This is a genomic window from Hydrosulfovibrio ferrireducens (assembly GCF_046883345.1).
Lineage (GTDB): Bacteria > Desulfobacterota > Desulfobulbia > Desulfobulbales > Desulfurivibrionaceae > Thiovibrio > Thiovibrio ferrireducens.
In genome coordinates this window covers 1-111,599 of sequence record NZ_JALKCW010000014.1, presented here as the reverse complement: position 1 = coordinate 111,599, position 111,599 = coordinate 1, and the positions used below count along the sequence as shown (strand labels likewise).

The following is a 111,599-nucleotide window of genomic DNA, read 5'->3' as shown; positions in this document are numbered from 1 at the left end:
ATAGCTGAACAACATCTGTTGGTGGGTGTCGGTTCCGCGCATGTTTTCCTCAATGTTTATGAGTTATCCTAACTGGTTACAGAATACATTGAGCGGATTAAAAAGTCTCGATATTTGATGAGTTTTTCAACAGCCTGCTAGTCGGGATGTCGAGCATTGGGCTATCCCTTGAGTTGTTTGATCGTCGACGCGGAGGTGAGTACCTGCATCTGGCGAATGGCAATTTCATTGAGGCGTTTGAGTCGCTCCCCTTGTGACAGTCCCATGTGAATGAGTTCGGCGTTCATGCCCTCGATGTTGGCCAGCACCAGTAATTGTTCGACGGTGGCGTACTCGCGCATGTTGCCTTCCAGGGTGGAGTTGGCGTCGCGCCATTGTTTGGCTGTTTGGCCGAAGAGGGCGACATTGAGCAGGTCCGCCTCGGTGGCGTAGGTGATTGCGGCCTGCGAGGGCGTAATCGCAGCCGGAATCAGGTGTGCTCTGATGGCGTCGGTGTGGATGCGGTAGTTGAGCTTGGAAAGGGTGCGGTTTAGGTTCCAGGCCAGTGACAGGCGGCGGTTTTCGTCCTCCTTGAGGCGCTGGAATTCCTTGATCAGGTAGACCTTGAATTCGGGGCTGATCCACATGCCGAATTCAAAGGCGATGTCCCTGTGTGCATAGGTGCCGCCGTATCTTCCCGCTGAGGCCCGTAGGCCGACGGCATTGGTTTTGGCGACCCACTCCTTGACGCTGATCTTGTAGCTGTTTAGACCGGCTTGGCTTCTAATTGTGGCGAATTCGCCATAATTGAAGCCGGGGTTATGGACGCGCTCCCATATTCCGAGAAATTCTACAGTGTTGCGATTCCGCAACCAGTCCGAAATGAAAAAATCGCCGTCTTTCGCCTTCAGCATATCGGTTAGGGAAATGTAGTCTTCGTCCCTCTGGGAAAGGACGGTGATGGTCGTTCCCAGAACGTCGATGGTCAATTTCTTCGCTTTACTCATATTTTCCCAGGCGTCGAACTAGTTTAAGGAGGAGTAGTCCCTTCACGCCAAGCTGATCATCAGCGGAATAACATGCAGCTTCTTGGAAACGGTCTGGGTGGTGCCGAGTTTCCAGGCGGTGCAGGTGGCCTTGTCGCCTAGAAGTGAGTCGATCTCCGCCGTCAGTCCCTTGATGTTGATGACTGGGTGGCGGCTGAATACCTCGGGCAGGCCGTAGGTCAGATTGCAGGCCAGGCATCTGCCGGGGCGCTCGTGGAGTTCCAGGCCGAAGGTCAGGGTGTTTGCCGCCTGGCCTTTGAAAACGAGGCGGATGTCGTAGGCTCCTTCTTCGGCGTCGCCGAACAGGGCGTCGAAAAAGGCGTTGGCCCGTTCGGGCGGAAAGAGGGTGTGCAGGGTTTCCTGGGTGAAAATATCCTGTGCGCTGTTCATTTCTATTTCCTTGGATTTGTGTAAAAAGTTGTCTTGCTGGTGTTTGGCTTTTATGACAAGCTACTCTACCAGCCAGGCATGAAAATTAAAACTTTTTTGTCGATTGCCTCCGGGCTGTTGTGTTAGAGTTGCCGCCATGCAACCCACCCTATTTCCCATGGAACCAAAGTCCAAGTCCCAGTCGCCCGCCCGTTCCGCCAGCCAGATCAGCCGCAAGGCCTTGAACGAGGCGCAATACGAGGCGGTGACCACCGTATCAGGTCCGGTGCTGGTCATTGCCGGGGCAGGCAGCGGCAAAACCCGCACCCTGGTCTATCGTCTGGCCCATCTGGTCGAGCAGGGCGTGCCCCCGGAGCAGATTCTGCTCCTCACCTTTACCCGCAAGGCGGCCCAGGAGATGCTGCACCGGGCCAGTCTGCTGCTCGATGATTCCTGTCGGCGGGTGATGGGCGGCACCTTCCATGCCACGGCCAATCTGTTGCTGCGCCGTTACTGCCGCCATCTCGGCTATGAATCAAACTTTACCATCATCGACCAGTCCGATGCCGAGGGCATCGTCAACCTGCTCAAATCCTCCCTGAACCTGGGCGGCGAGAACAAGCGTTTTCCCTCCAAGCGGGTGGTGATTTCTATCCTGAGCAAGTCGGTGAACAAGGGGATGTCCATCGACGAGCTGATCGAGGCCGAGTACGGCCATTTTCATGATTTCGCCGACGATCTCCAGACCATTGCCCTCCATTACCAGCGGTTCAAGCTGGAACACAGCCTCATGGATTACGACGACCTGCTGGTGAACTGGCGGCGGATTCTGGAGGAGTTTCCCGAGGTGCACGCGGAGCTGGCCACCCGGTTCAGTCACATCATGGTGGATGAGTACCAGGACACCAACCCCATCCAGGCGGCCATCGTCCGGCTGATGGCGGCCAAGCACAACAATGTGATGGTGGTGGGCGATGATTCGCAGTCCATCTATAGCTTCCGGGGCGCGGATTTCCGCAACATCATGGAGTTCCCCTCGCTCTTTCCGGACACCCGTCTGATCCGGCTGGAGGAGAACTACCGCTCCACCCAGAAGATCCTCGATCTGACCAACGCCATCATCGAGAAGGCCCAGGAAAAATACACCAAAACCCTGTTCACCAACATCACAGGCGGGGAAAAGCCCGTGGTGTATGGGGCCAGGGATGAGGCCACCCAGGCCCGCTATGTGGCGGAAAAGATCGTGGCTCTGCGGGAAGCGGGCGAACCGCTGGATGAGATAGCGGTGCTGTTCCGCTCCGGTTTTCATTCCTACAAGCTGGAGCTGGAGCTGACCCATAGGCAGATCGAGTTTGACAAGCGCGGCGGCCTCAAGCTCAACGAGCTGGCCCACAACAAGGACGTTATCTCCTACCTGCGGGTGGTGGCCAACCCGCACGACCATCTCTCCTGGAACCGGCTCCTGCTCCAGCTCGACAAGGTGGGGCCCAAGACGGCCCAGAACATCCTGAGCAGGGTCAAGAGCGCGGAAGATCCTTTGGCGGCGCTTAGGGAATATCCTGCCGGCAAAACCTGGAAAGAGGGTTTGACTGATTTGCTGGAGATGCTTGAGGCGCTTCGGCAGCCGGGCATGTCCATGGGCCAGATGTTCGAGCGGATCATGGACTATTACGAGCCGATCTTCGAGCGGCTCTACCACGACGATTATCCCCGCCGCCGCAGGGATCTGGACGAGTTGGGGAGGGTGATGGGCGGGTATACCGACTTGCAGGCGTTTTTGGACGATGCCTCCCTTGATCCGCCCCAGGCCGGGGCCCTGGAAGAGGACGGCGGCAAGCGGCTGGTGCTTTCCACCATCCATTCGGCCAAGGGACTGGAATGGGACACGGTTTTTATCATCAACCTGGCCGAGGGCCGCTTTCCCTCGGCTCAGGCGGTACTGCCCGCGCACCGGGAAGAGGAGCGTCGGTTGCTCTATGTGGCCGCGACCCGGGCCCGCAAGCAGTTGTATCTGGTCTACCCGCAGGAGGTCATGTCCTACGACTCCTCTGCGGCTGCGGGCGGGCCTTCCCCGTTTTTGCAGGAATTGCCCCATGCCCTGACCCAGGCCCCTGCTGCTCCGGCCTGGCATCCCCAGTCCCCCGCCTATGATGCGGAGCAGGAGGAGCGGCCCGATTACAGCATTCCACCGCTCCGCTCTGCATATCCGCCTGGGCTTTCCAGCTCGGCTGCGGCTGCCCCGGCCCAGAGCATCAAGCTTGGCAACCGGGTGCGCCATCCTTTTTTCGGGGAGGGCGTGGTGGAAAAGGTGGTCAGCCCCAAAACGCTCGAGGTCCTTTTTGCCCGGCATGGGAGAAAGACCCTGCATCTTGACTATGCCAAGCTGGAGCTGGTGAAATAATGAATTATCAAGAGGCGTGGGTTTTTCTCGATAACCTGCAGTTTTTCAAGATCAAGTTGGGCCTTGAAAGCATGAGCCAGTTCCTCGATTCGGTGGGCAATCCGCACCGGGGGTTGCGTTTCGTGCATGTGGCCGGCACCAACGGCAAGGGCTCCGTCTCCACCACCCTGCGGACCATCCTGACCAGGGCGGGCTACAAGGTGGGGCTCTACACCTCGCCGCACCTGAGCTGCGTGCGGGAGCGGTTCCGGATCGATGAGCGGTTCATCTCCGAAGAGGCCTTCGCCCGCCAGGCCAGTGCGATCCGCGCGGCCCTGGGCGACCGGCAGATCACCTATTTCGAGTTTGCCACGGCCCTGGCCCTGCTCTGGTTTGCCGAGGAGCAGGTGGATGTGGCCATTCTGGAGGTCGGCATGGGCGGCAGGCTGGATGCCACCAACGTGATTACCCCCCTGGTCTCCGTGATCACCAACGTAAGCATGGACCATGAGCAGTACCTGGGCAACACCCTGGCTGCGGTGGCTTTTGAAAAGGCCGGGGTTGTCAAGCCCGGTATCCCCGTGGTTGCCGGGCTGGCACCGGACGATAGCCTGGCGGTAGTGGCGCAGGTGTGCGAGGAACGCAAGGCTCCCTTGTTTTTGCTGGGGCGCGAGTTTGATGCGGTGCGCGGCGCGGAGGGAAATTGGGAGTATCGGGGCATTGACCATGGCCACTCCCTTGGAAACCTCCATTGCCGGTTGAAAGGCGGGTACCAGATCGGCAACGCTGCCCTGGCCTTGGCTGCGCTGGAAACCATCGCCGCCACCTTGCCGGTGGACGGCGAGGCAATCCGGCAGGGGCTGCTTTCCGTAACCTGGCCGGGACGCCTGGAATATTTCTGCCTGGCGGATGGGAACCGGGTGGAGTGTCCTGCCGACCAAGATCCTTCTTTGCGCCGCTATCTGCTGGACGGAGCCCACAACCCCGCCGGGGTCGAGAGCCTGCGGGATGCCCTGGTCAGCGAGTTTCGCTACGACCACCTCATCCTGGTCTGGGGTTGCATGGGGGACAAGGATGTGGCCGCAACCCTCATTGCCATCGCCCCCCTGGCGGAGCGGATCATCTTCACCCGCCCGGAAAGCGAGCGCTCGGCCACGCCCGAGCAGTTGGCCGCCATCCTGCCCGAGGAGGAGCGCACCAAGACACTGTCTGCCCCAACGGTGAAAGAGGCCCTGACCCTGGCCGCTGATCTGGCGCAGAGCGGAGATCTGATCTGCGTGGCCGGTTCTCTATATCTGGTGGGCGCGGCGCGCAAAATCCTGCTGGGGGAGGTGGCGCCATGAACGCGGATCAAGAGCTGTACGGCGAGGGCGTGGCCGAGGAGGATATCCGCCGCGAACGCGCCAAGGCGCGGGAGATACGGAAAAGCCGATGGTGGCAGACCAAGCTCTCGCTGGGCATCTGCTATTATTGCGGCAAAAAGACCCCGGCCAAGGAACTGACCATGGATCACATCGTGCCCCTGGCCAGGGGAGGGACAAGCTCCAAGGGGAATCTCGCCACCTGCTGCAAGGAATGCAACAATCTGAAGAAAACCATGCTGCCCATGGAATGGGATGAGTATATGAAAAGGTGAAGGGTTGAAGGCTAAAGGCTGAAGGTTAAAGGTTAAAGGATAAAGGAGAAAATTCTTCTTACCTTTAACCTTGTACCTTTTACCTTGCGCCTATCTTTCAATCCCCAAGGCAAATCCCGATCTCCCGGGCGGTGAGCACCTTGTCGCTATCCAGGGGCACCTTTTTTCTGGTCTTGACCGCGTCCGCCAGGGGCACGGCGATAATATCCGTGGCCGAGAGCGCCACCATGTGGTCGAAGATCTCCTGTTCGGCCAAGCGTACCGCCGCGCCGCCAAAGCGCAGGGCCAGCATCCGGTCGAAGGTGGTGGGGGAACCGCCGCGCTGCAAGTGCCCCAGCACCAGGGAGCGGGTATCCTTGCCGGTTTTTTCCCGGATCTGCTGCGCCACCCATTCGCCCACCCCGCCCAGCAGCACCTCCTGACGCCCGACTTCATGGGCATCCGTGGCCTTGTGGATCACCTCGGCGTTCTTGGCCCTGGCCCCCTCGGCCACCACGACTATGGCGTAGTGTTTGTGGTGCAGGTCGTTGTCGTTGATCTTTTCGCAAACCAGGTCCATGTTGAAGGGGATCTCCGGGATGAGGATGACATCGGCGCAGCCTGAGATGCCCGAGTTGATGGCGATCCAGCCGGAATCGCGGCCCATGACTTCGACCACCATGACCCGGTCGTGGGACTTGGCCGTGGAATGCAGCTTGTCAAGCGCATCGGTCGCGGTGGCCACGGCGGTGTCGCAGCCGAAGGTTCTGTGGGTGGCCTGCAGATCGTTGTCAATGGTTTTGGGCACCCCGATCACCGGCATCCCCTTCTCCGTGGCGAAACGGTGGGCGATTTCCAGGCTGCCGTCGCCTCCCACGGCGATATGGCAGAAAAATCCCATGCGGGTGAAATTCTGCATCACCCGGTCGGAAACATCGCGGAGCTGGACCTCGCCGGCCAGGTTTTCCACGGGCATGGCAAAGGGGTTGCCTTTGTTGGTGGAGCCGAGGATGGTGCCGCCGGTGGGGGTTATGTCTTCGACGATTTCCGGGGTGAGGCGGACGAGTTCGTCCGGGTCGAGCAGCCCCTTGTAGCCGCCGTGGCTGCCGTACACCTCCCAGCCCCGGTAGTGGGCGGATTTGGTTACGGCGTAAATGACGGCGTTGAGTCCGGGGGCATCGCCGCCGCCGGTGGATATGACGATTTTTTTCATCTGCTCGGCCTCGCACAGTGAAGGAAAAAGGGCCTCTGGCCCTTGGGGATTCTTCTTTCTGTTATAGCGTGAATCAGGCGGAGAGCAAAACAAAAAACCAGCCTTGACTTATGCGGGGATATTTCTTAATTTACTCGATAAGAAAAAGATGAAATTCCATTTTTCTTACCGGCCCCTCGCGCCGGGATATTTTTTTATGAACCTTTTGATGAGGAGATCATAGGATGCTTGAAGTAACAGAGCAGGCGGTTGTTAAACTGAAAGCGTACCTGGCCGATAATAATATCGATTCTGCCGTACGTGTTGCCTTAATGCAGGGTGGCTGAGCAGGCCCCTCTTTGGGATTGGCTCTGGATGAGCCAAAAGAAAATGACGCGACCTTTGAACATGGCGGGATTAAATTTTTGCTGGATAATAATCTCAGCAATCAGTGCGGAGTCATCAAGGTAGACTTCATCGAGGCCGGGCCCCGTTCCGGTTTCGGCATCTCCTCGGCCAAGCCTCTGGGCGGCGGCGGGGGAAGCTGCGGCAGCTCCTGCGGCAGCGGAGGCGGCGGTTCCTGCGGCTGCTGATTCGTTCGTTGTGAATGTGTTGTAAAAAAACCTGGCCTTGGCCGGGTTTTTTTATTGGGGCTTGGCGCTGGTGTCCGTGATGAGGATGGGCAGATAGGCGATGAGGTCGGTCATCTCCTTGCCGTTTTCCGGGATGGCCTCGCCGCGCAAGGCCACCTCGATGCAGAAATTGATCACCCCGGCTAGGGAGGCAACGGGGTTGCCCATGATCAGATAGTGCTTTCTGCTCAGGGTTTCCGGGCTGAGATCCCGGCCATGTTCATGGCAGGTGAGGCAGCTCTTGCCGGAGGTGCCGCCTCCGAGGGTCGGGCTGGCAAAGAGCAGTTTTCCGTTGCGGGCATCCGCGCCCAGGCCGTTGCCGGTGATGGCGAGAACGAGACCGGCTGCAGCCAAAAAGATGGTGGTTGTTTTCATCCTGTGCGGTTTCCCCCTTGTGTTTCCCAGAACATTGAAACATGGAAAAGTGGTATGCTTTTTCCGGTTTCCTTGGATACTGTATCATGAAAGATGTACGGGAAAAAAGGAAGAATAAAGGAGCTGCGTATGGCACAGCAGGAAGGCGCAAAGAATTCGGGATTGACGGAAGAACAGGGACAGGCGCTGCTCTGGCTGGCGCGCGAGACCATCGGCCGGCAGCTCGGCATGGAGGCGCAAGAGCCGGCAGGAGAGATTGCGGCCCGTTTGCTGGATGCCGAACTCCAGCGCAAGCGAGGGACCTTTGTTACCCTGAAAAAGCATGGTGAGCTGCGCGGCTGCATCGGCAGCCTTGCCGCCATGGAATCCATTGTCGAGGGCGTGAAACGCAATGCCCTGCATGCCGCTTTTGACGATTCCCGCTTCCGGCCGGTGGAAAAAAACGAACTCGCGGCAATCGAGATGGAGATCAGCATCCTCACCGAGCCGGTCCCTTTGGCTTATGCCAACGCGGAGGAGTTGCTCAGTATTTTGCAGGTTGGGCGCGATGGGGTCATCCTCCGAAAGGGGGGGCGGGGCGCCACCTTCCTGCCCCAGGTTTGGGAGCAGTTGCCCGATCCTGAGGATTTTTTGCGCCACCTGTGCAGCAAGGCCGGGTTGCCCGCCGATGCTTGGCGTTCAGGCGATTTGGAGGTGTCCACCTACCGGGTGCAGTATTTTGCGGAGCACGGCGCAACGGTCTCGTAAAAAAGGCACGGGTGGCCCATGGGTGCGGCGGATGGCTGTTGATTTTTACAGGGTGATATGGTACACCGCCGTTTGATCTGAACACCTGCCTGGGTGGCGGAACTGGTAGACGCAAGGGACTTAAAATCCCTCGGGGCTTGCCCCGTACGAGTTCGATTCTCGTCCTGGGCACCATAGGTATGACAAGGGTTTCCGGGCCAAGGCCTGGAAACCCTTTTTTGGCGAGCCTGGTTGCACTCCGAGACACAATCGAACGTGGAAACGAACATGATGGCGGGCGGATGGCCATCGTGCAGGCCTCTGGAATTAACAGCGCCGACAGGCCTTGGCCATCGGGGAGGAATAGTGATGAGCGAAAAACAGGCAACCATTGACATAATCGCCGAGATTTTCTGTCAGGCCGTCAAGAAGACCTTGGATAAAAGCACCAAAAAATCCGTCAAGTATTCAAAGACCGTTCAGGTTATTCCCAAGGTCAGCCTGCGGCCGGAAGTCGGCTGCTTCGTGCAGTTCAGCGGGGATTATAACGGTTTGGTGGTGGTGAATTTTTCCGCGGGCGCAGCCATGGAACTCTACCGGAGTTACATGCTTGCCATGGGGATGTCCGAGAACGATCTGGCCCAGGATTCCACCTCCGCCGAGGTGGTTGACACCATGGGGGAGATGACCAACCAGTTCATGGGCAAGGCCATGCAGATGGTGGAAAGCAAGTTCGATCTCACCTCCTACATCGGCCAGCCCAAGGCGTTGTCTCTCAATACCGCCATCACCCTTACCCCGGATCTTGATTTTCAGGACAACCGGCGGCTGGTCTTCAGCCTGGAGACCCATCGGTTTTATATGGAAATGGCGCTGGAACGGACGGAGTTTATCGCCCTGTAACTGTCCAGCAGCACCACATCTGCTTCGCAGTCTCGCTGTGCTCGCTTAGCTGTCATCGACCTGCTCATGTGCAATAGCACACTTCGCAGGCCTCTTCCGCGCATCTGCGGCACTGCTGAACAGTTACATTTTGGGTTTTCGTTCTATTCCGGCATCAATCTGGATGGTTTGTCTCTTTGTGACCTTTTACCCCAATTGATCCGCGTAAATGGCTGCCTTCCGGCAGCCATTTTTTTTGAACAGAGCCGGAGAAAATCCCTGGCTATCCTATGGAGAGAGCAACCGGGCTTTTGCCTTTTAAACCATCCTGTTTTACTGTATAAGATAAAGCTTCCCCTGAATTCGTTCCTTTTTTGATTTTTCATATATTTTTTGGAGGTAGAGGTCATGTCAACGTGCAGCAGTGGGACCTGTGGCAGTAAGAAAGCGAGTGGCTGCGGCTCCGCCGATGCGGCGGTGGCCCAGCAGAATACGGCGATCGCCGCCTCTCTGGACCGGATCAAGAACAAGATCCTGGTGATGAGCGGCAAGGGCGGGGTGGGCAAGTCCACCGTTTCGGTGAATCTGGCCTTGGGTCTGGCGCAAAAGGGCTACAAGGTCGGCCTCATGGACGTTGATCTCCACGGCCCGGATATCGTCCGCATGCTCGGCATGCCTGGCCGCATGGACGGCGAGCTCACCAAGGACGGCAAGATGCCGCCTCTGCAATACAACGACCACCTCAAGGTTATTTCGCTCGAGAGCATGATGGAGAACCGGGATGATCCCATTATCTGGCGCGGGCCCCTCAAGAATCAAGCGATCCGTCAGTTTATCGCCGATGTGAACTGGGGCGATCTGGATTATCTGGTCATCGACGCGCCTCCTGGCACCGGGGACGAGCCCATGACCGTGGCCCACACCATCAAGGACGCCAAGGCCCTGGTCGTGACCACCCCCCAGAATATCGCCCTGGCCGATGTGCGCAAGTCCATCAATTTCTGCAAGCATGTTTCCATGAAGATCCTCGGGATTGTCGAGAATATGAGCGGCTTTATCTGCCCGCATTGCGATAAGACCGTGGATATCTTCAAGACCGGCGGCGGCGAGCAGTTGGCCACGGAATTTTCCGTGCCTTTCCTTGGGCGGATTCCCGTTGACCCCAGGGTGGTTGTCGCCGGGGATGACGGCAAGCCCTATCTCTCCTCCGGGGCCACGAGCCCGGCCGCCCAGGCGTTTGAAGCGTTTCTGGCCAAGGTCGAGAAGGAGCTGCCCGTGCATGCCGCGGCTGCGTCCATCCCCATGGCCAAGGCTGCGTCGAGCTGCGGCTGCGGCGGCGGACCCTGCAATCCCAATACCTGCGACTGCTGAGAGTGCCGGAGATGATCGTCAAACAACTGACCGTGGGCTCCATGGCCGTATGCTGCTATGTGGTGGGCTGCGAGGAGACCAAGAAGTGTTGCATCATTGATCCCGGCGGCAATGAGGAGAAGATTCTCGCTTTCTGCCGTGGGGAAGGGCTCAGTGTGGAGGCGATTGTCTGCACCCACGGCCATCCGGATCATGTCTGCGGCAACGCGGTGATCCAGCAGGCCACCGGCGCGCCCATTCTCATGCATGCGGCTGATGCCGAGTTCTTTTCCCGGCCTGAGGTTATTCAGTATTTCTCCATGCTCGGCCTTCCCCCTTCGCCGCCGGTGGACAGGTGTGTCAGCGATGGCGAGGCGATCGTCATCGGCAAATTGACCCTCACGGTCCTTCACACCCCAGGGCATACCCCGGGCGGGATCTGTCTTTATGCCGCGCCCCATCTTTTTACCGGCGATACCCTGTTTGTCGATGGGCTGGGCCGCACCGATTTTCCCGGCGGCGACACCAAGCAGATGCTTACCGCCATCAAAGAGAAGATCCTGACCCTGCCCGCCGAGACCGTGGTCTGGCCGGGGCATGGCTATGGCGGGGCTCGCTCCACCGTGGGCGACGAGGCCCGGAACAACCCGTATCTCAAAGGGAACTGGTAGCAGATGCGGGAGATCGTCCTCGGCACGGCCGGTCATGTGGACCACGGCAAGACCAGTCTGGTCCGGGCCCTCACCGGCATTGACACCGACCGGCTGAAAGAAGAAAAGAAGCGGGGCATCACCATCGAGCTCGGCTTTGCTTTTCTCGATCTGCCCTGCGGCCACCGCCTCGGCATCATCGACGTGCCCGGCCACGAACGCTTTGTGAAAAACATGGTGGCCGGCGCCACCGGCATCGATCTTTTGGCCTTTGTCATCGCGGCGGACGAGGGGATCATGCCCCAGACCAGGGAGCATTTCGAGATCTGCCGTCTGCTCGGGGTGAAGCGGGGGCTGGTGATCCTCACCAAGAAGGACATGGTGGATGCGGAGTGGCTGGCGCTGGTGCAGGAGGATGTCCGTCAGTTTTTGGCCGGCAGCTTTCTCGAAGACGCGCCCATGGTTGCGGTTTCCTCCACCACCGGCGAGGGGCTGGACGAGGTCCGGCAGGTGCTGGACACCCTGGTGCGGGCCAGCGAGTTTTCCGAGGCCCATGGCCCTTTCCGGCTGCCGGTGGACCGGGTTTTCAGCATGAAGGGGTTCGGGGTGGTGGTCACCGGCACCTCGATCTCGGGTAGGATAACGGTGGGCGAGGACATCACCGTCTATCCCCAGGGTCATACCGCCAAGATCCGCGGCATCCAGGTGCATGGCCAGGATGTGGAGCTGGTCGAGGCGGGCAAGCGCACCGCCATCAACATTCAGGGGCTGGACACCGAGATGATCGCCCGGGGCAACATGCTCGCCACCCCTGGCACCCTTGCGCCCTCCTACCTGCTGGACGCGGATTTTTTCTATCTCTCCTCCTGCGCCAAACCCCTCAAGAATCGAAGCCGGGTGCGGGTGCACATCGGCACCGCCGAGATCATGGGCCGCATCGTGTTGCTGGAGGATGAGGAGCTTGCTCCCGGTAGCCGGGCCAATGTGCAGATCCTGCTTGAGGAGCCCTTTGGCGCCTGGCCCGGCGACCGTTATGTGGTGCGGAGCTATTCGCCCGTGGCCACCATCGGCGGCGGCGGGATTTGGAACGGTTCCCCGCCCAAGCGGCGGCGTTTCAAGGAGGCGAACAGCGAGATCTTTGGACTGTACCAGACAGGGTCCGCCGAGGATATCTCGCTCCTGCACCTTCGGGAGGCCGGGGTTGCCGGGCTCACCTTTGAATCGCTCTGCGTGAAGATGGGCCAATTCGGCAAGCGTTTTAGAAAGCTGCTGGACACCCCCATCTCCAGCCGGAAGATCATCATGGTGGATTCCGAGCGGCAGCGCATGGTCGCGGCGGAAACCTTCGAGGGTATGGGCGCATCGCTTACCAAGATCCTGGCTGCGTTTCACCGGGACAATTCGATGAAGCCGGGGCTTTCCAAGGAAGAGCTGCGTTCCCGCCTGCACACCGACATGGACCAGCGCTTTTTTCAGTTGCTGCTCAATACCCTGGTCAAGCAGGGGACGATTGTTGTCGATGAAGCAACGGTGCGGCTGACAGGGCATCAGGTATCGCTCAAGGCGGATGCCATGAACATCCGCGCGGAAATGGAGGCCTTTTACACCGAGGCCGGGCTGACCCCGCCCACCGTGCGGGAGGTGCAGGAGCGGTTTGCCAAGTATCCCGTTCCCCTGGTCCGCGAGGTGCTTGAGCTGCTGGTCCGCGAGCAGGTTCTGGTCAAGATCAGCGAGGATCTCTACTTTCAGAGCCGGGCCATGGCAACCTTGCAGGAACAGCTCGTGGCCTTTATCAGAAAGGAAGGGGAGATCGACGCGCCCCGCTTTAAAAATCTCACCGGGTTGACCAGGAAATTTTCTATCCCCTTGCTGGAGTATTTTGATAAAATCAAGGTGACCATCCGGGTTGGTGACCGCCGATTGCTGCGGGAGCGGCAGCCATCCGCATGATAACCGGCAATACCAGCGGCCTGAAAACCGCCCAGTTGAAGGCGCTTGAGCGCATTGCCGGCCGGCGGGTTTCCCCGGACCTCATCGTCAGTCCGGAGTTGGCCAAGGAGTTGTGCGCGGTTGCCTTTGAGCTTGCGCGGCAGGTTGGCGTCTTGCTCAGCCGCAGCGGGCAGGTCGAGGCGGTCATGGTCGGGGATCATAAATCCATCATGATTCCGGCCTTGAGGCAGTTTAAGGCCTCGGGCGGGCGGCTCAAGGGGTTGCGCTGCGTGCACACCCATCTTGCGGGCGAGGACCTCAGCGAAGACGATCTCATGGATCTGCTCTTCCTGCGGCTCGATATGATGACCGTGGTGAAGATGGATCAGGGCGGGGCAACGTGGCTCTCTTCCGCCCATCTGGTGCCGCAACCGGTGCAGGAGAAGAATTGGGTCGTGTTACCCCCGGAGATTCCCGGCAGGCAGGGACATTTCCGGGAATTTATTGCCGGGCTTGAAGATGAGTTTGCCAAGGCCAGGCCGGTGCGCGAGGTTGATGCGGGTCGGGACCGGGCGATCCTGATCAGCGTGACCCCGCTCTCCAAGGTCAAGGCCCAGGAGTCCATGGACGAGCTGGCTGAGCTGGCGCGTTCCGCCGAGGTAATCGTTCTCGATACCGTGGTGCAGCGCAGGGACAAGATCAACCCTCGGTTGATCCTGGGCAAGGGCAAGCTCGGCGAGATCATGCTGACCGCACTGAGGCTCAATGCCAATCTGCTGATCTTCGACCAGGAGCTGAACCCGTCCCAGGTGCGGTCCATAACCGACCACACCGAGCTGCGAGTCATCGACCGCACCCAGTTGATTCTTGATATCTTTGCCCGGCGGGCCTTGAGCCGGGAAGGCAAGCTGCAGATCGAGATGGCCCAGCTCAAATACATGCTGCCCAGGTTGACCACCCGAGACGACGCCCTTTCCCGGCTCACCGGCGGCATCGGCGGCCGCGGCCCCGGCGAGACCCGCCTTGAGGTGGACCGCCGCCGCATCAACGACCGGCTGAGCAAGCTGGCTAAGAAACTGAAGGAGGTCAGCCGGGAGCGGGAACAGCGGCGGAGCCGACGGCGCAAAAAGGACTTGCCGGTTCTCTCGCTGGTCGGCTATACCAATGCCGGCAAGTCAACCCTGCTCAATACCCTGACCAACAGCGCCATCGTCGCGGAAGACAAGCTGTTCGCCACCCTGGACCCGACCAGTCGGCGGCTCCGTTTTCCCGAGGATGTGGAGGTCATCATCACGGACACGGTGGGCTTTATCCGCCATCTGCCCGAGGAGCTGCTCAAGGCCTTCAAGGCGACCCTGGAGGAGCTGCATGAGGCGGACGTGCTGGTGCATGTGATCGATGCCAGCAATCCGCGTTACGGGGACCATGTCCAGGTGGTGGAGGATCTGTTGCGGGAGCTTGAGCTGGATACTCTTCCCTGTCTCAAGGTTTTTAACAAGATCGATCTGGTTGAGCCGGAGGTTGTTGCCGAGCAGTTGCGGCTCTATGACGCTGTAGCTTTAAGCGCCCGCGATGCCGCAACCTTTGGTCCGTTTCTGGACAAGGCCAGGAGTCTGGTTCTGAAAAAATGGCAGAGGAGGGGGGGACATGCTCAGTCCGAGATCCAGGAACACCCCCCCTGCACCCCGGTTTCTTCTACGACGTAAGTGATTATGCGCATATTCAGCCGTACACGACAATTTCGCGTTTTTTCATCCTTGCTGCTCGCCCTGGCTCTTTTCTGGGGCGGGGGGCAGCCCGCGCTTGCCCAGAACGCGACCATCGAGGAGTTGATCGTTACCAATTCCAGTACGGATCTGCTGCTGTTTCTCACGGTCAACAATGCCTTTACCAAGCAGATGGAGGAGGGGATAAAAAACGGCATCCCGGTGACCTTCAATTTTTACGTGAAGCTGGAACGGAAACGGAACACCTGGCTGAACCAGCAGCTCGTTTCCCTGCAGTTTGACCATACCCTGAGCTATGACACCCTGAAGGAGGAGTACTCCATTGTCCGTTCGGAAATCTCCGGTCAGACCTTCCGCACCAAGTCGCTGGCCGAGGCGAAAAAAGCCATGGCCCAGCTCAACGGACCGCCGATTGTGCCCTTGAAATCCCTGCTACCGGAGGCGGGATACCTGCTCAGGGTGAAGGCCAAGCTTGCGGAAAAAACCCTGCCGCTTTATTTCCACTACGTGATTCCCTTCTTGAGCCTCTGGGATTTTGAAACCGAGTGGTACACCGTGGAGTTCAGATATTAGGAGCCGTTGCAGAATGAAAGTTGATGGCCAGATTATTTCGTTACGGCTCCTTACGCCGTTAACACTGCTGCCGTTTTTGCAAACCAGAAGGCAAGATTATCTTGCGACGACGGCTTAGCATGGAGGCAGCCGACGAGGAGGTTCTCAGGAAAGACAGGCTGCGCCGCAAAAAGCGCATCCGTCTGATCATCCTTGCCTGTCTCGTTCTGATCCCCCTGCTGACCTATTTGGAAACCAGGGTTGTGCAACTGGGAACCGTTCCTTTTCCGGTCAGCGGCAATGTCCTGATCTTCGTCCTCATCAACTTCAATGTTCTCCTCTTGCTGTTGATGGTTTTTCTGGTGCTCCGCAATCTGGCGCAGCTTGTTTTTGAGCGGCGGCGACGGTTCCTTGGCACAAAGCTCCGCTCCAAGCTGGTCATCGCCTTTGTCTCCATGTCCTTTTTTCCCACCGGGCTGCTTTTTTTCATTGCCCTGCAGTTTGTCTCCACCAGCATGGATTACTGGTTCAATAGCAATGTGGCCCAGTCCCTTGAGGAGTCGATTGCCATCGCCAAGAACAGTTACCAGGAAACCCAGGATCAGGTTGACCGGCAGGCGCGTCTCATCGGGGATCGGTTGGATGCAAAGCGGTACGGGGATATTTCCTGGAAAGATGCCGAGCCGGTGTTGAAAGACATCATGAAAACCCATGGGTTGGCTGGAATCGAGGTGATCTCCGGCCAACGAGAGGTGCTGGCCCGGGCGTACCGGCCTGAAATCATTAAGGAGGGTGTGCCGGAAATTCCGCTGGACACGATCCGCAACGCCCTTGCCGACAATACGGAGCAGATAACCATCCAGCCGGTGGCTGCCGGGGAGCTGATCCGGGGGGTGAGTTCAATCCGGATCGACGGCGCGGATGCTGGTCAGGGGGCGCTGATCGTCTCCCTGCTTATTCCCCAGGAACGGGTCAGGCAGATGCAGACCATCTCCGCCGGGTACGAAGGCTACAAGCAGTTGATGATTCTCAAGGCCCCGATTAAAACCAGTCTGCTGGTCATGCTGCTGATCGTCACCCTGCTCATTGTTTTTTGCGCAATCTGGTTCGCCTTTTATGTGGCAGGCGGACTGACCGGCCCCATCGGCAGGCTGGCCGAGGCGACGCGGCGGGTTGCCGAAGGGGAACTGGATTTTGTTCTGGAAAAGACCTCGGGCGACGAGATGGGAACCCTGGTCGATTCCTTCAACCGGATGACCAGCGATCTCCTCGCCAGTAAACGGCAGCTCGAAGAAGCAAACAGCGCCCTGCGCCAGGGCAATCTCGATGCCGAGACCAGACGCCGCTACATGGAGATTGTTCTGCAAAGCGTGGCGGCCGGGGTCATCTCCCTGGATGAGCACGGAAGGATTACCACGATCAACCGGTTTGCCGAGGAACTGCTTCGCATTGACCGCGGGGATTTTGAGGGCAAGGAGTATCAGGCGGTTCTCCGGCCGGAGCACCGGGCTGTCTTGGATGGTTTCCTCGGCGAGCTGTCGCGCAGCGGCAAATCTTCGCTGGAAAGGCCCCTGCGCCTTACGGTGGGCGATGAAACCTTTTCGCTGCGGGTGAATGTGACCCGGCTTGAGGATGAGAACAACCAATCCCTTGGCGTGGTTCTGGTGTTTGACAACCTCACCGAGCTGGAAAAGGCGCAGCGGATGGCGGCCTGGCGTGAGGTGGCGCGGAGGATCGCCCATGAGGTGAAAAATCCCCTGACTCCCATCCAGCTTTCCGCCCAGCGGCTCCGCAAGCGGTACCTCGACCGGCTGGAGGGGGACCAGGAGGTTTTCGATGTCTGCACCAAAACCATCATCAACCAGGTTGACGAGCTGAAAAAACTGGTGAGCGAATTTTCCAGTTTCGCCCGGATGCCCGCGGTGCATAAAGCCATGGGGAATATCGCCGAAATGGCCAACGAGGCCTTTGTCCTCTATCAGGAGGCCCACAAGGACAGGCTGTTTCGTTTGCGGGTGGAGGGGCCTATCCCGTTGTTTTCCTTTGACGTCAAGCAGATGAAGCGGGTTCTCGTCAACCTGCTCAATAATGCCGTGGCCGCCACTTCCTCGGCTGGAGAGATCGAGATCGTTCTTGCCTGCGAGGAAGAGCGCAATGTGGTCATCCTTGAGGTGCGCGACAATGGCGCCGGGGTCAGCGATCAGGACAAGCTGCGGCTCTTTGAGCCCTATTTTTCGAGAAAAAAGACCGGAACCGGTCTGGGGCTGGCCATAGCCAGCACGGTGGTTGCGGATCATCACGGCTATATCAGGGTTAAGGACAATGAGCCCCAGGGGGCACGTTTCATTATTGAACTTCCCTTAAGTAATGGCTAGAAAAGCGTGTTATCTGCCCGGCAGGGCATGGTATATTGGAAACAGGCGGACAAATTTTCGCGAAACGGCAGCAGCAAAGCGGCGGCAGTGAAACGGCGATGGCAAAGACAATCCTTATCATAGACGATGAAGCGAGTATCCGCGAGTCTCTGTCCGGCATTCTGGCGGATGAAGGGTTTCTTGCGCTTTCCGCCGAGGATGGGCAGCAGGGGCTTTCCCTGCTGGAGGATGAGCAGGTCGACCTGGTGCTGCTCGATATCTGGATGCCTGGGCTGGACGGCCTTGAGGTGCTCAAGCGCATCAAGGAAATCCAGGCCGAATTGCCGGTGATCATGATCTCCGGGCACGGCACCATTGAAACCGCGGTGCAGGCCACCAAGATGGGGGCCTATGATTTTATCGAAAAGCCGCCCTCCTACGACAAGATCATCCTCTCCATCAACAACGCCCTGGATCTGGCCCGGCTCAAAAAAGAGAACCTGATCCTGCGCCAGCAAACCCAGCGCGCCACCCAACTCACCGGCAACTCGCCGGCCATGGTGGCGCTGAGGCAGTTGGTGGAGCGGGTGGCGCCCACCGAGGCGTGGGTTTTGATCCGGGGAGAGCATGGCACCGGCAAGGAGCTGGTGGCCCAGAGCATCCACCGGTTGTCAAAAAACGCGGCCAAGCCGATGATCGAGCTGAACTGCGCCGCTATTCCGGAGGAGCTGATCGAATCCGAGCTGTTTGGCCACGAGAAGGGCTCGTTCACCGGGGCCACGGCCAGCCGGCGGGGCAAGTTCGATCTGGCCGACGGCACCACGCTCTTTCTGGATGAAATCGGCGACATGAGCCTCAAGACCCAGGCCAAGGTGCTGCGCATCCTGCAGGAGCAGAAATTTGAGCGGGTGGGCGGCTCGAAAACCATCCAGGTCGAAGTTCGGGTGCTGGCCGCCACCAACAAGGATCTTGAGCAGGAGATCGAAAACGGCACTTTCCGGGCGGATCTTTTTTATCGGCTCAACGTGGTGCCCATTCAGGTGCCGCCGCTTCGGGAGCGGAGGGAGGATATCCCCCTGTTGGTTGCCGATTTCGTGGCGGACAACGCGAGAAAGGGACTGGGCGAAAAAGAATTCAGTACAGGCGCTCTGCAGGCCATGATGCGCCACGTCTGGCCGGGCAATGTCCGCGAACTGCGCAATTTTGTGGAGCGGATCATGATCATGTGTGCGGCGGATACGGTTGACGAGGCGGAAGTCGTGCGGCTGCTCGGCATTGCGCCGGGGGAAGACGCGCCTTCGGCCGCCGGTTTGGACGCGCTCTACCACACCTTGAGCTACAAAGAGGCCAAGAAGATTTTCGAACGGGATTTCTTAAAGGCCCGCCTCGCGGGCAATGAGGGGAATATTTCCCAGACCGCGGAACAAATAGGTCTGGAACGCAGTCATCTGCACAGGAAGATGAAGTCCCTGTCCCTGGGTGAAGAATAAGGGAGGAGGCCATGAACGAATACAACACCACCCTTCCCGACCAGAAAGAGTTGGAAAAAGAGATCGGGGAGTATCTCAGCAAAAAGTACGGGCAGAAGGTGAAGATCATCTCCAGCGGCCTGTTGCCCATGCCCCAGAGCGAAGAGGCCGAAACCGGCAAGCCGGCCGCCGGCGGCGCGGCGGATTTTCATTTCGACACCAACCCGGAAGAGCTTATTGCCTATCTCGACGAGTATGTGGTGAGGCAGGATGAGGCCAAGGCCATTCTTGCCACCAAAATCTGCACCCACTTCAACCGGATCAGCTACGCCCAGGCCAATCCCCGCACGGCAAGGCGCAGCATGGGGCAGATCAAAAGCAACGTCTTGCTCATGGGCCCGACCGGGGTGGGCAAAACCTTCCTCATCAAGCTCATCGCCCGGCATCTCGGGGTGCCCTTCATCAAGGGCGACGCCACCAAGTTCAGCGAAACAGGCTACGTGGGCGGGGATGTTGATGATCTGGTCCGCGATTTGGTCCGGGAGGCGGACGGGGATATCGAACGGGCCCAGTACGGCATTATCTATTTGGACGAGATCGACAAGATCGCTGCCAGCCCTTCCCGGATCGGGGCGGATGTTTCCCGCACCGGGGTGCAGCGCGCCCTGCTCAAGCCCATGGAGGAAACCGAGGTCGAGCTCAAGGTCGCCCACGATCCGGTCTCGCAGATCGAGGCCATCGAACAGTATCGGGCAACGGGCAAGCGGGAGCGGCGGGTGGTCAACACCAGGAATATTCTTTTCATTATGAGCGGCGCTTTTGCCGGGCTTGAGGATATCATCAAGAAACGGGTGCAGCAGCAATCCATGGGCTTTGAAAGTTCCGTCTCCTCGGTGAAAACAAGCGGGCGGTTTCTCAAGCAGGTCAAGGCCGAGGATCTCGTTGAGTTCGGCTTTGAAAGCGAGTTTGTCGGGCGTCTGCCGGTCATCGCCGTGCTCGATGAACTGAGCGAGGATGATTTTTACGAGATCCTGGCCAATCCCAACAGCTCCATCGTGGTTGCCAAGAAACAGGATTTTCGGGTGTACGGGGTCAATCTCCAGTTTGAAGACGCGGCCCTGCGCGAAATCGCCATGCTGGCCAAGCGGGAACGGACCGGAGCCCGCGGGCTGGTAAGTGTCATGGAGAAAATCCTGCTCCACTACGAAAAGAAGCTGCCCTCCACCAGCATCCGGTATCTTGTGGTGGATGTGGAGATGGTGCGTTCGCCCGGGGTGGTGCTCGAAAGGCTCTTGGCGGACCCTGGGGTGCAGGCGGATCATCGGGCCCGTTTCGAGGCGTTGCAGGCGGTTGAGTTTGAGCGGCTGACATCCTTTATTCTCAAGCGGATGGGGAATTACCTGGAAGACCATGAGGTGCTCACCACCCCGAAGCGGTTGCAGCTCATGGCCAAGGAGAGTCAGGATCAGGATGTGGATCCCCGCGAAGTGTGCGATGGTTTTATCCGGCTGATTCAGGCCATTCACGGCAGCGAGACGGAGATCAGTGAAAAATGCGGGGTGCGGGTCAGCTTTGACGATGAGGCCGTTGACCAGCTCTTGACGCGGGAGCCGCGGACCCTTGAGAACATCCAGACCGCGTGCGCTCATATTTTTCAGGCCATGGAGTACGGCTTGCGGCTCATGGGGCAGAAAAAAGGGGTTTCCCAGGTGGTTGTTCCCAAGGAGGGGGTCGATATGCCGGAGCGGTATATCAATACCCTGGTGGGGGAAGCCTTTAAGATTGAATAGGCGCTGGGGGAAGATTTCCGCCAGCAGAAAAAAGGAGAGCAGTGATCATGATTTTTCCTGAATACCGGGCCCGCAGGCTCAGGCAGAACGAAAATTTCCGGGCGCTTATCCGGGAGACCAGCATTGCTCCGGCTCACCTTGTCTACCCGCTTTTTGTCATGCCCGGCAAGGGAGTGCGGGAAGAGGTGTCGTCCATGCCCGGGGTGTTCCGGATATCCGTGGACCAGTTGGCCAAGGAGGCCAAGGAGTGCATGGGGCTGGGAGTGAACTCCGTCATCCTTTTCGGGTTGCCCGACAAGAAGGATTCGAAGGGCTCGGGGGCGCATGCCAAGGACGGCATCATCCAGCGCGCCATCAAGGAGTTGAAGAATACGGCCCCTGCGCTCACGGTGTGCACCGATGTCTGCCTGTGCGAATACACCAGCCATGGCCATTGCGGCATTCTCCTCGACGAGGTGGTGGACAACGACTCAACCCTGGAGGTGCTGGCCAGGATCGCGCTTTCCCATGCCCAGGCCGGGGCCGACATGGTCGCGCCTTCGGATATGATGGATGGCCGGGTTGCCGAGATCCGGGGGATACTGGATGAGAATAACTTCCACATGCTACCGATCATGTCCTATGCCGTAAAATACGCCTCCGCGTTTTACGGGCCTTTCCGGGACGCGGCGGAATGCGCGCCCCAGCACGGCGATCGCAAGGCCTACCAGATGGACCCGGCAAACGTGCGGGAGGCGCTGCGGGAGGCGACCCTGGATGTGGAAGAGGGCGCGGACATCCTGATGGTCAAGCCGGCCATGGCCTATTTGGACGTGATCAGCCGGTTGCGCGATGAGTTTGATCTGCCCATCGCCGCCTACCAAGTGAGCGGGGAGTACGCCATGATCAAGGCCGCCGCGGCCAATGGCTGGATCGACGGGGAAAAGGTCATGCATGAGAGCCTGCTTTCCATCCGGCGGGCTGGCGCGGATATCATCATCACCTATTTTGCCAAGGAAATGGCCAAGCTGCTCAATAAATAGGCGGAGGTCCACGACGGCCATTGCGTCACATAAAAAGGGGAGAAGGGAGCCATTCCTTCTCCCCTTTTATGTGGGGGGTGCATGGCATTTTGTTGGCTGTTACTTTGTAACCGTGATGCTGCTGCCCAGTTTTTCCACGATCTTGGGACCGATTCCTTTTACCTTGCTCAGATCTTGTGTTGATTTGAACTGGCCGTTTTTTTGCCGGTACTCGACAATGGCCTGCGCCTTGGCAGGGCCGATGCCTTGCAAGCCGTTGAGTTCCTTTGCCGTGGCTTTGTTGATATCCACGGCGGCAAAAGCGACGGCAGTCCAGCATAAACATCCGCACAGCGTTGAAAGAATAATTTTCAGCATGGAGTTCCTCCGAGAAAATGAATGAAGAGCACGCCATGCACCCCCGCATGGTTGCTCAAGTGAAACAGGCAGCGCCAGCGCCTAACCTTTTTGTGCTGCCGAAAAGGTATTTGATAGTTAGGCGCATGTCAAGATGGAAAATGGAAAAAATAGCGCTGTGAATGGGGAGGCTGGAATGTGTTTCGTGAAGCCTGTCTGAAATATGGAGATGGGTGCGGGCGCTTATCCGATGGAAGAGGAAGTGGGGAGCGCAGGTGGCAGGGGGGCGAGCAGGTAGTCGGTTCTCACATTGCCGAGGCTTGCGAAAATGGTGGCCTTGAGGGCTGGGTCGTTTTCGTACATGGGGGTGAGCCAAGAGCGGATCTTTTCCCTGCGGGAGTCCGCGGCAAGCGGGCAGGGGTTGGCCACTGGGGTAATGCCCAGGCTTTTGCCAAGCGCCACGATCCGTTTTTTTTCCACCATGGCCAAGGGGCGTATAAGGGTCAGCTTGCCGCCGAACAATTCCTGTCTTGGCGCCATGGCGCTGAGGTTTCCCCCGTAGAACAGATTGAGGAAAAACGTCTCGATGATGTCCTCCTGATGGTGGCCGAAGGCGAGTTTGTTGCAGTGATGTTCTTCGGCCAGGGAGAAAAGCCGGTTGCGGCGTTGCCTGGCGCAGTGATAGCAGCCGTTTTTGCCGTTTTCGGCGGCGAGCGCCTTGTGGCCGAAAACGGTCCGCTCCATCAGCATGGGCAGATCTATGCGGCGGAGCTGTTCCCGGACCAGGTCGTATTCCGCGCCGCCGAAACCCATGTCAAGATGCACCGCCAGAAGCTCATAGCGGATTGGCGCCTTGCGGAGCCATTCCTTCAGCAGCCAGGAGAGGACCAGGCTGTCGACGCCGCCGGACACCGCAATCATCACCCGGTCGCCGTCGGCCAGCATCCGGTAGAGATGCATGGCCCGGCCGACAAGGTGATTGAGTTGCTTGGGGATGGCGCACACGGGCAGGGCTATTTTTTCAGATAGGGGCAATCGGCAATTTTTTGCTTGATCCCGTCGCGGGCAAGTTCCTCGGCGCTGAGCCATTTCATGCCGCGCTTCGCCTTGGTGAAGAACTGGAACATGTTGGCAAGCAGGGGTTGCTGGGTTTCGTTGAACATCCCGGAGCAGATGGTCTGTCCGGTATCCGCATGGATGAGTTTGTATTCAAAGGCGACAGAGGCCGGGCTGGCGATGGAATATTCGGTGCCCTCCCGTTCAGTGAAGCGGTGCAGGGTGCAGAGAAGCACGGCATCAGCTTTTTGGGTCCGGCAGATGGTGACGGCCGCGGTTGTCCTGCACCGGATCATGTCTTTTTCCAGGGCATCGCGTTGTCCTGCGGTGAGAAGGGCGATATCCTCCCTGCCGGAAAAATACTCCGCCAGCAGTGTGTCCACGAGCTTTTGCCCCTTTTCAAGCTGCTGGGTTTCCTTGGGCGATCGGCTCCCCTGGCTCTCCAGGTCGATTTCCACCGGGAGCACAACGATTGTTTTTACCGGGAGCAATTCTTCGGGCTGGACCTGGGCGGTAGTGCGAGCGCAGCCGGAAAGCAGGATGAGTGCGGTCAGGCTGGCAAGAAAAATGGTGTACGGTTTAAAGGGTGTCACGATGATTTCTCCAGTGTGAAATTATAAGGATCCTTTGGAGGATACGGGGCCCTGAGCGCGGGGGTCAATGGTGGTTGCCTCGTCAAGGGCCCGGCCCAAGGCCTTGAAGATTGCTTCAAGAATATGGTGGGTGTTCTCGCCATGGGCCATTTCAACATGAATGGTCAACCCGCCGTGCTGGGCCAGGGCGCGGAGGAATTCCTTGGCCAGTTGGGTGTCGAATTCGCCGACCTTTTGTTCGAGAAAGGCAACGCCATAATGCAGATACGGCCTATTGGAGCAATCCAGGGTTACCCGGACCAGGGTCTCATCCATGGGCAAGGCGCAGAAGCCGTAGCGCCGGATGCCGCCAAAATCCCGCAATGCGTTTTTCAGGGCTTGGCCCAGGCAGATGCCAAGGTCTTCAACCGTGTGGTGCGCATCAACCTCAGTATCCCCGGAGGCGCGGATGGCGAGATCAAAAAAGCCGTGCACGGCAAAGAGGGTGAGCATGTGATCCATAAAGGGCACACCGGATGCACACTGTACCTGGCCCGTGCCGTCAAGGGCGAAAGAGAGGGCGATGTCGGTTTCCTTGGTTTTTCGTTTCACTTCGCTTTGCCGGGCTCTCTGTGCTGCCATGGGTTGCTCCTGAATTATCTGGCTGCTTGCTCATAAGCCAGTCTCATCATTAAAGAAAACAGGTAGAAAAATAAGGTTGCTTGTTTATACCAAGTTCCGGCGGCTTCCGGCAATAGGAATCCCCGGGGTACTCATGGAAAAGATTGTAATAACAAAATATTATAGATAGTTATGTCGGCCTGGCTGGCGAGGCGGCCAGGAGGGCAAAATTATCCCATGCGCACAGGTTTTTTGTTGACAACCCCTTCCCACATTGTTATACATCTGGCGTTTTTCACATACTGAAAATGAGCGGGAATAACTCAGTGGTAGAGTGCAACCTTGCCAAGGTTGAAGTCGCGAGTTCGAATCTCGTTTCCCGCTCCATTTTTGTTTGAGGCTCGAGTCCGTGGGCCTATTTGCATTGACCGACAGCCCGTCCTGCATTTTTTCATGGCAGAACGGGCCATTTTGACTTATATAGATATATTCTATTTCGTTTTGCGAGGGCTTTGAAATGAAGACTTATTTGACCCCGGTCAAAGATATTGAACGCAAGTGGCTGATCGTTGACGCCCAGGACAAGGTACTTGGCCGTTTGGCTTCCGAGATTGCCACGCGTCTGCGCGGCAAGCACAAGGCCAATTACTGCACCTTCCAAGATGTCGGCGATTTTGTCATCGTGGTCAATGCGGACAAGGTTCGTCTGACCGGCAGGAAGTGGGACGACAAGGTGTATCGTCATCATACCGGTTTTATGGGCGGCTTGAAGGAAAAGACCGCCAAGGTTCTCATGGCGGAAAAGCCGGAAGAGATGTTGCGCAAGGCTGTACGCGGCATGTTGCCCAAGAACACCCTGGGCCGTGCTCAACTGAAGAAATTAAAGGTATATGCCGGAACGGAGCATCCCCATACCGCCCAGCAGCCTGAGTCTCTGGAATTATAAAATAATCCCGCTCTCTTAAATCGGGATATTGGAGCTTGAACATGGCAGACAATAGTTTTTACGCGACCGGAAAAAGAAAGACCGCAGTTGCCAGGGTGTGGTTGAAACCTGGTTCCGGCAACATTCAGGTCAACAAGATGAGCGTGCCGGATTATTTCGGCGGCGGTTTTGACTACCTGCAGAAGGTTGCCAAGCCTTTGGCTCTGACCGACACCGGGGCAAAATTTGATGTAATGGCCACCCTGACCGGCGGCGGCAAGATTGCCCAGACCGAGGCTCTGCGCCACGGGATTGCCCGGGCTCTGCTGATCGTTGACCCCGAGCACCGGCCGGCCTTGAAAAAAGCGGGTTTTCTGACCCGCGACCAGCGCATGAAAGAGCGGAAGAAATATGGCCAGAAATCGGCCAGAGCGAGGTTCCAGTTCTCCAAGCGTTAATCGTTGCCTGGTATTGCCTGGTCAATATCACCAACACTATTGTGTATCTCATCAGGGGAAGGCGCGTATCGCTCTTCCCCTGATTTTTTTTGGCCTGTGTCTGGCCCCTGTGGTTCCTAGCTGAGTGGAGATGAAGATGGTACGAGTCGGCATTGTCGGTGCATCCGGATACACTGGGGCGGAGCTTGCCCGGATACTGTGCAACCATCCCGAGGTTGAGATTGCGGTGGCCACCTCCCGGCAATATGCCGGGAAACCCCTTTCGCAGGTTTTTCCCAGCCTGCAGGGGCGGGCGGATATTATCTGCGAAGATCTCCCGGTTGAAGCGCTTGTCCAGCGGGCTGATTTCTTCTTTACCGCGGTGCCCCACCAGACCGCCATGGACATCGTGCCGCAGTTGGTGGCCGCAGGGAAGAAGGTGGTCGATCTCTCCGCCGATTTCCGGATTCATGACGCGCAGGTGTACGAGCAGTGGTACCAACCCCATAGCGCCAAGGATCTGCTGGCCACCGCGGTGTACGGGTTGCCCGAGCTGCATCGGGCCTCGATCCGCAACACGCAATTGGTTGCCAATCCCGGCTGCTACCCGACCAGCGTCATCCTGGGGCTGGCGCCCCTGCTCAAGGCCGGTCTTGTTGATCCCCAAACCATTATCATCGATTCAAAATCAGGGGTCTCCGGAGCGGGGCGGGCGGCGCAGGTAGGCTCGCTCTACTGCGAGGTGGCCGACGGTTTCAAGGCGTACAAGGTGGGCGAGCACCGGCATACCCCGGAGATCGAGCAGGAGCTGGGCGGGTTGTGCGGCCAGCCGGTGACGGTATCCTTTACCCCGCATCTGGTGCCGATGTCGCGGGGCATTCTCAGCACGATTTACGCAAAAGCAGTCAAGCCGCTCTCCGGGTTGACCGAACTCTATCAGGATTATTATAAAGAGGAGGAGTTTGTCCGGGTTTGCGCGGCCGGGCAGTATCCTGCCACCCAGTACATCCGGGGCAGCAATTACTGCGATATCGGCGTCAAGTTCGACCCGCGCACCGGCCGGGTCATCATCCTCTCCGCCATCGACAACGTGGTCAAGGGCGCCTCCGGGCAAGCGGTGCAGAACATGAATCTCATGTGCGGCTTTCCGGAGAACACCGGGCTGAGAATCGTCCCCCTTTTCCCGTAGCGCGCAGTGCGAAACATCAAGCTTGTTTTGGCCTACGACGGAACTGGGTATGCCGGTTGGCAGAGGCAGTTGGGCCAACCCGCCATCCAGCAGGTTGTGGAAGAGGCCATTGCCCGTCTGACCCAGGCTCCGGTCATTCTGCACGGGGCTGGACGAACCGATGCCGGGGTGCATGCCCAGGGGATGACGGCCAATTTTCAGACCGATTCGTCCATCCCTCTTTCCGGCTTGGTGAAGGGGCTCAACAGCATGCTGCCCGAGGCTATCCGGGTGCTTGATGCCGAAAAGGTTGCGCATGATTTTCATGCGCGTTATAACGCCACGGGCAAGGTGTATGAGTACGCCTTCATGGCCACGGAGATCATGCCGCCCTGCCAGCGGCTGTACGCCGCTCAGGTCCGCGCCCCTTTTATGTGCGACGCGGTGCGGCTCTGTTTGCCGATGGTGGTCGGCACCCATGATTTCAGCAGTTTTGAGGCTTCCGGCTCCCGCGATCTTACAATCACCGGCGGGAGGGGCGCCGTGCGGACCATCTTTGCCGCTCGCCTTGACGAGGATGGCAAAGATTCGCGGATGTTTCGGTTGACCATCGCCGGAGACGGCTTCTTGAGGCATATGGTGCGCAACATTGTCGGCACCTTGTTTGGTGTGGGGCGGGGGCGATTGACCCCCCTTGATTTTCAGGAGATCGTGGCTGCCCGGGATCGAACCTTGGCCGGATCTACCGCGCCTGCCAAGGGCTTGACCTTGAAAACCGTGTTGTACTGAGTTGTGTCGGCTTCGTGGGGTGACTGCCGGAGCTTTTTTGCAAACGCCATTACTAAGGAAACAAAATGGAAGCGGAAATTATTACTCTTGCGGCACGAGTCAAGCAGATCAAACCTTCGCCCACCCTTGCCGTGAACGCCAAGGCCAAGGCCCTGAAGGCCGCTGGGGCGGACATCCTCAATTTCAGCGTGGGCGAGCCGGATTTCGATACCCCTCCCCATGTGCGCGAAGCCGGGAAAAAGGCCATTGACGAAGGGTTTACCCGCTACACCGCGGTGCCAGGCATTCCGGAGCTGCGGGAGGCAATCGCCAGCCGTCTGGCCCAGGACAAGGGCTGGAGCTATGAGCCCGATCAGATCCAGGTCTGCTGCGGCGGCAAGCACGGGCTTTACAACATGGCCCAGGCCCTGTTCGGCCCCGGCGACGAGGTGCTGATCCCGACCCCGTACTGGGTTTCCTATCCGCCCATCGTCCTGTTGGCCGGCGCCACCCCGGTGGAGGTGCCCCTTTCCGAGGCCAACGATTTTGACCTTACCGAGGAATTGCTCACCCGCTACGCCACCCCGAAAACCAAGGCCATTATCCTTAACAGCCCGTCCAATCCGACCGGCGCCGTATTTTCCGCCAAGGCCCTCGAGGCAGTGGCCAAGCTGGCCCTGGCCAACAAGTGGCTGATGATCTCCGACGATATCTACGACACCATTGTGTATGGCGACGGCAAGCTGCCGCATATCTTGGATGTGGACAAGCGGCTCGCAGCCCAGACCCTGGTGCTCAACGGCGTGTCCAAGTCCTTTGCCATGACCGGTTGGCGCATTGGCTATACGGCCGGGCCAAAGCAGATCATTGCGGCCATGAACAAGATCCAGAGCCAGAGCACCTCCAACCCGACCTCCATCTCCCAGAAGGCGGCGCTGGCCGCGGTGAGCGGGCCCCAGGATTTCCCCACCATGATGCGGGACGCCTTTGTGCCCCGGCTTGACTTCATCATGGGCGCGCTGGGCAATATCCCCGGCGTGACCTGCGTGCGGCCCAAGGGCGCTTTTTATGTGTTTCCCAATGTTTCCGCCTATTACGGCAGAAACTTCAATGGGAAGGTGATGGCGAATTCGGTTGATCTGGCGGATTATCTGCTGGATGAGGCCTTGCTGGCCACGGTGCCGGGTGCGGCTTTTGGGGCGGACAACTTTATCCGCTTCTCCTTTGCCACGGCCATGGTGACCATTGAAGAGGGGATGAAGCGGCTGGCGGAAGCGTTGGGCAAACTTTCGTAGGGGGCCTGTCCTCAGCCCGGGCCGAAATCCTCGTATGCGGATTCGCTCAAGGCCCAGGTCCAACTGTCCAGGGGGCGCTCCTTTGAGAGCGCCTTCTGGCCGTTTTTTGTGTAGCACTGGAACACCCATTCCCCGCCTTTGAGGAAAACCCTGATAAGTCCTTGCGAGGGGTGCGTAAACCAGCCTTCAGTAAATGTGCCGTCCATGTGCCTGTCTTTCTCCTGAGTAGTGCGTCTGTATACTCCCGCCTGCCATAGTTCTATTTTTGTTGTAATCGCAAAAAAAACGCAATTACAACGGTTATCGCTTGATAACTCTTTAACGTATGGCTACGGACCTGTTACTTTTTTCCATTTCTGCTAGCCCATCATTTTTCCAGACAGTGGGCAATACATTCCTTGCATTTCTTGTCGGTTTTTCCGGTCTGGCAGTATTTGCTGAATCCGGCGATCAAATCGCTGCCGCCCCGCGGACATTGTTCGATGAAACTGACAAACTGAGTCAGCCGGTCGATGATTTCCTTGGGCGCGGCATGTTCAATCTTGCAGGCGCCTTCCTCGGCAACCTTTTCCCCCACCGCCAGAACCTTGATGAAAAAATCCTTGAGCACCCGATGGCGGAGAATAACATCCTTGGCCATTTCCTGGCCTGCCGGGGTGAGGGTGATCACCTCATAGGGGGCATAATTGATCAACCCCTTCTGGGCCAGGGAGCGAAAGGCCTCGGTCACCGAGGAACGGCTGACCTTGAGCGTGCTGGCAATCTCCTTGGCTCTGGCCACCTGTTTTTCCGCGATGATGTGGAAGATGGTTTCCAGATAGTCTTCCAGGCTGGCGCTGAGTCGTTTGGGAGTCGTCATGGCTTGAGTAGCTGTCCTCTGTGTGCGGATAGGGAAAGCAAGGGGGTACATTGTCAGGCAAGCTGCCGAATCGCCTCTTTTCGTCTTTGTACGAATAATCTTAGGATGAACTAACAGTATTAAGGGCTGAGCCGGATGTCAAGTTTTATTGGCCGGAATCGCTGGAAGTTTGGGAAAGTTTCTGAAAGATTCTGCCGTGATATCCGGCACGTGCATGGTCAAGCATGCTGGACGAGTAGATCATGGCCAGCTCCGCATGGGGCTGGGCAAAGGTATTGTCCGCGGCAATAGCCTTTTCAAAGGCGGTAATCGCCGCATCCATCCGGCCCAGCTCTCGTTCCACCCGGCCGAGGTTGTAGAGGTAGATGGATTTTTTCTGGGGCTCCAGCCGGATCGCTTCGTTAAATTCCAGGATTGCCTTTGGATACTCCTTGAGCTGCCAATAGGTCTTGCCCAACTGGCCGTGCGCCGCCCCGGCTATGGGTACCACCTGCACCGCCTTGGCAAAGTATTCCTGGGCTTTCTGGTAATCGTGCAGGCCGGAATAGGCGGTTCCGGTATTGAGCAGGGTGATGTAGTGGTATGGGGCTTTTTCCAGCATGGTCAATAGATGGGGCAAGGCCTCGCGGTAGTTGTCCTGGGCCAGATAGGCCGGGCCGATATAGGCGTGCGGGGTCACATCGTTGGGCTGGTAGTGCAAGGACTTGCTGCCGGAGGCAATAACCTCCGGCCAGTTCTCCTGCACCGTGGCCACGCAGGTTTTGAGATGGAAATGATCCGCGGCAATACCCTTGAGGTTGTCCACCACCATGATCGGCGCAAACACCAGGAGTACGACAGCGGCATAGGCGGGAAACCGTTTGGGAACATGGATCGGTGTGCCGGGTTTTTCTTCCCGCGCCAGGGAGGCGAGAAGCCCCAGCAGGACCATGATGGTGAAAACCGGGATCATCCGTTCCAGCGGGAAACAGAACAGGGCATTGATCCCAATTCCGGTCAGGGATAAGCCCATGGCTTGAAGTTCGAGGGTCTTGGTGAGATTGTTGGTGCATTCCCTGTGGGTTCTGACAAGAAAAATCCCCAGCGATCCGATGAGGCAGGCGAAAAGCGTCAGGCCCACCAGCCCCAATTCTGCCGAGATTTGCAGATAATCGTTGTGAGCGTCTTTGAGGAGTTGTGTGTGAAGAAAGAGTGATTCCTTCTGTACCGAAGGGAAATGGATCTTCAGATTGCCTAGTCCGACCCCGAGCAGCGGGTGCTGTCGAATCAGATCGATGGTGTCTGACCAGATGGCAAAACGGACATGATTTCCCTGGATGGAGGCAATGGAGGCGGCCCGGAGGCCGACGGCTTCGTAGCCTGGGGTGAAACCGGCAGGGCCGATGTTCATCATGGTCAGGACAACAAGCAGGGAGGTGAGCATGGCCCATTTTTTCTGGCGAGACCAGAGCCGGGACAGATTGAGCCCGGTTGTCTTGCGCAAAACAACGAACAGCAGGCACTGGCAGGTAACGGCCAGCCAGCCGGCCCGGGTTTGGGTGTAAATGAGATAGACCACGATTTGGCTGAGCATGAGGGACGTGGCCCAGGCAGTGGTGTCTTTTTTTACGGTTAGAAAAAGAAAGGCCCCCACCGGAAAAAGCAGGACAATGAAGTGCACCGCCATGTTTTTATTGGCAAAATTCGCGGCAGGAGGTGCAAGTTGCGGGATAATGGAGAGGCCGAAGAGATGCTGGCTGATGCCCAGGATGGCCACCAGGAAGGCGGCGGCGAACAGGGCGATCAGAACCTGACGCCGTCGGGCCGAGGAGGTCATCAATTGCGAGGCTAAAAGAAAAAAGAGGAGAGCCACCAGCCATTGGCGAGCAATTTTGAAAGTTTCATAGGGGTTAAGCGCAAAGGCTCCAGTGAGCATGGCCCAGCAGAGAAAACCAAGGAGCGGCCAGGTGAAAAACGGCAATCTGTGTAATGGCAGACCGTTATCGGTTGCCTGGGCGGTTAACCAGGAAAAGCAAAGAAGTACCCCGAGGGTTTCTAGAAAGACGCGTTGCGGAAGATTGCTGAAATCACTGAGGCCGGGAAACCAGACGAGCGGGGCTAAAAGAGCGGATAAAAGAAAGAGGATGACAGGTGCTTTTCTGGAAATGGGCATTCTGGCCGGGGTGTTTTTTAATAAAAATGGCGGCATAAAGCCGCCATTTTTAGATGGTGTTCAGGATGATTTTCGATCAGGGATTGTCGGCAACGGTCACGCCCGCGGGGTTTGCCCCTGTTTCACCGGGAGTGATAGTATAAGTATAAAATATGCCATTGATGTCAGCAGTGAATTGATTACCTGCTGCTGCTGCAAGCGGATAATCGGACTGAACCAGCTCGAGAAGATTTGTAACGCCAGTGGCATCCGCAGTAATTTGGACTGGCGTTCCTCCGGATGGGTCAAGAAGGTGACGTGCAAAGACCATGGTTGCTGCCCCTCTGGCTGCGGCGAGTATTCCTTGGGAAGCAGCATCTCTCGCATCGTCGGCCAAGTCCTGATACCTGGGAACCGCAACGGCTGCCAGAATGCCCAAGAGAACAATGACAACGATGAGTTCTATCAGGGTAAAGCCTTTTTCATTTCCCGCTATATTCTTCTTCATACCGTTCTCCTTGTGGATGGTTGTATTTAATAGCTTACTCTGTTTGTTGCGCATCAGTCAAATCATTTTCGCAGAGTTTTCATGTTATTTTAGAGGGTTGCGCTGTGCGATGCCACTGTGGCACCGGGTCAGCTCCCTCCCCGGACAACCTTGAGCATATCCCACATGGGCGTGAAGATGGCCAAGGCGATGAGTCCCACCATGACCCCCAGCACCAGCAGGAGGATCGGCTCGATCAGGGTGGAGAGATTTCTGATGGTGTAATCGCTTTCCAGATCGTAGTAATCAGCCACCTTCTCCATCATTTCATCCAGCCGGCCGGACTGCTCGCCCACCGCGATCATCTGCGGAACCATGGGTGGGATGGTGTGATGCTTGGCCATGGCCTCGTGCAGGCTGACGCCATCCTCCACCTCGCCGGTGATCTCCTCCACCATCTGGAAGAGGACCAGGTTTTCCAAGGCGTTTGTCGAAAGCCGCAGGGTTTTGATGATATCGATGCCGCTGGTGGTGAGGATGGAAAAGACCCGGCAGAAGCGGGCCATGTAAATCTTGGTGCTCAGGGGGCCGAAGATCGGCACCCGAAGCAGCAGCCGGTCGCGGAAGAGCACGAACTGGCGTGAGCCCAGGGCCAATCTGTAGGCGATGAACAGAGCCAGCGCCGCTCCGACAATGCCCAGGGTGTTGTCGGCGAAAAAGGTGCTGACCCCCATGAGAATTTTGGTGGCCAAGGGCAATTCGACTTTGGCCGCGGCAAAGAGATTGGCGAATTTCGGCACCACGAAGCTCATCAGGAAGAAGACCGCGCCGGTGATGGCGAAGATGACGAATTTGGGGTACCGGGTGGCGGATTTGATCCGTTCCTTGATGGCTTTTTCGTTTTCGTACAGCGCGGCCAGATAGGCAAAGGCCTTGTCCAGGGAGCCGGTTTCCTCGCCCACCTTGACGATGTTGAAAAAAAGCACGTTGAAGGCCTTGGGCTGGCGGCTTACCGCATCGCTCAGGCTGGCGCCGCTTTCCACCTCGGCGGTCATGGCGAGGATGATCGCCCGGAGCATGGGATTGCTCACCTGGAGAGCCAGGATGCCGAAGGATTCGATGATGTTGACCCCGGCGGCCAGCAGGGTGGCCAGTTGCCGGCAGAAAAGAATCTTGTCCTCCAGGGTGATCCCGAAGAGCCGCTCGCTGAGCGTCGGCGCGGCAACGGCCAGGCTTGCTTCCTTTGCCCTGGCGGACTGCTGCTCGGAGAGAATCTGGATGTTCACCGGGCTCAAGCCGCCCTTTTGCAGCCAGGTTTCCACCTCCTGCATGATTTCGGCGGGATGGGTGCCGGAAACGATGCGGCCGGCCGAATTGATGGCCTCGTAACGGAAGATCGGCACCGGTTACTCCTTCAGTTCCATGGTGACGCGGAAAGCCTCATCCACCGAGGTTTGGCCGCTGACCACCTTGGCGATGCCCGATTGGCGCAGGGAGGTGAGGTCTTCTTTCTGTGCCTGCCGGAAGATATCCTGGCTGGAGGATTTCTTGAGGATAAGCTCCTCGATGGCCGTGGAAATGGGCATGGTTTCGTAGATGGCGATCCGCCCTTTGAAGCCCGAACCCTCGCATTTGTCGCAGCCCACCGGTTTGTAAAAACGTCGGCTCGGGTCATGGGCAAGGCCAAGGGCATCCTGAAGTTCTTCCGGCGGGGTGAAGGGGGCCTTGCAGTGGGGGCAGAGCAACCGCAGGAGCCGCTGGGCCACCACCAGTCCCACGGCCGAGGCGATAAGAAAGGGAGGGATGCCCATATCGATGAGCCGGGTGATCGCGCCGGCCGCATCGTTGGTGTGCAGGGTGGAAAGCACCAGATGGCCGGTGAGGGCCGATTGGATGGCGATTTCCGCGGTTTCCGCATCGCGGATTTCGCCGATCATGATGATGTCGGGGTCTTGCCGGAGGATGGAGCGCAGGGAGTTGGCAAAGGTGAGGTCGGCCCGGATATTGACCTGAACCTGGTTGATGCCGGCCAGTTCATACTCCACCGGGTCTTCCACGGTGACAATGTTTTTTTCCACCGAGTTGAGATAATTCAGCGCCCCGTAGAGGGTGGTGGTTTTGCCGCTGCCGGTGGGGCCGGTGACCAGGATGATTTCGTGGGGCCGGGAGAGATGCTCCATGAACAGGGCGCGCTGGTAGGGCTCAAACCCCATCTCCTGCAGGTTGAAGCGCATGGTGCCCTTGTCCAGCAAACGCATCACCACCTTTTCGCCTGCGCTCAGGGGCAGGATGGAAACCCGCACGTCAAACTCCTTGCCGGAGATGGGCAGTTCAAAACGGCCGTCCTGGGGCTTGCGCCGTTCGCCGATATCGAGATGGGCCATGATCTTGATGCGGGAGATGAGGTTGGGGTGCATCTCCAAAGGGAAAGAATTGCCCTCGCGGAGGATGCCGTCCACCCTGGTGCGGACCCTTACCCGTTCATGGTCCGGCTCGATGTGGATGTCGCTGGCCCGCTGGCGCACGGCCTTGAGCAGGATGTCGTTGATGGCGCTGACCGTGGCGGATTCTTCCCCGGTGTCTTCAAACCGCTGTTCGCTTTTGACCGCCGAGGTGTATAACCGGTCCATGGCGGCCATGATCTCCGATTCGATTCCCACGCAGACCACGGTTTTGTCTTGAATGTAGCGGCCAACCTCGTCAATGGCGAAGATGTTGAGCGGGTCGGCAAAAGCGACCAGCACCTCGCCGGGACGCTTGCCAAGGGCGATGACCTTGTACTTTCTGGAAACCCCCTCCGGAATGATCTGGGCCACCTCCGGATCCACCACGATTTTGCGGAAATCGATAAAGGGAATTTTCAACTGCCTGGCAATGGTGTTGGCAACGGCGATGTCATTGACAAAGCCGAGTTCGCGCAGGGCCTCGCCCAGTTTGATGTCGCGGTCGGTGCCGTAGGAGAGCGCCTGCTGGAGCTGGGTTGCCGTGATCAACCCGCCTTCCACAAGGATGTCGCCAAATTTTCTTCGTTTCGGTGGTGTCGTCATCGCGAGTGCCACGGGTGATGGGTTGGTAGGGAATTATCGCGCACGGTTCAGGGGCGTGGTGGCATGCGGGCTTTTCATTGTGGCCCCCTCATAAAAGGCGAGGGATACTCGGGCCTCTCGCTCTCCGCCACCGGTTCTCCCGCAGGGGCGGGATCATCTTTCTTCTCCTGGGGAAGAGGGGATGGAGGAGAGGGCGGAGCCGGCAACGGCAGGGTCTGCGGTGACTGTGATGGTTGGCTGGATTCATTGATCAGGTCGTTGAGCCAGGCAAGCCCCTGTCCGTGCCAGGAAGCCAATGCCCGCCCGCCATCCTCGGCCAGGCTGGTGGTCCAGGCCGCCCCTTGGTCAACCCATCCGGAGATGGCCTGCCTGTCGACGGAGATGGTGTTCGCGAGCCGGAGCGGAGAAAAGGCAACTCCCCAGAACAGGAGCAGAAGGAGAAGAAATCCTGTTGCCCACCGGAAGGCAAGGGTGGAAAACCGGCCCTTCTGTTTCGGGGTATTGAGGGAGGCAATTGCTTCCCGGACGATCTTGCGGGAGATGCGGGTTTCTTTTTCGGCGTAGGCCACCAGGAGCGTTCTGCTCATGATCTTGTTGATCAGGCGGGGATAGCCCTTGGTGAAACGCCAGAGCAGGTCGGTGGTGGCAAAGGAGCGCGGCATTTCATAGATCCCGCTTTTCTTGAAACGATGGAGGATGTAGCTGACCATCTCCTGTTTTGACAGGGGGGTAAGGGTTTCCATGATGCTGACCCGCTGGGCAAGCTGACGCATGTTGTTCTGGGCCAGCTTGTCGCGCAGTTCCGGCTGACCGAAGAGCACGATCTGCAGGAGCTTCTGGGTGTCGGTTTCGAAATTGGAAAGCAACCGGAGCTGTTCCAGGCTTTCGTCGGGAAGATTCTGCGCTTCGTCGATGACGATGAGCAGCTTCTTGCCTTGTTGCGCCAAGGCGAACAGGTGGTCGTTGAGGATGCGCAGGAGCGAGTCGAGGCTGGCTGTATTGTCCGTCGGGATGGGAAGACCGATATCCTGAAAAATGGCCAGGAGCAGTTCCAAGCGGGAGAGGTGGGGCGAGAGGATCAGGGCGGTCTCAAATCTGTCCGGCAGATCATCCATCATCAGGCGGAGCATGAGAGTTTTGCCGGTGCCGATTTCGCCGGTGACGATGATGAACCCCTCGTCGCCCTCAAGGCCATAGCGGATAACCTCGCGCAGACCGGCATGTCCCTTGGTGGGAAAGTAATAATTCCTGTCCGGGGTCAGGCGGAAAGGATCTTCCTGTAGACCGAAAAACTCGAGGTGGTTCATTGCGGTGGTAGCGGGGTCCCCTGGGTCGTATTTTTCGGAGGGTCAACCGGAATCACTTCTTCCTTGGGCTTTTCCGAGGAAGCCGCGGGAGAAAACATGGGTCCAGTGGCCTCGCCGTTTTCCTTGCGGGTCATGGTGACAATGCGGGGGGTGATGAAAACCATGAGTTCCGACTGGTCGTTGCGCTTGTCTGCGCTCTTGAAGAGGTTGCCAAAAAGCGGGATATCCCCCAGGCCCGGCACCTTGCTGTTCAGGTTGCTCTTATTTTGCTGGAGAATGCCGCCGATGACCACGGTGACCTTGTCTTCAAGGAAGAGATTGGTGGTGATCGACTGCTTGTTGATCAGCAGACCGCTTGCGCCGGAGGTTGTTTGATCAACGCTGTCGTTGGTGACCTCCACGTCCAGAATGATGTAGCCGTCCTGCAACACCGTCGGCTTGACCTTCAGGCCGAGATTCGCCTCGCGGAAGGTGGTGTTGACGGTGGTGCTGGTTCCGGTCACATAGGGAACCTCCTTGCCCTGCTTGATCTCGGCTTCCTTGCCGTCGAGAACCAGCACGCTCGGAGAGGAGAGGATTTCCAGCAGGCTGTCGGACTGCATGGCCTGGAGTTCCACATTGAGATTGAAGTTTTCGCGGATAAAGCCGAAGGCCAAGCTGGTGGTGGGCTCAGCGGCAGGCAGGGCAATGCTGGAGGTGATGGAGTTGATCTTGGGAGTCAGCCCGGAGGCATCCCGGTAGTTGTTGTAGCCCCAGATGATGCCCAGTTGTTTCTTGGCCTCGTTGGAGATGGAGACGATGCGGGCTTCGATGTGGATCTGGGGAATGGGCTGGTCAAGCTCGACCAGCATCTCGCGCAGACGGGGGAGGTTTCCGGCCCGATCCTGAATAACCAGGCAGTTGCCGCGGTTGGTCACGGTAATTGAGCCATTCGGGCCCAAAAGGGGTTTCAGTTGATCCACATAGGCCGTGGCATTGCCGAATTTTGTGCAGAGCCGCTCGTTGGCAAGGTCGCGCTGCAGTCCTTGGAAGTCCGCTTTCTTTTCCACGAAGATGACGTTGTTTTTCTGATAATACCGCAACTGCTTGGCATCCATGATCACCTGAAATGCCTCGTACAGATTCAGATTTTCCACGTCGAGGTTGATGGTATCGGTGATGTTGTCCGCCACCAGGATATTGATCCCGGCCTGACGGCCCATGCCGCGCAACAGCAGGGAAACCGAGAGATTCTCGGTCCGCAGGGAGGCGGGGAATTTTTTCAGATCCTCCAGCAGGGGCGCGTCGTTTTCCGGCTCCCGCGGAGCGGAGGTCAGGCCTGGGGCAGGAAACAGCCCCAGAAGGGCCAGGACAAGCACGGCCGACAAGAGCATGGCAGGCAAGGAAGAGATTCGCATCAGGGTTTTTTATCCTTCATGGGCAGGGGCCTCGGAGAGGAATCCAGCCACAGTTCATGGGAGACGCCGTTTTGTTCAACAACAACAAGATCTTTGAGTATCTGTCGGACAACCGAGCCGTTCACATTCTCCCCCTTGGTGACCAGATGGTCATTGATAACGGCTTGGGGCTTGGTCTTGTCCCAGATTATACCAGAGAGGGTCAAGCCGCCAATGGAATTGCTTTTTTCCCTGGGTTCCTGGCTTTTAAAAAAATTGATCTGGTCACGATTCCAGTTGAAGGGATCCCGTTCCAGGGCAGGGCTGGCTTCCGTTTGCCCTTGATGGGGCAGGATTTTTTCAGGCCGCACCGTGAGGATGTGCGTCCCTTCCGCCTGAAGCGGGAGCGCACGGCCGAGGAGGAGAACGGTAAAAAAGAGGAGGCGCCGGTTGTTCGTCATGGCTTGTCCAGGGTTGTTCTGCCGACAACCATACTGAAGGTAACCTTGGCCTGCTGATCATAGCCTGCGTTGGCAAGACGCGTCACGGCAAGATCCTCGATAATGCCTATCTCGGGGCGGTTTTCAATGTATTGCAGGTACTTGTAGAGCAACGGGAAGGGAACCTCCCCGGCCAGATTGACGGTGCTCAGGGTGAAGCCGTTCTGCGAGCGGTCTTCCAGTTGACTCATCTGGCGCAGATGATTTTCCATGGTGATGGGCGCGTTGGCATGCAGGGCGAACAGGGTCTTGGAAAACTGCTCACGATCGGTCAGCGATTGCCACTGCTCCTCGATGAGGCGAATCTGCAGGGCCAGGGTCTCTGTCTGTTCCCGCAGACCCTTTTGTTCCGTTTCCAACTGGGAAACCTGCATGGCCAGGGCGCTGCCCAACTGGGCGGGAGCGGTGCCCTCGATTTCGTTTTTCTGGACACGCTTTTGGCGCAGCTCTTTTTTCTGCGGGGCCAGGAGCAGGGTTGACCCGCCATAGAGGATCGCGGCGCAGACCAGAATTCCAAGGCCGAGCTTTCTCAGTTCGGCAAAGGCTTCCGGGTCGCTTTTTAACAGGAAAAACCATTCCTTCAGTTTGTTCCCGAGAATGATGAGTTGCTGGTTGTTCACGATGGGTCGGCTTCCCGTTTCAGTTGAAAGGCGATGGTAAAGGTGAAGTCCGTTTTTTTTGCGTCAGGGCTTCGGTCAAGATCGCGGAGCATGACATTGGTAAAGGGGGGGGTGTTGCCAAGCGCTTTGACAAAGGCGGGCAGCTCCCGATACTGGACAGCGGTGCCGACGATCTGGCCGCCATCCTTCTGAAAGATAATTTTTTCGCAACGAACCGACGAGGGCATGGTCAAGGCAATGGCCGCAAGCATTCTGGAAAAATATTTTTTCCGTTCCTGGATGCTGGTGAGTTTTGCCGCCTGAACGCTCAGTTGTTCCTTTTTCTCTTTCTGCTGCGTGATGCTGCTGGTCAGTTGCGCAATCCTCGCCTGGGTCGCGGTTATTTCCCCGGCCCGTTGCTGGGCCGCGGCAATGTCGCGGTTCAGCGAGCGGATCTGGGTTTTGAGGATCCGGTCGTTTGCGGCAAGAAAGAGGATAACCAGAGCGAGAAAAATACCCACCACGGGCAGGGTTGTTTTCCGGATCCTTTCGTCAAGGGGCAGTTGGGGAACCAGGTTGATCCGTTCAAGCATGGCTTACCACCTCGCGCCTGTGCCGAGGGCCAGGACATGCAGCAGGGGAGAGCAGTCCGGGCCTCCGGTGGTGGCGGTCAAGGATTTGCATTGGGCGCCGAGGAGGTTGTTGCTGCTCTCCAGCAGCTCCTGCCAGAAAGAATCGGCTCCACCGATAAAGATGTTTCTGACGGCGGCGCCTTTTTGAATCGAGGCGTAATAGTCACGGGTGCGCAAAATCTCCAGGGGAATTCTATGCAGATAATCCGGCCAGGAGGCGCTGTCCGTCGCCTCGAACACCCCTTCCTCGGGCGAGGAGGCGAAGCCGGCGCTGGCCGCCGGGGCCGGTTCGTTGCCGGACCCGGAACCTTCCTTGGATGCGAGAATGGAGAAATCGGCAAGAATGGAGGCAGTGTCGACCTGTTCATCAAAAAGCGAATGGTCTTCGTCGAGAATGAGCAAATCGTCGGCAAGCTCCGGCAATGCAGTTGAAGCAGGAAGCTCGATGTCCATCGCCGGTCGAAGGGTTACTTCTCCTTGGGGCTGCAAGGCTTTTACCGTGCGGATGAGGGGGAGTTTGCCCTTTTCGTAAACCGCAAGGGAAATGCTGTCTTGCCAGAGCAAGACGCAGAGGGCGGCCTCGTTGGGCGGCAGCATTTTTTCCTGGAAAAGAAAGGTGAAGGCCGCGAAGATATCCGGCTCAAAAAAAGAAAATTTGATCTGCTTTCTGGTGAACTCCCGGCGAATCTTGTGGAACACCCCGGCAGGGAAAAGGTAGACCGTCACCTGGAGCCGATCCTTGAAGCGGCCGGTGATCTGCCAGTCGTAAATGAACTCATTGAGCGGCTTGTGCAGGGCCTTGGCAAGATGATAGGGCAAGGCCTTGCCCACGGCGCCGTCGGGCATGACCGGGATGCTGGCGGCGATCACCTCGAAAAAGCTGAGCGGCAGGGACAGGGAGACCAAGCCATGGAGATTGCCAACCCCGGCGAGCAATCGGGGAATGGTGACATCCGCGGTAATGGCGCTGTCGGTCTTGGCAAGGATATGCAACTGGGCCGTGCCTGACGGCCCCTTTGACACCTCCGCCAGCATGGTGTTCTGGCTGTCGCCGGTCAGGGCGAGATATCTTTTGGTGCTGAAGGGCAGCTTCATAAAAAAGATGGTCTCATCCTCGTTGTCATTGCGGTTGCGGTCCCGGCAGGGGTTCGGTTGCCCCCGCGAACAGGGAAGCCACCCATTGGTCGTCAAAAAAACCCATCTGCCCGAGAAGATCGAGATTCTTGCGAAGCAGGGGATGGTTTGGCGCCAGTCCGTGGGCTTCGGTGAAAAGCCTTTTGGCCGGGGCGCGGAGCCCCAGCTCGGCCAGGGCCACCGCCATGTTGATCAGCGCTTCCGGCCTTTCCGGCTGCTGTTTGCGCGCCTGTTCGAAATAATAGATCCCTTGCCAATGCTGATTTTCTTGAATAAGGGCGATTCCCTTGTCGTTGAGTTGCAGGTAGAGGCCGCTGCCGGTGGCAGTCGCCGAGGGTGCCGGAGAAACCTCCACCTCCGCGGGCATCCTTGCGGAGACCTCCGGCCGGGAGGGGGCTTGCTCGACGGTTTGGCCGGGGGTTAGCGCCGGAGCAGCAGCGTCAGTGGCGGCAGCGCTAAGGCCGACGTCCGGCTTGGCATCCTTGCGCTTTGGTCCGGCAAAAAACAGGAGTAAGGCAAGGAAGAGCACGCAGGAGAGGCCCAGCAGAACAAGCCGGAGTCTCTTGCTTTTGCTTGCGGTCAGGCTGGCGCCCTCCGCAGGAGCTGGTTTTTTTCTGGGAAAAATACCCTGTTCACCGATACGGATTTTTTCCAGGGTATTGTAAAGTCTGCTCACGCGTCTGCTTACCACTCAGAAGGTCGTTTATCGGCGGAATCCACATTGTCGGTGAGCGGCCGGTCATCGTTCACATAGAAGATGGCGTCCACCCCTCGGCCATTGGCATCGCGCTCATTGCCCGGATAATAGGCCCATCCCGCGGACTCATCCGCCAGCCTGGGGTTTGCCAGGGCATCGGTCATGCTTTTTCCTGAAACCCCGGAAGGGCTGGCGTACATGCCTGGCGGTTGGTCCGGCAGGTTGCAGAGCGGCAAGGCCAGGTTCTGTTCGGTGGAGTAAAAATCGCTGCGGACAATGCGGAGTCCTATCAAGGCAGCGGGCCGGGTGTTGAGGCGCAGTTCGTTGAATTGCAGCTCTTCCAGGGTGGGCCAGTCGGGATTGTTGCCGTCCGTACCGGTGTTGACCCCGGAGGCCAGGATCTTGGCGTGGGCCAGTTCGAGGCCGCCCCGGATGGCGGCGAGCTTGCCCTTGACCACCGCGATCTTCGCTTCCTTCTGGATGTTGAGATAATAGGGGATCGCCGTGGCGGAAATGAGCCCGAGGAGAATGATGACGATGATGAGCTCGATGAGGGTAAAGCCTTTGTTGTTAAGTCTCAGCAATGGAAAACCTCCTGTGCCGCGTATCTGTTCAGGGACAATTTCGCTTCCTGCCGACTTTTTACAAGGATATCATTTTGTTATAGCACATATCGCTCTAAGGTCAAAGGAATAACCCATTGTTTTATTGGGAAAAAATAAAGCAATCGATATTTTTCAAGGCTGAAAGGGCGGGTATCGGTGATTTGTATTTTGATAAAACTTAATGTTTCTCTGTTGTTAGAGATTGTATGGGAGTGAGTATCATGGTGGGGAAATACAGACAATGGGGAGGACTCTGTATTTTGGCAAGGACTATTACAGGATGTAATGCGCCTCCACCGTGCGGCTGACTCCAGTGCCGTGAAAGCCGCGCACCTGGATGGTTACGGATGTCCCTGGGGCAGTGAAGGCAAATGCCGGACCACCTGCCGGAAATTCGGTTGTTATGCCCCCCACCAGAGGCGTGACCGGGGCAGCGATTCCTCCGCCGCCATCATCCCCCAGGATATTCAGCCGCATCACGGATTCGGCGCTGTACAGGGATTGGGCCCAGAGGTAATCCTCCGCCGAGGACGTCTGGGTGGTCACGGTGTACCGGGCGATCAGCAATCCGAATAGGGCGAGGATGACAATGGCGAATATCGCGGTGATCAAAGCGATGCCGCGGTGGTTGGCAAGGGGGGCAAGATATTTATGGCACATTGCGGATCTGGACCTCCTTGTGGAAGTTGACGGTTTCTCCGTTGCGCGCGATGGCGAAATGGATGGACACCACGCTGTTTCGGGTTGAATTGCCGGGGTTGTAAGTGAAATAGGGTAGGCCGTTGCTGGGCACGATATTCTGGGCCAGTGGTTGCGGATTGCCAAAAGCCCCCAAAAGAGCGCCGGCATTGACCGTGGCGGTTGAGCGGGACAGGGTGGTGCCGGCAACAGAAAAACGCACGGCATCGGGACGCACGGCAAAGAAGCGTTGATACGGAGAAGGCGCTCCGATATTTCTGTCCAGGGTCATGGGGTTGGTCCCGTTGCTGGTCACGCTGTACGTTCTGCTCCCGTTGTTGAAGATGGGCCACCCTGTATTGTAAATGGAAACCAGGGTGCCGAGGGGCAGCCCGGCAGCCTGGTCGGTGATGGTGGCGCCGCCGCTGGGGTGTGCTTCCGTGTACTGGCCGAAGACTCCGGCCATGGCGTTTTCATCGATTACCCCGAAGCTGACAGTGTCCCCGGCGATTGCGACATCAACAGCATTGGGCACGGCGATATGGATCTCCCGCTCCATCCGTACCATGGCGGATTTGCCCTCTTCGTACATCTCCATGCGGACATCGGCGTCAAAAAAGCCCCGGAATGCCTCGCTGATGAACCCGGCGCCCATGGCCCCGAGGATGCCGAGCAATACGACGACGATGATCAATTCGATCAGGGTGAAGCCTTGTTGTTTGTTTCCGCGTCGGCCCATGTCTTGTATCTTTATCCTAAAAATTGCAGGCAACAGCCACAAAGTTAAAGATTTCCCCAAGGGGCGAGGTGATGCGCACAACCACCAGTTTGGTGTCGGTGGTTCCGGCGGCTGCCGGGGTATTTTCGTCGATGGGATTTGCCGCGCTGGCAATGTATCGAACCGCCACTTGGCGGCGGTAGCCGGGAAGGTTGAAGGCATTGTTGTTTTGATCCGTGAAGTTGTCAATTTCCGGGGGCAAGCTGTTGTAGTCGTCCACATCATCGTAGGTCGTTCTGTCTTCGCCGGCATCAATGCCGAGGGCTGCGGCCGGTACAACCGTGCCGCGAGCCGATTCGGCGGTATTGAGCGGGCCGCCGCCCATGGGGGTGTTTTCATCCCAGCGCTTGGCCATGATCTCGTCCATCATGGCCTGTCCCAGGGAGATGGCGCGTTCCCGGATCACCGGGTCAGGACTATGAACAATGGCATTGAAAAATGGCACCAGGATTCCGGCAACCGCGCCGAGAATGACGATGGTAATGACAATCTCGACCAGAGTGAAGCCGGCGTTTTGGCGCAGCGGTTTTTTTATGAAAATCTTGTCTGACATCTCTAGTTCACATACCCTGTTTCCGCACTTATCGTGATGTTCCGGTTGTTTGGCGCCGCACCGATAATGAAAATCGTTGCACCGGCAATTGGATTTCCCGCTGCATCCAGCGGCTCCCCAAGACCGTTAAAATAGACTGGCCCGCCGGCAAGAGGGATGGTGCACGGAGGGGGATTTTCGGAGTTGAGGCATCTGTTGACATATTCGGCTTCTGCCTGTTCGCTTCCGTCGATACGTTGCAGGGTATAGCTGAAATCACCATTGACGGTAAGCCCCCAGGCTGCTGCGTTATTGGTGAATTGCCTGGTCATGGCCTTGTGCTGGGCGTAGCGCAGCGCTCGCCTGAATTCCTTTGCCGCGGCGTCCTCTTCCATGCCGACGGGCCATCGCACATAGACGGTTGCGGAAAGAATGCCGAGAATGACAATGATCATGACCAGCTCGATCAGGGTGAAGCCGCGCTGCCGGTTTGTTCTGTATGGGCAAGGAATCATGGTCATGGCTCAGCGGATGATCTCCCGCCAGTTGATAATTCGGTCGTTGCCGCGATAAATGCCGAAGTTGACCCGGGCGAAGGGGGTGTCGTTGAAGTCGTTGTCAGCGCCCTCCCATTCAAAGAGCAGCCAGGGCAGCGAGGCGGTGATCAGCGCGGTTACGTCTGTAAAGCCGGTTGCCCCGGGGCCTGGCGGACTGAAATTGAGGTTGATCAGGCCGGCATTGGCACTGGTGGGGTTAATGGTGAGGGTCGTCGCGGCGGCGCCGTTAATCAGGATCGTGCCGTCAGTTTGATTAACCTCCAGGGTATTGTCAAGCCTGTAATTCGCAATGCCGCCTGGGTCGGTGCAGTTGTCTTGGGCATTGAGCACGAAGTTCGCGCCGTTCCAGAATTCAAGGGGTGCGGGAATGATGAGCGCTCCGGTTTCCGGGCCATAGGCATTGGGGAGTCGCAGCCTCCCATAGCGAATCTTGGTGGCAGGGGAAAGTACGGCGTTGACCCCGGTAATGGCGATGCCGTTCAGCCTGGTGATTTGTGCGCCATCGGTGTCATTGATCGTGATGTTGAGTCTGAAATTGTCAAAGGGGCCATCGGGATTGACAGCCCGGTCGAAGCTGTAGGTGCCTGGGCCGACGTAGGCGCCGCTGCTCCACTGGAAGGCGGGCAGGTCCGGGGTCAACCGGCTATTGAGCGGGGTAATGGCTGCACCGCTGTTGTCTCCAATGACGTTGAACTCAGCCAGGAAGGCATAGCCGTTGGTGTATCGGGACAACGGGGTTGCTCCTGCACTGGCCATGGCCTGGATGGTGAGGTTCACACCAAGGGCCGGTTGGCCCATGTAGGTAAATTCATTTACCGTCCCAGGATTGCAGGCACCGGTCAGGGTTGCCGTGACCTCGTAGTGGTCCGGAAAAAAGCGTCCCAGGGGCCCCAGCGCCGTACCGCCGATAGTGCAGCCGTAAAAACCCACCGAGGCGATATTGGAGGCGCTGTCGGCAATGCAATCGCCGCCGGCTCCATGGTCGACCCCGCCGACCAGTCCTGTCACCTGATCGACGGCAGTAAAGGTTGCATCGAGCACGGCGTTGGCATTCAGGGTGATGGTACCTACGTCCAGATACTGAAAGGTTCCGATGGCGGTGGTCCCGGTTGCTGCGGCAAAAGCGCCGGTCAGGGGGCCTGTTCCGATGGCAATGGTGTTGTGGTCCACGATTTTGGCGGGGTCGGTGGTCGGGGTGCCGGTGTAGCCTGCGGTGACACCGGAAGCGGCGGTGAGATTGAAGTCCGCGCCTGCTTTTATGGTGTTTGCTGCCGGATTGAGCGGTGTAGTGGTGGCGAGGGTCAACTGATGCGGGCGGATGGCGAAGTTGTCCGAGGAGCAGGCGGATTGATTGGTGCTCGTGTTGCGGATGCGAACCCTGACGTTTTGTGCCGCATTCGGATAGGTGAAGGAAAAGGTGTGGCGTCCTCCAGAGAAACGGTTGAAGGTGTATGTCTGTTCCGCTGTCAGTCCGGTGTTGAAGTCACTGCAATTGCCACTTGTTGCGGTGGGATCAACAAGGGCAACGGAGACCGGTTGAGTAGTGTTTCCGGACAGGGGGGCCAGGGTAAGCACATCCAAGGAAAAGGGGGTGCTCGCCAGCTTGGTGTAGATTGGGGTTGAGGCCGACCGGTCCACTTCCACCGCATCGAAACAGGCGGATGAGAGGGTGTAGGTAAGCGCACAGTTCTGGGTTGTACCAATGTAGCATATTGCCGATGTAGTGGTGACGTCCGGAGAGGTGACTGTGCCGCCGAGCGTCACTGTGCCTGCTGTCTTTTTCGTAAGGGTTACCGTGGTCTGACCACCACTGAAGGTTATTGAGTCGGATGACCATTTTGCGTTCGCAATATCGGTTAAATTTACGGTCACTGGACCGGTGAACAGGGTTGAGCAACTGGCGTCGGCGCAGGCCAGCAAACTAATGGTTTCCGCAGCGCAGGTAAGGGCCTGACCGTCATGGAGAATTCGGACATGGTCCAGGGTGGGTAAGGGTTGCGGTTGCGTCGAGCATACCTGGAGATTGTCGAAATCATGGATATTGGTCTCTCCGCCGGTGGATCCGGTGAAAGAAAGATACCAATTGGCGGGAACGGCTGCCTGCCCAGCCGCGGCCTTGGCATCAAGAGGGGTACAGCCACTGGTCTGGCCGGGAGCGCAACCGATCAGGGTGGTGTATCCGCTTCCCGTGTTGCGTTCCACCGAGGTCCAGGCATGGACGCCGTCGAGATGGTCGATGATGATGCGGTAGCGGTAGCCGGGCGCCGGGGAGGTGGCGTCGGCATTGTCGATGCCAGGCGAGAGGGTGTTGGTTCCCGCCAGGTAAGCGTAGCCGGTGTAGAGCGAGCCGGAGCCACGCACGGCAACGGAGTCGGAGCGTTGTCCAGGCCCGCCGGTGCGGCCTTCGGTGGGATTGGAGAAATTGCCGTATTCGTCCAAAGCCACTCCCAGCCAACCGCCGGCAAAGCCGGGATGGGTGGTGTCGCCGCCGGCGCTGGCCTGTTTGGGGGCGTAGCCCAGCGAACCACCGAAGGCGCCGGGCAATGGAGCGATGGAGGCATCGGAGAGCACAACGCACATGCCGTCGGCACCGGAGCCGTCGTAGGCATAGTGGTCGAACTCCACCACGATTTTGTTGCCAGACGCAGGGAAGAGCTGGCGCAGAGCAGCCATAGTCGAAGCCCCGCCCCTATTATCAGTGAGACGCAGGCGATCGTTGACGATTCTGGGGTCGCCGAAGGCTCCACCTTCGTTTGCTACGATCCAGTAGCCGGTGGAAGCAATATCAGTGCGGTTGAAGAAGTCGAAAAAACAGGTTGGTGCGGTGGTGTCTACAATGACCGCATCGGTTATAGTTTTAGTAGTGCTGGCGCCAGAACTGCAGTCATCATTGTCGTAGGCGATGAAGTAGGCGTTGTAAGTGCCAGCAACAGATGGGGCGGTGATGTAGAATGTTTCGGGATAAGTTCCTTGTCCGGTATGGTCTGGCTCAAAATCGACGCAGCTCATAGCGCTTGGATTGGGGGTGGTGGTGGCGATGCCCCAGCGAATGGATCGCCAGTTCTTGCCGTTTTGGTTGCTGGTGGTAACTGTGACTTTGGCACTGATGGCTGCGCCGGTTGGCACTGTGACACTGGTGGTGGATTCGTTCAGTGTTACCGAATCGATGGTTCTGTCGGCGTGGGATGTTTCCGGAAAAACCAACTGGCTGAAAATGATGGTCATTGCCAGCACAAGCAAGGCGGAAAAATGAATACCCCTATCAGGTTGGAGGAAAATGGTGGTGAGGGGGGAGATGGCGCGCCGCTTTCCAGACTTTTCTGTTGTGGCATCGCGGATTGTAAACATCTCTGCTCCTTGCAAGGGCGGCTACCGGCAACACCGAGGAAGAACATGCCGCGCAAGACAGCGTAACGGAAGGGGTGGGCAGTGTCAAGAGCTGTAGCGGTTAAACGAGGAAACAAGCTCCAGCAGACCGGCATAGGAGGTCTGGCCGAATATCTGCCGTCTGATTTCCGCCCCGCCCGGAACCCCTTTGAAATACCGGCCAGCGTGGTTTTTGATCTGGGAAGGCGGGGTGTCGGGCTGGTATTTGGCGATGAGGGCAAGGTGGCGGTTCAGGGCCGCGAGCCGGAAGGCAAGGGAGGGATTTTCCGGTGTATCAGAGGCTTGGGCATTGCTCATCGGCGTTACTCGCCTACTTTGCTGAGCGCCTGTCGTATCAGTTCCGCTGAAAGATATGAGCCGGCCTCTGCCAACTGCTCAACCAGAGGGCGGGCAGCCGGAATCAATCCAGCCTTCCGTGCGCGGAGGATGACGCCCAGACTGCCAACCAGGGGCACGGAATGAACCTTTGCCGCTGCGCGGGCCTCGCCATCATCGAGTACCGCGCGATAGCGACCAAGAAGGCAATGGGCCAACACTTGGGATTCCCCTGCGCCGAGATCCCAGCCAGATATCGATATCGGCACGAAAACATCGTCGATAACCCGATTTCGTGCCCAGGCGAGGGTGTCGCCCAGCCCTGCATCGGCGGCTCCGCCTGACGCAACTTCGAGCAGGACCGCCTGCGGCACCATGATCTCTTTTGCCAATTGTTCAAGCAAGTCGGTGCGGCCCAATTTACCCAGCAGAATCAGGGGGGAGGCATTGATCACCCAGGTTTCTGCAATCACTGTCCCAACTCCGCGTCCAATTCGGATATGTCAACCTGAATGGCTGGGACATGACGACGACGCAATTCGTCGATAAAGGCAATTCGACTGATGCCGGCAATCTCAGCAGCTTTACCCTGAGATACGCGTTGTTCGCCATACCATTGGACGGCAGCCGCGATCCGCATTTCACTGGCAAATTCACGGGGGGCAAGCCGCAGAGCCGAAAAAACGTCTTCAGGCAAATCCATTGCGAGTTGTGTCATGGTGTTCCTCTTTTCGGTATTGGGCCACTGGAGAGCAATAAGGCAGATACTACAAAAATAGTCTAATGGCAGGGAAATAGAGTGTCAAGGGAGGACTCAGGATAAAGAGGAAATGAGCTTCTTTAGGCCAAAATAGGATGTCTGATTGAAAATCTGCCGTCTGATTTCCGCCCCGCCCGGTACTCCCTTGAAATACCTCCCCGCATGGTTTTTGATCTGGGAAGGCGGGGTGTCGGGCTGGTATTTGGCGATGAGGGCCAGGTGGCGGTTCAAGGCCGCGAGCCGGAAGGCCAGGGAGGGGTTTTCCGGCGCGTCGGCGGAGAAGATCCAGGGCGCACCCAGGGCGCCCCGGCCGATCATCACCCCGTCGCAGCCGGTTTCCGCCAGCATCCGTAACCCGTCACCATGGGATTGCACATCGCCGTTGCCGATCACCGGGATGAAAACAGATTGTTTCACCTGGCTGATAAGCCGCCAGTCCGCGGTGCCGGAAAAGCCGTCGCTCCAGGTCCGGGCGTGGACCGTGATCGCGGCGGCCCCGTTGTCCTCGGCCATTTTCGCGAAATCGCAGGCAATGATGCTTTGGTGATTCCAGCCGGAGCGGAATTTGACCGTCACCGGTACTTTCGAGTTTTGCACCACCGCCCGGATGATCTTCGCAGCCAGGGCGGGGAGTTTCATGAGGTAACAGCCCGCCCCTTTTTTGATGACCTTTTTTGCCGGGCAGCCCATGTTGATATCGATGAGGTCGATGGGGTGTTCCGAAAGTATCCCCGCCGCCTCGCCCATGAGGTCGGGCTCGGAGCCAAAGAGCTGCATGGCAACCGGGCGTTCACTCTCCACGGTTCTGACGAGATCCAGGGTATTTTTTTGCCGGAAATGCAGGCCGTGGCAACTGATCATCTCCGAAAAGCAAAGCGAGGCCCCGTATTCCCGGCATTGCAGGCGGAAAGCAAGATCGCTGTATCCGGCCAATGGGGCAAGGATAAAGGGGGTGTCGATGCGGAGAGTGCCGATGGAGAACATGTGGGGAGACTCAAGGTGAAAGGAGCAAGATTAAGGAACCTGTAACAAAAGTGCTTCGACAGGCTCAGCACGAACGGAGAAAATCTTAATGCATTGATTTCCGTTCGTGCTGAGCCTGTCGAAGCACCGGTTTGGTTTCTGTAATCTAGTCTTGTTTCTAAAGAGGACTATAAAATTTCTTCCACGGCCTTGACCACATTCTCCACGGTGAAGCCGAAGTAGGGGAACAACTGCTCTGCCGGGGCGGATTCGCCAAAGCGGTCGAGGCCGATGACCCTCCCCTTGGTGCCCACATAGCGGTACCAGCCACCGGTTACTCCGGCCTCGATGGCGACCCTGGCCTGGACCGCGTCAGGCAGCACGGATTGCTGATACTCCTTGCTCTGGCTCTCGAAGCAATCGGTGCTGGGCATGGAGACCACGCGGATCTTCTTGCCCTTGCCGCTAAGCTCCTTGGCCGCCGCCACTGCAAGCTCGACCTCGGAACCGGTACCGATGAGGATGGCGTCCGGCGTATCGCCGCCACAGTCAAGCAGGACATAACCGCCCTTGGCGATGTTGGCCAGTTGTTCGGCGGTGCGGGGCTGGTGGGGCAGGTTCTGCCGGGAAAGCAGCAGGCAGGTGGGGCCGGTGGCCCGCTCGATGGCAATTTTCCAGGCCACTGCCGTTTCCACTGCGTCGCAGGGCCGCCAGACCCCCATGTTCGGGATCATCCTGAGCGTTGCTGCCTGTTCCACCGGCTGATGGGTGGGGCCGTCCTCGCCGAGCCCTATGGAGTCGTGGGTGAAGACGTAGATGGAACGCTGCTTCATGAGCGCGGCCATGCGCAGGGCGTTGCGGGCGTATTCGGAGAAGATCAAAAAGGTTGCGGTGTAGGGGATGAAGCCGGCGTGCAGAGCGATGCCGTTGGCAATGGCTGCCATGCCGAACTCGCGGACACCGTAATAGATATAGTTGCCGCCCGCATCCGTGTTGATGCCCTTGCTGCCGGACCAGATGGTCAGATTGGAGCCGGCCAGGTCCGCCGAGCCGCCGAGGAACTCCGGCAACAGAGGGCCGTATCCGTTCAGACAGTTCTGGGAGGCCTTGCGGGTGGCGACCTTCTCCGCCTTGGCGTTGACTGCGTCGATGTAAGCTCCGGCCTTTGCCTGCCAGTCGGCGGGGAGTGTGCCGGAAAGCCTGCGCTCAAGCTCTACGGCAAGTTCCGGGTGCGCTGCTTTATAGGCGGCCATGCGGGTGTTCCATTCGGCCTCGCGGGCCGCGCCCTTGTCCTTGGCGTTCCAGCCACTATAGATCTCGGCCGGGATCTCAAAGGCAGGGTGGGGCCAGCCGATGGTCTGGCGCACCAGGGCGATTTCAGCGTCACCCAGGGGCGCGCCGTGGCAATCTTCCTTGCCCTGTTTGTTGGGGGAACCCCAGCCGATCACGGTCTTGCAGCAGATGAGCGAGGGCTTGTCCGTAACACCCTTGGCCTCGGCAATGGCTTTTTTCACCGCCTCGCCGTCATGGCCGTCCACGCCCTCGATGACATGCCAGCCGTAGGCGCGAAAGCGCATGGGGGTGTTGTCGGTGAACCAGCCCTGTACCTCGCCGTCGATGGAGATGCCGTTGTCATCGTACAGGGCGATGAGCTTGCCCAACCCCAGGGTTCCGGCCAGGGAGCAGGCCTCGTGGGAGATGCCCTCCATCATGCAGCCGTCGCCCATGAACACATAGGTGTGGTGGTCGATAATTGCATGGCCGGGCCGGTTGAACTGGCCTGCCAGGGTTCTTTCCGCTATGGCCATGCCCACCGCGTTGGCAATGCCCTGGCCCAGGGGACCGGTGGTGGTTTCGATGCCGGGGGCGTAGCCGTACTCCGGGTGGCCCGGGGTTTTGGCGTGCAACTGGCGGAAGTTTTTGATCTCCGCCATGGGCAGGTCGTAGCCCGTGAGGTGGAGCAGGGAATAGAGCAGCATGGAGCCGTGGCCGTTACTGAGGACAAAGCGGTCGCGGTTGGCCCATTTGGGGTTGGCGGGATTATGGGTGAGAAAGTCGTTCCACAGGACTTCGGCGATGTCGGCCATGCCCATGGGCGCGCCGGGATGGCCTGACTTGGCTTTCTGGATGGCATCCATGCTCAGGGCGCGGATGGCGTTGGCAAGTTCTCTGCGGGATGGCATGGGGACCTCCAGTTTCTGGTTCGGTGGCGATGTGATTATTGGACAAAAAATGATCAGGAAACGTTGCTATATACCTTTCCCTGCGGGATATTGCGAATCATATTTAGCCGGGAACTGATGGCGGTCATTTCCCCCGGCTCTTGTTTTTCTCATGGCGGGAGATGGCGCTGTACAGGCGGAGATATATCTGTTCGGACAGGTTATCCACCAGGGTTTCCAGGGCCTGCCTCTTGTGGGCGTCGGTCTGGAGGGAATAGGTTTCCGTGAGGGCGAAGCCTTTGGCTTCCCAGGCCGGTTTGCCGGTTTGGGTGTCGGTGACGGTGTAGTCAATGTTCAGGGTGGCAATGAGCGCCTGGGCCCGGTCCTTGGCGTCATAGGCCCGGCCGGTATAACTCACCGCGTTGATTCTGCCGTTTAGGACATAATCGGCGTCGCCGGAGTTGTTTACCAGGGTGAATTGTTTGCTCTGGCCGAGCCAGTCCTGCAGGGCATTGTTGATGTCGGAGGCAAGCCGGATTTCATTGGTAGGATTGGGCCAGATGGGAATATGGAGCTTGAGGACCCGTCCCTGTTTGTCCGGTGGCAGCATGTTGGGATTGTGATAGCCGCATCCGGCGAAAACCAGCACGACAAAGAGCAAACTCAGGGTTTTTAAGGGAAGGATTTTCATGGTCTGGCTCCTTGGGGGGCTGGCGTCACACTAAATCACAATGTTGATCAGTTTGTTCGGTACGACGATTACCTTGCGCACCGGTTTGCCTTCCAGGAATTTTTGCACCTTGTCCTCGGCCAGGGCCATTTTTTCAAGGTCTGCATCGCTGGTGCCCGGAGCAACCTGGAGCTGGCTGCGCACCTTGCCCTTCACCTGGACCACGATGGTGATCGCCTCCTCCCGGACCGCCTCGTCATCGTACTCCGGCCAAAGCACTTCGGCAAGAGGGGTGGGATGTTTTGTCAGCTCCCAGAGTTCGGCACATAGATGCGGCACCATGGGGGAGAGCAGGGCGAGCATCGCCTCAATGGCCTCGCGGATCACCGCAGGGTCAGCGGTTTCGCCAGACTCATCGGCGGCCAGGCTGTACAGGGTGTTGGTCAACTCCATTACCGCGCTGATGGCGGTGTTGAAGTGGAACTTTGCCTCAATGTCCGCCCCGAACTTGCGGATGGTCTGATGGGTTTTCCGGTGCAGGGCAATGCTTGCCGCATTCATCTCCTGGGGCAGGGTGGAGTTGGGCGTGGCAAAGACCCCGAGATTGTCGTCCACCAGGCGGAAGACCCGGTTTAAAAAGCGGTATGCGCCTTCCACCCCCTGATCGCTCCATTCCAGATCCCGTTCCGGCGGGGCGGCGAAGAGGCTGAACAACCGGACCGTGTCGGCTCCGTATTTTTCCACCAGCTCGTTGGGGTCCACCACGTTGCCCTTGGACTTGGACATCTTGGTGCCGTCCTTGATCACCATGCCCTGGGTGAGCAGGTTGGTGAAGGGCTCGTCAATGGACAGGTAGCCGAGATCGCGCAGAACCTTGGTGAAAAAGCGCGAGTAAAGCAGGTGGAGGATGGCGTGTTCCACCCCGCCGATGTACTGATCCACCGGCAGCCAATAGTCAGCCTTGGCTTTGTCCAAAACCCCCTCGGTGAACCGGGGGGAAACGTAGCGGGCGAAATACCAGGAGGACTCGACAAAGGTGTCCATGGTGTCGGTTTCGCGCCGGGCCGGGCCGTTACAGAGAGGGCAGGTGGTCTGGTAGAAGCTTTCCAGGGTATGCAGGGGCGATTTGCCGGATTTGTCAAACTGGACATCCGTGGGCAGGCTGACGGGCAGATCCTTTTCCGGTACCGGCACTATCCCGCAACTGGCGCAGTGGAGCATGGGAATGGGGGCGCCCCAGTAACGCTGGCGGGAGATGCCCCAGTCGCGCAAGCGGAAGGTGGTGCGCTGGCAGCCGACCCCTTTTTCCGTGGCCGCCGCGGTGATGGCGGTCTTGGCCTTTTCGGAGGGAAGGCCGGTGAACTCCCCGGAAGCGACCAGGGTGCCTGTCCCTTCGTGGGCCTCGCTCATGGCCGCCGGATCAAGGGGCTCGCCCTCGGGCTGAATGACGACTTTGATCTCAATCCCATATTTTTTGGCGAATTCAAAATCGCGCTGGTCATGGGCCGGAACCGCCATCACCGCGCCGGTGCCGTATTCCATGAGCACGAAATTGGCCACGTACACCGGCAGCCTTGTGCCGGTGAAGGGGTTGAGGCAGTAACCGCCGGTGAAGACCCCCTCCTTTTCCATCTCATCTTCCGGCCGCTGCCGCTGTTTTTCGACCTTGATCCGGGCAACGAACTCCTTGACCGCCTCTTCCTGGGGGGTGCCCGCGCTCAATTCCAAAGCCAACGGGTGTTCCGGGGCGATGGACATGAAGGTCGCCCCAAAGATGGTATCCGGCCGGGTGGTGAAGATGGTGAGGGTTTTTTCGGAGTTTTCTATTTTGAAATTGACCTCGGCGCCCACGCTCTTGCCGATCCAGTTGCGCTGCATGGTGAGGACCTTCTCCGGCCAGCCCGTGAGCGTGTCGCAACCGGCAAGCAGCTCCTCGGCATAGTCGGTGATCTTGAAAAACCAGCCGTTCATCTCCCTGGGCAGCACGGCATTGTCGCACCGCCAGCAGGCGCCGTCGATGACCTGCTCGTTGGCCAGCACGGTCTGGCAGGTCTCGCACCAGTTGACCGTGGTTACCTTCTGGTAGACCAGTCCCTTTTCGTACATCTTGATGAACAGGAGCTGTTCCCAGCGGTAGTATTTGTCGTTGCAGGTGGCGAGTTCGCGATCCCAGTCATAGCTGAAACCCATGCGCTGCAACTGTTTTTTCATGTAGTCGATGTTTTCGTAAGTCCATTTGGCCGGATGGGTGTCGTGCTTGATCGCCGCATTTTCGGCGGGCAGGCCAAAGGCGTCCCAACCCATGGGATGCAGAACGTTGAAGCCCTTCATCCGCTTGTAGCGGGCCACCACATCGCCGATGGTGTAGTTGCGCACATGGCCCATGTGGATGCGGCCCGAAGGGTATGGGAACATCTCCAGAAGATAGTACTTGGGCCGGGTGGAATCTTCGCTGGCCTTATAAGTGCTGTTTTTAAGCCAGTGGGAGCGCCATTTTTCTTCGATGGCCTTGAAGTCGTATTTCATATTCGTTGATCCGGTTTTTTCTCATTAAATCCCCCCTCCCTCGACGGGATGGGCGGGAACTTTTGGGGCGGTTGCAAGAGGCGCGGCTGCTCACAGGCTGCACACCACAGACTCTCAACCTTTTCTTATTCCGTTGGCGGAAAACTTTGGTGGGCAAGATTTTCAAAGGAGGTGAAGCGGTCGAGAAAGGCCAGCTCCACGGTGCCGGTGGGGCCGTTACGCTGCTTGCCGATGATGATTTCGGCAATCCCCTTTCTCGGGTTGTCTTCCGCCTTGTTGTACACCTCATCGCGGTAGATGAACATGATCACGTCGGCATCCTGCTCAATGGCGCCCGATTCGCGCAGATCGGAAAGCTGCGGTCTTTTGTTGGGGCGATTTTCCAGGCTGCGGTTCAACTGGGAAAGGGCGAGAACCGGGATGCTGAGCTCCTTGGCCATGGCCTTGAGCGAGCGGGAGATGTCACTGATTTCCTGTTCGCGGGACTGGGTGTTTGCCTTGCCCCGCATCAACTGGAGGTAATCCACCACCACCATGCCGATGTTGTGTTCGGTTTTCAGGCGCCTGCACTTGGCCCGCATCTCCAGCACCGTGATGGCCGGGGTGTCGTCGATGTAGATGGGGGCTTCGGAAAGCATGCCCACCGCCCGGGTGAGCTTGGGCCAATCCTGCTCTTTGAGGAACCCGGTGCGTAGCCGCTGGGCGTCAACCCGGCTGATGGAGCAGAGCATGCGCATGCCCAACTGCTCCTTGGACATCTCCAGGCTGAACACCGCCACCGGCACTTTGTGGAGCAGGGCGGCGTTCTGCACCATGTTGACGGCCAGGGCGGTTTTGCCCATGCTGGGACGGGCGGCCAGGATGATGAGATCCGAGCGCTGCAGCCCCGCGGTCATCTTGTCAAAGTCATGGTATTCGGTGGGAACGCCGGTGATGTGTTCCTTGCGTTCGTAGAGCTGTTCGATGTATTTGAAGGTGTCGGAGATGACGGTCTTGAGCGAATGATAGGACTGGCCGCTCTTGGCCCGGGAGATTTCAAAGACGGTGGTTTCCACGTCGTCAAGCAGGCCGTCGATATCGTCCTGTTCTTCGTAGCAGCGGCCGGCGATTTCGGTGCCGGTCTGGATCAGCCTGCGGAGGATCGCTTTTTCCCGCACGATCTTGGCGTAATAGGCGATATTCGCGGCCACCGGCACGATATCGGTGAGGGTGGCAAGATACGTGGGACCGCCCACCGCCTCCAGCCGGTTGTTGTCCTTCAGCAGGTTGGAAATAGTGATAAGGTCAAGGGGTTCGCCACGGTCAAACAGGGTGATCATGGCGGAAAAGATGTATTTATGGGCGTCGCGGTAAAAATCGTCTTCGGTGAGAGTCTCTGCCGCTTTGGGCATGGCGCCCTGTTGCAGCATGATTGAGCCGAGAACGCATTGCTCGGCCTCAAGATTCTGCGGGGGCAGACGGTGGGTGGTGGAAGGGCCTGGTCCGGATTCCATGGAGTATCGTTGGCTGCAATGGAGGGGGGCGATTTCCGCCCCCCTTCGGTTATCCTGCGTTATTCCAGGGACAAAGCAAGGGGATTTCCGGTATATGAGCCGGAGCCCAAGTCTGCCTTCTGTGTGGCGGGCGTGAACTTATTCCGCAGCCAGGGGAACGACTTCCACGGTGATTTCCGCGGAAATCTGGTAGCCGATCTTTACCGGCACCATGGTAACGCCCAGGCTCTTGATGGGCTCGTCAAGAACGATCTTTTTCTTGTCGATTGCAATACCCAGCTCGGCGAGCTTTTCAGCAATGTCGGCGGAGGTGATGGAGCCGTAGAGCTTGTTGTCATCCCCGGAACGGTGGGCAATGACCACAGTGGCGCCGGCAACTTTTTTGGCCAGGGCTTCCGCCTCATCCCGCTGATTTTTCTTCCGTGCCACAATGGCGGCCTTTTCCTTTTCCAGAACGGTAAGGTTTGCCTTGGTGGCAGGCACGGCAAGACGGCGAGGGATCAGGAAATTGCGGCCGTAGCCGTCCTTTACCTTAACAACATCGCCTTCCTCGCCAAGAGTGTCAATGGTTTCTTTTAAAATGAGTTCCATGGTGTACCTCCGGTTGAATCCTGGCTTTGCCTGGATTCATTATTTCTGAAAAATGAAGACTCTGAAAAAGTCTCCAGTTTCATAGTAGTTCTTTTGTTAAAATTACGACACCGAGGTGTCGTCCGCATCGTTTTTTAGCCGCGGCTTCCTGAAGTCAACCCAGACATCAGCCAAGCCGAGCACTGCAACAAAACCGATACCGTACACCTGCAAGAACAGGAGGATGTATGTTATCACCCTGACCGCCTTCGGCAACGACCATTTCTGCATCATGCTCGAGACAATCGCCAACCCTTGCGTAAGGTACAGCACCAGAAGCACCAGCCCCATGTTCAAGCCCAGGGTGTTGAGCCGTTCATCCGGGACAAGAAGGGCAATGCCCGTCAATATAACAAGCCAGACCAAAAAGTCCGGGAGGTGCCAGTTTTTCAAATCCTCCCGGTTGGTCCGGGAGGGGTCTTTTCTCTTCAGCAACCGTTGGCCGGCAACGATGTTCAGCCAGACGGTGCTGATGATCGAGACGAGGAGCAAGGCCGGGAAAAGCCGTGCCACCTGTTCCCTGAGTTGTGCAATGAAGAGCTTGATCTCTTCAAGATCTTTCGCCGGGAAGCGTCCTGAATCCCGGTACATGGCAAAGGTCGCCTCGAAACCATGGTCCACGCTTTGCCGCAGTTCAAGATAGGCATTGCTCTGGGTTGCCAACCCGACCAGCCAGCCCGAGATGAGCCAGACAAGGACGAGATAGACAACACTCTTTATCCCGGCGCGCAATGCCGGTTCATTTTCCCTGTCTGCCTTGGCTAGGATGAAGCCGACGGGCAGGAGGGTCAGTGAAAAAAGCAGTACCGGCATGGTTCCGGCCCACAGGGTGATGCCGCCCGCAATGCCAAGGGCCCAGGCAATAATGACCGCGCCCTGTTTCCGGTCGTAAACGCTCAGGAAGTAGTACGCGGGCAAAGGCATCAGGCAGTGGAACCACTCAAGGCCGGGGAAAACAGCCGGCACCGTGAAAACGAGGGCTGTTACAGCGATAGCCCCGATGGTTTCTGTCTGTCTGGTTGCTCCTGCACGGAAGAACACGATTCCTGGCTGGTTCCTGTACTACAGGTGAGCCTGTCCGGCGTAAGGCAACAGGGCAATCTGGCGCGCGCGCTTGATTGCCTCGGTGAGCTGCCGCTGGTGATGGGCGCAGTTGCCGTAGATGCGCCGCGGGATAATCTTGCCGCGTTCCGTCACAAAGTTGCGAAGGGTTTTGACATCCTTGTAATCAATCATAAGGCTCTTGTCCGTGCAGAAACGGCAGACCTTGCGACGGTTGAAAATCTTCTTTTTCTTGATAACCATGTTCTTTTCCTCTTTTCTGGTTCGCTATATGTATAGTTTGATTGCGGCGGGCGCAAAAAAACTATTCAGAGGCTTCGTCTGTGTCCGCGGAAGCGGTTTCCGGCTCTGCAAGCCCTTCCGGCTTGGGGGCATCCGGGATGAAGACATCCTGGGTTTTTACCGTCATGAATTTGAGAACCCGGTCGTCGATGCGGAGGAGCCGCTCCATTTCCTTGACACCGTCAGGCAGTCCGGCATATTCGACATACAAAAAATCGCCCTGGGTTTCCTTTTTGATGGGGTAAGCCAATTTTTTCAGGCCCCATCTGTCGGTTCTCACGATGGATCCGCCAAAACCTTCGACGGTTCCGGTTACCTTGTCGGAAACCGTGGAGAATTCCGTTTCTCCGGCCCCCGGCTTGACAATGACAATTGTCTCGTACCTGCGCATTGATTCCTCCTTGTGGTCATGTGGCCCTTGCTTTTTGCGTTTCGTGCGAAGAGCAAGGAGGTATGTGGGAAAATAATAAAAAAACAATCGCGATTGATAGCAACTAACCGTTTGTTTGTCAATCGTTTTCTGGTGATGATTGGGGCTCTGTTTTGTTCCGCTGCCAGGCATCCAGGAGCGCATCGGGGGTAAGATCGGCAAACCGTTTGCCTTGGTCAAGCATCCTTTTTTCAAGGGAGAGGAAGCGGGTCGTGAATTTGTTTGTCGCATCATGCAGGGCTTCTTCCCCGTCGATATCGGCCTTTCTCGCCACAACCGCAAGGGCGAAGAGCAGGTCGCCAAGCTCTTCCTGGATCTGTTCGCGATTCCCTGATGATAAGGCCTCCCGCAGTTCCTGGAATTCCTCGCCAGCCTTGCCCACGGCGCCGGAAAGATTGGGCCAGTCGAAGCCCTCCCGGGCGACCCGGTCTGCCACCCGCTGCGCCCTGCGCAGGGCGGGCAGGCTTTTGGGGATGGAGCCCAGGGTGTGCCTGGGTTGTTCTTTTCGCGCGTTTTCCTGACTCTTTATCGACTGCCATTGCCGGTGCAGCTCCTGCTCGGATTCCACGGTTTGATTGCCGAAGACATGGGGGTGGCGGCGGATCATCTTGGCGGAAATGGAGTCGATGACGTCAAAAAGGGTGAAGAGGTTTTTTTCCTGGTAAAGATTATTGAGGAAGATGACCTGGAACAGGAGATCCCCGAGTTCCTCGCAGATGTGGCTCGGATCGTCGTCGTTGATTGCCTCGAGGAGTTCGTGGGTTTCCTCGACGAGATACTGTTTGAAGGTCTGGGGGGTCTGCTTCTGGTCCCAGGGGCAGCCATCCGGCGCCCTGAGCCGATTGACAATTTCGAGGAGGGCAAGAAATTTTTCCGCGGTGCGCGTCATGGGTCTGCCTGTGCTTGGATTATTGGGAAGGCAAGGGGAGCCACACCCGCATCGAGTGCGCTTTTTGCCCGAGCCAATCCAGGAATTATGGCGTGCCGGCGGGGGTGTTTGCACCACCCGGCAGATCACCAAAAGGTTTGTATATACCAGTTTGCCGGGGGAAAGAGAAGACGTCCGGGGCTGAAATGCCCGGTATTGTAAAAATGTGATGCAAGGAAGAAGGTGTTTGCAAGGAGGTGCTGCGGATTTACAGGGGAATATCCTGGCTTGCCACCCAATGTGAAAAACATCTGCCTGCTACGGCTTGCAAAAAAAATGTTAATTGGATATAGATAAAGGCCTTATTGAAGGATCCTGTTGTTTCTTTGGTCTTATCAATATCAAGGCTCTGTGAAAAAACAGTAATTGGCGCAGGGGGGGCCATGTTGCCGATGGAAACATTGGGCATGGTATTCAGTGGTTTTGAACCTGTGCGAGGTGAGCAGTTATGGCAAAGAAGGTTATGCTTGAAAAACACAAGGATGTGGCGCGGATAGACCAGGAAGACAAACGCACCCACGGCTGGTATGTGCGGGTTCGTTTTCAGGGGACAACGCATTCGAAGTTTTTTTCCGATGGCAAATGTGGCGGGCGTTACTCAAGCCTGCTTGCCGCCCTTACCTGGCGCGACACCATGGAGAAAAAGCTGGGGAAAGTCCGGACCGACAAACATCTTGTCACGGTGAGCAACACCACCACCGGGGTTGTCGGTGTGCGGTTTAACGAGAAGCTGAATCGCTATGAGGTGAGCTGGGTAAATCGTGTTGGCAAGCAGGGGAAAACCTCTGTTTCCGTGAATAAAAACGGAAAGGAAAGAGCGTTCCAGATCGCCTGCGAGATACGAAAGGCCAAGGAAGCGGAGCGGCTCAGCGCCTAGTGGGTGTTGCCCTTGTGCGCGTTGCGCGCCTGGGATTTTTTTTAAGATTCAGGGCAGTGGTCCAGCAACGGGCAGAGCTCAAGGGGCACGGAAAGCAAGGCCTGGGCGCCATTTTCCTTCAGTTCGTCCGCGGTGCGAAAACCCCAAAGCGCGCCAACGGCAAACATCCCGGCAGCACGGGCGGTCTGCATGTCGGTGTTGGTGTCGCCCAGATAGAGAAACTCTTGCGGCGCATGATGCAGCAGGCTGGCGATGCGCAATGCCCCGGCCGGGTCGGGTTTTCGGGCGATTGTCTCCCTGGCTCCCGCAACTGCGGCAAACCGCCAGTTTGGCAGGAGTGTCTCGACAACCTTCCGGGTTAAGGCATCGGGCTTGTTGGACAGGATGGCCATCTCGATCCCCCGGTTCGTCAACGCATCGAGCAGCTCGGCAATGCCTGGATACGGCCGGGTCGTGTCCGCCCAGTGCGCGCTGTACTCCCTCCGCATTTCCCGCACACACTCCTCAATGGTCTCCGGTTGCCGAGCTTCGGCCGGCAGGGCGCGCTGGACCAGATTGGTGATTCCGTCTCCGACAAAATAACGGTAGGCCTGAATTGGATGGAGGGGAAGCCCTTGCCGGTTGAGGACGCGATTCATCGAATCCGCCAGGTCGGTGAGGCTGTCAACCAGGGTGCCGTCCAAATCAAAAAGCACAATATTTTTATGGTGGGGCATGGAGGACGCGCTTATTTGGCCGGGCCGGGCTTGGGGCCGGCCAATAAAGTGAGGATCCGCTGGCCAACCCCGAGTCTGGCCCTGAGAAGAGAGGGTTTGGCGGGTTTGACCAGGTAATCGTCCGCTCCGCCTTCCAGGGCGAGAACCTGTTCCTCGATGGAACTGCGGGCGCTGAAGATGACCGTGTACACATAAGGCCCGGCCGCGCGCATGCGGATACGTTGTAGCCTCGTTAAACGCGGTGCCTATGGAGACCGGCCCGGCCGCGCGCATGCGGATACGTTGGCAGACCTGCATGCCGCTCAGGCCCGGGATGTTCCAGTCCAGAATGGCAATGGTTATGGTGGGGTCGGTTTCAAGGGCGTTCCAGGCGGTGTCGCCGTTATCCGCCTCAATCGGCTCGTAGCCCCATTTCACCAGGAAATTGTTCAACCCCTTGCGGACCACCGGGTTATCCTCTGCGACCAGGATTTTCTGGCGTTTTGGAGCCTTGTTGGGTTGGGCCGCCTCGTGTGGTGCTTCAGTTGCCTTCATGGGGATGCTCAATCGGTGACAGGGGTTGTCTTTACGGAAAATCAAGTCTGCAGTGAATTGTTACATAAAACAAGGGCGTGGGGCAAGACAAAACCTGGCCTGGGGAGTGTTTGTTGTTTTTGTCTTGTAATATTGGCAGGTTGCGTCCTCATGCGGGGCGAGGCAGGATTGTCTCTCCCCGTGCTTCTTTCCTCTTGACTCTCTACCCTAATAGCACTATTCTTTGCGCGTTTTATAATGTTGTCCTGCGCTGGGTATTAATTTTAGGAAGTGACATATATTTTCTGATTTCAGGAAGGTCGTTGTTCTGGGATCGGAACAGGATGTTTTTGGTTCATTAAAAAAATTTAAGGAGGATCACCATGTCTGTTTGTGTTGTTGGCCATTCAAATCCCGATACCGATTCCGTTGCCGCCGCCATTGCCTATGCCCATTATCTGACGGCGACCGGCACCGCCGCCGTTGCCTGCATGCAGATTGAGGCAGCCAAGCTGAACCCCGAGAGCACCGTAGTGCTCAAAAACTTTGGCCTGGCCGCACCCCAGACCATGATGGATGCCGCCGGCAAGAAGGTCGCCCTGGTCGATTTCAGTGATATCGGTCAGGCTCCGGCAAACATCAAGGACGCCGAGATCATCGCCATTGTCGACCATCACAAGATCGGTGACATCACCACCAACAATCCCATCGTGTTCAATGCCCAGCCCGTTGGCTGCACCTGCACCGTGCTGTACGAGATGTTCAAGAACAACAATGTCGCTCTGCCCAAGGATATTGCCGGCGCCATGCTTTCCGCCATCCTGAGCGACACCGTGAACTTCAAGTCCCCCACCTGCACCGCTCCGGACAAGGCTGCGGTTGCCGCGCTGAAAACCATTGCTGGCGTTGCCGACACCGATGCGCTCTTCATGGAAATGCTGAAAGCCAAGTCTTCCGTGGAAGGTGTTCCCATGAAGGATCTCGTTTTCCGCGACTACAAGGATTTCGACATGAACGGCAAGAAGGTCGGCATCGGCCAGATCGAACTCGCCACCCTGGATCAGGTTGCCGGCATTCGCGCCGACCTGTACAAGGCCCTTGAGGATCTCAAGAAGGATGGCCGTCATTCCGTACTGTTCATGCTCACCGACGTTGTGAAAGAGGGCACCGACCTGTTGGTGGTTTCCGATGAGCCCGCGGTTATCGAGCAGGCTTTCGGCGGTAAGATCGCCAACAACTCCATGTGGGTAGCCGGCATGATGAGCCGCAAAAAGCAGACCGTTCCGCCGTTGCAGAAGGTTTTCGGTTGCTAATGCGCTGAACATCCTAAGTTGTTGTGTATGAAAAACCCCGAACGGAATTGCCGTTCGGGGTTTTTTGTGCCTGGTAGGTCTTTCCGCTGGCCCTGCTTTTTTTGCTAGGGCTTGCGGCCAACCAGGGCGAGCAGCCGTTTGTCCAGCCGGATGAGATGGTGCATGGCTCGTAATCTTTCCCGGTCGGTTTCGCCATTGATGTTGATGATGATCAACCGATTGGCCCCGTGTCCGTATTGATTGTTCAGGTCAATCACCGCCCCGATCACCACCAGCCTGCCGCTTTCTATCCTGTGCCCATAGCGTTTCACGGCCGTGGCCACTTGGAAATCAACATTTTTTTCAACCAGCCGCGCCTCTGGTATTGCCCCAAGGCCACTGCCCGCCACGCCTTCGCCCAAGGAAAGACGCAGATCATCAAGGTTGCGGCGCAGGTCCGGGCCAAGATGGCTATACCCTTTGGCAAAGAGGCGGAGGCTGTCGCTGTTGGTGTTGCCGGTGATCAATAAAACAGGGGAGAGGAGTTCTTTGACCCCGTAGTCAATCGCCCCGGCGGAGAGCGAAAATTGATTGCCGGGATTACGGACCGTATAGATGGTGTCAACCGGGTCAGGGTACAAGAGCGTCGCCTGCACCCGGGCATCGCAATCCGCCAGCCAGACCATGTGCGGAGTGCCCGGCGTTCGCAATGGCTTGTCCGCGGCTCTGCCGGCCACGAATTGATCGTTGTGCCGGGCGATTTTTTCCGTCACGGCATAGGGTGGGATTCCGGCCCGAAGCTTCTTTATCGGGCGCATATCCGCGCCGCTGACCGAGACGCAGGCAAAGACGAACAGTGTGAGGGGGATGATTGTTCCGGGTCGCATGGGGTGTGATCCTGCTGTTTCAATAGAGAGCCGAGTAGCTGCTACAGTCATTATCGGTGATTCCGCGGATGTCTAAAATTTTTTTCATGACGCAAGCCATATTGCCTCTGGCTTGCGCCGCGTGGATTCGCCGGCAGGACGTAAAAACAGAGGGTTAGCGCCAAAAATGCGTTGCGGGGCCGGTTTTTTTGCCGTTCGACAATTCCCGCCGCGTGTCTTGACAATGAAAAAGAGCATACTTATTGTTGGACACAAACTTGAAATCACTTGGAAAAATCAAGTTATTGCAGAAGGATACAGTCCGATTCGCACATCCCAGGGATGTATCGCGCCGGAAAGGAGAAACGGGTGGCTGAGCAAGAAGAAAAGAGAGAAGAGGTTCTTGAGCCGGAGCGTTCAGGGGAAAATCAGGCCGCGGCCGAGGAGGAAGATCTCTCGGTTCAACTGGAAAAGGCCTTGGAGAGAAACCGGGAGCTTGAGGACAAGCTGCTGCGCATGGCGGCCGAGCAGGATAATTTCAAAAAGAGAATGCAGCGCGAGCGTGAATCAGCGCTCAAGTATGCGGAAGAGAACATTCTGCGGGAGTTGCTTCCTTTTCTTGATAATCTCGAACGCGCCGTTGCCCAGTGCAAGTGCTCCCCTGATGCCGAAACTCTTTTGACCGGGGTGGAACTGACCTGCAAGGGACTGCTTGGCGCCCTGGAAAAATTCGGGGTAAAACCCCTGGCCGGCGAAGGGCAACCCTTTGATCCGAATTTCCATGAAGCCGTGGCCATGGAAGCCAGCGCGGACGTGCCGGAAAACCAGATTTTGCAGGAATATCAGAAGGGATACATGTTTAAGGACAGACTTATCCGGGCGGCCAAGGTCGTCGTTTCAAAGGGTAATGTTGAAGAATAAATAACAAGGATGTTTCATCCCGTTAGGTAAGGAGAATATGAGATGGGAAAAATTATTGGCATTGACTTAGGAACAACAAATTCATGTGTCGCGGTGATGGAAGGCGGCGAGCCCAAGGTTATCACCAATGTGGAAGGCAACAGAACCACCCCGTCGGTGGTGGCTTTTTCCAGCAGCGGCGAGCGGTTGGTGGGCCAGGTTGCGCGACGCCAGGCAGTCACCAATCCGACCCGCACCTTGCATGCCATCAAGCGGCTTATCGGGCGTAAGTTCACCGATGCGGAAGTAAAAAAGAGCATCGAGATCAGCCCGTTCAAGATCGTCAACGGCAAGGATGGTGACGCAGCGGTTGAGGTTGACGGCAAGGTGATGACCCCGGCCGAGATCTCCGCCATGATCCTCACCAAGATGAAGCAGACCGCGGAGGAATATCTGGGCGAGGAAGTGACCGAGGCGGTCATCACCGTGCCCGCGTATTTCAACGACTCCCAGCGCCAGGCCACCAAGGACGCGGGCCGGATCGCGGGCCTCAATGTGCAGCGGATCATCAACGAGCCCACGGCCGCGGCCCTGGCCTACGGCCTGGACAAGAAGGGTGAGGAAAAGATCGCGGTCTTCGATCTGGGCGGCGGCACCTTTGATATCTCGGTGCTGGAGATCGGCGACGGGGTGTTTGAGGTGAAATCCACCAACGGCGACACCTTTCTCGGCGGCGAAGACTTTGACATGCGCATCGTCAACTGGATTGCCGACGAGTTCAAACGCGATCAGGGCATTGATCTGCGCACCGACAATATGGCTCTGCAGCGGTTGCGGGAAGAAGCGGAAAAGGCGAAGATGGAGCTTTCCACCACCATGGAGACCGACATCAACCTCCCCTTCATCACGGCGGACGCCTCCGGTCCCAAGCATCTCCAGATGAAGCTTTCCCGCGCCAAGCTGGAAGGGTTGGTGGAGGATCTGATCGAGCGTACGGTCAACCCCTGTAAGATTGCCCTCAAGGATGCCGGGATCAGCGCGGCGGACATCGACGAGGTGATCCTGGTCGGCGGCATGACCCGGATGCCCAAGGTGCAGGAGAAGGTCAAGGAGATCTTCGGCAAGGATCCCCATAAGGGCGTGAACCCCGACGAGGTTGTGGCCATCGGCGCCGCTGTGCAGGGCGGGGTGCTCAAGGGCGATGTCAAGGACGTGCTGCTCCTCGACGTTACCCCGCTCTCCCTGGGCATCGAGACCCTGGGCGGGGTGATGACCAAGCTCATCGAGAAGAACACCACCATCCCCACCAAGAAGAGTCAGGTGTTCTCCACCGCGGCGGACAGCCAGCCCGCGGTTTCCATCCATGTGCTCCAGGGCGAGCGCGAGATGGCGGCAAACAACAAGACCATCGGCCGCTTCGAGCTGACTGATCTTCCCCCGGCCCCGCGCGGGGTGCCGCAGATCGAGGTCACCTTTGATCTCGACGCCAACGGCATTCTCCATGTTTCCGCCAAGGATCTCGGCACCGGCAAGGAGCAATCCATCCGGATCACCGCCTCCAGCGGCCTTTCCGAGGACGAGATCAAGCGGATGCAGAAGGACGCCGAGGCCCATGCCGACGAGGACCGCAAGCGCAAGGAGCTGGTCGAGACCAAGAATCAGGCCGATTCCATGATCTATGCCACGGAAAAGAGCATGAAGGATCTGGGCGACAAGGTTGACAGCGAGACCAAGAACAAGGTGCAGGTCGAGATCGACAGCCTCAAGAAGCTCATGGAATCCGACGATGTGGAGGCGATCAAGAAGGGGCTTGAGTCCCTGACCCAGGCTTCCCATAAGTTGGCTGAGATGATGTACGCCCAGGCCACCAAGGACAAGGCGCCGGAAGGCGGCGAAGGCGGTGGTCAGGCCGGTGGGGCAAAGAAGGATGACGACGATGTGGTGGATGCGGATTTTGAAGAAGTGAAATAACCCACTGCGGAGTGCAATGATTTTCGGCCAGGAGGCATATGCCTCCTGGCCTTTTTTTATGCCCGAAGCTCAGTCACCGCCGCAGCGGAGGCGGGAGAGCGCCTCGCTGAAGTTGAATCTGTCGTCATGCTCGCCGCTGTGGCAGCGCAGGCAGGTATCCATGGTCGGCTGGCCGGCCTTGGCCGCCGCCGGTTGCCGGGTATGCGCGCGGGCCGGGCCATGGCATGATTCGCAACCGACCTGGCGCAAATCATGGGCAAGGGCGAGCATTTCCTGGCCGGTCTGGGCGGCGGGGCCGGTGATGTGGCAGGGCAGGCACTGCACATTGAACTGCTGCCCCTTGGCCTCCAGGGTGTCATAGGCCGTGGCATGCTGGGTGGCGCGCCATTTGGCAAACTGCGGGGCATGGCAGCTTGTGCAGGCGGTGCTGCCGGCATAATTTTCCGGAAGCCCTCCCTGGGGTTGCCCGGTCTTGTCCGAGATTCTTGCCTTTACCGCCGCCTTGCCGATCCGGTTCACCTCGCTGGTGGTTGCATCGACAATGGCCCGGACCGCCGGGTTGTCCGGAAGGTCCTTGCGCATGGTTTCAAAATGGGGGCTGTACGAGGAGAATCGTTGACGGTTTGTCTCCCGCGCCTTCTGTTGGGCGGTGAGACGGAGAATCTCTTCTTCCAGCAGTCGCCGCTTTGCAAGCAGGTCGTTATAGACTGCAAGCATTTGGGGCTGGTTCTTGAATGCCTGCGCCGGCTCGCCTTGCTTGCGGTACCGGTTGATCTGCCATCCCAAGCGGTCCAGCTCGTTTTTCTTGTCTGTCAGCAGATTTTCAGCGCCGGACTCCTCCCATCTCTTGCTCTGTTTGTTCCATAGCACCTCCAGAATGCCCACGGATTTGCCTTGGGATTCCACCTGGGTGATCAGGGTGTTGTTGATCCGCTCCGGCGCGATGTTGCCCTGGGTGTTTCCTGCCTGGAGAATCAGGTGAATCTCGGGATGGGCCTCCGCGATTTTGCGGTTTACCGGGGCGGGGAAGCTGGAAAGCAGAATGGTCATGTCTGCCCGGTCTCGCAGCATGGCGATTTCCTTGGGCAAAACCTCTTCCCAGGGAGCAATGACCGCGTTGTCTTTTTCCGTGAAGAGCGAGTCCGCCCCTTGGGCGGTGAGGCCGATGACCGCGATGCGCAGACCTCCTGCCGTGATCAAGGTGTGCGGTTTGAACCAGGGCTTTCGTTCGCTGCGGCTGAGCAGATTGGCGCTCAGCCAGGGGAAGCTCGATTTTTTCTGGACGGTGAGGAGAAAGGGCAGACCCGCGGCGAGATCCTCTCTGGCCACGCCCACCGCACCAAAGGACATCGTGCTGTATGCCGCGACAATTCCCTGCGCGGTAACTGCGAGCTGTTCGCGCTGGTCCGGAGGCAATTTTTCATTCTTGAAAAGCAGGGCCCCGCTGTCAAGGGCAAGTACCGCGGATTTTTTTCCCCGCAGGGATTCAAGCTGGTGCGCTTTCTTGGGCAGACCGCCCAACTGGTTGCTTTTTCAGCCGCACGGCTCCGTTTCCCCCCGTACATCATTGGCAAAAAAGAGGCTCAGTTCGTGCCGAACAGGGGGGCGGGCCTGTTGTGCCGCATCCCCTGCCGTGGGCACGGTTATGCTGAGCAGGGCAAGAGAGAAAAACAGCAAAAAAACGGCGTGTCTGTTCATGGTGGTCATGCGCTCCTGGTCTGACAATCGTCTAAAGAGAGAATCAGGCTGGTTGTTTTTTTCGATCCCGCAACAACTGCCGCCATTTGGTGAGGCGGTCCCGGATCACTGCTTCATACCCTCGATTGGCGGGTTGATAATAGATTTTTCCAACAAGTTGTTTTGGTAAATGATGCTGATCCACCAAGGCGTGCGGGTCGTCATGGGCATACTGGTAGCCCTGGCCGTAGCCGAGATCCTTCATCAGTGCGGTTGGCGCGTTGCGGAGGTGGAGCGGCACCGGCAGGCTGCCGGTGCGCCTGATCTCCTGCATTACCGTATTGTACGCGGCATAGACGGCATTGCTCTTGGGGGCGGTGGCAAGGTAGATGACGGCCTGGGCCAGGGCCAGTTCTCCCTCGGGGCTGCCCAGGGTTTGATAGGAGTTCCTGGCGTTGATGGCAACCATGAGGGCCTGCGGGTCCGCATTGCCGATGTCTTCCGAGGCGAAGCGGATCAGGCGGCGGACCACGTACAAGGGCTCCTCCCCGGCGGCGAGCATCCGGCACAGCCAGTACAGGGCGCCGTCCGGATCGCTGTCCCGCAGGCTTTTATGCAGGGCCGAAATCAGATTGTAATGCTCCTCGCCGTCCGCATCGTAGCGCAGGCTTTTGCGCTGGATGGCTTCTTCCACCGTGGCCAGGGTTATATGCCGGGCGCCCGTGGCATCCGGTTCGGCAAGATTGGCGGCGATTTCCAAGCTGTTCAGCAGGTTGCGCGCATCGCCGTCGGCAATTCTGGCCAGGTGGGCGGAAGCCTCCGGCGCAAGAGTTATCTGCCAGGAGCCCAGCCCCTGTTCCTTGTCCGTGATGGCCCGCTGGATAATGGTTTCCAAGTCCTCGGGCTGCAACGGTTCAAGCACCAGAACCCTGCACCGGGAGAGAAGGGGCGCGATGACGTGGAAAGAGGGATTTTCGGTGGTTGCGCCGATGAGCGTCAAGAGGCCGCTTTCCACATGGGGAAGAAACGCGTCCTGCTGGCTTTTGTTGAAACGGTGAATTTCGTCCACGAAAAGAATGGTGGCGATGTTGCGCTCATCCTTGGCGGCCTGGGCTTGCAACACTATTTCGCGAATATCCTTGACTCCGGACAGCACTGCGGAAAAGAAGGTGAACTCCGCCCCGGTTGTCCGGGACAGGATCCGGGCCAGGGTGGTTTTGCCGGTGCCGGGCGGACCCCAGAGAAGCAGGGAGGGCAGATAGCTCTGGCGGATGAGCCGAGGGAGAAGCTTGTCCTCGCCGAGAAGCTGTTTTTGCCCGACAAAATCAGCCAGTGTTTGCGGGCGCAACCGTTCTGCCAGGGGAGCGGTGTGTGGGGCGGGTTGTCGGGCCATGACTCTTTATCTGACTATTGGAAGGGATGTTTTTTATGTAAGAGAACGCAGTATGACAGGAATTTGCCGGAATGTCATCAGTTGATCACGGGGCAGGGTGGCCATCAGCAGAGGGCACTCTGCTTAGGCAAGCTCGAGGGCGAATCGATCCGCTAGGCGTTCCGCTGAAAAAATCAGGGATTCCAGGTCGAGGAAATTGAGCACCTGGCGGTCGAAAAGCATCTTGACCTTTGCGGGAAATCCTTCGTCCGGCTCCGATTCCCAGTAGACAAGATATTGCGGAATCTTGGGCAGAACCGGGATAATGCAACCGAGCGTCGCGGAAGGAGTCGGATGCGAAATCCCGCCTAACGCCCGGCAAGCGGCCATGATTGTTGCGGCGGGAAGTGGGGCAAAGAGTTCCGCCAGTCTGTTTTCGCAATAGGTGGCAAGGGTTCTTACCTTGGAAATGGAGTTTGGCAGGGTTTCCAGGCCGATCCAGTCAAGCGTCGGATCCGGTCCTCCCTGGGAGTGGATATAATTATAGAGAAGGATCTGGTCCCTGGGGTCATCCGGGGGGTGGCCGTCAAGGAGAATGCCCTGCTTGTCGAGGAAAATCTCCTGCGCCAGGAAAAGAAACGACAGGGCCTGGTTGTTCTCGCCACGGAGGCTGGCGCCGAGGGGGGCGGCAATACGGGAAAAGTCCAGGGTGGAAATCTTGTTTTTCAGGTGTTCGATAAGGACTTGATCGCGCTGCCCGGAAAGTTCTTCCAGAGCAACCCCAGGGGGTTGCAAAACATTCAGGCCGGTGGTGTCGAGATAGGGGCATTTGCCAAGATCCTCGCCGCTTTTGGCCACAGCCGCGGAAAAAGCGAGACAGGTCGGATAGCCGCATTCCCGGCAATTATTTTTCGGGGTTCTTTTGACAATCTCGAAGGGGGTCATGGCGAGAGGCTACTTGTGTTTTTTGTGGCAGTCCTTGGTAAGACGATTCACTTCCTCCGCATGCGCCAGTGCGGTGGGCAGATCTCCTCTGTGGGCGCAGGCCAAGGCTTCCCGCAGGATCGTGGTGCAGCGGAGCCATTCTTCATGCCAAGCTGGTTCGGAGAAAAGGCAAAAGTTTTCAAAGGCGGCAAGAAGGGATTTTTCTTCTGCAGGGGTGGGAGCCTGTCCCTGTTCCAGTTTTTTGCCAACGCTTTTCCAGAGGCTTGCAATCTCTTTTTTTATTTTTTTCCCCTCCGGGGGGCGTCCCTGTAAACGGGCATCCTTGCCAGCGCCGCGGGCATCGCTTTTTTTAAACGCATGCCTCTGATCGGGCATTGCCGTCTCTTCCTGGTCCGAATTCCGGAGGGGCACTTGAAAGGAAAGGGTGCAATAGGCTGTGTCGCCGGTGATTTTCTGCTTGGTTTTAATAAACAGAGGGTTTCCTATCTCGACCAGCCGATTGCCAACCCGGAGTTTTCCCTGGGCAAGATCATTGGCCAGGGCCATAAGATCGGCGGCGATATTTTCAAGGGTATTCGGAGCGTTGTGCTGGGCAGACATTGTATCTCCCTTTAATAAAAAATGACCAGGGCAGTGATGTTGTCGCGCCCGCCTTGCTCATTGGCCGCCTTGACCAAGGTTTCACTGGCTTTTTCCGGGGTGGGGGCATTGAGGAGGATTTGCTCAAGCCGGGTGTGGTCAACCATGTTCCACAACCCATCGGAACAGAGGAGCACCCTGTTGCCAGGCCGTAAAATGGTTTTGTGGTATTCCGGCCCTTCCGGGGAGTTGAAGCCGATGGCGCGGGTTACCACATGCCGCGGGATCTGGATTTCTTTGTTGTCGGCATCGATTTTGCTGATGTACGTCACCGCGGTATGATCCGTGGTGATTTGTTGCAGGCTGGCATTTTCAAAAAGATAACAGCGTGCGTCGCCCACATGGCAGGTGTGGAGGCGATTTTCGTCAAGAAGGCAGGCAACCATGGTGCAGCCCATTCCTTTCATCGTTTCCTCGGCAGCGGCCTTGTTCATTACTGCCTGATTGGCATGGGCGAAGGCCGCCAGCATACTCTGGTGGATTTCCTCGTCGTTGCCGCGCATTTCCCGGATTTTTTCCTCCGAGAGAAATTCGAGCAGGGCTTCGATGGCAAGGTGGCTGGCGATCTCGCCTGCATTATGGCCGCCCATGCCATCGGCGACCACGAAAAGACGCCGGTTGCGGAGCGAGCAAAAGCTGTCTTCGTTGTGGCCCCGAACCATGCCGGTGTCCGTGCGGCCATAAAAAGAAATGGTTCTGGGCTTGCGTTTGCAGATTTTTTTTAAGAACTCGAAGATCATGAAGATTCCGCTTTATTCCCGCCCGGGGAAATTACTCAAAATGCAGTTGGTAGATGACCATCCAGAACACAATGGCCCCATCTTTTCTGCCGGAAAGAAAGGTGTGGGGCTTAGGCCCGTGGGCAAGACTGTAAATGCCGTCGCCCCTGCCGTCAAGAACGGCCAAGCATTCGCCGCTGTTGCTGTCCCAGAGCTTGATGATGTCATCTTCGCAGCCGGAGATCAGGGTCTGGTTGTCTTGGAGAAACAAGGCGGAAGAAATGGTTTCGTCGTGCGCCTTGATCGATTTGAGGCAACGGCCGGTAGTGTGTTCCCATACCTTTAAATGCCGGTCGGTGCCGGCCGAGATAAAGCGTTGACCATCAAGCGAATTTGCCAGGGAGATAACCGGCATGGCATGGGCTTCGATGATCCTCGTGCATTCTTTTCCGTTGGCGTCCCAGAAGCGGACAGAGCCGTCTTCGCTTCCGGTTATCAGGTTCAAGCCGCTGGCGGTATAGATAATGGCGCGGACGGAACCACCTTCCTTGATGGAGGTTGTCATTTCCGGCCCGGTGCCAAGCTTGCGTATCTTCATGATCCCGTCTGCCCCGCCAGAGGCAAGGTGGCGGCCATTTTCGTTAAAGGCCAGGGCGTGCACCGGGCCGCTGTGGGCGGCGGTCTTCGATTCCTGTTTGCCGGTTTTTGTGGAAAACAGGCAAACAGTGCCATCCTGCGCCCCTACGGCGATGTATTTGCCCAGCGGGCAGATGGCCAGGGCTGAAATGGCGCTGCCTTCTTTTGCCAAGACAATGCTTTGATGCGAGGAGGTGCTCAGGTCGTGGAGGACTATTTTACCTTCCGGACCGGCGGCAACAAACTTTTTTGTGTTCGGGATATGGGCAAGATGCTTGGTCGGGCCCTCATCGCCTTTCAGGGTCAGGAAGCGCTGGACTCCCAGCACCTTCTTTTTTGTCCCCACCAGCAACAGCCGGTGGTAGACCATGTTGAAGATCTTGTCTTTTTTGTAACTGCTGTTTTTCCAGGCCGTCATCAGGATATCATGGCAGGGGCCATAGCGTTTATTATCCAGATGGTCGAGGATATTGCGCTGCACGGAGAGGTGAAGCTGGCCTTCGCGAAAAACTTCCAGGGAATTTTTGGGGAGGCACAGGCGAAATTCCGGATACTGCTGCTTGGCAGGATCGCCCTTGTCCTCCACCATACTGCGTTTGACCGCGCCCTCCATTTCGGTGAGCCAGGGGGTTGTCGCCCCACGCTTTTTGGCGGTTTCGATCTGGCGAATAATTTTTGTGGCTTTTGCCCCCGAGCGCCAGTTGAGCAAGATCATATTGTACACGGCTTCGGGAAGCATCTCGTTGATTTCAAGGGTTTTGTTGAGGCAGGCGGCAGCTTCTTTGATCTCCCCAAGCTCAAAAAGGGAGACGGCTCTGTTGTTCAGGCTGTCCGCCCTGAGATCGATATTGCTGAGCTCCGCGTAGGGGCAGGCGGTGTTAAAGGCAGCGGTATACGCTTCGTTGAGGGCCGCCCGCATTTCGGCAAAATTGGCATAGCGGTCGTCGGGATTGTAGGCAACGCTTTTGCGCAAGACATCCTTGAGCGCCTTGGAAAATTTAATGTCCGGCGCCACCGGCGTCGGGTTGGGTATTTTATGTTTCAACGCATTGTTGATAAATGGCTTTTTGCCGCAGAGCATGACCCAGAGGCAGAGGCCGAAAGAGAAAATGTCCGTTCGCAGGTCAACGGTGTGGGCGTCGCGCAGTTGTTCCGGGGAGGCGTAGCCGAGGGTTCCTCTAAAACCGATGGTCGCTTCGTGATCTGCCGGGTCGGCGCCTGGCGCCAGGCCATCGCCTGTTTCGGCATCCCCGTGGGCAAGGAGGATGCCGAAATCGGTTATCTTCAGCAGGGAGTTCTTGGTGATCAGGATATTCTGGGGCTTGATATCGCGATGGATAATGCCGCGCTGGTGGGTAAATTCCATGCCGTGACAGAATTGAATGGCAAGAGAGAGGGCGGTGCGGAGATTTCTGCAACGACCGGCCTTGATCCATTCGGAAAGATTCCCCCCATCGATAAATTCAATAAAGAGATGGGGGATTTTGTTGATGGCCAGAACATAAAAACAGGAGGCAACATTGGGATGCATGCCCATTCGGACCCAGCCGTTGGCTTCTTTAAGTATCCGGCTCATGCCTTCACGGTCCGCAAGCACTTCAGGCCGGGGAGCTTTGATGGCAACCTTTATTTTCCAGCCGAGATGCTCGGAGATGTAAACATTTCCCATGGACCCCGACATAACCTGTTCAATATGGTACCGGTTAAGGATGGTGTCGCCAGGGGACCAGACGGGCACCTGCGGATTTTCAGCAGGTTTTTGGGGGGGCGGTTTTTGGGCGGATGGTTCCCCTGTAATGCCTGGGGGAGCGCCTTTTTTCCACCTGTGTATGTGATCAAGGAGTCGAGAAAGCATCCGGGAGATTAGTCGAACCTGATTTTCACACTCTTGATTTGGATGATATCGCCTTTGCGCAAGAGGCGTTCTTCTTTGATGATGACATCGTTGAGCTTGGTGTTCGCCCATGCTCTCTGGGGCACTATGAAATATTTGTCTTTTTTGCTTACCACATAGCATTGGGGCTTGCCGACAAGCCAGCCGGAGATAATCATGTCGCAGGACGGATCCTTGCCGATTTTTACGCTGCTTTTTCCGTCAAGGGAGAGGGAGGCAGGCGAGGCGCTGCCTTCAACTACCGTGAGCCTGTAAATCTCGGTTGTCGTGGAAGGTGTTGTGGCCTGGCCGGGTTGGGCTGCGGCCTGCTGCCGCGGAGAGCTGACAAAAACCGTTGCCTCGTCATCAATATCCATGGCAGTGGCGTAGGATGACGAAGCATGCTGTTCATCCGCCGCCGCCTGGATCAAGCGGAATTTCCCGATGAAAATAACGTCTTTATTGCTGATCGGAACCTTGGATGCAATCTTTTTTCCATTGACCGTGGTGCCGTTGGTGCTTTTCAGGTCTGCCAGGTAATGGCGGCCATCGCGTAGCTCAAGGGAAGAGTGGTGCCTGGAGATGGCCGTATTGTCGATGACCACATCCGCATCGGGGCTGCGGCCGATAATGAGCTTGCTTCCTTCGTGGGTAGTGAAGCTTGTGATAACCCGGTCATTGAGCGTAATGGTCCAATCCGATTTGGTGTAATCCTCAAGATTGATCGTTCCGTCCTGCATCATCGTCTTTTCCCGGGGGTGCATTTTTTGTCAGTAATTTGTCCGAATCCGTCCATGCGGAAACATGACAATACGGATGCTCCGTGGTTTTGGTAAAACGGCTGACTCAACTATTTGTCATAACTATATCAGAAAGTTGCATGAAATTAACTTGCCTGTTATGACCGTATCATATATCACAGTAGGGTGTAATAAAAAAACGTTAGTACTGTGGATTTTTTTGTAAATATTCTATAGTTATAATGGTAAGTTAGAGGCGAGGAATGATGCGGGGGCTGGTTGTTTCATTTTTGGGTGGGTGCAGGAAAACATGACTGAGACCTCGCCGCCGTCAAGCGGAAAACTTGCTGAAATATTTGCAAAAATGAACATGGGCGAACTCCCGGCCATGTCCCATAATGTCCAGGAGCTGATTGCCCTGACCCACAGCAGCCAGAGCGCGGGCTACGAGCTTTCCAAGGTTATCCTTAAGGATTACTCCCTTACCAACAAAGTATTGCAGGTGGTCAATTCCGCCTTCTATTCCCTCGGCCGTCCGGTCAATTCCATCTCCAGGGCCGTGACCATCATCGGGTTTGACGCGGTTCGCGATCTTGCCACCGGCATCGCCCTGTTTGAGGATTTTGTCAAAAACGGCGTCGAAAAAGAGGGGATCAGCAAACTTCTCACCCGCTCTTTTTTGAGCGCTCTGCAGGCCCGTGATCTGGCGGTTGAGAAAAACCTCAACATCGTGCCGGAAGAAGCTTTTATTTGCGCCCTTCTCCATAATCTCGGCAAGATTATCGTTTGCATCTACATGCCGGAAATCTCCCGGGAGATCGAGGAAAAGGTGGCCGGCGGCATGTCCGAGGACGCCGCTACCCGGCAAATTCTCGAGGGGTTGACCTTTGACCAGATAGGGGTCGAAGTGGCAACCTTCTGGAATTTGTCCGACAAGGTGTGCGCCGCCATGAACCCCAACCCCTCGGAGCCTCAGAACACTTACGATACCCTGGGTTATCTGAAGAATGTCGCGAATTTTTCCAATAAACTCATTGAGTATGTCTGTGAGGAAAGGGATATCGACGGGCTCATTCGCCAGTTCGGCGAGATGCTCTCCTTAAGCACGGAAGAGGCTGTGGAGCGGGTCAACAGAACGGTCGATGCCTCGGAGGACATTTCAGAGTCCATTCGCTACGGTCTTTCCAAGCTGAAAATGCGCAGCCGGTTGCGGGGCCTTGAAGAGGCGATCAAAGATCCAAAAGCCGCACGGAAGAAAAAGGCAAAAAGCGAAAAGGCGGAGAGTGGGGAGGAGCCCGTCAGGGCAGGAGGGGAGGTCCTGGAAGAGCAATTCATCCAAGAGCTGGATGAATTGCCGGTCAGCCCGGATAAATCCATCAACGATTTTATCCATGACATCACCGAAACGCTGATGGGCCCTTTCAATCTCAATGATTTTTACATTAACCTGCTGGAGGGGCTCTACCGTGGCATTGGCTTTGATCGGGTGCTCCTCGCCGTGATCAGCGTGCAACCAACGCGCCGGGTTTTGGTCGGCCGTTTTGGCCTGGGTGATATCGATCCGGCCGGAATCGCTCGGTTCGAGCATGATCTCGCCCCGAGTGAGTATATCATTCCCAAGTCTCTCAAGGCGTGCAAGGATATGGCCATTCCAGCCAATGCTCCGGACGCTTTTCCCGAGAGCCTTAAGTTTTTTGTGAAAGACCGGACCGTATATCTTTTTCCCATCTGCCTGGATGACAAGCCCATCGGCCTGATCTATCTTGATCGAAAAAAAGACCGGCCAAAACTCGATTCAAACCGGATCAAGGCCACCCGGTTATTTCGTGATTTCGCGGTGATGGCGATCCGCAAACTCCGCAGCCGCAAGCAATAACCATTGCTCTGATCCCCTGCTTCTTTCCCGGCGTCACGCAGAACTGTTTCCGGTGCTCACATCTTCTCTATTCGGGCGATTTTATTTTTCAGATCTTGTATCTTGGTGTAGAGAGGATCCTTTTCCGGAAGGCCTTTAAGCGCCTCGGCGATGTGGAAGCGGGCCGTGCGGCTTGATCCTTCATAGAAATGATACAGGCCGAGATTGTAGTGCCCCAGTGCTTTGTTGCCAAGGGCCGCCCTGATCCTGCCGATCTCCTGATAGAGTTTTGCATAGGTCGGCATGCGTTCGCTTAAGTTTTCATAGATGAGCACCGCCTGGGCCAATTCTCCCTCTTGTTGCAAGGCCTTGGCAAGATAATAGGCATTGTATGCCCCGTCGGGATCCTGCCTGTGTATTTCCTGGAAGATTGCCAGGGCGGCTTTTGTTTCTCCAGCTTCAAGCTTTAATCTGCCGAGATCTGTTTTAAGGATCTGCTTGTCTGGGTACCGGACAATGACCTTTTGGAGCGCCTCTTCAGCCTTTTGGTAGTCCCGGCTTGCCAGGTAGGCTTGGGAGAGGCCGAAGAAAACCATGGGGTCGTCCTGGAGGATGCCCGGCTCTTCCGCCCTGTTTTTCAGGATGGGCAGGATCGATTGCGTTTCCCGGGTAAGGGTTTGCACCCTGTATTTGAACCGTTGGTAGGCGAACTCGTCCCGTGCTTGGATTTTTTTCTCCGGATCCTGTAGGATGAGGTCTTCAATGTAGCCGATTCTGTGTTCCGGCTCCGGATGGGTGAGGAGGTAGGTCGGAACCTGTTTGCGGTGATAGCGGCTGACCCGGCGCATTTTTTTGAGCATGTTCACCATGTCCGCCGGATCGCGGTGTTCTTCTTGCATCCATTTGTAGGACAGCCGATCCGCCTCTTCTTCGTCCGCGCGGCTGAATTGGAGGTTTGCGGTAAGGCCGCCGGCCATGGAGCCGGTGACAAGGGCCTGGGAAAGGGCGCCCTGGCCGAGGAGCAGTCCTGCCAGCATCAGAGCCGTGGTGCCGGCATTGAGTTTGCCTGATTTGCTGATCCGGTCGGCGATATGCCGGCTTGCCGCATGGCCGATTTCGTGGGCAAGAACGCTGACCAGCTCGCCTTCCGTTTCGCACAGGTCAATGAGGCCTGAGTGGAAAAAAATCAGTCCGGACGGGGCGGCAAAGGCATTGAATTCCTTGTTGTCGATGATGAAAAAATGATAATCAAAGAACTGTGGCCCGGCGAGTAGCAGGGTCTGTTGCCCGAGGCTGGTGACATATTCGGTAAGGTCCGGATCATCAAGAAGGGTAAATTCCTTGCGGACGATGGAGAGGAGCTTCTCGCCCACCTCCCGTTCCTCGCCAATGCTGAAAGCCTGGGCCGGAGGCGGGGAAAAAGGTGTCAGCGGTAGATTGCCGAGCAGGAAAACAGCGCAGACGATGTATGCGGTGAGGCGTTGGAAGGTGGTGTTATGAGTCATGTGAGATATTCGGCTGACCTGCGCTAAAGGAAGTGTTTGGGGTCCATCTCCACATAATTATACTACTATAATGACGAACGGTCGTTCACGCCACCATTTGTTCCGTTCTGCCCTGTGGACAGCTCAATCATTGCAATACCCGGATACGCCTGTGCTGAAAAAAAACCACTATTGAAATGGTGTGACCGTCATAACGGGCCGTCGCGAAAGAGCCGGAAGCGGAAAGAGTATTCCGTAACAGTCCCTAATCCTGTATAGAGAGCCATATGCTGAAGGAACTCATTATCACCAATCTTGCCCTCATCGAGAAACTGCATGTTTCCTTTGCCGAAGGGCTTACCGTTCTTACCGGAGAGACTGGGGCGGGAAAATCCATCATCCTGCAGGCCATTCATCTGCTGGGAGGCGGAAAGGCCGCTGCCACCTGGATCAGAAGCGGGGCGGAGACGGCAACGGTTGAAGCGCTTTTCGAACTCAATCCCCGGCATGGGATTATCCAGGAAAAGCTGTCGGAGATGGGATTTGAACCCGAGCCCGAGTTGGTGGTCAAAAGGGTTGTTTCCCTAAAAGGCGCCAGCCGGTATTTCATGAACGGCAGCCTGGCCACGGCCAAGGCAGTGGGCGAAGTCATGGAAAACCTGCTCAGTGTCGCCAGCCAGCATGATCACCAGCAACTGTTGCAGCCCCGCAGCCATCTTGATTGCATTGACGCGGTTGGCGGCCTCTGGCCCCAGCGGCTCGCCGTTTCCCAACGCTATGATAAATGGGTGGCAGCCCGGGAGTTATATCAGGCCCTTGCTTCCAAGGAGAGGGACAAGGAGCAGCGCCGGGACTTTCTCAGCTTCCAGGTTAAAGAGATTGAAGAGGCTGCGGCCAGCCCCGGCGAAGATGTGGCCCTGCTGCTTGAACGTGACCGGCTGCGGGCCTCCGATGACCTGATCGGACTTGGGAAAAAAAGTTGGCATCTTTTGGCGGAGGCGGTCAACACGCCGCTTTCCGTGGCGCGTAAAAACCTGGCGCAGATGGCCGCCTTTGATCCAAGCCTTGCCGGCCTGGCCGAAGAGGTGGCTGGGAATTGTTTTCAACTGGAAGACCATGTCCAGACAATCCGCAACTATGTGGAGACCCTTGCCAGCGACCCGGCGCGTCTCGATGCGGTGACGGCGCGTCTTGACCTGTTGCAACGGCTTAAAAGAAAATATGGCGGCGAGCTTGATGCGGTCATTGCTTTTGGCCGGGAGGCCAAACAGGAGTTGGCGGAACTTGAGGCGTTGGACGAACGGCTGGCTTGCCTGGAGAAAGAAATGCGGCAAAACGAAACCGCCCTTGCCGAGGCGGCGGCCTTGCTTTCCGAGGGCCGACAGGCAGCGGCACTGGAGCTGGCCGGTAAGATTCGCGCTGCCCTGGCCGCCCTCTGTTTTGAGCAGGCTGTTTTCGAGATCTTTTTTAAGGATCCGGACCGCGAGCTTGGGAGCATTTCCAGGCTTGGCTGGGATCGTCCCGAGTTCATGTTTTCCGCCAACCAGGGCGAGGAGCCGAAGCCTCTGGCCAAGGTTGCCTCGGGCGGAGAGTTGTCGCGGTTGATGCTGGCATTGAAGACGCTCCTGGCCCAAAAAGATCAGGTCGATACGGTTATTTTCGATGAGATAGATGCCGGAATCAGCGGCAAGGCGGCAGAGGCCGTGGCCAGGAAGATCCGGGAGCTGTCCGGGCATCATCAGGTTTTTTGCATTACCCATCTCCCGCAGATTGCTTCCCTGGCCGACGAGCATTTCCTGGTGCAAAAAGCCGTGGTCGATGCACGCACCAAAACCACGATCATCCCCCTTTCTTTGGAAAAACGGGAGCAGGAACTTGCCCGGATGCTGGATGGGGATTCCGTCAGCGAGCAGACCTTGGCCTATGTGCGCACCCTCATGGAACGGAAGACCGCGTTATGACCCGGGCCCTGGCTCTTTTTTCCGGCGGGCTGGACAGCATCCTCGCCTGCCGGGTAGTGGCGGCGCAGGGAATCGCGGTGCAGGCGGTCAAGTTTGTTACGCCATTTTTCGGCTACGAACTCCTGGCCAAGGAGGAGCAGTATGCCAGAATGGTCCGGGAAAGCTACGGCATCGAGGTTGTCCTCCGCGATGTGAGCGAAGCCTATTTTGCCATGCTCCGCAACCCTCCCCATGGCTACGGGAAGAATTTCAACCCCTGCATCGATTGCAAGATTCTGCTGTTCCGGGAGGCAAAAAGATTGATGGAGGAATTTGCCGCCTCGTTTCTCATTACCGGCGAGGTGATCGGCCAGCGCCCCATGTCCCAGCGCCGCGATACCCTGCGGGTGATTGAGCGGGACAGCGGCTGCGAGGGGATTCTTCTGCGGCCGCTGTGCGCCAAAACCCAAGAGCCGACCCGGGCGGAGCGTGATGGGTTGGTGGATCGGGAGCTTCTTCTGGATTTCAACGGTAGGGGCCGCCAGCCGCAGATACAACTGGCCGAGCAATTTGGCATCACGGATTATCCCCGTCCCGCCGGAGGCTGTGTCCTCACCGAAGCGGACCAGGCAAAACGGATTGCCTGGTATTATGCCCGCTATCCCGAGATCAGGCTCAATGACATCCGCCTGCTTCTCTTCGGCCGCCATTTTCAGTTGCCCCATGGCGGCTGGTTCGTCCTTGGCCGCGATGAAGCCGAGAATGCGCGGCTTGAGGCCTTGCATGATCCGGGCGACTATCTGGTGCACATGCCGGAGCGGCCCGGGCCAATGGGGGTTTTGCACGGCGCGGTCCACCCGGACGATTTTGCCGCGGCAGCCGGATTGGTGGTGCGCTTCGGGAAAAAAATGGCCGGCGCATCAGCCCCGGCAACGGTGCTGTTTGCTTCGGGGGGAGAAGAGCGATTTCTGGTCGCGGAGCCGCTCGCCGATGCACTTTTTCAGGAATGGTCGCTGTAGGCCGGAGAGGTTCAGGTCAGGCCGTATTTATGCATTTTGCTGAGCAGGGTTTTGCGGGTGATGTTCAGGCGGCGTGATGCTTCACTTTTGTTGCCCCCTGTTTCCGCCAGGATGTTTGTGATGACGATCCGTTCCGCCTCTTCAAGCGAGCCGGGGGAAGTTGCGGCGGAGGCGAATGGCGGCGTCTCGGTTTTCATGGCGAAACGCTGCACCGGGATGGGCAGGGATTCTTCATCAAGGTAGTCGCCGCGCATGAGGATAATGCCCCGCTCAATGGCGTTTTCAAGCTCCCGCACATTGCCGGGCCAGGGATAGTTGAGAAGCAACGCCATGCAGCGTGGCGTAATGCCAGAAATTTGGCGGTTGTTTTTCTTGGCAAATTTTTCCACGAAGTATTCGGCCAGGGGGGGGATGTCCTCGCGCCGCTCCTTGAGCGGGGGAACATGCAGGGGAACCACGTTGAGCCGGTAGTACAAATCCTCCCGGAAGGCGCCCTGCGCCACCTCTTCCTCCAGGTTCCGGTTGCTGGCCGCCAGGACGCGCACATCAACGGCAATGGTTTCCTGTCCTCCAACCCGTTGGATCTCATGTTCCTGCAAGACGCGCAGCAGTTTTGCCTGCATGCCCGGTGAGGTTTCGCCTATCTCGTCCAGGAAGAGGGTGCCGCCGTTGGCCTGGACGAATTTGCCCTCCCGCCGACGGTCGGCTCCGGTAAAGGCGCCTTTCTCATGCCCGAATAATTCTGATTCCAGAAGATTTTCAACAAGAGCCGCGCAGTTGACCTTGATAAAGGGGCCGTTTTTACGGGCGCTGTTGTGGTGCAGGGCCGCGGCGATCAATTCCTTACCCGTGCCCGATTCCCCTGAAATCAGAACGGTTGCCTCGCTTGGCGCTACATAGGACACCATTTCCATCAGCTCGCGCATCGGTCCTGAGTTGCCGATGATTGTCCCGGTGTCCAGGGAAAATGTTTTATTGTGGTGGGAAGAATCCTTGTTTTCCTGGATTTGTCGATGATCCAGGGCTCGGGCCATGGTGAGTTTGAGCCGGTCAAAGTCAAGGGGCTTGGTCAGGTAGTCGTGGGCGCCGATCTTGATGGCCTCCACCGCGGCATCCACCGAGGAGTATGCCGTCATGATGATCACGGGAATGGCAGGGTTGTATGCATGAATGCGCCGCAGGGCTTCCATGCCGTCCAGTTTGGTCATGCGGACATCCATGAGAACGGCATCAAAGGGCGTGTTGTGGACAGCCTCGATGGCGGTTGTTCCGTCATCTGCCTCTTCTGTCTGCCAGCCCCATTGCTTCAGCATGGTTTTCAGCATGATGCGATGGGTTTTGTCGTCATCGACGACGAGAATGGAAGTCGGGCGGTTTTTTTTCATTGCTGCCGGCAGGCCTGATGGATAATTTTTAGGTTTTTAGCCGAGGGGGAGACGGGAAGGGCTTGACACTTTTGGGTAAAGTTGATAGATGCAGAGCATTGTTTAAAATACGCAAAATATCGTTATCCTGCAAGGTATAACGCCAACGTAGCTCAGTTGGTAGAGCAACTGATTCGTAATCAGTAGGTCAGCGGTTCGATTCCGCTCGTTGGCTCCAGTAAAATCAATGGGTTGCGGAGTTATCCGCAACCCATTTTTTTTAGTTCGTAAGCAATGCACAAAAAAAAAGCCCCGCCGAAGCGGGGCTTTACAATATCATTCAACAGGTTTTAGAGTTGAACGACATTGGCTGCGGAGGGACCTTTGGGGCCGTCGACAACGTCGAAGGTTACCCGGGCGCCTTCCTGCAAGGATTTGAAGCCCTGCGCCTGAATTGCGGAGTGATGTACGAATACATCCTTGCCGCCATCCTGCTCGATAAAACCAAAACCCTTCGAATCATTAAACCATTTCACTGTGCCTTCTGCCATCTTGTACTACTCCTTTGTACTTGGTTCCACATGGGAACCACTTTGTTATAAGCCGAAATATCGTTTGATATCCCGACTGGAGGTTTGGTTGCCCAAACCGGGGGTTTTACTGTTGAACAACATTCGCTGCGGAAGGACCCTTGGGGCCGTCGACAACGTCGAAGGTTACCCGAGCGCCTTCCTGCAAGGATTTGAAGCCCTGCGCCTGAATTGCGGAATGATGTACGAATACATCCTTGCCGCCATCCTGCTCAATAAAACCAAAACCCTTCGAATCATTAAACCATTTCACTGTGCCTTCTGCCATCTTGTACTACTCCTTTGTACTCGGTTCCAAGGAGGAACCACTTTGTTGTAAAGCCGGGATACCGTTTGATATCCCGACTGAAGGTTTGGTTGCCCAAACCGGTTTAGTGTCGTTGCGCGGGAACCGGGATGCCAAAATCAAAGGACGAGGCCCTGGTGCGCTTGTTTCTCCCCGATCCTGCCGGGGTCTGTTTTTTTCGTATCGGCATTTCACGCCGATACTTGATTGGTTCGTCGCGGTCCTGGGCATCAGCGACAAAGCCGGCGATGGTCCTGAGAGTCATCTTTTTACCCAGGGTGCGCTCGATGGCCTGGATCATCTTGCCGTCTTCGCCTGCTGCCAGGGTAAAAGCTTCGCCCGTCCGGGTGGCCCGCCCGGTGCGGCCCGTGCGATGCGTGTATGCCTCGACCGTATCCGGAACATCAAAGTTGATAACATGGGAAATTCCAGAGACGTCAATCCCGCGGGCGGCGATATCAGTGGCGACCAGAACCTTAAAGGTCCCGTTTTTGAAGCCGTCCAGAGCCTGCTGGCGTTTTTGCTGGGACAGGTTGCCCTGGAGAGAGGTTGCGCTGTAGCCCGATTTTTCCAGGGCCAGGGCAAGGCTTTTCGCCTTGTGTTTGGTCTTGGTGAAGATCAGGGTGGTTGCCATCTCTTCCTGGGACATGATGCTTTTCAGCAAGGATGTTTTGTTCTCTTTTGCGACCTGAAAGAGCACATGGGAGATGGTTGTCACGGCCTGGGTGTGATTGATCTGGACCGTGGCCGGGTTATTCAGGATGTCTTCGGCCAGGTGCCGGATTTCGGCAGGCATGGTGGCGGAAAAAACAAGGTTCTGGCGCTGGGTCGGCAGATGCTTCATGATCCGTCGGATGTCAGGCAGAAAACCCTTGTCAAACATGTGATCGGCTTCATCAAGAACCAGCACCTCAACTTCCCTGAGGTTGATGGCTTTGTCGTTTAAATGATCAAGCAACCGTCCGGGGCAGGCAACGATGATTTCCGCGCCTTCCCTGATTTTTTTGATCTGGCCGGGCTTGCCGACACCACCATATACTACAACACTGCGCAGTCTGGTCTGTCCGGCCATGGTGCCGATATTTTCATGGATCTGTTCGGCAAGCTCCCTGGTCGGAGCAACAATAAGCGCCCGTACTTTTTTGCGGGGACCGGCCTGGAGGCGCTGCAGGAGCGGGAGCACAAAGGCCGCGGTTTTGCCGGTGCCTGTCTGGGCGAGGCCAAGGATATCGCGACCGGCAAGAATGGGAGGCATGGCCTCGCGTTGGATAGGTGTTGGGGACGTATACCCGCAGGCCTTTATGCCGGCGAGTATCTGGGGGTGAAACTGAAACTCATCAAAACTCATTAGAACTCCTTTGTTCGGGTGGCAATGCGGGAGAATGGGGTGTAATAAAGCCGCATCGCGTAAGCGGTGTCTCTTGCGAGATCACCAGGATATTGATTGTTTGTTATTGTGCAATACATGCCGGAAGGTGTCAGGATGGCGATCGAGTGTGACAAGGGGTAAAATCGACAATGGTTCCGTCCGGGATGTTCCGCTCTATTTTTCTGTTGTTAACGAAGTATGTGGTCGGCAGAAACTTTGAGGGAGACTGACGAAGCAGGGAGGAAATAACACGGCTGGATGGATATCATAAAGAGGTATTACTTCTATTTAAATTCATATTCGTTATGCCACCATACTCTCTCTGTTTTCTTTGTGCAAGAGAATAAATGCGTTGCAGGAAGAAAACAGGAGGGACAATTCAGGATGATCCCAAAGGGAGAGGCTGATTCCGGCCAGGATAGGGAATAAAGGTGTGGGGATGGGCGGCATTTTTGGGTATACTCCCCAATAATTCTGTTGTTGGAAACGGCAGATCGCTAAAGGCAAGGGGACAGTCCTGCCCCGGCTGTCTGTGCGTTCCGAGATGGACGGCTCTTTGATTATGTCGGATGCCGCAGGGTCGAGGGGCAAATGGTAAAAAAATAAAAGGGGTGACCAGATGAAAATGCTGATCTTTTTTGTCCGAGTGGCCTGTTGCGCGGGAATTTTGACAAGTTTGGGCTGCGCCGCCGCCGTTGTGGGCGGAGGAGCGGCGGGCGGATACGCCGTCGGCACGGATGAACGTTCTGCAGGGACGATGGTTGACGATGCTGCGATCACCGCCAAGGTTAAAACTGAACTCATCGGCGATAAAAACATCAAGGCCCGGAACATTGATGTGGATACCGTCGCCGGGGTGGTGGTCCTTTCCGGGTATGTTGACTCCTCCCAGGAGGCGAGCAGGGCTGGTCTCATCGCCAAGTCGGTGCCTGGGGTCGCGCGGGTGAAAAATGAACTCCGGGTGGGCTCTCGCACCATGGGGCAGGGGGTTGATGATACGGTTCTCGGCGCCAAGATCAAAGCGAGACTCCTGGAGGAGCCCGGCGTCAGATCGTTTAATATCGATGTGGATGTCTATTCCGGTTCAGTCAGTGTCACCGGCACTGTTCCAAGTCAGGAACAGAAGAATACGGTGCTCAACCTGATCCGTTCCGTAGAGGGGGTCAAGGGAGTGGTTGACAACCTGCAGATCCACTAATTACGGGGAATGTCTTCCGGCCCGGCACGGTGTTGCCCGAACGGAATGCTACTTTTTGTGTCCATCAACTGGTTTTATTCAATGGCTATGTCGTGTGATCATCTCTGTGTTGTTCTGGTCGAACCCAAAGGGGCTGGGAATATCGGCTCCGTGGCGCGGGTTATGAAGAACTTCGGTTTTGGCGAGCTGCGTCTGGTGCAGCCGCGGGCAAGCCATCTCGGCGCGGAAGCCCGCAATATGGCAGTGTCAGCCATTGATATCCTTGAGCGGGCCAAGGTGTATGAAAATTTGGCTCTGGCCCTGTCCGACAGGAATCTTGCCTTGGGCACGACCCGTCGCTTCGGCAAATACCGGGAGGAGTTGCTCTCTCCGGCAGAGGCGGGTGCAACCGTTGCGGCTCTCGCCAAAACCGCCAGGGCGGCAATTGTTTTCGGCCCGGAGGATACGGGGCTCAAGACCGAGGATCTGGATCTCTGCCAATACTGTGTGACCATCCCCACCCATGCCGATCTTCCTTCCATGAACCTGGCCCAGGCCGTGGCGGTTTGCCTGTATGAGGCCTCCTTGAAGTTTTCTTCTCCTGTCGAGGATAAGGCGCGGGGGAAGCGCCCGGCCTTGGGGAAGAACCTGGAAGCCATGTTTGTGCAGATGCGCCAGGTGCTTCTTGAGGTGGGGTTTCTCAATCCGCAGAATCCGGAGCATCTGGTCCGCGCTTTTCGGCGGATGCTTGCCCGTCAGGGTTTGACCGAACATGAGGTGCAGATTCTTCGCGGCCTGTGGGATAAGATTTCCTGGCTGCATCGGGGGAAAGGCGCATCCTGAGGGAGAAGCGAAGGCTTGGCTGTCGCAATCAGGTCGGCGCCATGGGGTGATTCTGGTGGGGCAATAAAAAAAGGGTTTCGCAATTATGCGAAACCCTTATCTTTTTTCGTAGCGATGCACCTTGAATGTTATCTTTATATATTTGTTATTACTCTATTATTCGCAATGTGAATTTTTCTGTTACCCCCAAAGTTACCCCCAGATTATGTTTGATGCCTCATTTTTCAGGACTACGAATCCGCAGCTCGAATCGTGCCGGGCGCACTAGATGAGCCCCTCCCTGGTAAGCCGTTTCTGTTCGATGTATCAAAACTTTACACTCCGACTTCCCCTAGCAAGACCAAAGAGCCAAGCGCCGCACCTTCTCAATCCATCAAAAGGGCCAGGAGACCCATTTTTCCAGAGGGGGGCATGAGGGGCGCATGGGGGCACCCGCTGGGGGGTGTCTATCCGTACACAAATACCAACCCCTATTTCTCCCCAAAAATCGTCAACCGGTTTGCAGACAGCAGGTTGACATTTCTTTTTTTTTGCGCAATAAGAATTACACTCCTAACATTTATCAGCTACTGCCGTATTTGAAAATTATAACCAGTGTATTGAGCTGGAGGCCGCTATGATGACTAACCACAGGGGAATATTGGTGGGGTTAATTTTTTGCCTGGTTTTGGTGTGTTTGGTCGTTGGACAAGCCTCCGTGTCGGCAAATGGACTTACTATTAAGGTTGATCCCCGATATGTTGACGAAAGAACCCGTGAACATCTTGAAGAAATGCAATTGCGCGACGCGCAAAGAGATGCGAGGCAAATGGAAACCAACAGACAAAGGGCACAAGAATCAAAGGAGCAGCCGGTCCAGCATGGCAATGTTGCCCCACAGCCTGAAGCGCAAGACCCTCGGTGTCAGGAGTTACTATCCTTGATAAGCAAAACAGCCCCAACCGAAAAAAGTAGCTTTGGCGAGATATACAGCCTGAAGGCGAGAAGAAAGGCCCTGACAGAAGAATATGAACTTAAATGCATGACTGCCGGGGGCAGGCAGCAAAGGAGCCAAAATAGAAACGACGAGAAAATTGAACGGAAATTGAATATAATAGATTTCAGGCAACGAGAACTTGACCGGAAAATTGGGGGGTATTGATAGGTGCGTTGATGCGGAGAAGTCGGCGTAGCCGACCCCGCCAGCTTTAGCTGTTATCTGAAGCCACCGCCTTTAGGCGGTGGAGTATTCACTTGGGACAGCGACAGAGGTACGGCATTATGCAGCAATACCTTTACATATTGAGCAACCCATCCATGCCAGGGTTAATCAAGATAGGGAAGACAACTACCTCGCCAAATCAAAGAATGTCAGAGTTGCACTCTACAGGTGTGCCCACTGCATTTGCATTGGAACTCAGTGTTGAGGTTGATGATTGTCACGTGAGTGAACAAGCTGCGCATAGTACTCTATCGAAATTTCGAGTAGCAAATAATCGAGAGTTTTTTCGGATATCTGTAGCAGAAGCTTTGAAAGCGATCATACCTGTAATTGGACGTTACAAGATTCATGAGGTTCAATCTTCTCACGGCATTGAATCCATTGAACGTGAGTTAAACAATAAGCGACTTCAGGCCGAGAGGCTTGCAGAAGCGAGAAGAGCGGAAATTAAACGCCTCGAATTAGAGCAACAGCAAGCAAGCGAGAAACGTAAAAATGAACTGGAAATGGCTATCGCAGCAGAGCATCAAAAACTCAATCAGCTCGGCCCTAGTCCCATCAAGAAGGATTTGCCATTTATAGGCACTGCATTGTGTTTCGCATATATGCCATTACCGCTTGGATGGATCGTGTGGATTAATACCTTGAACATATTCCACTCAAAACACGAAACGGCAGGCCTTGTTTGCATAATATTGTTAATAGCCGGATATATCGCCGAGAAGATCGACAAGGGTCACGAGGCAGAATTTGATAGATTGAACCGCCCTTTTATACCAATCAAAAACAGAATTTTTGAGCTAGAGTCAGAACTTGGAAAGCTGTAACAGCAATTCCGGAATTGGTCCCGTCCTTGTCGATGCAGTTCAAAAAAATCTCCCCGCCACCCAGTTCTTCGCAAGCCTTCGCTAGTTCCATTGCGTCCACGTCGCGGTCTCCCTTGATCGTGCACTGGCACCTATGAACTTCGACTTTTAAACCAATACCGCGCGGTTGGCCGATCATCCCGCCACATTCTTTTTCGGGTCCAGCCCAGGTCAAAAAGGGCGGCACCGATCCACTGGGGCGTTTCCCCTGAGAATATCTCGCGGAGTTCCCGCATCGACCAGGCGCGGCTTTTATCGGCATCTGAGAGGCCGGCAAACCAGGCTTCAACCCTTTGATGAATTGACTGTGGCTTGGGCATTGCGTCTCGGAGGGCTTGGCGCTCAGCTCGGCGGCGTTTCAAATGCTCCATGTAGCTTATTCTATTTATAAAGTCGTGCATGCAAGTTTTCCTTGGTGTTGTGTCGATTGATTATTTTTTTACGCATACTCCCCTTTTATCCGTAACACTGTCACATCCCTTTCCCCATGCGGGTTTTGTCGTTACCTTTAGCTAATCCACAACGTTCAGGGGCTCGCTATCCGTAACAGATGAATGCCCGTCCAGCGCGGGTTGTGACGGTGTTACGCTTGGAGAGGGGGTAGAGGCCAAGTAACGCAAAAATGTTTCTGTGAATTGATCCAGCTTGTACCCCTTTGCAGTAGAGGAGCCAATGCGGATTGTATTGCTCTTTATCCCATATTCAGCCAGCTTGCGAGCAACCTGCCGGGGCTTGATCGGAACCCCCCTGTTGTAAGTTGCCCACGGCTTTTCATCATCTTCACAGAGGGATGCTATCAGGCCCGCCGTGTTGATCCGATCCACCCGCTTTGTGCCAAAAATCTCTTGAATGTCAGAAAGCAACTCCACTCCGATGGTCACAGAGGAATCGGACGTGCCAGACAGCTTCAGGGCTGCCGCCCTGGCAAGAGACGGCCACTGCCCACCGGCTACATCGGCAATGGCAAGCAGAGGCTCCCAATTGTCTTGTGCCCGGTCATTGAGCATGGATGGAAGATCGGGCCTCGCCTTGCGCACAGCTTCCTGGTGGTCCTCGGCAAAGCGGCACAGTTTTTCCGCCAAGGTTTCAAACAGCTCGGGCTCGGCATACCGCAACCGCACCACCTGTTCATGCAGCAGCTTGCGCCGCAGCTCAAGAACAACGGCCCTATCCATAAGGGTATCGGCAATTCTGCCAATACCAGCCAGAGCCTTGGCCCCCCAGGTGTTAAACCGCTTGGGCTCGTGGTCGTCGCCCACCACCCGGATGATATACGCGCCATCCCTTGTATGGCCGCTATTGAGCAAGCCACGCATGTCTTCGTTTTCCTTCATGAAGGAATCCGCTTCATCAACAAGCATTGTAGGCCGCCAGGCGTCAATGGTGCGGAACAAGGCCGACGTGGATATGTTGCTTGCGGTCAGAGGCCGATACACCAGGCGCCCCAGCAGAAATAACAACTGAGACTTGCCGCAACGCTTTTCCGGGGCCGTGATGACCGCCAATGGCGCTACCTGCACCACGTCCATGAACCACGTCATTGCAGCCCACAGGGCCACAGCATGGGCCGTTTCCGGTTGGCAGATAATGAACCGTCGAACCGTGGCCTCAACCTCGGAGAGTAGGTCGGCTCCGTTCACCGGCTCAGACCAAGGCTCTATGTCGTCAAATGTGAGGCCGGTGGCTGTCTCTTCCTCTTTCCTGGCTGCCTGGACCATCTTGTCCAGGGTGGCGGGTCTCACCTTCATTGCCTTGGCCACATCTTTTCGTTCCCGGTCATATTGAAGAGGGGAGAGGGCAACCAGGCGTTGAATGGTGGCGTCATCGTCTCTGGGTTCGGGCTCCGTCAAATTCTCCCCAAGTTGCGCTATGCTGGACCCATCAACAAGCGCCCGCACATCGCGCCATCCTTTATCTGCACAACTGTTGTGCATGCACTTGAACCCGAGAATACCGTCGTCACTACGAAAAATCGCGGCTTCGCCCTTGCCGTGCTCAGGGTTGAAAGGGCAGTGGTCTAGCTTGTAGCGATCCCTTTCGCCGTGGCGGTCTTTCTGTGAGAGGATGCCAAGCCGGTTAAGAAATTCGTCTAAATTAAATTTGCTGCTCGGAACAGGAGCCATTGCTTTTGCTGCTGGCTTGATGATTGCCCGAAGTTGCTCTGTCTTGACCTTGGTGAGACTTGGAGGGACACTGGTAATTTTGGACAGGCGCCACGGAGTCTGCTCGGTGTGGTCGCCCTTAGTGGACACGGTGCCGTATAGTTTAGTAATACGTGCCGCATTGAATACCGCTCGGTCAATTTTTACAGTATCAGTGTCGAACAGATCGCCCAACGTGTTCAGGATGTTTTTAATCAGGCCTGTAGTTTCATCATCGTTCGGTAAGTCAATCGAATAAAGAAGGTGTACCCCATTTCCAGATTCTCCACATACAGGGCGCGGCCAACCAGCCTTTTGAAGGAATTTATAGACATTAAGGGCCTGGGCCTTGGCAAGTTGTAGCTGTTCATCAGTGGCTGCTGTATCTTTGGGTCGGACAGGATCAATGTCGATCAGGAGCCAGTGACGCCGAGTTATGTCTTTGTCTGTGGCGGTTGACGCTGCATGTTCTTCAAGCCTGTTGTTGTAACGGCTCAACAGTTGGGGATTAATGGGGTTCATGGTGACATAGACATTCGCACCGGCCTTGTTCGCCCTGGTAGCTGCGTTGATCAGTTCGCTACGGCGACCCCCATCGAAATAGCCAGCATCGATGCGCCTCCGTTTTTTATGGATCGCCCGGATTTCAACTACTGCATCCGGGGCAAAAAGGGTTTTAAGGGTTTTATCGATTTCGGCTCTATCGGCTTCCGGCTTCGTCATCTCAAAGCCTCCCGCCAGTTGGATGTTGCCACGCGCACCGCGTCCACCACCCGCTGCTGTTCAGGCAACAACTCGCCTGCAATAAACATGAAGAAAAGCAGAAGGTCTTCGATTTCGCGTATCGTGATACCTCCTCCCCAAGTTTTCCGAAAGCCCTGCGGCCGCTCCAGGTACTTATGCACCTGACGCAACTGGCGTAACGCTGTCCTTAGCAGCCAGGAATTTATTTCCAATTCCAGCTTGTTCAGTTTGCGCAGAGTGCGAGGGGCCATATCACCAGGAAATAGGGTAGTAGCAAGGAGTGGCATCCTCATATTATGTGCGAGGAGTAGGTCCACTTTTCCATCCTCATGCGTAACCGCCTTGATGAAGCCTGCGAGCGTCGCTGGTTGAAACAAAGTCTCATTATCCAAATTTTCATCAATTTTTTCAGACATGTTCACCCCCTGCGATAAGGTTTGCAATCAGGGCGCGAATTTCTTCAGCACTCCAAGCCACAGTTCTTGCAGACAGACGCACGGGACGGGGATAGCGGCCAGAAGCCACACCTTCCCACCAAGTGCTCTTTGAGACGGGGATAATTGCAGGGATTGGGGGGTCAGCTTTCGGGTTGCCGAGAATTTGCTTCAGGCGGAGAAAAGCGCTTTCGGGGATGGGTTTTTGATTTTCCATTGTGCCTCCTTTGCTGTTGGCCGGGATTGGCCGCTAAGCTTTGGAGACACTTTAAGAAATGCGAAGTTTGAAATATAGCAGTAGCATCCCCCCCCTAACTCTGGGGGTTAGCTACTTCTTGATTGAGATCGGCGGCTTGCTGCCTTGCCTCTCCGATAATATCACGCCAAGTTATCAGTGACATGGCCAGACCGATGTGCTCCCCAATTGTCCAGAGAATAGTTACTGCCTTGGACTGGCAACCCGAGTGATCTGCCGATGCATATATCGAAGGGGGTATGCCATGTTTTTTTAACACCCTCAGGACATTAATCGCCATTTCCACAGCAACCCAATGCTCTTTTTGATCTGGTCTGTCAGATTTCCGCAGGCCTTCAATTCTCGAAGAAGCAAATTCAAGGTGATCAATCAAGGTTGATACAAAACAAGAACAAATTTCCATTTGATCTGCGCAGCCAAGTGGATCCGAATCAAGGGCTAAGAGGCGATCAAGGCCAGGGGAAATGTTTCTCAGCTTATGCTTTCCGGCCTCAAGGTTCCTCTTTGCTGACCTCAGTGTTTGTTGCAAATCTTCCCATTCTGCTCTCACTTGTCCCTTGGTAATATCCTCCTGCATGCAAAATAGCTGCTCAGCAGCCCATATCGCCTCTGCAATAATTTCATTTGCAAACTCATCGGCAGTAGAGCCCCAAGGGCTGTCCGCTGGTTGCTGGTCAGGGCAGAATTTCCTCAATTCTTGGTATAACTTTGGGGGGATGGCACGGACAGAGGTTTCCGCCAACTTTTGACCCTTATATTGTGGTCTTTCCCTTGTCATGTCAGCACTTCATCTTTGCCGCTCTAATCGGCACGATCTTGTTTTCCTCACCAGTCGCCAGCAACTCCAGATAATCCGCCCAAGACTGCATCATCTTCCGGCGTTCCGGCATATACTCGGCGTGGTTGTAAACTGCCCGGATCTTGTTTTTGTCGGAGTGGGCCAGTTGCTTTTCAATAAGGTGAGAGGGGAACCCCATTTCATGCAACAGTGTTGACGCCATGTGCCGGAAGCCGTGCGGGGTAATGTCCTCCTTGGTAAAGCCCATAGCGTGAAGTGCGGTGCGCACGGTATTTTCGCTGATTGGTTTTTCCTTGTGGCGTGTCCCAGGGAAAGCGAACCGCCCGCCGCCTGTAAGCTGGTGCAACTCTCGCAGAATCGCCACGGCCTGCCGGGGCAGGGGGACAATAAGGCCAATCTCGCCGCGCCTGGCGTCCTTATCTATTTGCCGTCTTTTCAACTGCTCAATGGGTATGCGCCACTCTGCCCGGCCAAGGTCCACATCTTGCCATTCCATGCCGCGCATGGTGCCGGGTCGCACAAAAAATATCGGGGAGAGCATTAAGGCGCAGCGGACGGGGAAGGTGCCGGGGTAAGTCGGTAGTGCTTTCAGAAGGCGTGATACCTCGCCTTGTTCGGTGGGGGCCGCCATGTGTTTTACCCGTTTGGGGGAAAGCAACACGGTAAGTCCGTCAGCCGGGTTTATTGTCGCCCGTCCATGGGCAATGGCGTTAAAAAAAATCTGCCTGCATGTGCTGTACGCTTTTCTTGCAGTGACCGATGAACGGGTATCTATTCGTTTCAGCAAGGCCAGCATTTCGGGCGGTGTTATTTCGCCAACAGGACGGGAGCCGATGTAGGGAAAAACGTCTTTTTCAAGGATGGAGGTTGTTTTCTCGATGTGAGAAGGGGACCAGCCAGGGCTTTTCAGCGCTATCCACTCACGGGCCACGGCTTCAAAGCTGCCCGATCCTGACTTGCTGGCCTTCCGTTCTTCGCCAGGGTCAAAGCCTTCCGCTATCTGCTTGCGGGCCGCGTCTCTTTTTTCTCTGGCGGATGAGAGGGAAATTTCCGGGTAGGTGCCAAAGGAAAGAAGTTTTTCTTTTCCTCCGAAGCGATATTTGAACCGCCACCACTTGCTGGCGCCATTTGAGGGTAACTCGCTTTTCTTGGTGGGGGTAACAAGCAGGAAGAGGCCGCCGCCGTCAAAAAGCTTGTATGGCTTTTCTTTGGGCTTGGCGGTGCGTAATGCTGCGTCTGTGAGCGTTGAGGCCATGGGATTTCCTCCTTGCTATCAAGGGTTTCCCGTTGTTTGGGGGTAACTGCTTTCACATTTTCACCTGTTACCCCCAATGTTACCCCCACTTACCCCCGGATTGCAATGGTTTTTATCGGACGACACTGGACAACAAAAAACCCGCTTTCCTTTGTGGGGAGCGGGTTTATGTTCTTCGTTGGACGTTGCTGGACTACTTAATGGGGTGAGCGATGGGACTTGAACCCACGACCTCCGAGGCCACAACCCGGTGCTACCACCAGCTGAGCTACGCTCACCATATGGGGGATATCCTCCCCGGAACCAACGCACCCTATATAATCAATCGGTTTCTGTTTCGCAAGGGCAAAGTCGGGGGGGCGCAGGCTTATAACTCTTTGCTGCAGTGCTTGCACATCTTGGCTTGGGACTTGACAATCTCCATGCAGTAGGGGCATTCCTTGCGATGGTTGTTTTCCAGGAGCTGTTTAATGGACATGTTGGCCTGCATCTCGATATCGCCATGGACGAACTTGTGATTGCGGATCGGATCGATGCAGTCGAGGTTGTTCAGGTCCACCAGAAGCTCGCAGGCCCGCTTACGCGCCGCAAGATCCGCACAGTTGTCAAGGACAAGACAGAGCGCCGGGGTGAGATTGTTTTCCACCACGCAGTTATCCAGGTCCGCGGTATGGGTTTTTTCTTTGGTGTGGCGCTGGTTTTGCTTCTGGATGGCCTCGATGTCAATTATTGATCCGGTAAAGGCGTCCGCGCCGCCCACCATGATGGTCATCCCGGTGTCCTCTCCCGGAAGCAGCATGTAGCGGCAGGATGCCTTGTGTCCGTAACGTTCTTCGAATTGCTCCCAGCTTTTGGCAAAAATGGAGCAGTCGTTGTTGAGGCAGATGAACAGGATGTCCGATCCCCAGCCCAACCCGTCACCGATGTGGAATGGCGGGGCTTCGCAGCAGGAAAGCCGTTCCTTGCAATAGGGACAGAAGTGTTCTTCGCTGGCAAGCTTGATGCAACGTTCAATATCCATGGTGATATCCTCCGTAGGCGCATGGCCTCTTGGTATCGGTGAGGGGGGAGCCGGTTTACTGGCGCACCGGCCTGGGCGCTATTCTCTTGCCGGTTCACAAGGCTGGAGACGTGATTTTTTTAATGTGGAAACAAAAAACACGCGCCAAGGAGCAGCGGGAAAACAAGAGGGGGAACCTCGGTATTTCATTAAAAGCTTCAGCGTAAAATAATGCAGAATGCGGTGGAGGTCAACCGCGCAAGTGATTTTTCCCGACAAGCTCTTGGCGGCTGGCGGTTTCCGGCAATTCGTGCGCCTGGGATGAAATGCGCTTGAGTTTCTCCGGTTGAACAGAGTACACTTTCAATCAAGGCAAGGGTGATATGGGTGAAAGGTGCTTTTGTCCGGCTGTTGCGCAACCCTTGTGTTCCCGGCGGATTACAGGAAAACTGATTGACTTTTATGGGGTTGGCAATTAAAGATGGTCTCGTGAAAAAATAAGGAATCAGGGCCGTTGCGCTAGAGGCTCATTTCCCCTGTGGATCAAATTACGAACGTACAGCACGGATTTTTTGTCCGCTGCTTCTTTTTTTACAAGATTGAGAATTTGGGGTTACCGAAGACGATTATGGCAAAGAAAGAAATCTCTCGTTACGCGGAATCCGGCGTTGATATCGATAAGGGCAACGCCTTTGTCGATGCCATCAAGCCGATTGTCGCCTCTACCTTTCGTCCCGGCGTGCTTACCGGCATCGGCGGGTTCGGTGGCCTCTTCGCCCTGGGCAGCGGCAAATTTCAGGATCCGGTCCTGGTGTCGTCAACCGATGGGGTCGGCACCAAGCTGAAGATCGCCGAGATGTGTAACAAGCATGACACCATCGGCATCGACCTGGTGGCCATGTGCGTGAACGATATCATCGTCTGCGGCGCGCATCCCCTGTTCTTCTTGGATTATTTCGCCACCGGCGGGCTCGACCTCGGGGTTGCCACCGATGTGGTCAAGGGCATCGCCAAGGGATGCGAGATTTCCAAATGCTCCTTGATCGGCGGAGAAACGGCCGAGATGCCGGGCCTCTACCAGGCCGGCGATTATGACATTGCCGGGTTCGTGGTCGGAATCTGCGAGCGAGACAGGCTGATTGACGGCTCCGAGATCAGCGTCGGCGACAAATTGATCGGCCTTGCCTCAAGCGGAGTGCACAGCAACGGCTTTTCCTTGGTGCGCAAGATCTGCTTCGAGGAAATGGGGCTCAGCGTCAACGACCGGATCGATGAATTCGGCTGCACCCTCGGCGAGGAATTGCTGCGGCCGACCAGGATCTACAGCGAAACCCTGCTGAATCTGGTGAAAAACTTCAAGGTGAAAGGGTTGGTGCATATAACCGGCGGCGGCATTATTGATAATATCCCGCGGGTCTTGCCCAATGGCTGCAAGGCGGTGATCAACAAGAAGGGCTGGCAGGTCCTTCCGGTTTTTGATTTTCTGCAGAAAAATGGCAAGATCTCCGCCCATGAGATGTGCCGCACCTTCAACTGCGGCATCGGCATGGTGGTGGTGGTTGATGCAAAACAGGTGGATGACTGCATGCAGCAACTGATCGCCCTGGGGGAAACCCCCTATCTGATCGGGGAGATTGACGCCATGAAGAAAAAAGATACCATGGCTGTTGAGGTGGATTGCGGCTGATTGCTTGACGTTATGCTGTTCTGGTCAAGGCTCGCGGGGTTCCCCGTGGGCCTTTTTTTTGTTGTGGATTCAGCTTCCGCAGTCTTTGGTTCCGCCCTTGATCTTGTAAATGGCATGCTGCAAGGCGGGGAGCACCGCCTCCAGATTTTCCTTGGCCGCCTTTTTGCTGCCAGGCAGGTTGATGATCAGGCTCTGTTTTCTGATGCCGGCGATCCCCCGGGAGAGGATGGCATTGGGGGTTTTTTGCAGGCTGGCCAGACGCATGGCCTCGCCGATGCCCGGGATTTCCCGGTCAAGAACCGACCGGGTAGCCTCGGGGGTCCGGTCGCTGGGGGAAACGCCGGTGCCGCCGGTGCTCAGGATCAGGTCAATTTTCAATTCATCCGCCCAAGTCCGGAGGGTTTCTTCGATGATGGCGACTTCGTCCGGCACCACGGTATAGGCCACCACGGAATATCCCTGTTCGTTGAGCATTTCCCGCAGTTGCGGGCCGCTGGTGTCTTCCCGTTCCCCGCGCGACCCCTTGTCGCTGATGGTCAGTATGCCGCCGGTGTATGATGTCATGCGCAGTCTCCTTCAGACAGGTGCTGTCGGTCTGTATCTTAGTAAGAAAAATCCAATGAAGTCAAGCAGCTAATTGGAATGTCTGTTGTCTTCTGCCCGGCAACCTGCTATTTTGGTCGGTGAAATGAGAGCCGCATCAATCCTCGCATGTGTCGAGGGGAAGTGTTTGTTGTCAGGATATCCATATTTCTTCGGTTGCTTTTCATGGAAAAACCCGCACAGGATACAGGGAAAATAGCCAGGTCCGCCGGCACTGTCGGGGTGGCGGTTATGTGCAGCCGTATCCTGGGGTTGGTCCGGGAGCAGGTTTTTGCGGTGTTTTTCGGGGCGGGCTTTGCCTTTGACGCATTTGTGGTGGCCTTCCGCATCCCCAATCTCCTGCGCGATCTTTTTGGGGAAGGCGCCTTGAGCGCCGCCTTTGTTGCGGTTTTTTCCGATTATGAAACCAACAAGGGAGAAAAGGCGACCTGGGTCCTGGCTGGAAATGTTCTGGTCTTTATTGGGATTCTGCTCAGTTGCCTTACCCTGTTGGGGGTGTTTTTCGCAGAGCGGATCGTCGGTTTCATGGTTGAGGCCGAGTTTGAGGCGATTCCGGGAAAGGTCGAACTCACCACGCTGCTTTCGATGATCATGTTCCCCTTTCTTATCTGTATTTCCCTCTCCTCCGTGGTGATGGGGATTTTAAACACCCGGGGCCGTTTTTTCATCCCGGCTCTGGCCTCGGGCTTTTTCAATCTTGGTTCCATCGTCGGCGGCGTGGGTTTTGCCCTGCTCATGCCCCGGTTCGGGCAGCCGCCCATCGTGGGCATGGCCATCGGCACCCTGATCGGCGGCCTGCTCCAGCTTGGCTGCCAATTGCCCGCCCTGTTCAAGGCCGGGTTTGTCTTTATGCCCCAGCTAGACCTCCGCCATCCCGGACTGCGCCGCATCCTGAAACTCATGGCCCCGGCGGTGATCGGCCTTGCCCCGTTGCAGATCAACGTGCTGCTCAATACCTATTTCGCCTCTTCCCTGGCCGAGGGGAGCCTTTCCTGGCTCAGTTACGCCTTCCGCCTGTTCTGGCTGCCGGTGGGCCTTTTCGGGGTGGCGCTCTCCACCGCGACCCTGCCGGTGATTGCCCGGTATGCCGCGCTCAAGGATATGGGCAACCTGCGAAAAACCTACGCCTCCTCGCTGACCCTGGCCTTCTCCCTGACTATTCCCGCTTCGCTGGGGTTGATTCTGCTGGGCGAACCCATCACCCGGGTGATCTTTCAGCACGGCAGCTTTGACAGCCTGGCCACCACACGAACCGCCGAGGCCTTGGCTTGTTATGCCGTGGGGCTTTTTGCCTATTCCTCGGTCAAGATCATGGTGCCGGTGTTTTATGCCCTGGATAAGGCCCGTTATCCGGTGGTTGGTAGCTTTTTGACCATGGCGGTCAACGTGCTTCTGGTTTGGCTCACCATCGATTTTTTGCAGCATAAGGCCCTTGCCCTTTCCATTTCCTGCGCCATGATCCTGAATTTTCTTTTCCTGAGCACGGTCTTGTACCGGAAGCTCGGCGGGTATTCCCTGCGCTATCTGTTTGCCGGTCTGGGCAAGGTGTTGGCCGCTTCCCTGGGTATGGCCCTTTGGCTGATCGGGTTACGTCAGCTCCTGGCCCCTTTGGCCCTGGACGGTTTCGCGGCCAGCCTGGCCGTCCTGGCAATGGCCATTGCCACCGGAGGAGCGGTCTACGGGGTGACGCTCTATACCTTGGGGTTTAAGGAACTGACCATGCTGGTGGAACGGGTCCGGCAGCGTTTCGGCTGGTGATGATGTTTTCTGGTGTTTAGGGGATTTGGCGCAGGAGGCTGAGCTGACCCAGCAGGGCCGGAACTGCGGTATCTACCCGGAGGATGCGGGCGCCGAGGCTGAAGGGCATGAAGCCTTGCTCCTTGAAGCGTTGCACCTCAAAGTCTACCCAGCCCCCCTCCGGGCCGATGGCCAGGATTGCCCGTTGGTCCGGCTGGCCCAACAATCCTTCCGCCGCCTGGGCAATGGTCCGGTCGCCTTCCGGATGGGCGAGGAGCCGGATGGGGCAATCGCGGAGCAGCCCGGGCAGAAAATCTTCCACGAATGGCCGGAAGCGGGGATGAACGGAGATCTCCGGCAGTCTGGTGTCCATGGCCTGCTCAAGGCCAAGGCAGAGCGGTTCGGTAAAGTCGTTGCTCTGGATGAGGGTGGAGCTGAAAAAACTTTTTTCAACCCGGTTGGCGTTGACCAGGAAGATCCGGCTCACCCCCATGGAGGCCGCCTGGGCCAAGACCCGTTTCAGCATGATGGGGCGGGGCACGGCCAGGATCAGGTCGGTGGGCGGCAAGGGGGGAGGTTCGCTGGTAAGTTGCACCTCAAGGAGAACGGTGTTGCCTGCCATCTCCCGGATGCAGCCGGTGCCGAGCAACCCGCCCAGCATGCCGACCCGGAGAGTGTCTCCAACAGTGGCGCGGAGGATCTTGCGGATATGTTCGGCGCGGCGTCCGGTCAGGGTGACATGCTGATTGGTCAGTTCCCGCGGATGGAGTAGGATCAGGTTCATAATGGATATGGTATCGGCTTTTTTTTACAATCTGTTCATGACGGTGGGGGTGATTGTATTCGCTCCGCTTCTTTTCGTCAAAGTTATACTGACCCCCAAGTACCGCAGCCGTGTCGGCAAGCGGCTGGGCTTCGGCCTTGGGAAAAGCCCCTGCGCTGACGGTTCGCGTCGACCCCGCATCTGGGTGCATGCCCTGTCCGTGGGGGAGGTGGCTTCCGCCCGGAATCTGGTGCAGGAGCTGCGGCGCAAGTATCCCCAAGGGATCATCATCTTTTCCTCGGCCACCCGGGCCGGGGAGTCTTTTGCCCGCAGCACCCTCCATGAGCATGTTGATTGTTTTGCGCCCTTTCCCTTTGATCTGCTCATAAGCGTAAGGGCGTTGCTTTCCTGGGCAAGGCCCGATCTTTTTGTTCTGGTGGAAACCGATTTTTGGCCGAATTTTCTGCGGGAGCTCATTCGGCGGGGCATCCCTTCTCTGCTGGTCAATGGCCGGGTCTCGGAAAGCTCCCTGGCCAGATATCGCAGGTTCCGCTGGCTTTTCAGGCCGCTTTTTAATTCCTTCCGCGCCCTTGCCATGCAGACGGAGCAGGATGCCATGGCCATGCGGCAGCTCGGGGTTGACCCGGCCAGGTTGGCTGTGCTGGGCAACCTGAAATACGATGCGGCCCTGTCTGGGGGCGTTGTCACACCAGGGCTTGACCGGTCTGCCTTGCGGATTCCGGAGCAGGCTCTGGTCTGGGTGGCGGGCAGCACCCACAAAGGAGAGGAAGAGATTGTTTTCACGGTTTTTCAAGAACTTCTCCGGTTTCGTGCCAATCTGTTTCTGGTGCTGGCCCCGCGGAATGTGGAGCGGGGCGCCGAGCTTGCCGCCATGGCGGCCCGCCACAGCTTTGCCGCCTGCCGCCGCTCGCTCGATGAAACAGGGGAGGGGTCGGTGTTGATCCTCGATACCCTGGGGGAGCTGGCTTCGGTATACGCCCTGTGCGATGTGGCTTTTATCGGCGGCAGTCTGGTGCCCCAGCGGGGCCATAACCCCTTGGAGCCCGCGGTGCATGGCAAGCCGGTCCTGTTCGGGCCGTGCATGGAGGATTTCGCCGAGATCAGCCGTGATCTTCTCGCGGTTGGCGGGGCCCGGCTTGTCCGCGATGGGGGGGAGCTCCGCGCCGGGCTTGCCCTCCTGCTGGACGATCCGGCTGAGCGGGAGCGGGCAGGGCGCCAGGCGCAGAAGCTGGTCGCGTCAAGGCGCGGAGTTACCGCTGCGCACATCGGGCTGATCCGTGATATCTTGGCGCGGGAGGGGAGAGGATGAGACCGCTGCTTGCCGTGCTCTTTCTGGTCGGCCGCATTTTTTCGCCGGCATACAGCCTAGTCATGCTGGTGCGCGCCTATCTCTACCGGAACGATATCTTTTTGAAATCACAACGGCTGCCGGTTCCGGTGATCAGCATCGGCAATCTCACCTTGGGAGGCACCGGGAAAACCCCCATGGTGCGCTATGTAACCCGTTTGCTCATGGACAGGGGCGTGCGGCCGGCCATTGTCAGCCGCGGCTATGGCGGTAAAGCCGCAGGCCGGATCAATATCGTTGCCGATAGGACGAAAACGTTGCTCCCGCCGGAGATGGCCGGGGATGAGCCGTTCATGCTGGCCGAGGCGCTGCCCGGGGTGCCGGTCCTGACCGGTTCTCAGCGAGCGCGGGTTGCCAGGCATGCCGTCGAGGCCTTCGGGGCGAACCTCATTGTCATGGACGATGGTTTTCAGCATCTCGCCTTACGACGTGATCTTGATCTGGTTTTGTTCAGCGCCAGGACGCTCCTCGGCAATGGCCGGGTTTTTCCCGGCGGTGAATTGCGGGAACCGCTCTCCGCCCTTGGGCGAGCCCATGCCTTTGTCATTACCGGGGTGGATGCCAGCAATCGTTCCGTGGTCGAGGATTTTCACCGTCGGCTGCAGGGATCCTTTCCGGCAAAGCCTGTGTTTTTGGGGGAGTATCTTCCTGCCGGGATCTGGCACAGCAGCCAGGATATGGCTTGCACCCTGGCCGAGGCCAGGAGCAGGGAGGTGTTTTCCTTTGCCGGAATCGCAAACCCGGACTCCTTTCGCCAGACCTTGCGGCAGGAGGGGTTCTCCGTGACCGGCTCCAAGGAGTTCAGGGATCATCACGACTACACAGCGCAGGATGTCGCCGCTCTTGTTGCCGCAGCACGGGCAAGCGGGGCCCAGGCGCTTATCACCACGGAGAAGGATTTTGTCAAACTCCGGCCCTTTTTCGGTTCGTTTCCCATCCTGGCCTTGACCATTGAACTTCGCATGGGCCAGGAATTCGATCTGTTTCTGGCGGATCACCTCTCCCCCCACGCTCTGTAGCGGCAAAAAAACTGCTCCCAAGGAAAACGGGCGGCGGTGGGTGTGTTTTTTTTGCCACAGTCAAACGAGCCATTGGCGGGCACTGTTTCCGGATTGTCTTTTTAACATATTGATAATAAAGCGTTTATTGATTTGTTTTCCAGCATGCCTCGCGCTGGTCTGTTTTTTGCATTAGTTCAGTATGGTTTCTTGAGCGTTGCAAAATACACACAGACTACAAGAGAGTGTTTATATATGGATTCTTTACAGCACACCATCAAAAGGCCGGTAAGCTTCGCGGGTATCGGCCTCCATTCCGGCAAGGTTGCCACCCTCTCCATTTTGCCCGGCGAGAAAAACAGTGGGATTCGCTTTCTCCGCAGTGATATGCCGCAGGCCGCGCCAACCCCGGCCTTCATGGACCGGATCATCGACACCCGGCTTGCCACCACCATCGCCACCGAGGACGAGGCGATGATCTCCACCACCGAACATCTGTTGGCCGCGCTTTTCGGCATGGGCATCGACAACGCGGTGGTCGAGCTGGATGGCCCCGAGGTGCCCATCATGGATGGCAGCGCCGGTCCTTTTGTCCATGTGCTGAAACGGGTGGGCCGTCAGCGGCAGAAGGCCTGCAAGTGGATGCTCAAGGTGAACAAGGAAATCTCCTATGTCGAGGGCGATTCCTATGTGAAGATCCTGCCCTATGACGGGTTCAAGGTCACCTGCGAGATCGAGTTCAATCACCACCTGATCAGGAAACAGATTTTTTCCAGTGAGCTGACCCCCCAGAAGTTTGCCCAGGAGGTTGCCGGGGCCAGAACCTTTGGCTTTCTGGATCAGGTGGAGAAGTTGCGGCAGAGCGGGCTTGCTCTGGGCGGCTCCCTGGAAAACGCCGTGGTTATCGACGATGATGGCATAGTCAATGCCGAGGGGTTACGTTTTGCCGACGAATTCGCCAGGCACAAGGCCCTTGATGTGATCGGCGATCTGGCGCTGTTGGGTTTTCCCCTGCTTGGTCATGTCGTGACCAGAAAATCCGGGCATAGCCATCATTTCTCCTTGATGAAACAGCTTGCCGCCCAGCCTGAGCGCTGGGATCTGATTGCCTATAAGAAAGAAGGGGACAACCGGGTGCTGGAAAAGGTGGTTGTGAGCACCAAGGAGGCTGGCGACAAGCTGCTCTCCTATCTGTTGCCGCCCAGCATCGCCCTTGCCGGGCAGACCTGCTTCGCTTAAACGAGCAAGCCTCTCCCGAGAGGAACGGCCCGCGGAAGTTGCAACTTCCGCGGGTTTTTTTACGCCCATCGTTCGGCAAGGATCGTGTGCGCCGGGGGTGCGGAAGCTGTTTGCCGCGAATCATCCTTGCAATGGCGGGGGAAATTGGTACCATGCAACAGTATCAGAATTAATGACTCAATATGGCCGGGGGGGTCCAGTTCGGCCTGATTAATCAAGAGGAGCAGGATATGGGTTTTTCCGGAAAACTTGGCTTTGTCGGCGGTGGGCTGATGGCCGAAGCCCTGATCAAGGGCATCACAGGAGCCGGGCTTGTCAAGGCCGACCAGATTCTGGTCGCCGATCCCAGCAGTGCCCGGCGGGCGTTGCTGCAGAAGGACTATAATGTTGCCGCGGTTTCAGAGGCCACGGCTGTCTGGGCGGAATGCAAGGTGGTCGTCTTGGCGGTAAAACCGCAGGTGGTCGGCGCAGTTCTCTGCGAATCCCGCGAAGCAATAAACGCGACCCATCTGCTTATTTCCATTGCCGCGGGGATTCCGCTGTCCGTGCTGGAAGGCGCGGTTTCCGGGCGCGGCTGCCGGGTTATCCGGGTGATGCCCAATACCCCGGCCATCGTGCTCAAGGGCGCTTCCGCCTTAAGCCCCGGTCAGGGCGTGAGTCCCGAGGATCTGGCCGTGGCCACCAGCATCTTCGATGCGGTCGGTGTCAGTTTTGTGCTGGACGAGTCCTCTCTTGATGCGGTTACCGGTTTGAGCGGCAGCGGTCCTGCCTATGTCTTTACCTTTATCGAGGCCCTGATCGACGCAGGGGTCAAGGTCGGACTGGCCCGTCCCGTGGCGCAGACCCTTGCCCTGCAAACCGTGCTCGGCTCGGTATTGCTGGCTTTGGATGGGACCAGGCATCCCGCCGAGTTGCGGGCCATGGTGACTTCTCCGGGCGGCACAACCATTGCCGGCTTGCATGAGCTTGAAAAGGGAGCCTTCAGGGCGTTGGTCACCAACGCGGTGGAGGCGGCCACCAACCGCTCCAGCGAACTCGGGAGGCTTGTGGTCTCCGGCCTCGGCAAGGAGTCGCAACAAAAATAACCTTGCCGTCTGGATGGAAGAACGGCATAAGGCGTTGTCACGAACAGTGCAGAGGTGCTGATTCGTAACGGTGCTTAGGTATATTGGGTAAGGCATGAATATTCGCAAGGTTGGCATCATCTGTCGCAAGGATTCGCCCGCCGCCCTGGCGATGAGCAGGGAACTGCTTTCCTGGCTGGGGGAGCGGGGTATTGGCGCCGAGGTGGATACCCTTGCCGACGATATGGATCTGCTTATCATCCTGGGCGGGGACGGCACCCTGCTGCATGTCGCGGACCAGGCGAGCCGGCTGCGGGTGCCGGTGGTCGGGGTGAATCTCGGCGATCTCGGGTTTCTGACCGAGGTGGCGGTCAGCGAGCGGTATGAGGTTCTGGAAGGGATTCTCGCCGGGGAGATGGTTATTGAGGAAAGGCTGATGCTCAAGGCCAGGATTCATCGCGGCGGCGAGGCGGTGGCTTGGCGCTATGCCCTCAACGATGTGGTGATCAGCAAGGGCAGCGTTGACCAGTTGCTTCAGTTAAGCACCTGGGCCGATCAAAAGTACATCACAACCTACCGGGCGGATGGGTTGATCTTTTCCACCCCCACCGGCTCCACGGCCTACAACCTTTCCGCCGGAGGGCCCATCGTCAATCCGGCCTTGCAGTCCATCCTGGTTACGCCGATCTGCCCGTTCATGCTGGAGAGCCGGCCGGTGCTTCTCCCCGCCGCGGTTTGTCTCACCACCAAACTTGCCGAGCAGGTCAATAAGGCGAAGGTTATTGTCGATGGCCAGCCGGCCTGGGAAATGTCGGCCAGCGAAACCCTGGAGGTGGTGGCCTCGGAAAGGCCCCTGCGCCTCATCTGCTCGCCCCAGAAGGATTATTTTGAAATCCTGCGCAACAAGCTGAACTGGGGCGGCAAGGCAGGCGGGGCGGGAAAGTGCAAACGGTGAGGGGTGTGTGTAGTGCGTGAATAAAAAAGCGGTGGTCTCAACACAACGAGATCACCGTTTTTTTTGTAAGTTCCTCCTCCCCTTTGCGGGAGGAGGCTAGGAGGTGGGGGGACTTGCCAGTGCGGACTCAGTCTGCAACGTCACCCACCCCTCAATCCCCTCCCGTCAAGGGAGGGGAGGCAACAACCAAAGGGTGTAACTTAATCCTTGTCTTCCAGCTTGTGGGCCAGGGCTTCCCGCTCTTCTTGCATGGCGATCTTTCCCGCCTCGATGGCTTCGCTAAGGGTTCTTTTCTTCTCGTCGAGAAAATCCTTTCCCTGCGTGGCAAGGTCCGTGCCCCTGCTGATCAGTTCCTTGCCCTTGGCGATCATTTCCTTGCTCCGCTCGATGGCGGTTTCCTTGTATTCCTGAAAATCATCGGGCAGGGTCTTGGCCCGATCCTTGAGCTCGGCCCCATAATCGGCCAGCATCTCCCGGGTTTCCTGGCCGGTTTTCGGGGCAGTCAGCAGGGCAATGGCCGCGCCGACAACGGTTCCTGCCAGGAAGGCCAATACCGCGGTGCTGGAATTGTCACAATCGTCTCTGCTCATATCATTCTCCTTTTTTGGGTGTTGTCCATGATCGGTTGAGGAAATGCGAGAAGGCCATGACCCCCGCGCTGACACTGCCCAGGGTGGTGATAACCGGGCGCACCGATTCCTTGAACAGGGTGGTGGTGGTGAGCAGGGCGTCCGCCGACTTCTGAGCGGTGTAGATGACCGCGTCGGTCTTTTCCAGCTTGTCGCCCAGGGAGATGGAGAGGAGCTGGATCTCGTTGGCCGCCTCGGTCAGGGACTTGCACAGCGGATCCACGTGCGTGTTCAAGGTCTCGATGAGGACCTCGGTTTTCTGCAAGGTGCGGCGAAACTGCAGGAAAGTCGGGACCAAGGCAATGGCAATGGCAAAAAGGCTTAAGGCGCTAAGCAGGGAGAAAAAATTTAAATAGGTCACTTTCGTTACTCCTGTGTGAGCCAAGAATATAGGTAACAAATATATTGTTATAATAGAGGGGTTTCCTCAGGGCTGCAAGGGAAAAGCCATTGGTTCGGCCAAGAGCGATCAGGCGCCTTGCTGTTTACCGTGACAGCGAAAAAGTTGCCCGCAGTTTCCCTCCGTGCACCTGTACCTCTTGCAGGGTATAGGCTGCGGTGATTTCCTTGAGATTGCGGCCCTTGAGTTCATAGATCGGACGTTTGGCGAGCTCTTGCCGGGCTATGTTCTCAATGGCTTCCCGGGCCTTGGCTTGCAGCTCGGGCGTGAGTTCCGGCAGGTCCAACCGTTCCACCGTGGCCTGATCGAGATAGAATGATTTTGATTCCGCATCGTAACGCGGCGTTGCCGCGACTGCCAGATATCCGGAGATGGGCTTGAGAAAGGGAATGTTCAGCTCGACCAGCGTATTGATCCCTATTTGATTTGCGCCCTCGGAGAGAAAAATTTCCGGCTCACTAAGAGCAACATTGAGAACCAACCAGTTTTTGGTGATGGGAAACCGGGGGGCAACGCGAGCCTGAATCTCATCGCGGGTCAGGGTCACCACCATGTCGTCGGATTTACAGCCAACAATCGTGGTAAGAAAGGCGAGTGCCAAGATCAACCAGATTTTTGAATTACGCATGTCTAATGGCTCGTCGGTCAGATGCTTTGTGGGGGGAGGCCAGAGTTCGAAGTCTACAGCCCCCGGAGGAACGCTAGCAGATCGGCGTGCCGTCTTGCGTCGTGATCGTGTTCATCGCTTGTCTCCTTCAATCGCAGCGGTGGTCGGCCTGCCCGCCAATTCGACCGCAATGTCAGGCAGTGCCGTACTTGCGATTGAAATCCTGTTCGCTCATGACCAGCAAAAGAATGCCTTCGATAATCCCGAGGATGGCGGGAATAACGGTCCAGCAGAACAACAAATAGAAGATGCCCCAGCCAATGCGGCCAAGATAGAATTTATGGATGCCGAAACCGCCCAGAAACAAGGCAAAGAGAGCTGCGGCCAATTTGCTTTTGCCATTTGGCGCCACCGCGGCAAGGTTATTGGGTGGTGCGAACTGCCGCACTCCACACTTGGGGCATATTTCCGCCCTTGCTTTGATGATCGCGCCGCACTCGGAGCAGAATTTCTCGTCAGCAGCTTTGTACATGGCTTCAGTCATATCCTGCTCCCTGCAAAATGGATGACAAGCGGTTAGGAGCAGCACCCCTGAATGGGGGAGCCGGCTCGAAGAAAGGAACGTGGAAATTTTCAGTATTTAAACAACGGCTACTCAGTAATGCAAGCTGATCGTCATATCCAGGTTTTGTCCGTCGTACTGGAGACAGGAGGCCGAGAACGAAGGCGCGCCGAGCAAGGATGTTGCATCGTTTGAAAAACCGTAGCCCTCCGTTGGGCTCCCCAGAAAGTTGGTGTCAAGTTTGCCGTTCATATTTTCATCATGGATTACGGCAAGCGCATACGTTCCTGGGGCGATGTCTTCAAAGTCGCAACGCGCCTGGGTATTCCGAACTTTTATTATCATGATATTGGTTGCGGAGCGCAGAAACTCCGTAGGAAAACCAACGGGCGATTCGAAAAGCGCGCACGCTACTGCTCCGGTGCTGTTTCTAATGTTTAGAATCTTCACGTGAATTCCGGGGCATGCCGTTTGGGCAGAGGCAATGACGGGAAGATGCGCAAACAACACGACTGCACCTAAGGCGAGGCAGCGAACTCCCCTGGGGATGGGCCCCTTCACTTTTTTGGTTATGGTCGGCTCACGCATGATCTTTTCCACACACCCAATGAATTTCCCGGCAAATAATCAGGTGTCCCAGTAATGGTGGGGTTTTTCACGGTTTAACTTCCCGCATTCATACATGCGGGGCGTAAGCTTCCCTAAAAGGTAGACATGCCAAAAGTAGAGTTTTCTGGCACAATGCGACCAGGAGGCTCTGATGAAAAAATCACGTTTTACCGAGAATCAAATCATCGCCATTCTCAAGGAAGGCGAAGCGGGTTTTCAAGTCAAAGAGATCTGCCGCAAACACGGGATTTCAGACGCCACATACTACAATTGGAAATCGAAGTACGGCGGCATGGGCGCCTCTGATCTCAAGCGCATGAAAGAGATGGAGCAGGAACTGTCTCAACTCAAGCGCATGTTCGCAGACATGGCCCTGGAAAACAGAGCCCTGAAGGATCTGATTGAAAAAAAACTTTAAGGCCGCCTGACAAGCGTGAAGCAGTAAATTACCTGATTACCGAGCATCGTATGTCCGTGCTGCGCAGTTGTCGCTGTCTCGGGCTATCTCGGGCGGCCTATTACAAAAGTTCTGTGGCTCAGGATCGTGATGCCGATGTTGTCGATGCGATCAATATGCTGCTCGACAAGCATCCCCGTTGGGGGTTCTGGAAATGCTGCAAATATCTGCGTAGCCGGCATCGCTGGAACCATAAGCGGATTTATCGTGTTTACTGCAAGCTGAACCTGAATCAGAAGCGCCGGGCAAAGAAGCGGTTACCAAAACGTGTCCAGCAACCGTTACTTGTGCCTCAACAGCCGAATCAGGTCTGGTCAGCCGACTTTGTGAGCGATTCGCTCTATGCGGGGCGTCGTTTCCGAACCTTTAACGTGATCGATGACTTCAACCGCGAGCTGCTGCATGTTGAGATCGACACATCGATTACTGGCCAGCGTTTGATTCGAGTTTTCGAAAGGCTCCGTTTAGAACGGGGCCTGCCAGATATTTTACGGACTGACAATGGCCCCGAATTTCTCAGTGGTGAGTTTATCTCCTGGACTGAGCAGGTTGGGATGACAATTCAATATATTCAACCCGGCAAACCTAACCAGAACGCGTTTATCGAACGCTTTAACAAAACCTATCGAAACGAGGTTCTTGATCTGTATCTGTTTCGCAACCTGAATGAGGTCCGGGAAATCACTTATTGGTGGAAACTTGCATACAACGAGCAGCGGCCACACGATTCCCTCGGGGATATGACACCTGCTGAATATCTGTCAAAAAACGCTGAGAACTCTATTTTTCAACTGTCTACTTGACAGGGAAGCTTACG

At 56.8% G+C, this 111,599-nt stretch carries 107 protein-coding genes, 4 tRNA genes and 2 pseudogenes; 42 read left to right on the top strand and 71 right to left on the bottom strand.

The window, feature by feature from the left end; genetic code table 11:
- Window positions 1-161: 161 nt before the first annotated feature.
- Together MWR57_RS07180 and MWR57_RS07175 are read right to left on the bottom strand one after the other, a co-directional pair.
- Window positions 162-986, bottom strand: coding sequence for a KilA-N domain-containing protein (locus MWR57_RS07180; RefSeq protein WP_423124118.1), 825 nt, complete (start codon window positions 984-986; stop codon window positions 162-164).
- A 42-nt stretch (window positions 987-1,028) separates the two neighbouring features.
- Complete coding sequence (locus MWR57_RS07175) at window positions 1,029-1,421, bottom strand: pancreas/duodenum homeobox protein 1 (protein WP_479723952.1); 393 nt, start codon at window positions 1,419-1,421, stop codon at window positions 1,029-1,031.
- Window positions 1,422-1,551: 130 nt separating this feature from the next.
- Between MWR57_RS07175 and MWR57_RS07170 the strand changes: the two genes are divergently transcribed.
- Genes MWR57_RS07170 through MWR57_RS07160 form a run of 3 tightly spaced genes read left to right on the top strand, consistent with a single transcriptional unit; the run spans window position 1,552 to window position 5,410 of the window.
- Window positions 1,552-3,795 carry an ATP-dependent helicase gene (locus tag MWR57_RS07170; protein ID WP_423124116.1) on the top strand — a complete coding sequence of 748 codons (2,244 nt, stop codon included), beginning with the start codon at window positions 1,552-1,554 and terminating at the stop codon, window positions 3,793-3,795.
- A complete protein-coding gene (locus MWR57_RS07165) occupies window positions 3,795-5,117 on the top strand; it encodes a bifunctional folylpolyglutamate synthase/dihydrofolate synthase (protein ID WP_423124115.1) in 1,323 nt (440 codons plus the stop codon). Before MWR57_RS07170 ends, MWR57_RS07165 begins: the two co-directional genes overlap by 1 nt.
- The gene (locus tag MWR57_RS07160; protein WP_423124114.1) at window positions 5,114-5,410 is read left to right on the top strand and encodes an HNH endonuclease; all 297 of its coding nucleotides are present in this window, start codon (window positions 5,114-5,116) and stop codon (window positions 5,408-5,410) included. Before MWR57_RS07165 ends, MWR57_RS07160 begins: the two co-directional genes overlap by 4 nt.
- A 97-nt stretch (window positions 5,411-5,507) precedes the next feature.
- Here the strand turns inward: MWR57_RS07160 and MWR57_RS07155 are convergent, their stop codons facing one another.
- On the bottom strand, window positions 5,508-6,602 hold the full coding sequence (locus MWR57_RS07155) for a 6-phosphofructokinase (RefSeq protein ID WP_423124113.1): 1,095 nt from the start codon (window positions 6,600-6,602) through the stop codon (window positions 5,508-5,510).
- Window positions 6,603-6,826: 224 nt separating this feature from the next.
- Here MWR57_RS07155 and MWR57_RS07150 point away from each other — a divergent pair, with 224 nt between their 5' ends.
- Entirely contained in the window at window positions 6,827-7,174 is a 348-nt protein-coding gene (locus MWR57_RS07150; RefSeq protein ID WP_423124112.1) for an IscA/HesB family protein, read from the top strand.
- Window positions 7,175-7,225: 51 nt separating this feature from the next.
- Here the strand turns inward: MWR57_RS07150 and MWR57_RS07145 are convergent, their stop codons facing one another.
- Complete coding sequence (locus tag MWR57_RS07145) at window positions 7,226-7,588, bottom strand: hypothetical protein (RefSeq protein ID WP_423124111.1); 363 nt, start codon at window positions 7,586-7,588, stop codon at window positions 7,226-7,228.
- 129 nt (window positions 7,589-7,717) lie between these two features.
- Between MWR57_RS07145 and amrA the strand changes: the two genes are divergently transcribed.
- The 12 genes from amrA (at window position 7,718) to hemB (ending at window position 22,039) form a co-directional block, all read left to right on the top strand.
- Window positions 7,718-8,335 carry an AmmeMemoRadiSam system protein A gene (gene amrA, locus MWR57_RS07140; RefSeq protein ID WP_423124110.1) on the top strand — a complete coding sequence of 206 codons (618 nt, stop codon included), beginning with the start codon at window positions 7,718-7,720 and terminating at the stop codon, window positions 8,333-8,335.
- An 87-nt stretch (window positions 8,336-8,422) separates the two neighbouring features.
- Window positions 8,423-8,509, top strand: a tRNA-Leu gene (locus tag MWR57_RS07135).
- A 174-nt stretch (window positions 8,510-8,683) separates the two neighbouring features.
- Window positions 8,684-9,217: a DUF3334 family protein gene (locus MWR57_RS07130; protein ID WP_423124109.1), complete on the top strand. Its 534-nt coding sequence runs from the start codon at window positions 8,684-8,686 to the stop codon at window positions 9,215-9,217.
- Window positions 9,218-9,604: 387 nt separating this feature from the next.
- On the top strand, window positions 9,605-10,567 hold the full coding sequence (locus MWR57_RS07125) for an Mrp/NBP35 family ATP-binding protein (protein WP_423124108.1): 963 nt from the start codon (window positions 9,605-9,607) through the stop codon (window positions 10,565-10,567).
- An 11-nt stretch (window positions 10,568-10,578) separates the two neighbouring features.
- Complete coding sequence (locus MWR57_RS07120) at window positions 10,579-11,217, top strand: MBL fold metallo-hydrolase (protein ID WP_423124107.1); 639 nt, start codon at window positions 10,579-10,581, stop codon at window positions 11,215-11,217.
- Window positions 11,218-11,220: 3 nt separating this feature from the next.
- Window positions 11,221-13,146 carry a selenocysteine-specific translation elongation factor gene (gene selB, locus MWR57_RS07115; protein WP_423124106.1) on the top strand — a complete coding sequence of 642 codons (1,926 nt, stop codon included), beginning with the start codon at window positions 11,221-11,223 and terminating at the stop codon, window positions 13,144-13,146.
- A complete protein-coding gene (gene hflX, locus MWR57_RS07110; RefSeq protein WP_423124105.1) occupies window positions 13,143-14,831 on the top strand; it encodes a GTPase HflX in 1,689 nt (562 codons plus the stop codon). The genes selB and hflX overlap by 4 nt, the downstream gene beginning before the upstream one ends.
- Window positions 14,832-14,837: 6 nt before the next feature.
- Window positions 14,838-15,425, top strand: coding sequence for a DUF4390 domain-containing protein (locus tag MWR57_RS07105; protein ID WP_423124104.1), 588 nt, complete (start codon window positions 14,838-14,840; stop codon window positions 15,423-15,425).
- A 101-nt stretch (window positions 15,426-15,526) separates the two neighbouring features.
- Window positions 15,527-17,779 carry a sensor histidine kinase gene (locus MWR57_RS07100; RefSeq protein ID WP_423124103.1) on the top strand — a complete coding sequence of 751 codons (2,253 nt, stop codon included), beginning with the start codon at window positions 15,527-15,529 and terminating at the stop codon, window positions 17,777-17,779.
- Window positions 17,780-17,877: 98 nt separating this feature from the next.
- On the top strand, window positions 17,878-19,248 hold the full coding sequence (locus MWR57_RS07095; RefSeq protein WP_423124102.1) for a sigma-54-dependent transcriptional regulator: 1,371 nt from the start codon (window positions 17,878-17,880) through the stop codon (window positions 19,246-19,248).
- An 11-nt stretch (window positions 19,249-19,259) separates the two neighbouring features.
- The gene (locus tag MWR57_RS07090; protein ID WP_423124101.1) at window positions 19,260-21,017 is read left to right on the top strand and encodes an AAA family ATPase; all 1,758 of its coding nucleotides are present in this window, start codon (window positions 19,260-19,262) and stop codon (window positions 21,015-21,017) included.
- 47 nt (window positions 21,018-21,064) lie between these two features.
- Window positions 21,065-22,039, top strand: coding sequence for a porphobilinogen synthase (hemB, locus tag MWR57_RS07085; protein ID WP_423124100.1), 975 nt, complete (start codon window positions 21,065-21,067; stop codon window positions 22,037-22,039).
- 99 nt (window positions 22,040-22,138) lie between these two features.
- Here the strand turns inward: hemB and MWR57_RS07080 are convergent, their stop codons facing one another.
- The 4 genes from MWR57_RS07080 to hisB all read right to left on the bottom strand — a co-directional run bounded on the left by MWR57_RS07080 (window position 22,139) and on the right by hisB (window position 24,645).
- On the bottom strand, window positions 22,139-22,396 hold the full coding sequence (locus tag MWR57_RS07080) for a ComEA family DNA-binding protein (protein WP_423124099.1): 258 nt from the start codon (window positions 22,394-22,396) through the stop codon (window positions 22,139-22,141).
- Between the two features lie 222 nt (window positions 22,397-22,618).
- Window positions 22,619-23,410 carry a tRNA lysidine(34) synthetase gene (locus MWR57_RS07075; protein ID WP_423124098.1) on the bottom strand — a complete coding sequence of 264 codons (792 nt, stop codon included), beginning with the start codon at window positions 23,408-23,410 and terminating at the stop codon, window positions 22,619-22,621.
- The gene (locus tag MWR57_RS07070; RefSeq protein WP_423124097.1) at window positions 23,389-24,024 is read right to left on the bottom strand and encodes a hypothetical protein; all 636 of its coding nucleotides are present in this window, start codon (window positions 24,022-24,024) and stop codon (window positions 23,389-23,391) included. The genes MWR57_RS07075 and MWR57_RS07070 overlap by 22 nt, the downstream gene beginning before the upstream one ends.
- 21 nt (window positions 24,025-24,045) lie before the next feature.
- Window positions 24,046-24,645, bottom strand: a complete 600-nt coding sequence (gene hisB / locus MWR57_RS07065) for an imidazoleglycerol-phosphate dehydratase HisB (protein WP_423124096.1) — start codon at window positions 24,643-24,645, stop codon at window positions 24,046-24,048.
- 291 nt (window positions 24,646-24,936) lie between these two features.
- Here hisB and MWR57_RS07060 point away from each other — a divergent pair.
- From MWR57_RS07060 to MWR57_RS07035, 6 genes are all read left to right on the top strand, one after another.
- Window positions 24,937-25,011 (top strand) — tRNA-Gly (locus MWR57_RS07060).
- A gap of 130 nt (window positions 25,012-25,141) precedes the next feature.
- Window positions 25,142-25,570 (top strand): 50S ribosomal protein L13, encoded by a 429-nt coding sequence (gene rplM, locus MWR57_RS07055; RefSeq protein WP_423124095.1) that lies wholly within the window; start codon window positions 25,142-25,144, stop codon window positions 25,568-25,570.
- 41 nt (window positions 25,571-25,611) lie between these two features.
- Complete coding sequence (gene rpsI, locus MWR57_RS07050) at window positions 25,612-26,007, top strand: 30S ribosomal protein S9 (protein WP_423124094.1); 396 nt, start codon at window positions 25,612-25,614, stop codon at window positions 26,005-26,007.
- Window positions 26,008-26,143: 136 nt separating this feature from the next.
- Window positions 26,144-27,175 carry an N-acetyl-gamma-glutamyl-phosphate reductase gene (gene argC / locus MWR57_RS07045; RefSeq protein ID WP_479723951.1) on the top strand — a complete coding sequence of 344 codons (1,032 nt, stop codon included), beginning with the start codon at window positions 26,144-26,146 and terminating at the stop codon, window positions 27,173-27,175.
- 6 nt (window positions 27,176-27,181) lie between these two features.
- Window positions 27,182-27,943, top strand: a complete 762-nt coding sequence (gene truA, locus MWR57_RS07040) for a tRNA pseudouridine(38-40) synthase TruA (protein ID WP_423124092.1) — start codon at window positions 27,182-27,184, stop codon at window positions 27,941-27,943.
- A gap of 65 nt (window positions 27,944-28,008) precedes the next feature.
- On the top strand, window positions 28,009-29,217 hold the full coding sequence (locus MWR57_RS07035; protein WP_423124091.1) for a pyridoxal phosphate-dependent aminotransferase: 1,209 nt from the start codon (window positions 28,009-28,011) through the stop codon (window positions 29,215-29,217).
- Between the two features lie 11 nt (window positions 29,218-29,228).
- Here MWR57_RS07035 and MWR57_RS07030 read toward each other — a convergent pair whose 3' ends face one another.
- From MWR57_RS07030 to mazG, 32 genes are all read right to left on the bottom strand, one after another.
- Window positions 29,229-29,423: a hypothetical protein gene (locus tag MWR57_RS07030; RefSeq protein ID WP_423124090.1), complete on the bottom strand. Its 195-nt coding sequence runs from the start codon at window positions 29,421-29,423 to the stop codon at window positions 29,229-29,231.
- 161 nt (window positions 29,424-29,584) lie between these two features.
- Window positions 29,585-30,076, bottom strand: a complete 492-nt coding sequence (locus MWR57_RS07025) for a metal-dependent transcriptional regulator (protein ID WP_423124089.1) — start codon at window positions 30,074-30,076, stop codon at window positions 29,585-29,587.
- A gap of 145 nt (window positions 30,077-30,221) precedes the next feature.
- On the bottom strand, window positions 30,222-32,264 hold the full coding sequence (locus tag MWR57_RS07020; RefSeq protein WP_423124088.1) for an O-antigen ligase family protein: 2,043 nt from the start codon (window positions 32,262-32,264) through the stop codon (window positions 30,222-30,224).
- 40 nt (window positions 32,265-32,304) lie between these two features.
- On the bottom strand, window positions 32,305-32,715 hold the full coding sequence (locus MWR57_RS07015) for a type IV pilin protein (RefSeq protein ID WP_423124087.1): 411 nt from the start codon (window positions 32,713-32,715) through the stop codon (window positions 32,305-32,307).
- 128 nt (window positions 32,716-32,843) lie between these two features.
- Window positions 32,844-34,097 (bottom strand): type II secretion system F family protein, encoded by a 1,254-nt coding sequence (locus MWR57_RS07010; RefSeq protein WP_423124086.1) that lies wholly within the window; start codon window positions 34,095-34,097, stop codon window positions 32,844-32,846.
- 3 nt (window positions 34,098-34,100) lie between these two features.
- Entirely contained in the window at window positions 34,101-35,741 is a 1,641-nt protein-coding gene (locus tag MWR57_RS07005; RefSeq protein WP_423124085.1) for a GspE/PulE family protein, read from the bottom strand.
- Window positions 35,742-35,815: 74 nt separating this feature from the next.
- Window positions 35,816-37,048, bottom strand: a complete 1,233-nt coding sequence (locus tag MWR57_RS07000) for an ExeA family protein (RefSeq protein WP_423124084.1) — start codon at window positions 37,046-37,048, stop codon at window positions 35,816-35,818.
- The gene (locus tag MWR57_RS06995; RefSeq protein ID WP_423124083.1) at window positions 37,045-38,445 is read right to left on the bottom strand and encodes a type IV pilus secretin PilQ; all 1,401 of its coding nucleotides are present in this window, start codon (window positions 38,443-38,445) and stop codon (window positions 37,045-37,047) included. Before MWR57_RS06995 ends, MWR57_RS07000 begins: the two co-directional genes overlap by 4 nt.
- Window positions 38,445-38,885, bottom strand: coding sequence for a hypothetical protein (locus MWR57_RS06990; protein WP_423124082.1), 441 nt, complete (start codon window positions 38,883-38,885; stop codon window positions 38,445-38,447). Before MWR57_RS06990 ends, MWR57_RS06995 begins: the two co-directional genes overlap by 1 nt.
- The gene (locus tag MWR57_RS06985) at window positions 38,882-39,544 is read right to left on the bottom strand and encodes a hypothetical protein (RefSeq protein ID WP_423124081.1); all 663 of its coding nucleotides are present in this window, start codon (window positions 39,542-39,544) and stop codon (window positions 38,882-38,884) included. Before MWR57_RS06985 ends, MWR57_RS06990 begins: the two co-directional genes overlap by 4 nt.
- The gene (locus MWR57_RS06980) at window positions 39,541-40,116 is read right to left on the bottom strand and encodes a PilN domain-containing protein (protein WP_423124080.1); all 576 of its coding nucleotides are present in this window, start codon (window positions 40,114-40,116) and stop codon (window positions 39,541-39,543) included. Before MWR57_RS06980 ends, MWR57_RS06985 begins: the two co-directional genes overlap by 4 nt.
- A 3-nt stretch (window positions 40,117-40,119) precedes the next feature.
- Window positions 40,120-41,250 carry a hypothetical protein gene (locus MWR57_RS06975; protein ID WP_423124079.1) on the bottom strand — a complete coding sequence of 377 codons (1,131 nt, stop codon included), beginning with the start codon at window positions 41,248-41,250 and terminating at the stop codon, window positions 40,120-40,122.
- 25 nt (window positions 41,251-41,275) lie between these two features.
- Window positions 41,276-41,965, bottom strand: coding sequence for a tetratricopeptide repeat protein (locus MWR57_RS06970; RefSeq protein ID WP_423124078.1), 690 nt, complete (start codon window positions 41,963-41,965; stop codon window positions 41,276-41,278).
- Window positions 41,966-41,973: 8 nt separating this feature from the next.
- Complete coding sequence (locus MWR57_RS06965) at window positions 41,974-42,570, bottom strand: prepilin-type N-terminal cleavage/methylation domain-containing protein (RefSeq protein ID WP_423124077.1); 597 nt, start codon at window positions 42,568-42,570, stop codon at window positions 41,974-41,976.
- A gap of 294 nt (window positions 42,571-42,864) precedes the next feature.
- Entirely contained in the window at window positions 42,865-43,251 is a 387-nt protein-coding gene (locus MWR57_RS06960) for a hypothetical protein (RefSeq protein WP_423124076.1), read from the bottom strand.
- A complete protein-coding gene (locus MWR57_RS06955; protein ID WP_423124075.1) occupies window positions 43,241-44,008 on the bottom strand; it encodes a PulJ/GspJ family protein in 768 nt (255 codons plus the stop codon). Before MWR57_RS06955 ends, MWR57_RS06960 begins: the two co-directional genes overlap by 11 nt.
- A gap of 16 nt (window positions 44,009-44,024) precedes the next feature.
- Window positions 44,025-44,600, bottom strand: a complete 576-nt coding sequence (locus MWR57_RS06950; protein WP_423124074.1) for a type IV pilus modification PilV family protein — start codon at window positions 44,598-44,600, stop codon at window positions 44,025-44,027.
- Window positions 44,601-44,602: 2 nt separating this feature from the next.
- Window positions 44,603-45,100 (bottom strand): pilus assembly FimT family protein, encoded by a 498-nt coding sequence (locus MWR57_RS06945; protein WP_423124073.1) that lies wholly within the window; start codon window positions 45,098-45,100, stop codon window positions 44,603-44,605.
- A gap of 3 nt (window positions 45,101-45,103) precedes the next feature.
- Window positions 45,104-48,484, bottom strand: a complete 3,381-nt coding sequence (locus MWR57_RS06940) for a DUF6701 domain-containing protein (RefSeq protein WP_423124072.1) — start codon at window positions 48,482-48,484, stop codon at window positions 45,104-45,106.
- Between the two features lie 84 nt (window positions 48,485-48,568).
- The gene (locus tag MWR57_RS06935; protein WP_423124071.1) at window positions 48,569-48,820 is read right to left on the bottom strand and encodes a hypothetical protein; all 252 of its coding nucleotides are present in this window, start codon (window positions 48,818-48,820) and stop codon (window positions 48,569-48,571) included.
- A gap of 5 nt (window positions 48,821-48,825) precedes the next feature.
- On the bottom strand, window positions 48,826-49,311 hold the full coding sequence (locus MWR57_RS06930; protein ID WP_423124070.1) for a PIN domain-containing protein: 486 nt from the start codon (window positions 49,309-49,311) through the stop codon (window positions 48,826-48,828).
- A complete protein-coding gene (locus MWR57_RS06925; RefSeq protein ID WP_423124069.1) occupies window positions 49,308-49,556 on the bottom strand; it encodes a UPF0175 family protein in 249 nt (82 codons plus the stop codon). The genes MWR57_RS06930 and MWR57_RS06925 overlap by 4 nt, the downstream gene beginning before the upstream one ends.
- 96 nt (window positions 49,557-49,652) lie before the next feature.
- Window positions 49,653-50,582 carry a tRNA dihydrouridine synthase DusB gene (gene dusB, locus MWR57_RS06920; RefSeq protein WP_423124068.1) on the bottom strand — a complete coding sequence of 310 codons (930 nt, stop codon included), beginning with the start codon at window positions 50,580-50,582 and terminating at the stop codon, window positions 49,653-49,655.
- Between the two features lie 167 nt (window positions 50,583-50,749).
- A complete protein-coding gene (tkt, locus tag MWR57_RS06915) occupies window positions 50,750-52,744 on the bottom strand; it encodes a transketolase (protein ID WP_423124067.1) in 1,995 nt (664 codons plus the stop codon).
- A 124-nt stretch (window positions 52,745-52,868) separates the two neighbouring features.
- Window positions 52,869-53,414, bottom strand: coding sequence for an LPS assembly lipoprotein LptE (gene lptE / locus MWR57_RS06910; protein ID WP_423124066.1), 546 nt, complete (start codon window positions 53,412-53,414; stop codon window positions 52,869-52,871).
- 30 nt (window positions 53,415-53,444) lie between these two features.
- A complete protein-coding gene (gene leuS, locus MWR57_RS06905) occupies window positions 53,445-55,919 on the bottom strand; it encodes a leucine--tRNA ligase (RefSeq protein ID WP_423124065.1) in 2,475 nt (824 codons plus the stop codon).
- 125 nt (window positions 55,920-56,044) lie between these two features.
- Window positions 56,045-57,412: a replicative DNA helicase gene (gene dnaB, locus MWR57_RS06900; protein WP_423124064.1), complete on the bottom strand. Its 1,368-nt coding sequence runs from the start codon at window positions 57,410-57,412 to the stop codon at window positions 56,045-56,047.
- 138 nt (window positions 57,413-57,550) lie between these two features.
- Window positions 57,551-58,003: a 50S ribosomal protein L9 gene (rplI, locus tag MWR57_RS06895; protein ID WP_423124063.1), complete on the bottom strand. Its 453-nt coding sequence runs from the start codon at window positions 58,001-58,003 to the stop codon at window positions 57,551-57,553.
- 102 nt (window positions 58,004-58,105) lie between these two features.
- Window positions 58,106-59,083 (bottom strand): DUF2232 domain-containing protein, encoded by a 978-nt coding sequence (locus tag MWR57_RS06890; RefSeq protein ID WP_423124062.1) that lies wholly within the window; start codon window positions 59,081-59,083, stop codon window positions 58,106-58,108.
- 21 nt (window positions 59,084-59,104) lie between these two features.
- A complete protein-coding gene (gene rpsR / locus MWR57_RS06885) occupies window positions 59,105-59,347 on the bottom strand; it encodes a 30S ribosomal protein S18 (protein WP_423124061.1) in 243 nt (80 codons plus the stop codon).
- Window positions 59,348-59,408: 61 nt separating this feature from the next.
- On the bottom strand, window positions 59,409-59,777 hold the full coding sequence (gene rpsF / locus MWR57_RS06880) for a 30S ribosomal protein S6 (protein WP_423124060.1): 369 nt from the start codon (window positions 59,775-59,777) through the stop codon (window positions 59,409-59,411).
- A gap of 118 nt (window positions 59,778-59,895) precedes the next feature.
- Entirely contained in the window at window positions 59,896-60,705 is an 810-nt protein-coding gene (gene mazG / locus MWR57_RS06875) for a nucleoside triphosphate pyrophosphohydrolase (RefSeq protein WP_423124059.1), read from the bottom strand.
- A gap of 487 nt (window positions 60,706-61,192) precedes the next feature.
- Here mazG and MWR57_RS06870 point away from each other — a divergent pair, with 487 nt between their 5' ends.
- Window positions 61,193-61,621 carry an AP2 domain-containing protein gene (locus MWR57_RS06870; RefSeq protein WP_423124058.1) on the top strand — a complete coding sequence of 143 codons (429 nt, stop codon included), beginning with the start codon at window positions 61,193-61,195 and terminating at the stop codon, window positions 61,619-61,621.
- A 41-nt stretch (window positions 61,622-61,662) separates the two neighbouring features.
- On the opposite strand, the gene MWR57_RS06865 is transcribed toward MWR57_RS06870, so the two are convergent.
- The 3 genes and pseudogenes from MWR57_RS06865 to MWR57_RS06855 all read right to left on the bottom strand — a co-directional run.
- Window positions 61,663-62,337: an HAD family hydrolase gene (locus MWR57_RS06865; protein WP_423124120.1), complete on the bottom strand. Its 675-nt coding sequence runs from the start codon at window positions 62,335-62,337 to the stop codon at window positions 61,663-61,665.
- Window positions 62,338-62,348: 11 nt separating this feature from the next.
- Window positions 62,349-62,549: a response regulator transcription factor gene (locus MWR57_RS06860; RefSeq protein WP_423124121.1), complete on the bottom strand. Its 201-nt coding sequence runs from the start codon at window positions 62,547-62,549 to the stop codon at window positions 62,349-62,351.
- Window positions 62,550-62,616: 67 nt separating this feature from the next.
- Window positions 62,617-62,871 (bottom strand): annotated as a pseudogene (locus MWR57_RS06855) (response regulator transcription factor); the annotation flags it as partial.
- Window positions 62,872-63,233: 362 nt separating this feature from the next.
- Here MWR57_RS06855 and MWR57_RS06850 point away from each other — a divergent pair.
- On the top strand, window positions 63,234-64,163 hold the full coding sequence (locus tag MWR57_RS06850) for a manganese-dependent inorganic pyrophosphatase (RefSeq protein WP_423124057.1): 930 nt from the start codon (window positions 63,234-63,236) through the stop codon (window positions 64,161-64,163).
- A gap of 104 nt (window positions 64,164-64,267) precedes the next feature.
- Here MWR57_RS06850 and MWR57_RS06845 read toward each other — a convergent pair whose 3' ends face one another.
- The gene (locus tag MWR57_RS06845; RefSeq protein WP_423124056.1) at window positions 64,268-65,029 is read right to left on the bottom strand and encodes a carbonic anhydrase; all 762 of its coding nucleotides are present in this window, start codon (window positions 65,027-65,029) and stop codon (window positions 64,268-64,270) included.
- A gap of 348 nt (window positions 65,030-65,377) precedes the next feature.
- Between MWR57_RS06845 and grpE the strand changes: the two genes are divergently transcribed.
- Together grpE and dnaK are read left to right on the top strand one after the other, a co-directional pair.
- Window positions 65,378-65,929 carry a nucleotide exchange factor GrpE gene (gene grpE / locus MWR57_RS06840; RefSeq protein ID WP_423124055.1) on the top strand — a complete coding sequence of 184 codons (552 nt, stop codon included), beginning with the start codon at window positions 65,378-65,380 and terminating at the stop codon, window positions 65,927-65,929.
- A 42-nt stretch (window positions 65,930-65,971) separates the two neighbouring features.
- On the top strand, window positions 65,972-67,879 hold the full coding sequence (gene dnaK, locus MWR57_RS06835) for a molecular chaperone DnaK (protein ID WP_423124054.1): 1,908 nt from the start codon (window positions 65,972-65,974) through the stop codon (window positions 67,877-67,879).
- 69 nt (window positions 67,880-67,948) lie between these two features.
- Here the strand turns inward: dnaK and MWR57_RS06830 are convergent, their stop codons facing one another.
- The 7 genes from MWR57_RS06830 to MWR57_RS06800 form a co-directional block, all read right to left on the bottom strand.
- The gene (locus MWR57_RS06830) at window positions 67,949-69,577 is read right to left on the bottom strand and encodes a UshA-like (seleno)protein (RefSeq protein WP_423124053.1); all 1,629 of its coding nucleotides are present in this window, start codon (window positions 69,575-69,577) and stop codon (window positions 67,949-67,951) included.
- A gap of 43 nt (window positions 69,578-69,620) precedes the next feature.
- Window positions 69,621-70,949 (bottom strand): replication-associated recombination protein A, encoded by a 1,329-nt coding sequence (locus MWR57_RS06825; RefSeq protein ID WP_423124052.1) that lies wholly within the window; start codon window positions 70,947-70,949, stop codon window positions 69,621-69,623.
- A 123-nt stretch (window positions 70,950-71,072) separates the two neighbouring features.
- A complete protein-coding gene (locus tag MWR57_RS06820; RefSeq protein ID WP_423124051.1) occupies window positions 71,073-71,873 on the bottom strand; it encodes a DUF3786 domain-containing protein in 801 nt (266 codons plus the stop codon).
- Between the two features lie 9 nt (window positions 71,874-71,882).
- Window positions 71,883-72,473 (bottom strand): hypothetical protein, encoded by a 591-nt coding sequence (locus MWR57_RS06815; protein ID WP_423124050.1) that lies wholly within the window; start codon window positions 72,471-72,473, stop codon window positions 71,883-71,885.
- A gap of 11 nt (window positions 72,474-72,484) precedes the next feature.
- Window positions 72,485-73,252: a PP2C family protein-serine/threonine phosphatase gene (locus tag MWR57_RS06810; RefSeq protein WP_423124049.1), complete on the bottom strand. Its 768-nt coding sequence runs from the start codon at window positions 73,250-73,252 to the stop codon at window positions 72,485-72,487.
- Between the two features lie 31 nt (window positions 73,253-73,283).
- A complete protein-coding gene (locus tag MWR57_RS06805; RefSeq protein WP_423124048.1) occupies window positions 73,284-75,548 on the bottom strand; it encodes a protein kinase domain-containing protein in 2,265 nt (754 codons plus the stop codon).
- 182 nt (window positions 75,549-75,730) lie between these two features.
- Window positions 75,731-76,483, bottom strand: coding sequence for an FHA domain-containing protein (locus MWR57_RS06800; RefSeq protein WP_423124047.1), 753 nt, complete (start codon window positions 76,481-76,483; stop codon window positions 75,731-75,733).
- Between the two features lie 307 nt (window positions 76,484-76,790).
- Here MWR57_RS06800 and MWR57_RS06795 point away from each other — a divergent pair, with 307 nt between their 5' ends.
- The gene (locus tag MWR57_RS06795) at window positions 76,791-78,356 is read left to right on the top strand and encodes an HDOD domain-containing protein (RefSeq protein WP_423124046.1); all 1,566 of its coding nucleotides are present in this window, start codon (window positions 76,791-76,793) and stop codon (window positions 78,354-78,356) included.
- A 56-nt stretch (window positions 78,357-78,412) separates the two neighbouring features.
- Here the strand turns inward: MWR57_RS06795 and MWR57_RS06790 are convergent, their stop codons facing one another.
- On the bottom strand, window positions 78,413-79,840 hold the full coding sequence (locus tag MWR57_RS06790) for a M48 family metallopeptidase (protein ID WP_423124045.1): 1,428 nt from the start codon (window positions 79,838-79,840) through the stop codon (window positions 78,413-78,415).
- A gap of 266 nt (window positions 79,841-80,106) precedes the next feature.
- Between MWR57_RS06790 and recN the strand changes: the two genes are divergently transcribed.
- Both recN and MWR57_RS06780 read left to right on the top strand, forming a co-directional pair.
- Window positions 80,107-81,780 carry a DNA repair protein RecN gene (recN, locus tag MWR57_RS06785; protein ID WP_423124044.1) on the top strand — a complete coding sequence of 558 codons (1,674 nt, stop codon included), beginning with the start codon at window positions 80,107-80,109 and terminating at the stop codon, window positions 81,778-81,780.
- Window positions 81,777-82,778, top strand: coding sequence for a tRNA(5-methylaminomethyl-2-thiouridylate) methyltransferase (locus MWR57_RS06780; protein WP_423124043.1), 1,002 nt, complete (start codon window positions 81,777-81,779; stop codon window positions 82,776-82,778). The genes recN and MWR57_RS06780 overlap by 4 nt, the downstream gene beginning before the upstream one ends.
- A gap of 11 nt (window positions 82,779-82,789) precedes the next feature.
- Here MWR57_RS06780 and MWR57_RS06775 read toward each other — a convergent pair whose 3' ends face one another.
- Window positions 82,790-84,163, bottom strand: a complete 1,374-nt coding sequence (locus MWR57_RS06775) for a sigma-54-dependent transcriptional regulator (RefSeq protein WP_423124042.1) — start codon at window positions 84,161-84,163, stop codon at window positions 82,790-82,792.
- A 141-nt stretch (window positions 84,164-84,304) separates the two neighbouring features.
- Between MWR57_RS06775 and MWR57_RS06770 the strand changes: the two genes are divergently transcribed.
- Window positions 84,305-84,380, top strand: a tRNA-Thr gene (locus MWR57_RS06770).
- Window positions 84,381-84,492: 112 nt separating this feature from the next.
- On the opposite strand, the gene MWR57_RS06765 is transcribed toward MWR57_RS06770, so the two are convergent.
- The 3 genes from MWR57_RS06765 to MWR57_RS06755 all read right to left on the bottom strand — a co-directional run bounded on the left by MWR57_RS06765 (window position 84,493) and on the right by MWR57_RS06755 (window position 86,366).
- Entirely contained in the window at window positions 84,493-84,693 is a 201-nt protein-coding gene (locus tag MWR57_RS06765) for a cold-shock protein (protein ID WP_307633456.1), read from the bottom strand.
- Window positions 84,694-84,799: 106 nt separating this feature from the next.
- On the bottom strand, window positions 84,800-85,000 hold the full coding sequence (locus MWR57_RS06760; RefSeq protein ID WP_307633457.1) for a cold-shock protein: 201 nt from the start codon (window positions 84,998-85,000) through the stop codon (window positions 84,800-84,802).
- A gap of 103 nt (window positions 85,001-85,103) precedes the next feature.
- Window positions 85,104-86,366: a DEAD/DEAH box helicase gene (locus MWR57_RS06755; protein WP_423124041.1), complete on the bottom strand. Its 1,263-nt coding sequence runs from the start codon at window positions 86,364-86,366 to the stop codon at window positions 85,104-85,106.
- 640 nt (window positions 86,367-87,006) lie between these two features.
- Here MWR57_RS06755 and MWR57_RS06750 point away from each other — a divergent pair.
- From MWR57_RS06750 to MWR57_RS06735, 4 genes are all read left to right on the top strand, one after another.
- On the top strand, window positions 87,007-87,585 hold the full coding sequence (locus MWR57_RS06750) for a BON domain-containing protein (protein WP_423124040.1): 579 nt from the start codon (window positions 87,007-87,009) through the stop codon (window positions 87,583-87,585).
- A gap of 81 nt (window positions 87,586-87,666) precedes the next feature.
- Window positions 87,667-88,407, top strand: a complete 741-nt coding sequence (locus MWR57_RS06745; RefSeq protein ID WP_423124039.1) for an RNA methyltransferase — start codon at window positions 87,667-87,669, stop codon at window positions 88,405-88,407.
- Between the two features lie 616 nt (window positions 88,408-89,023).
- Complete coding sequence (locus MWR57_RS06740; RefSeq protein ID WP_423124038.1) at window positions 89,024-89,548, top strand: hypothetical protein; 525 nt, start codon at window positions 89,024-89,026, stop codon at window positions 89,546-89,548.
- Window positions 89,549-89,667: 119 nt separating this feature from the next.
- Window positions 89,668-90,435 carry a GIY-YIG nuclease family protein gene (locus tag MWR57_RS06735; protein ID WP_423124037.1) on the top strand — a complete coding sequence of 256 codons (768 nt, stop codon included), beginning with the start codon at window positions 89,668-89,670 and terminating at the stop codon, window positions 90,433-90,435.
- Between the two features lie 7 nt (window positions 90,436-90,442).
- Here MWR57_RS06735 and MWR57_RS14445 read toward each other — a convergent pair.
- The 8 genes and pseudogenes from MWR57_RS14445 to MWR57_RS06695 form a co-directional block, all read right to left on the bottom strand.
- Window positions 90,443-90,562, bottom strand: a pseudogene (locus MWR57_RS14445) (HisA/HisF-related TIM barrel protein); the annotation flags it as partial.
- Between the two features lie 424 nt (window positions 90,563-90,986).
- Window positions 90,987-93,338, bottom strand: a complete 2,352-nt coding sequence (locus tag MWR57_RS06725; RefSeq protein WP_423124036.1) for a DUF3631 domain-containing protein — start codon at window positions 93,336-93,338, stop codon at window positions 90,987-90,989.
- The gene (locus MWR57_RS06720) at window positions 93,335-93,775 is read right to left on the bottom strand and encodes a hypothetical protein (protein ID WP_423124035.1); all 441 of its coding nucleotides are present in this window, start codon (window positions 93,773-93,775) and stop codon (window positions 93,335-93,337) included. Before MWR57_RS06720 ends, MWR57_RS06725 begins: the two co-directional genes overlap by 4 nt.
- The gene (locus tag MWR57_RS06715) at window positions 93,768-94,010 is read right to left on the bottom strand and encodes a helix-turn-helix transcriptional regulator (protein WP_423124034.1); all 243 of its coding nucleotides are present in this window, start codon (window positions 94,008-94,010) and stop codon (window positions 93,768-93,770) included. Before MWR57_RS06715 ends, MWR57_RS06720 begins: the two co-directional genes overlap by 8 nt.
- 94 nt (window positions 94,011-94,104) lie before the next feature.
- The gene (locus tag MWR57_RS06710; RefSeq protein ID WP_423124033.1) at window positions 94,105-94,791 is read right to left on the bottom strand and encodes a hypothetical protein; all 687 of its coding nucleotides are present in this window, start codon (window positions 94,789-94,791) and stop codon (window positions 94,105-94,107) included.
- 37 nt (window positions 94,792-94,828) lie between these two features.
- Entirely contained in the window at window positions 94,829-96,103 is a 1,275-nt protein-coding gene (locus tag MWR57_RS06705; RefSeq protein ID WP_423124032.1) for a tyrosine-type recombinase/integrase, read from the bottom strand.
- A gap of 201 nt (window positions 96,104-96,304) precedes the next feature.
- A tRNA-His gene (locus tag MWR57_RS06700) sits at window positions 96,305-96,381 on the bottom strand.
- Between the two features lie 89 nt (window positions 96,382-96,470).
- Entirely contained in the window at window positions 96,471-97,124 is a 654-nt protein-coding gene (locus tag MWR57_RS06695) for a hypothetical protein (protein WP_423124031.1), read from the bottom strand.
- Between the two features lie 607 nt (window positions 97,125-97,731).
- Between MWR57_RS06695 and purM the strand changes: the two genes are divergently transcribed.
- Window positions 97,732-98,790: a phosphoribosylformylglycinamidine cyclo-ligase gene (purM, locus tag MWR57_RS06690; RefSeq protein WP_423124030.1), complete on the top strand. Its 1,059-nt coding sequence runs from the start codon at window positions 97,732-97,734 to the stop codon at window positions 98,788-98,790.
- A gap of 69 nt (window positions 98,791-98,859) precedes the next feature.
- Here the strand turns inward: purM and MWR57_RS06685 are convergent, their stop codons facing one another.
- Window positions 98,860-99,354 (bottom strand): MogA/MoaB family molybdenum cofactor biosynthesis protein, encoded by a 495-nt coding sequence (locus MWR57_RS06685; protein WP_423124029.1) that lies wholly within the window; start codon window positions 99,352-99,354, stop codon window positions 98,860-98,862.
- A gap of 204 nt (window positions 99,355-99,558) precedes the next feature.
- Between MWR57_RS06685 and murJ the strand changes: the two genes are divergently transcribed.
- Window positions 99,559-101,151 carry a murein biosynthesis integral membrane protein MurJ gene (murJ, locus tag MWR57_RS06680; protein WP_423124028.1) on the top strand — a complete coding sequence of 531 codons (1,593 nt, stop codon included), beginning with the start codon at window positions 99,559-99,561 and terminating at the stop codon, window positions 101,149-101,151.
- 16 nt (window positions 101,152-101,167) lie between these two features.
- Here murJ and MWR57_RS06675 read toward each other — a convergent pair whose 3' ends face one another.
- A complete protein-coding gene (locus tag MWR57_RS06675; protein WP_423124027.1) occupies window positions 101,168-101,914 on the bottom strand; it encodes a 16S rRNA (uracil(1498)-N(3))-methyltransferase in 747 nt (248 codons plus the stop codon).
- Window position 101,915: 1 nt separating this feature from the next.
- On the opposite strand from MWR57_RS06675, the gene MWR57_RS06670 reads away from it, so the two are divergent.
- The 5 genes from MWR57_RS06670 (at window position 101,916) to MWR57_RS06650 (ending at window position 107,518) form a co-directional block, all read left to right on the top strand.
- Window positions 101,916-103,223 carry a 3-deoxy-D-manno-octulosonic acid transferase gene (locus MWR57_RS06670; RefSeq protein WP_423124026.1) on the top strand — a complete coding sequence of 436 codons (1,308 nt, stop codon included), beginning with the start codon at window positions 101,916-101,918 and terminating at the stop codon, window positions 103,221-103,223.
- Window positions 103,220-104,281 carry a tetraacyldisaccharide 4'-kinase gene (lpxK, locus tag MWR57_RS06665; protein WP_423124025.1) on the top strand — a complete coding sequence of 354 codons (1,062 nt, stop codon included), beginning with the start codon at window positions 103,220-103,222 and terminating at the stop codon, window positions 104,279-104,281. Before MWR57_RS06670 ends, lpxK begins: the two co-directional genes overlap by 4 nt.
- A 234-nt stretch (window positions 104,282-104,515) precedes the next feature.
- On the top strand, window positions 104,516-105,499 hold the full coding sequence (lpxC, locus tag MWR57_RS06660) for a UDP-3-O-acyl-N-acetylglucosamine deacetylase (protein WP_423124024.1): 984 nt from the start codon (window positions 104,516-104,518) through the stop codon (window positions 105,497-105,499).
- A 230-nt stretch (window positions 105,500-105,729) separates the two neighbouring features.
- Window positions 105,730-106,584, top strand: coding sequence for a pyrroline-5-carboxylate reductase (gene proC, locus MWR57_RS06655; RefSeq protein WP_423124023.1), 855 nt, complete (start codon window positions 105,730-105,732; stop codon window positions 106,582-106,584).
- Window positions 106,585-106,678: 94 nt separating this feature from the next.
- Window positions 106,679-107,518, top strand: a complete 840-nt coding sequence (locus MWR57_RS06650; protein WP_423124022.1) for an NAD(+)/NADH kinase — start codon at window positions 106,679-106,681, stop codon at window positions 107,516-107,518.
- A 200-nt stretch (window positions 107,519-107,718) separates the two neighbouring features.
- On the opposite strand, the gene MWR57_RS06645 is transcribed toward MWR57_RS06650, so the two are convergent.
- The 5 genes from MWR57_RS06645 to MWR57_RS06625 form a co-directional block, all read right to left on the bottom strand.
- On the bottom strand, window positions 107,719-108,108 hold the full coding sequence (locus MWR57_RS06645; protein ID WP_423124021.1) for a YtxH domain-containing protein: 390 nt from the start codon (window positions 108,106-108,108) through the stop codon (window positions 107,719-107,721).
- Window position 108,109: 1 nt separating this feature from the next.
- On the bottom strand, window positions 108,110-108,508 hold the full coding sequence (locus MWR57_RS06640) for a DUF948 domain-containing protein (protein WP_423124020.1): 399 nt from the start codon (window positions 108,506-108,508) through the stop codon (window positions 108,110-108,112).
- 124 nt (window positions 108,509-108,632) lie between these two features.
- The gene (locus tag MWR57_RS06635; RefSeq protein WP_423124019.1) at window positions 108,633-109,175 is read right to left on the bottom strand and encodes a DUF1439 domain-containing protein; all 543 of its coding nucleotides are present in this window, start codon (window positions 109,173-109,175) and stop codon (window positions 108,633-108,635) included.
- 172 nt (window positions 109,176-109,347) lie between these two features.
- Complete coding sequence (locus MWR57_RS06630) at window positions 109,348-109,698, bottom strand: NINE protein (RefSeq protein ID WP_423124018.1); 351 nt, start codon at window positions 109,696-109,698, stop codon at window positions 109,348-109,350.
- Between the two features lie 111 nt (window positions 109,699-109,809).
- Window positions 109,810-110,304, bottom strand: coding sequence for a DUF2141 domain-containing protein (locus MWR57_RS06625; RefSeq protein ID WP_423124017.1), 495 nt, complete (start codon window positions 110,302-110,304; stop codon window positions 109,810-109,812).
- A gap of 172 nt (window positions 110,305-110,476) precedes the next feature.
- Here MWR57_RS06625 and MWR57_RS06620 point away from each other — a divergent pair.
- A protein-coding gene (locus MWR57_RS06620; protein ID WP_423124016.1) for an IS3 family transposase occupies window positions 110,477-111,585 on the top strand; the annotation gives its coding sequence in 2 pieces (ribosomal slippage) (window positions 110,477-110,738 and window positions 110,738-111,585; 1,110 coding nt in all).
- Window positions 111,586-111,599: the final 14 nt, after the last annotated feature.

Excerpts from the sequence above, each read along its gene's own strand:
- MWR57_RS07180 (WP_423124118.1), bottom strand. The coding sequence starts at position 986 with ATGAGTAAAGCGAAGAAATTGACCATCGACGTTCTGGGAACGACCATC.
- MWR57_RS07170 (WP_423124116.1), top strand. The coding sequence starts at position 1,552 with ATGCAACCCACCCTATTTCCCATGGAACCAAAGTCCAAGTCCCAGTCG.
- MWR57_RS07165 (WP_423124115.1), top strand. The coding sequence starts at position 3,795 with ATGAATTATCAAGAGGCGTGGGTTTTTCTCGATAACCTGCAGTTTTTC.
- MWR57_RS07160 (WP_423124114.1), top strand. The coding sequence starts at position 5,114 with ATGAACGCGGATCAAGAGCTGTACGGCGAGGGCGTGGCCGAGGAGGAT.
- MWR57_RS07155 (WP_423124113.1), bottom strand. The coding sequence starts at position 6,602 with ATGAAAAAAATCGTCATATCCACCGGCGGCGGCGATGCCCCCGGACTC.
- MWR57_RS07145 (WP_423124111.1), bottom strand. The coding sequence starts at position 7,588 with ATGAAAACAACCACCATCTTTTTGGCTGCAGCCGGTCTCGTTCTCGCC.
- amrA (WP_423124110.1), top strand. The coding sequence starts at position 7,718 with ATGGCACAGCAGGAAGGCGCAAAGAATTCGGGATTGACGGAAGAACAG.
- MWR57_RS07130 (WP_423124109.1), top strand. The coding sequence starts at position 8,684 with ATGAGCGAAAAACAGGCAACCATTGACATAATCGCCGAGATTTTCTGT.
- MWR57_RS07125 (WP_423124108.1), top strand. The coding sequence starts at position 9,605 with ATGTCAACGTGCAGCAGTGGGACCTGTGGCAGTAAGAAAGCGAGTGGC.
- MWR57_RS07120 (WP_423124107.1), top strand. The coding sequence starts at position 10,579 with ATGATCGTCAAACAACTGACCGTGGGCTCCATGGCCGTATGCTGCTAT.
- selB (WP_423124106.1), top strand. The coding sequence starts at position 11,221 with ATGCGGGAGATCGTCCTCGGCACGGCCGGTCATGTGGACCACGGCAAG.
- hflX (WP_423124105.1), top strand. The coding sequence starts at position 13,143 with ATGATAACCGGCAATACCAGCGGCCTGAAAACCGCCCAGTTGAAGGCG.
- MWR57_RS07105 (WP_423124104.1), top strand. The coding sequence starts at position 14,838 with ATGCGCATATTCAGCCGTACACGACAATTTCGCGTTTTTTCATCCTTG.
- MWR57_RS07095 (WP_423124102.1), top strand. The coding sequence starts at position 17,878 with ATGGCAAAGACAATCCTTATCATAGACGATGAAGCGAGTATCCGCGAG.
- MWR57_RS07090 (WP_423124101.1), top strand. The coding sequence starts at position 19,260 with ATGAACGAATACAACACCACCCTTCCCGACCAGAAAGAGTTGGAAAAA.
- hemB (WP_423124100.1), top strand. The coding sequence starts at position 21,065 with ATGATTTTTCCTGAATACCGGGCCCGCAGGCTCAGGCAGAACGAAAAT.
- MWR57_RS07080 (WP_423124099.1), bottom strand. The coding sequence starts at position 22,396 with ATGCTGAAAATTATTCTTTCAACGCTGTGCGGATGTTTATGCTGGACT.
- hisB (WP_423124096.1), bottom strand. The coding sequence starts at position 24,645 with ATGGCAGCACAGAGAGCCCGGCAAAGCGAAGTGAAACGAAAAACCAAG.
- rplM (WP_423124095.1), top strand. The coding sequence starts at position 25,142 with ATGAAGACTTATTTGACCCCGGTCAAAGATATTGAACGCAAGTGGCTG.
- rpsI (WP_423124094.1), top strand. The coding sequence starts at position 25,612 with ATGGCAGACAATAGTTTTTACGCGACCGGAAAAAGAAAGACCGCAGTT.
- argC (WP_479723951.1), top strand. The coding sequence starts at position 26,144 with ATGGTACGAGTCGGCATTGTCGGTGCATCCGGATACACTGGGGCGGAG.
- MWR57_RS07035 (WP_423124091.1), top strand. The coding sequence starts at position 28,009 with ATGGAAGCGGAAATTATTACTCTTGCGGCACGAGTCAAGCAGATCAAA.
- MWR57_RS07030 (WP_423124090.1), bottom strand. The coding sequence starts at position 29,423 with ATGGACGGCACATTTACTGAAGGCTGGTTTACGCACCCCTCGCAAGGA.
- MWR57_RS07025 (WP_423124089.1), bottom strand. The coding sequence starts at position 30,076 with ATGACGACTCCCAAACGACTCAGCGCCAGCCTGGAAGACTATCTGGAA.
- MWR57_RS07020 (WP_423124088.1), bottom strand. The coding sequence starts at position 32,264 with ATGCCGCCATTTTTATTAAAAAACACCCCGGCCAGAATGCCCATTTCC.
- MWR57_RS07015 (WP_423124087.1), bottom strand. The coding sequence starts at position 32,715 with ATGAAGAAGAATATAGCGGGAAATGAAAAAGGCTTTACCCTGATAGAA.
- MWR57_RS07005 (WP_423124085.1), bottom strand. The coding sequence starts at position 35,741 with ATGACGACACCACCGAAACGAAGAAAATTTGGCGACATCCTTGTGGAA.
- MWR57_RS07000 (WP_423124084.1), bottom strand. The coding sequence starts at position 37,048 with ATGAACCACCTCGAGTTTTTCGGTCTACAGGAAGATCCTTTCCGCCTG.
- MWR57_RS06995 (WP_423124083.1), bottom strand. The coding sequence starts at position 38,445 with ATGCGAATCTCTTCCTTGCCTGCCATGCTCTTGTCGGCCGTGCTTGTC.
- MWR57_RS06990 (WP_423124082.1), bottom strand. The coding sequence starts at position 38,885 with ATGACGAACAACCGGCGCCTCCTCTTTTTTACCGTTCTCCTCCTCGGC.
- MWR57_RS06980 (WP_423124080.1), bottom strand. The coding sequence starts at position 40,116 with ATGCTTGAACGGATCAACCTGGTTCCCCAACTGCCCCTTGACGAAAGG.
- MWR57_RS06975 (WP_423124079.1), bottom strand. The coding sequence starts at position 41,250 with ATGAAGCTGCCCTTCAGCACCAAAAGATATCTCGCCCTGACCGGCGAC.
- MWR57_RS06960 (WP_423124076.1), bottom strand. The coding sequence starts at position 43,251 with ATGTGCCATAAATATCTTGCCCCCCTTGCCAACCACCGCGGCATCGCT.
- MWR57_RS06955 (WP_423124075.1), bottom strand. The coding sequence starts at position 44,008 with ATGGGCCGACGCGGAAACAAACAACAAGGCTTCACCCTGATCGAATTG.
- MWR57_RS06950 (WP_423124074.1), bottom strand. The coding sequence starts at position 44,600 with ATGTCAGACAAGATTTTCATAAAAAAACCGCTGCGCCAAAACGCCGGC.
- MWR57_RS06945 (WP_423124073.1), bottom strand. The coding sequence starts at position 45,100 with ATGACCATGATTCCTTGCCCATACAGAACAAACCGGCAGCGCGGCTTC.
- MWR57_RS06940 (WP_423124072.1), bottom strand. The coding sequence starts at position 48,484 with ATGTTTACAATCCGCGATGCCACAACAGAAAAGTCTGGAAAGCGGCGC.
- MWR57_RS06935 (WP_423124071.1), bottom strand. The coding sequence starts at position 48,820 with ATGAGCAATGCCCAAGCCTCTGATACACCGGAAAATCCCTCCCTTGCC.
- MWR57_RS06925 (WP_423124069.1), bottom strand. The coding sequence starts at position 49,556 with ATGACACAACTCGCAATGGATTTGCCTGAAGACGTTTTTTCGGCTCTG.
- dusB (WP_423124068.1), bottom strand. The coding sequence starts at position 50,582 with ATGTTCTCCATCGGCACTCTCCGCATCGACACCCCCTTTATCCTTGCC.
- tkt (WP_423124067.1), bottom strand. The coding sequence starts at position 52,744 with ATGCCATCCCGCAGAGAACTTGCCAACGCCATCCGCGCCCTGAGCATG.
- lptE (WP_423124066.1), bottom strand. The coding sequence starts at position 53,414 with ATGAAAATCCTTCCCTTAAAAACCCTGAGTTTGCTCTTTGTCGTGCTG.
- leuS (WP_423124065.1), bottom strand. The coding sequence starts at position 55,919 with ATGAAATACGACTTCAAGGCCATCGAAGAAAAATGGCGCTCCCACTGG.
- dnaB (WP_423124064.1), bottom strand. The coding sequence starts at position 57,412 with ATGGAATCCGGACCAGGCCCTTCCACCACCCACCGTCTGCCCCCGCAG.
- rplI (WP_423124063.1), bottom strand. The coding sequence starts at position 58,003 with ATGGAACTCATTTTAAAAGAAACCATTGACACTCTTGGCGAGGAAGGC.
- rpsR (WP_423124061.1), bottom strand. The coding sequence starts at position 59,347 with ATGGTTATCAAGAAAAAGAAGATTTTCAACCGTCGCAAGGTCTGCCGT.
- rpsF (WP_423124060.1), bottom strand. The coding sequence starts at position 59,777 with ATGCGCAGGTACGAGACAATTGTCATTGTCAAGCCGGGGGCCGGAGAA.
- mazG (WP_423124059.1), bottom strand. The coding sequence starts at position 60,705 with ATGACGCGCACCGCGGAAAAATTTCTTGCCCTCCTCGAAATTGTCAAT.
- MWR57_RS06870 (WP_423124058.1), top strand. The coding sequence starts at position 61,193 with ATGGCAAAGAAGGTTATGCTTGAAAAACACAAGGATGTGGCGCGGATA.
- MWR57_RS06865 (WP_423124120.1), bottom strand. The coding sequence starts at position 62,337 with ATGCCCCACCATAAAAATATTGTGCTTTTTGATTTGGACGGCACCCTG.
- MWR57_RS06860 (WP_423124121.1), bottom strand. The coding sequence starts at position 62,549 with ATGCGCGCGGCCGGGCCTTATGTGTACACGGTCATCTTCAGCGCCCGC.
- MWR57_RS06850 (WP_423124057.1), top strand. The coding sequence starts at position 63,234 with ATGTCTGTTTGTGTTGTTGGCCATTCAAATCCCGATACCGATTCCGTT.
- MWR57_RS06845 (WP_423124056.1), bottom strand. The coding sequence starts at position 65,029 with ATGCGACCCGGAACAATCATCCCCCTCACACTGTTCGTCTTTGCCTGC.
- dnaK (WP_423124054.1), top strand. The coding sequence starts at position 65,972 with ATGGGAAAAATTATTGGCATTGACTTAGGAACAACAAATTCATGTGTC.
- MWR57_RS06825 (WP_423124052.1), bottom strand. The coding sequence starts at position 70,949 with ATGGCCCGACAACCCGCCCCACACACCGCTCCCCTGGCAGAACGGTTG.
- MWR57_RS06820 (WP_423124051.1), bottom strand. The coding sequence starts at position 71,873 with ATGACCCCCTTCGAGATTGTCAAAAGAACCCCGAAAAATAATTGCCGG.
- MWR57_RS06815 (WP_423124050.1), bottom strand. The coding sequence starts at position 72,473 with ATGTCTGCCCAGCACAACGCTCCGAATACCCTTGAAAATATCGCCGCC.
- MWR57_RS06810 (WP_423124049.1), bottom strand. The coding sequence starts at position 73,252 with ATGATCTTCGAGTTCTTAAAAAAAATCTGCAAACGCAAGCCCAGAACC.
- MWR57_RS06805 (WP_423124048.1), bottom strand. The coding sequence starts at position 75,548 with ATGTCGGGGTCCATGGGAAATGTTTACATCTCCGAGCATCTCGGCTGG.
- MWR57_RS06800 (WP_423124047.1), bottom strand. The coding sequence starts at position 76,483 with ATGATGCAGGACGGAACGATCAATCTTGAGGATTACACCAAATCGGAT.
- MWR57_RS06795 (WP_423124046.1), top strand. The coding sequence starts at position 76,791 with ATGACTGAGACCTCGCCGCCGTCAAGCGGAAAACTTGCTGAAATATTT.
- MWR57_RS06790 (WP_423124045.1), bottom strand. The coding sequence starts at position 79,840 with ATGACTCATAACACCACCTTCCAACGCCTCACCGCATACATCGTCTGC.
- recN (WP_423124044.1), top strand. The coding sequence starts at position 80,107 with ATGCTGAAGGAACTCATTATCACCAATCTTGCCCTCATCGAGAAACTG.
- MWR57_RS06780 (WP_423124043.1), top strand. The coding sequence starts at position 81,777 with ATGACCCGGGCCCTGGCTCTTTTTTCCGGCGGGCTGGACAGCATCCTC.
- MWR57_RS06775 (WP_423124042.1), bottom strand. The coding sequence starts at position 84,163 with ATGAAAAAAAACCGCCCGACTTCCATTCTCGTCGTCGATGACGACAAA.
- MWR57_RS06765 (WP_307633456.1), bottom strand. The coding sequence starts at position 84,693 with ATGGCAGAAGGCACAGTGAAATGGTTTAATGATTCGAAGGGTTTTGGT.
- MWR57_RS06760 (WP_307633457.1), bottom strand. The coding sequence starts at position 85,000 with ATGGCAGAAGGCACAGTGAAATGGTTTAATGATTCGAAGGGTTTTGGT.
- MWR57_RS06755 (WP_423124041.1), bottom strand. The coding sequence starts at position 86,366 with ATGAGTTTTGATGAGTTTCAGTTTCACCCCCAGATACTCGCCGGCATA.
- MWR57_RS06750 (WP_423124040.1), top strand. The coding sequence starts at position 87,007 with ATGAAAATGCTGATCTTTTTTGTCCGAGTGGCCTGTTGCGCGGGAATT.
- MWR57_RS06745 (WP_423124039.1), top strand. The coding sequence starts at position 87,667 with ATGGCTATGTCGTGTGATCATCTCTGTGTTGTTCTGGTCGAACCCAAA.
- MWR57_RS06740 (WP_423124038.1), top strand. The coding sequence starts at position 89,024 with ATGATGACTAACCACAGGGGAATATTGGTGGGGTTAATTTTTTGCCTG.
- MWR57_RS06735 (WP_423124037.1), top strand. The coding sequence starts at position 89,668 with ATGCAGCAATACCTTTACATATTGAGCAACCCATCCATGCCAGGGTTA.
- MWR57_RS06725 (WP_423124036.1), bottom strand. The coding sequence starts at position 93,338 with ATGACGAAGCCGGAAGCCGATAGAGCCGAAATCGATAAAACCCTTAAA.
- MWR57_RS06720 (WP_423124035.1), bottom strand. The coding sequence starts at position 93,775 with ATGTCTGAAAAAATTGATGAAAATTTGGATAATGAGACTTTGTTTCAA.
- MWR57_RS06715 (WP_423124034.1), bottom strand. The coding sequence starts at position 94,010 with ATGGAAAATCAAAAACCCATCCCCGAAAGCGCTTTTCTCCGCCTGAAG.
- MWR57_RS06705 (WP_423124032.1), bottom strand. The coding sequence starts at position 96,103 with ATGGCCTCAACGCTCACAGACGCAGCATTACGCACCGCCAAGCCCAAA.
- MWR57_RS06695 (WP_423124031.1), bottom strand. The coding sequence starts at position 97,124 with ATGGATATTGAACGTTGCATCAAGCTTGCCAGCGAAGAACACTTCTGT.
- purM (WP_423124030.1), top strand. The coding sequence starts at position 97,732 with ATGGCAAAGAAAGAAATCTCTCGTTACGCGGAATCCGGCGTTGATATC.
- MWR57_RS06685 (WP_423124029.1), bottom strand. The coding sequence starts at position 99,354 with ATGACATCATACACCGGCGGCATACTGACCATCAGCGACAAGGGGTCG.
- murJ (WP_423124028.1), top strand. The coding sequence starts at position 99,559 with ATGGAAAAACCCGCACAGGATACAGGGAAAATAGCCAGGTCCGCCGGC.
- MWR57_RS06675 (WP_423124027.1), bottom strand. The coding sequence starts at position 101,914 with ATGAACCTGATCCTACTCCATCCGCGGGAACTGACCAATCAGCATGTC.
- MWR57_RS06670 (WP_423124026.1), top strand. The coding sequence starts at position 101,916 with ATGGATATGGTATCGGCTTTTTTTTACAATCTGTTCATGACGGTGGGG.
- lpxK (WP_423124025.1), top strand. The coding sequence starts at position 103,220 with ATGAGACCGCTGCTTGCCGTGCTCTTTCTGGTCGGCCGCATTTTTTCG.
- lpxC (WP_423124024.1), top strand. The coding sequence starts at position 104,516 with ATGGATTCTTTACAGCACACCATCAAAAGGCCGGTAAGCTTCGCGGGT.
- proC (WP_423124023.1), top strand. The coding sequence starts at position 105,730 with ATGGGTTTTTCCGGAAAACTTGGCTTTGTCGGCGGTGGGCTGATGGCC.
- MWR57_RS06650 (WP_423124022.1), top strand. The coding sequence starts at position 106,679 with ATGAATATTCGCAAGGTTGGCATCATCTGTCGCAAGGATTCGCCCGCC.
- MWR57_RS06645 (WP_423124021.1), bottom strand. The coding sequence starts at position 108,108 with ATGAGCAGAGACGATTGTGACAATTCCAGCACCGCGGTATTGGCCTTC.
- MWR57_RS06635 (WP_423124019.1), bottom strand. The coding sequence starts at position 109,175 with ATGCGTAATTCAAAAATCTGGTTGATCTTGGCACTCGCCTTTCTTACC.
- MWR57_RS06630 (WP_423124018.1), bottom strand. The coding sequence starts at position 109,698 with ATGACTGAAGCCATGTACAAAGCTGCTGACGAGAAATTCTGCTCCGAG.
- MWR57_RS06625 (WP_423124017.1), bottom strand. The coding sequence starts at position 110,304 with ATGCGTGAGCCGACCATAACCAAAAAAGTGAAGGGGCCCATCCCCAGG.